The 113,481-nt window shown below is 70.5% G+C and carries 100 protein-coding genes, 3 pseudogenes and 1 riboswitch (2 of these 104 only partly in view); of the genes and pseudogenes, 48 read left to right on the forward strand and 55 right to left on the reverse strand.

Annotation, left to right across the window (positions count from 1 at the left end; translation table 11 throughout):
• On the forward strand, positions 1-67 hold the end of the coding sequence (locus ACFY0T_RS32250; protein WP_388878383.1) for an SDR family oxidoreductase. Its footprint begins 689 nt before the window's first position; the window shows 67 of its 756 coding nt (coding positions 690-756); its start codon lies off the left edge, out of view; its stop codon occupies positions 65-67.
• A 107-nt stretch (positions 68-174) separates the two neighbouring features.
• Here ACFY0T_RS32250 and amaP read toward each other — a convergent pair whose 3' ends face one another.
• The 5 genes from amaP to ACFY0T_RS32275 form a co-directional block, all read right to left on the reverse strand.
• Positions 175-762 carry an alkaline shock response membrane anchor protein AmaP gene (amaP, locus tag ACFY0T_RS32255; protein ID WP_388878386.1) on the reverse strand — a complete coding sequence of 196 codons (588 nt, stop codon included), beginning with the start codon at positions 760-762 and terminating at the stop codon, positions 175-177.
• A complete protein-coding gene (locus ACFY0T_RS32260; protein ID WP_388878389.1) occupies positions 759-1,436 on the reverse strand; it encodes a DUF6286 domain-containing protein in 678 nt (225 codons plus the stop codon). Before ACFY0T_RS32260 ends, amaP begins: the two co-directional genes overlap by 4 nt.
• Positions 1,433-1,774, reverse strand: coding sequence for an Asp23/Gls24 family envelope stress response protein (locus ACFY0T_RS32265; RefSeq protein ID WP_388878391.1), 342 nt, complete (start codon positions 1,772-1,774; stop codon positions 1,433-1,435). The genes ACFY0T_RS32260 and ACFY0T_RS32265 overlap by 4 nt, the downstream gene beginning before the upstream one ends.
• A gap of 45 nt (positions 1,775-1,819) precedes the next feature.
• On the reverse strand, positions 1,820-2,005 hold the full coding sequence (locus ACFY0T_RS32270) for a hypothetical protein (protein ID WP_388878393.1): 186 nt from the start codon (positions 2,003-2,005) through the stop codon (positions 1,820-1,822).
• 87 nt (positions 2,006-2,092) lie between these two features.
• Positions 2,093-2,581, reverse strand: coding sequence for an Asp23/Gls24 family envelope stress response protein (locus ACFY0T_RS32275; RefSeq protein WP_388878396.1), 489 nt, complete (start codon positions 2,579-2,581; stop codon positions 2,093-2,095).
• Between the two features lie 85 nt (positions 2,582-2,666).
• On the opposite strand from ACFY0T_RS32275, the gene ACFY0T_RS32280 reads away from it, so the two are divergent.
• Positions 2,667-3,434, forward strand: coding sequence for a nucleopolyhedrovirus P10 family protein (locus ACFY0T_RS32280; protein ID WP_388878398.1), 768 nt, complete (start codon positions 2,667-2,669; stop codon positions 3,432-3,434).
• A gap of 91 nt (positions 3,435-3,525) precedes the next feature.
• Here ACFY0T_RS32280 and ACFY0T_RS32285 read toward each other — a convergent pair whose 3' ends face one another.
• From ACFY0T_RS32285 to ACFY0T_RS32300, 4 genes are all read right to left on the reverse strand, one after another.
• Positions 3,526-4,317 (reverse strand): enoyl-CoA hydratase/isomerase family protein, encoded by a 792-nt coding sequence (locus ACFY0T_RS32285; RefSeq protein WP_388878404.1) that lies wholly within the window; start codon positions 4,315-4,317, stop codon positions 3,526-3,528.
• Positions 4,318-4,454: 137 nt separating this feature from the next.
• The gene (locus ACFY0T_RS32290; RefSeq protein ID WP_006123601.1) at positions 4,455-4,676 is read right to left on the reverse strand and encodes a helix-turn-helix domain-containing protein; all 222 of its coding nucleotides are present in this window, start codon (positions 4,674-4,676) and stop codon (positions 4,455-4,457) included.
• Between the two features lie 372 nt (positions 4,677-5,048).
• Positions 5,049-6,647: an ABC-F family ATP-binding cassette domain-containing protein gene (locus ACFY0T_RS32295; protein WP_388878407.1), complete on the reverse strand. Its 1,599-nt coding sequence runs from the start codon at positions 6,645-6,647 to the stop codon at positions 5,049-5,051.
• Between the two features lie 90 nt (positions 6,648-6,737).
• Positions 6,738-7,553: a PQQ-binding-like beta-propeller repeat protein gene (locus ACFY0T_RS32300; protein ID WP_388878410.1), complete on the reverse strand. Its 816-nt coding sequence runs from the start codon at positions 7,551-7,553 to the stop codon at positions 6,738-6,740.
• A 200-nt stretch (positions 7,554-7,753) separates the two neighbouring features.
• On the opposite strand from ACFY0T_RS32300, the pseudogene ACFY0T_RS32305 reads away from it, so the two are divergent.
• Positions 7,754-8,171 (forward strand): annotated as a pseudogene (locus ACFY0T_RS32305) (neutral zinc metallopeptidase); the annotation flags it as partial.
• Positions 8,172-8,298: 127 nt separating this feature from the next.
• Positions 8,299-8,712, forward strand: a complete 414-nt coding sequence (locus ACFY0T_RS32310; protein ID WP_388878413.1) for a VOC family protein — start codon at positions 8,299-8,301, stop codon at positions 8,710-8,712.
• 57 nt (positions 8,713-8,769) lie between these two features.
• Here ACFY0T_RS32310 and ACFY0T_RS32315 read toward each other — a convergent pair whose 3' ends face one another.
• The 3 genes from ACFY0T_RS32315 to ACFY0T_RS32325 form a co-directional block, all read right to left on the reverse strand.
• Positions 8,770-10,176 (reverse strand): hypothetical protein, encoded by a 1,407-nt coding sequence (locus ACFY0T_RS32315; RefSeq protein WP_388878415.1) that lies wholly within the window; start codon positions 10,174-10,176, stop codon positions 8,770-8,772.
• A 214-nt stretch (positions 10,177-10,390) separates the two neighbouring features.
• Positions 10,391-11,518, reverse strand: coding sequence for an alpha/beta hydrolase (locus ACFY0T_RS32320; protein ID WP_388878418.1), 1,128 nt, complete (start codon positions 11,516-11,518; stop codon positions 10,391-10,393).
• A gap of 452 nt (positions 11,519-11,970) precedes the next feature.
• Positions 11,971-12,702: a class II aldolase/adducin family protein gene (locus ACFY0T_RS32325; RefSeq protein ID WP_388878421.1), complete on the reverse strand. Its 732-nt coding sequence runs from the start codon at positions 12,700-12,702 to the stop codon at positions 11,971-11,973.
• A 196-nt stretch (positions 12,703-12,898) separates the two neighbouring features.
• Between ACFY0T_RS32325 and ACFY0T_RS32330 the strand changes: the two genes are divergently transcribed.
• From ACFY0T_RS32330 to cobI, 10 genes are all read left to right on the forward strand, one after another.
• Positions 12,899-13,648 (forward strand): lysozyme, encoded by a 750-nt coding sequence (locus tag ACFY0T_RS32330; protein WP_388878424.1) that lies wholly within the window; start codon positions 12,899-12,901, stop codon positions 13,646-13,648.
• Between the two features lie 178 nt (positions 13,649-13,826).
• Entirely contained in the window at positions 13,827-15,059 is a 1,233-nt protein-coding gene (locus tag ACFY0T_RS32335) for an anion permease (protein ID WP_388878427.1), read from the forward strand.
• A 12-nt stretch (positions 15,060-15,071) separates the two neighbouring features.
• A complete protein-coding gene (locus ACFY0T_RS32340; protein WP_388878430.1) occupies positions 15,072-15,293 on the forward strand; it encodes a hypothetical protein in 222 nt (73 codons plus the stop codon).
• 667 nt (positions 15,294-15,960) lie between these two features.
• Positions 15,961-16,104, forward strand: a riboswitch (cobalamin riboswitch).
• Positions 16,105-16,248: 144 nt separating this feature from the next.
• Positions 16,249-17,193 (forward strand): cobalamin biosynthesis protein, encoded by a 945-nt coding sequence (locus tag ACFY0T_RS32345; protein WP_388878433.1) that lies wholly within the window; start codon positions 16,249-16,251, stop codon positions 17,191-17,193.
• Positions 17,190-18,722: a cobyric acid synthase gene (locus ACFY0T_RS32350; RefSeq protein ID WP_388878435.1), complete on the forward strand. Its 1,533-nt coding sequence runs from the start codon at positions 17,190-17,192 to the stop codon at positions 18,720-18,722. Before ACFY0T_RS32345 ends, ACFY0T_RS32350 begins: the two co-directional genes overlap by 4 nt.
• A complete protein-coding gene (gene cobN, locus ACFY0T_RS32355; protein WP_388878438.1) occupies positions 18,719-22,372 on the forward strand; it encodes a cobaltochelatase subunit CobN in 3,654 nt (1,217 codons plus the stop codon). The genes ACFY0T_RS32350 and cobN overlap by 4 nt, the downstream gene beginning before the upstream one ends.
• Entirely contained in the window at positions 22,369-24,375 is a 2,007-nt protein-coding gene (locus tag ACFY0T_RS32360) for a putative cobaltochelatase (RefSeq protein WP_388878440.1), read from the forward strand. The genes cobN and ACFY0T_RS32360 overlap by 4 nt, the downstream gene beginning before the upstream one ends.
• Positions 24,375-24,974: a cob(I)yrinic acid a,c-diamide adenosyltransferase gene (gene cobO / locus ACFY0T_RS32365; RefSeq protein WP_388878442.1), complete on the forward strand. Its 600-nt coding sequence runs from the start codon at positions 24,375-24,377 to the stop codon at positions 24,972-24,974. Before ACFY0T_RS32360 ends, cobO begins: the two co-directional genes overlap by 1 nt.
• A complete protein-coding gene (locus ACFY0T_RS32370; protein WP_388878850.1) occupies positions 24,971-26,500 on the forward strand; it encodes a cobyrinate a,c-diamide synthase in 1,530 nt (509 codons plus the stop codon). Before cobO ends, ACFY0T_RS32370 begins: the two co-directional genes overlap by 4 nt.
• A complete protein-coding gene (gene cobI, locus ACFY0T_RS32375; protein WP_388878445.1) occupies positions 26,497-27,228 on the forward strand; it encodes a precorrin-2 C(20)-methyltransferase in 732 nt (243 codons plus the stop codon). The genes ACFY0T_RS32370 and cobI overlap by 4 nt, the downstream gene beginning before the upstream one ends.
• A gap of 11 nt (positions 27,229-27,239) precedes the next feature.
• Here cobI and ACFY0T_RS32380 read toward each other — a convergent pair whose 3' ends face one another.
• Complete coding sequence (locus ACFY0T_RS32380) at positions 27,240-27,968, reverse strand: ZIP family metal transporter (protein ID WP_388878448.1); 729 nt, start codon at positions 27,966-27,968, stop codon at positions 27,240-27,242.
• 106 nt (positions 27,969-28,074) lie between these two features.
• Between ACFY0T_RS32380 and cobM the strand changes: the two genes are divergently transcribed.
• From cobM to ACFY0T_RS32415, 7 genes are all read left to right on the forward strand, one after another.
• Positions 28,075-28,899 (forward strand): precorrin-4 C(11)-methyltransferase, encoded by an 825-nt coding sequence (gene cobM / locus ACFY0T_RS32385; RefSeq protein ID WP_388878450.1) that lies wholly within the window; start codon positions 28,075-28,077, stop codon positions 28,897-28,899.
• A gap of 20 nt (positions 28,900-28,919) precedes the next feature.
• Positions 28,920-30,167 carry a precorrin-6y C5,15-methyltransferase (decarboxylating) subunit CbiE gene (gene cbiE, locus ACFY0T_RS32390; RefSeq protein WP_388878853.1) on the forward strand — a complete coding sequence of 416 codons (1,248 nt, stop codon included), beginning with the start codon at positions 28,920-28,922 and terminating at the stop codon, positions 30,165-30,167.
• Complete coding sequence (gene cobJ, locus ACFY0T_RS32395) at positions 30,164-31,948, forward strand: precorrin-3B C(17)-methyltransferase (RefSeq protein WP_388878453.1); 1,785 nt, start codon at positions 30,164-30,166, stop codon at positions 31,946-31,948. Before cbiE ends, cobJ begins: the two co-directional genes overlap by 4 nt.
• Before the next feature lie 5 nt (positions 31,949-31,953).
• On the forward strand, positions 31,954-32,574 hold the full coding sequence (locus ACFY0T_RS32400; RefSeq protein ID WP_388878856.1) for a precorrin-8X methylmutase: 621 nt from the start codon (positions 31,954-31,956) through the stop codon (positions 32,572-32,574).
• Entirely contained in the window at positions 32,571-33,518 is a 948-nt protein-coding gene (locus ACFY0T_RS32405) for a sirohydrochlorin chelatase (RefSeq protein ID WP_388878455.1), read from the forward strand. Before ACFY0T_RS32400 ends, ACFY0T_RS32405 begins: the two co-directional genes overlap by 4 nt.
• Complete coding sequence (gene cobC / locus ACFY0T_RS32410) at positions 33,508-34,584, forward strand: Rv2231c family pyridoxal phosphate-dependent protein CobC (protein ID WP_388878458.1); 1,077 nt, start codon at positions 33,508-33,510, stop codon at positions 34,582-34,584. Before ACFY0T_RS32405 ends, cobC begins: the two co-directional genes overlap by 11 nt.
• 260 nt (positions 34,585-34,844) lie before the next feature.
• Positions 34,845-35,687: a calcium-binding protein gene (locus ACFY0T_RS32415; protein WP_388878460.1), complete on the forward strand. Its 843-nt coding sequence runs from the start codon at positions 34,845-34,847 to the stop codon at positions 35,685-35,687.
• A 377-nt stretch (positions 35,688-36,064) separates the two neighbouring features.
• Here ACFY0T_RS32415 and ACFY0T_RS32420 read toward each other — a convergent pair whose 3' ends face one another.
• Entirely contained in the window at positions 36,065-36,970 is a 906-nt protein-coding gene (locus tag ACFY0T_RS32420; RefSeq protein ID WP_388878463.1) for an SCO1860 family LAETG-anchored protein, read from the reverse strand.
• A gap of 425 nt (positions 36,971-37,395) precedes the next feature.
• Here ACFY0T_RS32420 and ACFY0T_RS32425 point away from each other — a divergent pair, with 425 nt between their 5' ends.
• A complete protein-coding gene (locus ACFY0T_RS32425; protein ID WP_388878466.1) occupies positions 37,396-38,652 on the forward strand; it encodes a serine hydrolase domain-containing protein in 1,257 nt (418 codons plus the stop codon).
• A gap of 31 nt (positions 38,653-38,683) precedes the next feature.
• On the opposite strand, the gene ACFY0T_RS32430 is transcribed toward ACFY0T_RS32425, so the two are convergent.
• Genes ACFY0T_RS32430 through ACFY0T_RS32445 form a run of 4 tightly spaced genes read right to left on the reverse strand, consistent with a single transcriptional unit; the run spans position 38,684 to position 42,267 of the window.
• A complete protein-coding gene (locus ACFY0T_RS32430; RefSeq protein WP_388878469.1) occupies positions 38,684-39,775 on the reverse strand; it encodes an amidohydrolase family protein in 1,092 nt (363 codons plus the stop codon).
• A 34-nt stretch (positions 39,776-39,809) separates the two neighbouring features.
• Positions 39,810-40,589 carry an amino acid ABC transporter ATP-binding protein gene (locus tag ACFY0T_RS32435; protein WP_388878471.1) on the reverse strand — a complete coding sequence of 260 codons (780 nt, stop codon included), beginning with the start codon at positions 40,587-40,589 and terminating at the stop codon, positions 39,810-39,812.
• Positions 40,586-41,419 carry an amino acid ABC transporter permease gene (locus ACFY0T_RS32440; RefSeq protein WP_388878474.1) on the reverse strand — a complete coding sequence of 278 codons (834 nt, stop codon included), beginning with the start codon at positions 41,417-41,419 and terminating at the stop codon, positions 40,586-40,588. The genes ACFY0T_RS32435 and ACFY0T_RS32440 overlap by 4 nt, the downstream gene beginning before the upstream one ends.
• Entirely contained in the window at positions 41,416-42,267 is an 852-nt protein-coding gene (locus ACFY0T_RS32445; protein WP_388878477.1) for a transporter substrate-binding domain-containing protein, read from the reverse strand. Before ACFY0T_RS32445 ends, ACFY0T_RS32440 begins: the two co-directional genes overlap by 4 nt.
• A gap of 178 nt (positions 42,268-42,445) precedes the next feature.
• Here ACFY0T_RS32445 and ACFY0T_RS32450 point away from each other — a divergent pair, with 178 nt between their 5' ends.
• The 5 genes from ACFY0T_RS32450 to thpD all read left to right on the forward strand — a co-directional run bounded on the left by ACFY0T_RS32450 (position 42,446) and on the right by thpD (position 47,259).
• On the forward strand, positions 42,446-43,546 hold the full coding sequence (locus ACFY0T_RS32450) for a pyridoxal-phosphate-dependent aminotransferase family protein (protein ID WP_388878480.1): 1,101 nt from the start codon (positions 42,446-42,448) through the stop codon (positions 43,544-43,546).
• Between the two features lie 496 nt (positions 43,547-44,042).
• Positions 44,043-44,600, forward strand: a complete 558-nt coding sequence (gene ectA, locus ACFY0T_RS32455; RefSeq protein WP_388878483.1) for a diaminobutyrate acetyltransferase — start codon at positions 44,043-44,045, stop codon at positions 44,598-44,600.
• Between the two features lie 61 nt (positions 44,601-44,661).
• Positions 44,662-45,933 carry a diaminobutyrate--2-oxoglutarate transaminase gene (gene ectB / locus ACFY0T_RS32460; protein WP_388878486.1) on the forward strand — a complete coding sequence of 424 codons (1,272 nt, stop codon included), beginning with the start codon at positions 44,662-44,664 and terminating at the stop codon, positions 45,931-45,933.
• Between the two features lie 27 nt (positions 45,934-45,960).
• Positions 45,961-46,365, forward strand: a complete 405-nt coding sequence (locus tag ACFY0T_RS32465) for an ectoine synthase (protein ID WP_388878489.1) — start codon at positions 45,961-45,963, stop codon at positions 46,363-46,365.
• A 6-nt stretch (positions 46,366-46,371) separates the two neighbouring features.
• Entirely contained in the window at positions 46,372-47,259 is an 888-nt protein-coding gene (thpD, locus tag ACFY0T_RS32470) for an ectoine hydroxylase (RefSeq protein ID WP_388878492.1), read from the forward strand.
• 136 nt (positions 47,260-47,395) lie between these two features.
• Here thpD and ACFY0T_RS32475 read toward each other — a convergent pair whose 3' ends face one another.
• From ACFY0T_RS32475 to ACFY0T_RS32510, 8 genes and pseudogenes are all read right to left on the reverse strand, one after another.
• Positions 47,396-48,424 (reverse strand): maleylpyruvate isomerase family mycothiol-dependent enzyme, encoded by a 1,029-nt coding sequence (locus ACFY0T_RS32475; protein WP_388878495.1) that lies wholly within the window; start codon positions 48,422-48,424, stop codon positions 47,396-47,398.
• 253 nt (positions 48,425-48,677) lie between these two features.
• Complete coding sequence (locus tag ACFY0T_RS32480; protein ID WP_388878498.1) at positions 48,678-49,286, reverse strand: RNA polymerase sigma factor; 609 nt, start codon at positions 49,284-49,286, stop codon at positions 48,678-48,680.
• Between the two features lie 53 nt (positions 49,287-49,339).
• Complete coding sequence (locus tag ACFY0T_RS32485; protein WP_388878501.1) at positions 49,340-50,389, reverse strand: aminotransferase class V-fold PLP-dependent enzyme; 1,050 nt, start codon at positions 50,387-50,389, stop codon at positions 49,340-49,342.
• Between the two features lie 96 nt (positions 50,390-50,485).
• Positions 50,486-51,205: a DsbA family oxidoreductase gene (locus ACFY0T_RS32490; protein WP_388878504.1), complete on the reverse strand. Its 720-nt coding sequence runs from the start codon at positions 51,203-51,205 to the stop codon at positions 50,486-50,488.
• A 75-nt stretch (positions 51,206-51,280) separates the two neighbouring features.
• Positions 51,281-51,787: a GNAT family N-acetyltransferase gene (locus ACFY0T_RS32495; RefSeq protein WP_388878507.1), complete on the reverse strand. Its 507-nt coding sequence runs from the start codon at positions 51,785-51,787 to the stop codon at positions 51,281-51,283.
• Positions 51,784-52,299, reverse strand: a pseudogene (locus ACFY0T_RS32500) (GlxA family transcriptional regulator); the annotation flags it as partial. The gene ACFY0T_RS32495 and the pseudogene ACFY0T_RS32500, both read right to left, overlap by 4 nt.
• A gap of 176 nt (positions 52,300-52,475) precedes the next feature.
• Positions 52,476-53,084 carry a DUF1349 domain-containing protein gene (locus ACFY0T_RS32505; protein WP_388878510.1) on the reverse strand — a complete coding sequence of 203 codons (609 nt, stop codon included), beginning with the start codon at positions 53,082-53,084 and terminating at the stop codon, positions 52,476-52,478.
• 156 nt (positions 53,085-53,240) lie between these two features.
• Entirely contained in the window at positions 53,241-54,770 is a 1,530-nt protein-coding gene (locus tag ACFY0T_RS32510; RefSeq protein WP_388878513.1) for an aldehyde dehydrogenase (NADP(+)), read from the reverse strand.
• A 144-nt stretch (positions 54,771-54,914) separates the two neighbouring features.
• Between ACFY0T_RS32510 and ACFY0T_RS32515 the strand changes: the two genes are divergently transcribed.
• From ACFY0T_RS32515 to ACFY0T_RS32535, 5 genes are all read left to right on the forward strand, one after another.
• The gene (locus ACFY0T_RS32515; protein WP_028803360.1) at positions 54,915-55,688 is read left to right on the forward strand and encodes an IclR family transcriptional regulator; all 774 of its coding nucleotides are present in this window, start codon (positions 54,915-54,917) and stop codon (positions 55,686-55,688) included.
• A gap of 203 nt (positions 55,689-55,891) precedes the next feature.
• Positions 55,892-56,950: a hypothetical protein gene (locus tag ACFY0T_RS32520; protein WP_388878515.1), complete on the forward strand. Its 1,059-nt coding sequence runs from the start codon at positions 55,892-55,894 to the stop codon at positions 56,948-56,950.
• The gene (locus ACFY0T_RS32525) at positions 56,947-58,206 is read left to right on the forward strand and encodes a sensor histidine kinase (RefSeq protein ID WP_388878517.1); all 1,260 of its coding nucleotides are present in this window, start codon (positions 56,947-56,949) and stop codon (positions 58,204-58,206) included. The genes ACFY0T_RS32520 and ACFY0T_RS32525 overlap by 4 nt, the downstream gene beginning before the upstream one ends.
• On the forward strand, positions 58,203-58,853 hold the full coding sequence (locus ACFY0T_RS32530) for a response regulator (protein ID WP_388878520.1): 651 nt from the start codon (positions 58,203-58,205) through the stop codon (positions 58,851-58,853). Before ACFY0T_RS32525 ends, ACFY0T_RS32530 begins: the two co-directional genes overlap by 4 nt.
• Before the next feature lie 55 nt (positions 58,854-58,908).
• Positions 58,909-60,360, forward strand: a complete 1,452-nt coding sequence (locus ACFY0T_RS32535; protein ID WP_388878523.1) for a peptidoglycan D,D-transpeptidase FtsI family protein — start codon at positions 58,909-58,911, stop codon at positions 60,358-60,360.
• Between the two features lie 106 nt (positions 60,361-60,466).
• On the opposite strand, the gene ACFY0T_RS32540 is transcribed toward ACFY0T_RS32535, so the two are convergent.
• Positions 60,467-61,918 (reverse strand): NCS2 family permease, encoded by a 1,452-nt coding sequence (locus tag ACFY0T_RS32540; protein WP_388878525.1) that lies wholly within the window; start codon positions 61,916-61,918, stop codon positions 60,467-60,469.
• A gap of 257 nt (positions 61,919-62,175) precedes the next feature.
• On the opposite strand from ACFY0T_RS32540, the gene ACFY0T_RS32545 reads away from it, so the two are divergent.
• The 4 genes from ACFY0T_RS32545 (at position 62,176) to ACFY0T_RS32560 (ending at position 66,239) form a co-directional block, all read left to right on the forward strand.
• A complete protein-coding gene (locus ACFY0T_RS32545) occupies positions 62,176-62,742 on the forward strand; it encodes a SigE family RNA polymerase sigma factor (RefSeq protein WP_369245700.1) in 567 nt (188 codons plus the stop codon).
• Positions 62,739-63,608 carry a hypothetical protein gene (locus ACFY0T_RS32550; protein WP_388878529.1) on the forward strand — a complete coding sequence of 290 codons (870 nt, stop codon included), beginning with the start codon at positions 62,739-62,741 and terminating at the stop codon, positions 63,606-63,608. The genes ACFY0T_RS32545 and ACFY0T_RS32550 overlap by 4 nt, the downstream gene beginning before the upstream one ends.
• A gap of 86 nt (positions 63,609-63,694) precedes the next feature.
• Positions 63,695-64,525 (forward strand): pectate lyase, encoded by an 831-nt coding sequence (locus ACFY0T_RS32555; protein WP_388878532.1) that lies wholly within the window; start codon positions 63,695-63,697, stop codon positions 64,523-64,525.
• Positions 64,526-64,556: 31 nt separating this feature from the next.
• Positions 64,557-66,239, forward strand: coding sequence for a rhamnogalacturonan lyase B N-terminal domain-containing protein (locus tag ACFY0T_RS32560; protein ID WP_388878535.1), 1,683 nt, complete (start codon positions 64,557-64,559; stop codon positions 66,237-66,239).
• Positions 66,240-66,390: 151 nt separating this feature from the next.
• Here the strand turns inward: ACFY0T_RS32560 and ACFY0T_RS32565 are convergent, their stop codons facing one another.
• Positions 66,391-67,548, reverse strand: a complete 1,158-nt coding sequence (locus ACFY0T_RS32565; RefSeq protein ID WP_388878538.1) for a right-handed parallel beta-helix repeat-containing protein — start codon at positions 67,546-67,548, stop codon at positions 66,391-66,393.
• A gap of 263 nt (positions 67,549-67,811) precedes the next feature.
• Here ACFY0T_RS32565 and ACFY0T_RS32570 point away from each other — a divergent pair, with 263 nt between their 5' ends.
• Complete coding sequence (locus ACFY0T_RS32570) at positions 67,812-70,031, forward strand: family 43 glycosylhydrolase (protein WP_388878541.1); 2,220 nt, start codon at positions 67,812-67,814, stop codon at positions 70,029-70,031.
• On the opposite strand, the gene ACFY0T_RS32575 is transcribed toward ACFY0T_RS32570, so the two are convergent.
• The 21 genes and pseudogenes from ACFY0T_RS32575 to ACFY0T_RS32675 all read right to left on the reverse strand — a co-directional run bounded on the left by ACFY0T_RS32575 (position 70,028) and on the right by ACFY0T_RS32675 (position 93,947).
• A complete protein-coding gene (locus ACFY0T_RS32575) occupies positions 70,028-70,822 on the reverse strand; it encodes an HAD family acid phosphatase (RefSeq protein WP_388878544.1) in 795 nt (264 codons plus the stop codon). The two genes, ACFY0T_RS32570 and ACFY0T_RS32575, sit on opposite strands and share 4 nt — an antisense overlap.
• Before the next feature lie 95 nt (positions 70,823-70,917).
• On the reverse strand, positions 70,918-72,030 hold the full coding sequence (locus tag ACFY0T_RS32580) for a chondroitinase-B domain-containing protein (RefSeq protein ID WP_388878547.1): 1,113 nt from the start codon (positions 72,028-72,030) through the stop codon (positions 70,918-70,920).
• A 44-nt stretch (positions 72,031-72,074) separates the two neighbouring features.
• Complete coding sequence (locus ACFY0T_RS32585) at positions 72,075-73,088, reverse strand: pectinesterase family protein (protein ID WP_388878549.1); 1,014 nt, start codon at positions 73,086-73,088, stop codon at positions 72,075-72,077.
• 1 nt (position 73,089) lies between these two features.
• Entirely contained in the window at positions 73,090-74,235 is a 1,146-nt protein-coding gene (locus ACFY0T_RS32590; RefSeq protein ID WP_388878552.1) for a pectinesterase family protein, read from the reverse strand.
• Positions 74,236-74,237: 2 nt separating this feature from the next.
• Positions 74,238-75,545, reverse strand: coding sequence for a polysaccharide lyase family 1 protein (locus tag ACFY0T_RS32595; RefSeq protein ID WP_388878555.1), 1,308 nt, complete (start codon positions 75,543-75,545; stop codon positions 74,238-74,240).
• A gap of 39 nt (positions 75,546-75,584) precedes the next feature.
• Complete coding sequence (locus tag ACFY0T_RS32600; RefSeq protein WP_388878558.1) at positions 75,585-76,388, reverse strand: rhamnogalacturonan acetylesterase; 804 nt, start codon at positions 76,386-76,388, stop codon at positions 75,585-75,587.
• A 139-nt stretch (positions 76,389-76,527) separates the two neighbouring features.
• The gene (locus ACFY0T_RS32605; RefSeq protein WP_388878561.1) at positions 76,528-77,865 is read right to left on the reverse strand and encodes an ABC transporter substrate-binding protein; all 1,338 of its coding nucleotides are present in this window, start codon (positions 77,863-77,865) and stop codon (positions 76,528-76,530) included.
• 96 nt (positions 77,866-77,961) lie between these two features.
• A pseudogene (locus ACFY0T_RS32610) lies at positions 77,962-79,098 on the reverse strand (polysaccharide lyase family 1 protein); the annotation flags it as partial.
• A 40-nt stretch (positions 79,099-79,138) separates the two neighbouring features.
• Positions 79,139-80,713, reverse strand: a complete 1,575-nt coding sequence (locus ACFY0T_RS32615; RefSeq protein ID WP_388878564.1) for a family 43 glycosylhydrolase — start codon at positions 80,711-80,713, stop codon at positions 79,139-79,141.
• A complete protein-coding gene (locus ACFY0T_RS32620; protein WP_388878567.1) occupies positions 80,710-81,552 on the reverse strand; it encodes a PmoA family protein in 843 nt (280 codons plus the stop codon). The genes ACFY0T_RS32615 and ACFY0T_RS32620 overlap by 4 nt, the downstream gene beginning before the upstream one ends.
• Positions 81,549-82,694, reverse strand: coding sequence for a Gfo/Idh/MocA family protein (locus tag ACFY0T_RS32625; protein ID WP_388878570.1), 1,146 nt, complete (start codon positions 82,692-82,694; stop codon positions 81,549-81,551). Before ACFY0T_RS32625 ends, ACFY0T_RS32620 begins: the two co-directional genes overlap by 4 nt.
• Positions 82,691-83,959, reverse strand: a complete 1,269-nt coding sequence (locus tag ACFY0T_RS32630; protein WP_388878573.1) for a polysaccharide lyase family 1 protein — start codon at positions 83,957-83,959, stop codon at positions 82,691-82,693. Before ACFY0T_RS32630 ends, ACFY0T_RS32625 begins: the two co-directional genes overlap by 4 nt.
• Positions 83,960-83,982: 23 nt before the next feature.
• Positions 83,983-84,885, reverse strand: coding sequence for a carbohydrate ABC transporter permease (locus tag ACFY0T_RS32635; RefSeq protein WP_388878576.1), 903 nt, complete (start codon positions 84,883-84,885; stop codon positions 83,983-83,985).
• Positions 84,882-85,817: a carbohydrate ABC transporter permease gene (locus tag ACFY0T_RS32640; RefSeq protein ID WP_388878579.1), complete on the reverse strand. Its 936-nt coding sequence runs from the start codon at positions 85,815-85,817 to the stop codon at positions 84,882-84,884. Before ACFY0T_RS32640 ends, ACFY0T_RS32635 begins: the two co-directional genes overlap by 4 nt.
• Before the next feature lie 142 nt (positions 85,818-85,959).
• On the reverse strand, positions 85,960-87,681 hold the full coding sequence (araD, locus tag ACFY0T_RS32645; protein WP_388878582.1) for an L-arabinonate dehydratase: 1,722 nt from the start codon (positions 87,679-87,681) through the stop codon (positions 85,960-85,962).
• Positions 87,678-88,586 (reverse strand): dihydrodipicolinate synthase family protein, encoded by a 909-nt coding sequence (locus ACFY0T_RS32650; RefSeq protein WP_388878585.1) that lies wholly within the window; start codon positions 88,584-88,586, stop codon positions 87,678-87,680. The genes araD and ACFY0T_RS32650 overlap by 4 nt, the downstream gene beginning before the upstream one ends.
• On the reverse strand, positions 88,583-89,239 hold the full coding sequence (locus ACFY0T_RS32655) for a GntR family transcriptional regulator (RefSeq protein WP_388878588.1): 657 nt from the start codon (positions 89,237-89,239) through the stop codon (positions 88,583-88,585). The genes ACFY0T_RS32650 and ACFY0T_RS32655 overlap by 4 nt, the downstream gene beginning before the upstream one ends.
• Positions 89,240-89,447: 208 nt before the next feature.
• The gene (locus tag ACFY0T_RS32660; RefSeq protein ID WP_388878591.1) at positions 89,448-90,203 is read right to left on the reverse strand and encodes an MBL fold metallo-hydrolase; all 756 of its coding nucleotides are present in this window, start codon (positions 90,201-90,203) and stop codon (positions 89,448-89,450) included.
• A gap of 56 nt (positions 90,204-90,259) precedes the next feature.
• Positions 90,260-90,847: a TIGR03086 family metal-binding protein gene (locus ACFY0T_RS32665; RefSeq protein WP_388878594.1), complete on the reverse strand. Its 588-nt coding sequence runs from the start codon at positions 90,845-90,847 to the stop codon at positions 90,260-90,262.
• Between the two features lie 945 nt (positions 90,848-91,792).
• Entirely contained in the window at positions 91,793-92,974 is a 1,182-nt protein-coding gene (locus tag ACFY0T_RS32670) for a hypothetical protein (protein WP_388878597.1), read from the reverse strand.
• 31 nt (positions 92,975-93,005) lie between these two features.
• Positions 93,006-93,947, reverse strand: coding sequence for a 5-dehydro-4-deoxyglucarate dehydratase (locus ACFY0T_RS32675; RefSeq protein WP_388878600.1), 942 nt, complete (start codon positions 93,945-93,947; stop codon positions 93,006-93,008).
• 300 nt (positions 93,948-94,247) lie between these two features.
• On the opposite strand from ACFY0T_RS32675, the gene ACFY0T_RS32680 reads away from it, so the two are divergent.
• From ACFY0T_RS32680 to ACFY0T_RS32710, 7 genes are all read left to right on the forward strand, one after another.
• Positions 94,248-95,072 carry an NAD-dependent epimerase/dehydratase family protein gene (locus tag ACFY0T_RS32680; protein ID WP_388878603.1) on the forward strand — a complete coding sequence of 275 codons (825 nt, stop codon included), beginning with the start codon at positions 94,248-94,250 and terminating at the stop codon, positions 95,070-95,072.
• A 313-nt stretch (positions 95,073-95,385) separates the two neighbouring features.
• A complete protein-coding gene (locus ACFY0T_RS32685; protein ID WP_388878606.1) occupies positions 95,386-96,168 on the forward strand; it encodes a DeoR/GlpR family DNA-binding transcription regulator in 783 nt (260 codons plus the stop codon).
• A 122-nt stretch (positions 96,169-96,290) separates the two neighbouring features.
• Positions 96,291-97,661: an ABC transporter substrate-binding protein gene (locus tag ACFY0T_RS32690; RefSeq protein ID WP_388878609.1), complete on the forward strand. Its 1,371-nt coding sequence runs from the start codon at positions 96,291-96,293 to the stop codon at positions 97,659-97,661.
• Positions 97,658-98,608 carry a carbohydrate ABC transporter permease gene (locus ACFY0T_RS32695; protein ID WP_388878612.1) on the forward strand — a complete coding sequence of 317 codons (951 nt, stop codon included), beginning with the start codon at positions 97,658-97,660 and terminating at the stop codon, positions 98,606-98,608. Before ACFY0T_RS32690 ends, ACFY0T_RS32695 begins: the two co-directional genes overlap by 4 nt.
• Positions 98,605-99,471 (forward strand): carbohydrate ABC transporter permease, encoded by an 867-nt coding sequence (locus tag ACFY0T_RS32700; protein ID WP_388878616.1) that lies wholly within the window; start codon positions 98,605-98,607, stop codon positions 99,469-99,471. Before ACFY0T_RS32695 ends, ACFY0T_RS32700 begins: the two co-directional genes overlap by 4 nt.
• Positions 99,468-100,457 carry a zinc-dependent alcohol dehydrogenase family protein gene (locus ACFY0T_RS32705; protein WP_388878619.1) on the forward strand — a complete coding sequence of 330 codons (990 nt, stop codon included), beginning with the start codon at positions 99,468-99,470 and terminating at the stop codon, positions 100,455-100,457. The genes ACFY0T_RS32700 and ACFY0T_RS32705 overlap by 4 nt, the downstream gene beginning before the upstream one ends.
• 117 nt (positions 100,458-100,574) lie before the next feature.
• Positions 100,575-101,807: a TerD family protein gene (locus ACFY0T_RS32710; RefSeq protein WP_388878859.1), complete on the forward strand. Its 1,233-nt coding sequence runs from the start codon at positions 100,575-100,577 to the stop codon at positions 101,805-101,807.
• Between the two features lie 471 nt (positions 101,808-102,278).
• Here ACFY0T_RS32710 and ACFY0T_RS32715 read toward each other — a convergent pair whose 3' ends face one another.
• On the reverse strand, positions 102,279-102,845 hold the full coding sequence (locus tag ACFY0T_RS32715; protein ID WP_388878622.1) for a TetR/AcrR family transcriptional regulator: 567 nt from the start codon (positions 102,843-102,845) through the stop codon (positions 102,279-102,281).
• A gap of 134 nt (positions 102,846-102,979) precedes the next feature.
• Between ACFY0T_RS32715 and ACFY0T_RS32720 the strand changes: the two genes are divergently transcribed.
• On the forward strand, positions 102,980-104,425 hold the full coding sequence (locus ACFY0T_RS32720; RefSeq protein ID WP_388878625.1) for an MFS transporter: 1,446 nt from the start codon (positions 102,980-102,982) through the stop codon (positions 104,423-104,425).
• A 10-nt stretch (positions 104,426-104,435) separates the two neighbouring features.
• Here the strand turns inward: ACFY0T_RS32720 and ACFY0T_RS32725 are convergent, their stop codons facing one another.
• The 4 genes from ACFY0T_RS32725 to ACFY0T_RS32740 form a co-directional block, all read right to left on the reverse strand.
• Positions 104,436-105,452 carry a 1-aminocyclopropane-1-carboxylate deaminase gene (locus ACFY0T_RS32725; protein WP_388878628.1) on the reverse strand — a complete coding sequence of 339 codons (1,017 nt, stop codon included), beginning with the start codon at positions 105,450-105,452 and terminating at the stop codon, positions 104,436-104,438.
• 13 nt (positions 105,453-105,465) lie between these two features.
• A complete protein-coding gene (locus tag ACFY0T_RS32730) occupies positions 105,466-106,113 on the reverse strand; it encodes a GntR family transcriptional regulator (RefSeq protein WP_388878631.1) in 648 nt (215 codons plus the stop codon).
• A 110-nt stretch (positions 106,114-106,223) separates the two neighbouring features.
• Positions 106,224-107,804 carry a TROVE domain-containing protein gene (locus tag ACFY0T_RS32735; RefSeq protein WP_388878634.1) on the reverse strand — a complete coding sequence of 527 codons (1,581 nt, stop codon included), beginning with the start codon at positions 107,802-107,804 and terminating at the stop codon, positions 106,224-106,226.
• 494 nt (positions 107,805-108,298) lie between these two features.
• Positions 108,299-109,750, reverse strand: coding sequence for an alkaline phosphatase PhoX (locus ACFY0T_RS32740; protein WP_388878637.1), 1,452 nt, complete (start codon positions 109,748-109,750; stop codon positions 108,299-108,301).
• Between the two features lie 382 nt (positions 109,751-110,132).
• On the opposite strand from ACFY0T_RS32740, the gene ACFY0T_RS32745 reads away from it, so the two are divergent.
• The 3 genes from ACFY0T_RS32745 to ACFY0T_RS32755 are packed head-to-tail and all read left to right on the forward strand — an operon-like array spanning position 110,133 to position 112,004.
• Positions 110,133-110,306 carry a hypothetical protein gene (locus ACFY0T_RS32745; RefSeq protein ID WP_388878640.1) on the forward strand — a complete coding sequence of 58 codons (174 nt, stop codon included), beginning with the start codon at positions 110,133-110,135 and terminating at the stop codon, positions 110,304-110,306.
• Positions 110,307-110,355: 49 nt separating this feature from the next.
• On the forward strand, positions 110,356-111,519 hold the full coding sequence (locus ACFY0T_RS32750) for a hypothetical protein (RefSeq protein ID WP_388878643.1): 1,164 nt from the start codon (positions 110,356-110,358) through the stop codon (positions 111,517-111,519).
• Positions 111,520-111,557: 38 nt separating this feature from the next.
• The gene (locus ACFY0T_RS32755; RefSeq protein ID WP_388878646.1) at positions 111,558-112,004 is read left to right on the forward strand and encodes a hypothetical protein; all 447 of its coding nucleotides are present in this window, start codon (positions 111,558-111,560) and stop codon (positions 112,002-112,004) included.
• 143 nt (positions 112,005-112,147) lie between these two features.
• Here ACFY0T_RS32755 and ACFY0T_RS32760 read toward each other — a convergent pair whose 3' ends face one another.
• Positions 112,148-113,481, reverse strand: the 3' portion of a protein-coding gene (locus ACFY0T_RS32760) for a hypothetical protein (protein ID WP_388878648.1). It continues 94 nt past the right edge of the window; 1,334 of the gene's 1,428 nt are visible here — the last part of the coding sequence; the start codon falls outside the window, past its right edge; it ends in the stop codon at positions 112,148-112,150.

A 113,481-nucleotide genomic window follows, 5' to 3' on the forward strand; every position in this document is an offset into this window, starting at 1 on the left:
ACCGGCGGCGTCGTACCTCACGGGCATCATGCTGCCGGTGGACGGCGGGATGCGGAACGGGTTCTGACCTCTTGGACGGCCGTCTCCTTGGACGGCCGTCTCCTTGGGCAGGCGTCTCCTTGGGCAGGCGTCTCCTTGGGCAGGCGTCTCCTTGGGCAGGCGTGTCATTTACGGTCAAGTCACGCGCTCGGCCCGGTGCCTGACCCCGCGCAGGCGTACCTCCGCGGGGAGTGCGGCAAGGCCCGCCGAGTCCCGCGCGTGCGCGAGCGCCTCCGCCGTCAGCAGGTGCAGGGCGTCGCCGGGGTCCACATGAGGTTCCAGCAGGAGCCGCACCCGCGCCTCGGGCGCGCTGCGCCGCCCGGTCAGCAGGGTCTGTGCCTGTGCGACGCCGTCCAACTGCCCCGCCTCGGCGGCCAGTACGCCTTCCAGGGCCCGCCCGCGCAGCAGCGCGCCCTCGCCGTCGCCGGTGTCGACCAGCACTTCGGTGAGCCGGCGCCGGCGCAGCACGGCGGCCAGCCACCACAGGGCGAGCACCACGAGGACCGCGAGGCCGACGATGACGGCGGGCCACCACCAGCCGTGGTCGCGCCAGCGGGCCCGGTCGGCGTCACTGAGCAGCACATCGTGCTGTCCGTCGTGGATCCACCACGAGGGCGGGTTCAGTCCGAGGCCGATGGCCAGCACGGAACCGCCGAGGACGAGCAGCGCGAGACCGATGATCCCGATCAGGACGCGGTTGACGATCCGGAGCACCGCGCTCACCCCTTCCGTCCGGGCCGCGCGACATGCACCGACAGTGCGGGCGGCCGGGTGAGCCCGAGCCCCTTGATGCCGTCGGCGAGCGTGGCGTCCAAGTCGGCGCGTACGTCGTCCAGTTCACGGAAGTGCGAGACCGCGCGGACGTCGACCTTCGTACGTCCCATACGGACCCGGACCGACCGCACCCCGGCGACCTCCATGGCCCGGTCGCGCAGCGCCATCGCGGCGGCGCCCCGGTGCAGCCCTGCCCGGACGTCGGCGTGGGTGCGCCGCATCGGCAGGACGTCGCGCAGTCCGGGCGTGGCGGCGAGGACGATCAGCCAGATCCCGAGGGCGGCCGCGACTCCCGCGCCGACGAGCACCCAGGTGTCGTCGAGGGGCCGTTCGGCGAGCTGCCGGGCCAGCGACCTGCGCCAGTGCAGGGCGGGCCGGTGGGCGCGCACGGCCGCGATGTCGTACAGGAGAATGCCCGCGCCGACGAGGATCAGCACCGCGAGAATGCCGGCGGGGACGCGGCGCGCGGACCAGAAGCGGCCCTGGCCGCCGTCCTCGTCCTCGCGGGTCGGCGGCATCGGTTCGTAGGCGGCCGCGGAGGCGGACTGGCCGAGTTCCCGCTCGGTCGCCTTCTCCATGACGGGCATGCGTCGGGTGTCCTCGGAGCCCTGGGACTCGCTCATCGCGTCCTCCCCTGTGCCGCGCCGGGCGCCTGCGCCAGATGCAGCCGCTCCACCTGGACGGCCACCTCCGGCACTTCCATCCCCGCCAACGTCCTTACCCGCTGGGCGACATGGCGACGCACCGCATGGCACTGGCCACCGATGTCGGAGGGGTAGTCGAGTTCGACGCTGACGCGGACGCGGGCGCTGTCGTGGTGCACGACGACGCTCGCGTGCGGGGGCATGGCGTCCGGGGGCAGCGTCACGAGCGCCTCGCGCGCCGCCTGCGCGGCGATCTTCGCGACGACCCGGTCGGCGATCCGGGTCGCGCCCCGCTCGGCCGCCGCGACGGTCGTCACGGGCCGCCGTGGCTCACCGAGCCGGTCAACGTGACCTGGCACGCGTCACCGCCGCCGGCCGTCGCGGCTGCGGAAGAAGTCGCCGACGTCCAGGTCCCCCTCCAGGAACCGCCCGACGACGAACCCGATGGCCCCCAGGGCGGCCACCAGCAAGAAGGCCCCGAATCCGCCGAAGTACCCGGCGAAGGCCAGCGCCATTCCGGCGATCATGCCGATCACGGCCAAGCTCATGGTGTGCTCCTCAGCAGTTGGGTGGCCGAGTGATCACTAGCGGTTCGGTGGCCGGGCGGTCATCGGCCAGTCAGCGGGGCCGGGTGGTCACTGGAGCCGCGTCTCCGCCTCCTCCTCTTCTTCCTCGGGAAGCTTCACATCACTCACCGCGATGTTGACCTCCACGACCTCCAACCCTGTCATGCGCTCGACGGCCGCGATGACGTTCTCCCGTACGGCATGGGCGACATCACCGATCGACACGCCGTAGTCAACGACGATCTCCAGGTCGAGCGCGGTCTGCAGCTCGCCGACCTCGGCCTTCACACCCCGCGTGACGGACTTCGTACCGCCGGGCACACGATCGCGTACCGCCCCGAAGGTCCTGCTCAGTCCGCTGCCCATGGCATGCACGCCGACCACATCGCGGGCGGCGAGCCCGGCGATCTTCTCCACGACGCCGTCGGCGATCGTGGTCCGTCCCCGGGTGGCGGGATCACCCTCGCCGCGCTTGGTGACACTCGGCTTACGGGTCTGGGGCGCCCCCTTCTCGCCGGCGGGGGTCTCCGTCCGGTTCGGCTCCGTCATGTCGGTCATCGCCGTACGTCCCTTCCGGTCGTCCTCCTTTGCCCACAATAAGTGGGGTTGCGCGGTCGCGCCGGGGATGCGGCAGGCTGGAGCAATGACGGTGGACCGATGGACGCAGGTGGTACGGCATCAGCTCGGGCTCGGCAGACTGCTGCCCCTCGGCCTCCCGCGCGACGGCGCGTGGATCACGGAGGGGGCGGCCGAGTCGGTGCTGCGGCGCGCGGCGGAACCGGTGCGCGGCGTGCGCCTCGGCGTGCTCCGGATCGCACTCGCCGACCCTGACGAAGTGGACGACCCCGCCGTACCGCCGCCGCCCAGCGCGCTGCCGCCCGGTCCGCTGCGCATCAGCGCGGAGTTCGCGGCCCGGACGGATCCCACGGCCCCGGGCATCGAGCCGCTCCCGACGACCGCGGCCCGCCTGCGCCTGACCCTGGCCGCGGCGGCGACGGAACGCCTCGGCCTGTCGGTCACGGAGGTGGACCTACGGGTGACGGGGCTGCTCGAGGAGGACGAGCCCTCCGCCGCCGTAGGCCCCGACGAGGTGCGCGAGCCCTCCGCCGCCGTACGCACCGACGAGGTGCGCGAGGCCGCCGTTCCGACGGATCCCGAGGAGGCGCGGGTGGCGACCGCCGCCCTGTCGGTCCCGGGCGTGACCCACCTGACGGACGTCCTGGGCCGCCCCGTCCACATCACCGAAGTCACCGGCGAGGAGGCCACCCTGCCGCGTCGCCACGTCCGCGTGGAACTGGCGGTCTCGGCGCACGAGAGGACCGTAGACGTGGCAAGGGCCGTCAGAGCGGCGGTCATGGAGGCCCTGACGGACACCCCATCAGTGGCGGTACTGGTAACCGCCGTGCACTAGAGCGCTACTTCAGGGGCGCGGGGCTGTGACATGTGCGGCTCCGCCGCGTGGGCGCGACCAGCCCCCACCCACCCGCAGCACCCGACGGGCCTCAGTCACCCACACCCGCGAGGTCCCGGAGCCGTCGAGCCTGAGCGGCACGCTCAGCAACCCGCTGCTCCTCGTACGACCGCTCCTGCGCCCCACGCAACAACGCCTTCGTCTCGACGACAGCATCCCGCGGCGCGGCAAGCAGCGCCGCGACCAGGTCACGCACCGTGTCGTCGAGCTGGTCGACCGGCACCGCCAGGTTGGCGAGCCCGGTCCGCTCGGCCTCCTCGGCCGTCACAAAGCGGCCCGTCGCGCAGATTTCGAGCGCGCGGGCGTATCCCACCAGGCTCACCAGCGGATGCGTCCCCGTGAGATCGGGAACGAGCCCGAGACTGGTCTCGCGCATGGCGAACTGCACGTCGTCCGCGACGACGCGCAGATCGCAGGCGAGGGCGAGCTGGAACCCCGCACCGATGGCATGTCCCTGCACGGCGGCGATGGACACGATGTCGCTGCGCCGCCACCAGGTGAACGCCTCCTGGTATTCGGCGATGGTCGCGTCGAGCTCGGCATCGGAGCCGCGCGCGAGGTCGATGAACGACGGTTCCCCGTCGAAGCCCTCGGGCGTGAACGCCTGCCGGTCGAGCCCCGCGGAGAAGGACTGGCCCTCGGCGCGCAGGACGACCACCCGGACGGAGCCCGGCAGCGACCGCCCCGCCTGCGTCAACGCCCGCCACAGAGCAGGACTCTGGGCGTTGCGCTTGGCGGGATTGGTCAGTGTCACCGTGGCGATCGCGTCGTCGACGGTGAGCCGTACGCCGTCCTTGTCGAATACCGGGTCGAGCGAAGCCATGGGGCGCCTCCGATGGGTGCGGTCGGATCAGATGCGTACCCCACGAGGCACACACCTAAGTGACTGCACAGTAACCACCCGGTCGATCGCCCGACCGACCGGGTGGTCACCACCGAAGCCGATGGGTACGCCCGGCCTCAGGCCGAGGCGGCCTTCTTGCCCCGCGTCGCTCCGCCACGCCCTCGGAGCGTGACGCCCGACTCGCTGAGCATCCGGTGCACGAAGCCATACGAGCGGCCGGTCTCTTCGGCCAGCGCTCGGATGCTCGCACCGGAGTCGTACTTCTTCTTCAGGTCTGCCGCGAGCTTGTCGCGCGCGGCGCCGGTCACCCGGCTGCCCTTCTTCAGAGTCTCGGCCACCCGTGCCTCCTCATGGGAAGTGCGCTCTGGACTCTCATGATCACCCCTCCTGGGCCTCATGGCCACCCATTCGGCAAGGTCCGTAAGACAAGGTTTTGACGACAGGAGGCCATCCCCACGAGTGGAATTCTTGGTTCCGGCTGTCGTCGTCCGTACGGCCGAACGGGTTCTTCCGCGAAGTACCTGGTCAGCGACGCGAGACGGCCGAGCCCTTGGGAACAATGGGCTCGGCCGCGAAATCGATGTACGACACACCTCGGTACGAGGAGATCTCACACAGATGATGGATCACGGATCGGCCGAATGATCCATACGCAGTGGATCAGTCATTCGATCACGCGGGGCTGACCCCCGCCGTGGAGTGCGCGACAGCTAGGCGAGGGCCACCAGGTCCGCGTAGTCGGCGCCCCACAGGTCCTCGACGCCGTCCGGCAGCAGGATGATCCGCTCCGGCTGGAGCGCCTCGACGGCGCCCTCGTCGTGGGTGACGAGGACGACGGCGCCCTTGTAGGTGCGCAGCGCGCCGAGGATCTCCTCGCGGCTGGCCGGGTCGAGGTTGTTCGTCGGCTCGTCGAGGAGGAGGACGTTCGCGGAGGAGACCACGAGGGTCGCGAGCGCAAGGCGGGTCTTCTCGCCGCCGGACAGGACGCCGGCGGGCTTGTCGACGTCGTCGCCGGAGAACAGGAACGAGCCGAGCGTCTTGCGGACCTCGACCAGGTCCAGGTCGGGGGCGGCGGAGCGCATGTTCTCCAGGACCGTGCGCTCGGGGTCGAGGGTCTCGTGCTCCTGCGCGTAGTAGCCGAGCTTGAGGCCGTGGCCCTGCACGACCTCGCCGGTGTCGGGCTGCTCGACGCCGCCGAGGAGCCTGAGGAGGGTGGTCTTTCCGGCACCGTTCAGACCGAGGATGACGACGCGCGAGCCCTTGTCGATGGCCAGGTCGACGTCGGTGAAGATCTCCAGGGAGCCGTACGACTTCGACAGGCTCTCGGCGGTGAGCGGCGTCCTGCCGCAGGGCGCGGGCTCCGGGAAGCGCAGCTTGGCGACCTTGTCGGAGGCGCGTACCGCCTCGAGTCCGGCGAGCAGCCGGTCGGCGCGCTTGGCCATGTTCTGCGCGGCGACGGTCTTGGTCGCCTTGGCGCGCATCTTGTCGGCCTGCGCGTTCAGCGCGGCGGCCTTCTTCTCGGCGTTCTGCCGCTCGCGCTTGCGGCGCTTCTCGTCGGCCTCGCGCTGCTGCTGGTAGAGCTTCCAGCCCATGTTGTAGACGTCGATCTGGGCGCGGTTGGCGTCCAGGTAGAAGACCTTGTTGACGACCGTCTCGACGAGGTCGACGTCGTGGGAGATCACGATGAAGCCGCCGCGGTACGTCTTCAGGTAGTCGCGCAGCCAGACGATCGAGTCGGCGTCGAGGTGGTTGGTCGGCTCGTCGAGCAGGAGTGTGTCCGCGTCCGAGAAGAGGATCCGGGCGAGCTCGATACGGCGGCGCTGACCGCCGGAGAGCGTATGCAGGGGCTGGCCGAGCACACGGTCGGGCAGGTTGAGCGCGGCGGCGATGGTGGCGGCCTCGGCCTCGGCGGAGTACCCGCCCTTGGTGAGGAACTCCGTCTCCTGGCGCTCGTACTGCCGAAGGGCCTTCTCGCGGGTGGCGCCCGTGCCGTTGGCGATGCGCTGTTCGTTGTCGCGCATCTTGCGGATCAGGGTGTCCAGGCCGCGCGCGGAGAGGATGCGGTCGCTGGCGAGCACGTCGAGGTCGCCGGTGCGCGGGTCCTGCGGCAGATAGCCGACCTCGCCGGAGCGGGCGACGGTGCCGGCGGCGGGGATGCCCTCACCCGCGAGGACCTTGGTGAGCGTCGTCTTGCCGGCGCCATTGCGGCCGACCAGACCGATGCGGTCACCCTTGGTGATACGGAAGGTGGCGGACTCGATGAGGACGCGGGCGCCGGCGCGCAGCTCGATACCGGAGGCGGAGATCACGGACAGACTCCAGGGCAGGTCGTTGGCGGGGTGGACGGCTGAGGACGTTCCCGCCGTCTAATGCGCGAGGAGAATGGCCATGGGCCAAGTCTAACGGGGCGGTGCAACCACTTTTTCTGTGTGCGGGTGTTCGGCACTGTGATACTCGCCCCGCCGCTCGTTGCCCAGCGGCGCCCGGTTCCGGGTGATCCTGCCCAGCTCGTCCACGGCGATGATCTCGCCGGTCCAGAGGTCGGTCGTGGCGCAGGGCTGCGCGATCAGGAGCGCGCTGCCGTGGCGCACCGCGCGCGCGGGCTCGAAGGCGCAGCCGCTGTGGGCGGGCAGCACCCAGCGCAGGTCCCCGTCGGCGATGCGGTACGCGGCGATGCGCTGTGGGGTGACGACGGCGAGCATGCGGGCGCCCAGGGTCCGCAGCACGCCCGTTCCCCCGTGGGCGGCGAGCCAGGGTGCGGCCCCGGGCAGGGCCCGGTGCCAGCGGACCGCGCTGCCGTCACCGCGCACGGTGGCGGTGACCAGTCCGTCGTCCCAGAGCGCGATCGCGTCCCCGCGCGCGGGGAGCACCATCAGCGGACGCCTGCCCTCTCGCGTGTACGTCCACCGGGGGCGCCCGGTCGCCGCGTCATACGCCTCGACGGTGCCCCCTGTCGTACGCAGCGGGGGTCGCGTCCCGTACTCCACGCGCGCGTGGACGGCGCGGACGGTGAGGTGGTCTCCGTAGGGGGCGGTACGGGCCTGGTGGGCCGCCGCGAGGAGGGGGACCGCCAGCAGGAGGGCGAGGGTGGCGGGCAGGAAGGTACGAGGGGTACGGCGTCGGCCGACGGAAGGTGGCAGCTGCGGGGCCGAAGCCTCCGTGGCTGAGACGGTCGTCGGGACCGCCTCCGTCACCTTGGTCGCCAGAACGACCACCGCGCCCCCTTCCCCACCACAGCTTCGTCACCACGCCCACGGATCAGGCGCAGAGCGTAGACGCGGGTCGCTGGAGGGCCGTCGGGACACGACGGACGGGCGGAAGCGCGTCCCCCGTTCGGACCGCCGCCCGGGGCCGGGGACCGGGGCGCGTACGAGGATGGCGCCACGGAGCGACGTACGCAGAGGGTGGTGTGCCCATGCAGTTCGACGACGACGCCAGCCTGGACACCTCCGAGGTCCAGGATGTGCGCGGCAGTCGAAATCCCCGGCGGCAGGGCGACCGTCGGTGGCGGAATCGCCGGCCTGATCGCGCTGCTCTTCGGCCCGTTCTTCGGCCCGTTCTTCGGCCCGCTCTTCGGCCCGCTCTTCGGGATCGGTCCCGACCAGCTCCAACCCGCACGCTCCCCAACGGTCTTCTTCAGAAGCCGGGTCGGCACGGCCTGCGGTCCCGCCATGTCCGCCGTCGGGCCCTTCTACTGGCCCGGCGACCGCATGGTCTATCTGGACCTCGGCTTCTTCGACGAGCTGCGCGCCAAGTTCGGCTCCGGCGGCGGGCCGTTCGCGCAGGCGCACGTGGTCGCGCACGAGTACGGGCACCACGTGCAGGACCTGATGGCGCGGTGCAACGCGTTCCGCTGAGGCAGGACGGCACAGCGCACGCGGCTCGGCGGGGCGTTGTCAGTGGCCGGTGCAAGACTGGGCAACAGGTCGAAATCCGGCGGGACCAGAGGGAGTGATCGGCATGGCAGGCATGGACGGCGGGCGCCCGAGCATCTACCCGTCACTGCTGTACGCGGACGCGAAAGCGGCGATCAGGCAGCTCACGGAGGCCTTCGGCTTCACCGAACTGTCAGTGTACGAGGGGGAGGACGGCTCGGTGATGCACGCCGAGCTGGTGCAGGGCAATGGCGCGGTGATGCTCGGCTCCAAGGGCCGTGGCGGCCGTTTCGACGAAGCGATGAAGGGCGCGGGCCCCTGCGGGGTGTACATCGTCGTGGACGACGTGGACGGACACCACCAGCGGGCCGTGGACCACGGCGCCGAGATCCTCATGCCCCCGACGGACCAGGACTACGGCTCGCGTGACTACATGGCGCGGGACCGCGAGGGCAATATCTGGAGCTTCGGCACCTACGCCCCTGAGATAGGGGCGTAGGACACCCGCCGGCCCCAGGGGGCGCGGGGCACCGGCCGGTTCGGGTCGGATCCCCCGTCAGCTTCCTCCGGTGTGCACCTGGAAGGCGGCCCGGCGTACGGCCTTGGCGAGTGCCGGGTCCGGGTGCGCGGCGGCGAGCGCGACCAAGACCTGCACCGTGCGCGGATGCCCGACCGCGCGGACCTCGTCGAGCAGCGCGGGCACGGTGGGCTGGACCGCGGACTCCAAGTGCCGTACGAGGAGCGGGGCTTCACCGTGGTCGGCGACGGCGGCCGCGGTGTCGACCCACAGCCAGGTGGCCTCTTCGCGGGTGAGCACCTCGTGGGCGTCCTCGGGGTCGTGGCCGTCGTGCTCGGCGAGCCAGAGCAGGGCGTAGGGGCGCAGCGAGGTCTCCTCGGCCACGGCGCGCACGTCGGGCTCGGCGGGGGCGCCGACCACGCGCAGCGCCTCGAAGGCGAGGCCGCGGGTGAGGGCGTCCTCGCCACGGGCGGCGTCGAGGAGTTCAGTGACGGCGCTGCCGACGGGGCGTGCGGCGAGCCAGGCTCGGTACTCGGCGCGGGCCGCGTTCGGGCGCAGCTGGGCGCAGCCGCGGAGCATGTCCTCGGCGGACTGCTCGATGTTCCCGGCGGGGCTCTGCGCGGCGACGCAGATCTGCTCCAGCTTGACCCAGACCGCCCAGCTGCCGAGCGGGGTGAGGGTGGCCTGGCCGTCGGCGCAGGTGAGCGCGCCCACGGAGGCGAGGGCGTGCAGGGCCCAGTCGAGGAGGGGGGCGAGCGGGGTGTCCTGCGGGCTCGCCTCGGCGGCGGGCTCGGGCTGGGGCTGGGGGCCGTACGGGATTTCGCAGCGCTCGGTGCGCAGTTCCGTGACGCGCTGTTCGAGGAGGTCGAGGAGTTGCTCCACGGGGACGGGCCCCGCGGAGAGCTGGAGGAAGGAGAGCACCTGAGGCATCGCGGAGACGACCTCGGCGACGGCGGCGGGTTCGCGGTCCGCGGGCTCCGGATACGCGAGCGACCAGGCGTCGAAGAGGGCGACCCAGCCGCGCAGTACGGCGCTGTCGTCGCGGTTCCAGGCGCGCAGCCGCCAGCCCGGGCGGGCGCTGTCGCCGTGCACCTCGACGAGGCCCGCCAGGCGTGCGGTGTCCCAGTCGCCGCGGACCTGAGCCGGGGTCAGCCCCAGGTCCGCGGCGGCCCGTTCGGCGGTGGCGTCGGAGAGGGTGCCCTTGCCGTCGGGGCTCGCGCCGTCGCGCCCCGGGCGCAGGACGGCGTCGGCCCAGCGCGCGACACGGGCCGCGCCGGCCAGGCCGGTGCGCGCCATACGGGCCAGTTCCGCGGGCGGCGGTGTGCCCTCGGGCGGCCGCGGTGCGGGGCGGCGCGAGCGGCGCTGGGTCACCGCTCGGGGGGCGGCGGCCAGGGGCCGCGGGCTGACGAGTCGGAGCCTGGAGTCGCGCGGATTACGGGACGTCACGGGTGCAGTCTTCCGGTTGACGGTCCGAAAACCCAAACGGAATGTCACAGCAGGCGACGGGGGTGGTGGGTGCAGGGGGTTTTCGGGGCGCTCGGCACAGGGAACGAGGCCGCTCAAGAGTTGTCCGGGGCCGAACCGGAAGCGCGCCGTCGGGTTCGCCGGGGTGCTTCGCGGGGCCAGGCGGCCCGGCGGTGCCGGAGGGGTGGCGAGGCGCTTACATCAAGGGGGTGAGGAAGCGGCGCAGGGCCTCTTCGTAGCCTTCCGGGTCGGCGTTCCACATGGCGCCGTGCGGGGCGTTCGGGACCGTGTGCAGGGTGACGAGATTCGGCCGACGCTCGGCGAGGCGGCGTGAGGTGCCCCAGGGGGCGATGGTGTCGTCCGGGCCGTGCAGCAGGAGGGTGGGCACCATGAGGTGGCCGGGGTGCGCGGCGTTCTCGATGCGGTCGCCGTGCACGCCCGTGCGGCCCTGGGCGGCGCGCACCGCGAGGGGCAGCAGGGCGCTGGGGGTGCGGCGCGCCTTGGCGAGGGCGCGCAGCGTGGTCTCCCAGCTGAGGACGGGCGAGTCCAGGACGAGTCCGGAGATCCGCGCGCGCAGGGCGGAGTGCGCGGCGGCGCGCAGGGCCATGGTGGCGCCGATGGACCAGCCGTACAGGACCACCTGCTCGGCGCCGTACCGCACGGCGTAGCGGATGGCCGCGTCGAGGTCGCGCCACTCGGTCTCGCCGAGGTGGTTCAGGCCGTCCTGGGGGCGGGGTGCGCCGAGGTCGCCGCGGTAGGCGAGGTCGAGTACCGGGAAGTGGTGGCGGTTCAGGAACTCCATCACGTTCATCGGGTGTTCGCGGGTGGCGCCCAGGCCGTGCACGGTGATCACCCAGGTGTCGCGGACGGCGGGCACGAACCAGGCGGGCAGGGCGCCGAGTTCACCGGGAATGTCGACGTCGGCGTGGTCGAGGCCGAGGGCGGTGCTCGGGTTGCCGATGTGCAGGTTCGGGGTGAGCCACACCTTGTCGCCGGGTTTCAGGGAGCCGTGGGTGACGCGTTCGAGGCGGCGTACGACGGTGTCGGCGGAGTGGGGCGCGGCGTCCATGACCCGGCCGACGACCGCGTGGGAGCCGTCGCCGGTGAGGCCGTAGGTGCCCGGGCGCAGGGAGGCCAGGTCCCGGGTGAGGACGATCCCGCCCGCCGTCGTGGCGTGCACGGTGAGCCGGGGCTCGGTGGGCAGCGGCTTGCCGGGCGACGTCTTCAGCGCGGCGTCGCTGGCGTACCGGCCCGCCGCCACGGAGGCTGCGCCCGCGGCTATGGCTACGGTGACGGCTGCGGCCGTGGCTCTGATGGTGCGCACGGGTCCAGTCTCCCGGGGGAGCCCGCTATCGGCCAGCGGGAGCGGAGCCCGGGATGCGGTCTTTCGCCCCCGTCGGGGGCCTGTGTGCTCCCGTGGTGTCACTGGTGCCGGTGGTGCGGCGAGCATGCGGGCGCCGAGGTGGGGGAGAGAAGGACCCGCAGGCCGTCGGGGCGGAAGGCACCTCCGGGGGTGCGGTGGGTTCGGCACCGCCGGGTCGGTATGTCCTGGCTGAGCGCCGTCGCGGCGGGAGGACATGTCCGTCCCAGCGGACACGTCCGTCCCAGTTAGGGGACGCGCACGCCATCGAGGGTGGGAGACACCTCCGGGGTACGGGTGGTGCGGCACCGTCGGAGGCGTGTGTCTCGGCTGAGGGCCGTCGCGGCGGAGAGGAGTTTCCCCCTCGGCTCGGGGTTGGGGGCCGGGTCGTAGGAGCGTGGGCGGACCGGTGCGAGCTAGCTCTTCTGGCCGTAGCCCCGTAGGCGTTCCCCCGCCTCCTGCAGTTGGTGGGCCGACAGGAGTGTGGGGGTCAGGCCCGGGACGGCGGAGGCCAGGAGCCAGACCCGGCACATCCACTCCAGCTGGGCCGTGCGGTCGTACGCCTGGTTCAGGGAGGTGCCGTAGGCGATGGTGCCGTGGTTCTGGAGGAGACAGGCGGTGCGGTGGGCGAGGGCCTGGAGCATGTTCTCGGCCAACTCCGGGGTGCCGTATGTCGCATAGGGGGCAACACGGACCGGTCCGCCGAGGGCGCCCGCCATGTAGTGGATCAGCGGGAGCTCGGGGACGAGCGTCGAAACCGCCGTCGCGTGCGCGGCGTGGGTGTGGACGACGGCGCTCGCGTCGGTGGCGCGGTAGATCGCCAGGTGCATGGGCAGTTCGCTCGTCGGAAACAGCGAACCGAGCACCTGCCGGCCGTCGAGATCGACGCCGACGACATCGTCGGGTGTCAGCCGGTCGTACGGCACTCCCGTGGGCGTGACCAGGACGGTGCCGCCGACCCGTACCGACACATTGCCCGACGTACCGACGACCAGTCCGTCGGCCACCGTCCGGCGGGCCGTCGCGACGAGCTCGTCCCACGCCCGCTCCACCACGTCCCGCGCACCCCTCGCGCCCAACTCGCCCCGCTCAGGCGCATCCTGCGCGTCCTCCCGCACGTCCCGTGCGTCCCGCCGCTGCTCAGCCATGCCGCGATCCTGCCAGGCGCGGACGTCAACACGCCGTAGGCGAGGGCACTTTAAGGCGGAACCTGTGCATCCGAAAGGTCGCATATGGGCATACATCACCCTCTGTTGGTGATTGGCTTGTGATCGACCGGCATGCAGTGATCTTCCAGTAATCTCTGGGGGATTTGTCGTGCACGTCGCCATTCCGGGGGGAAATATGGCCCGTGATCACAAACCGTTACGTCGTCGCGCCCGCGCCGTCTCGGCAGCGGCCGTCGTGGCGGCGCTCACCGCCGGGGGGACCGTTCTCACCGCGCTTCCGGCCGACGCCGCGAGCAAACCCAAGGGGCACGACGTCTCCTCGCACCAGAAGAACGTCAACTGGCGGAGCGCGAAGGCGAAGGGCGCACGGTTCGTCTACGTCAAGGCGACCGAGTCCCACACGTACCGCAACCCGTACTTCAGTCAGCAGTACAACGGCGCGCGCAACGCGGGCATCATCCGCGGCGCCTATCACTTCGCGGTGCCGAACAAGTCGTCCGGCGCCGCCCAGGCCGCGTACTTCGTGCGCAATGGCGGCGCCTGGCGCGCGGACGGCTGGACGCTGCCGCCCGCGCTGGACATCGAGTACAACCCGTACAGCAGTCACAAGTGCTACGGCCTGAGCAAGGCCAGGATGGTGAACTGGATCAAGGCGTTCAGCGACGAGGTCAAGCGGGAGACGGGCCGCCGGCCGGTGATCTACACGACCGCGCACTGGTGGAACAACTGCACCGGGGGCAGTCGCGCCTTCGCCGCGAATCACGCTCTGTGGCTCGCCCGCTACGACTCGGCGGACGCGGGCACGCTGCCCGCCGGCTGGTCGTACTGGACGTTCTGGCAGTACGACAACAGCGGCAGCCTGCCGGGTGACCAGAATCTCTTCAACGGATCCATGGCTCAGCTCAAGAGGCTCACAAGGGGCTAGCGGACGGCACCGGAGCCCGATATTCCGCCTCCGTTCGAGTCGCCGGGCCGCTCCTCCGCCGCAAGCGGAGGGGCGGTCCACTGTTTGAGACACCCCACAGCCCGCCCCAGTTCATCTTCCGTTCACCCAGGTTGCCTACGGTCCACCTGCCACTGACGTCAAACAGAAGCCTGGGTAAATGGAACACATCACGCTCCTCCTCGGAATCGTGATCGTCACCGCTCTCGTGTTCGATTTCACGAACGGTTTCCACGACACTGCCAACGCGATGGCGACGACCATCTCGACCGGCGCTCTGAAGCCCAAGACGGCGGTGGCCATGGCCGCCGTGCTGAATCTCGTCGGTGCCTTCCTCTCCGTGGAGGTCGCCAAGACGATCTCCGGCGGCATCATCAATGAAGAGGGCATACGCACCGAAGTGATCTTCGCGGCGCTCGTCGGCGCCATCCTCTGGAATCTGCTGACCTGGCTTCTGGGTCTGCCCTCCAGCTCCTCCCACGCACTCTTCGGCGGCCTGATCGGCGCCGCGGTCATGTCGGCCGGCTGGTCGTCGGTGAACGGCTCGACCATCGTCACCAAGGTGCTGATCCCCGCGGTCGCCGCGCCCCTCGTGGCCGGACTCGCCGCGATGCTGGCCACCCGGCTGACGTACAAGATCGGCGGTCGCGCCGAGGAGAAGGCGACCGCCAAGGGCTACCGCGCGGGCCAGATCGCCTCCGCCGGCCTGGTCTCGCTGGCCCACGGCACGAACGACGCCCAGAAGACGATGGGCATCATCACCCTGGCCCTGGTCACCGGTGGCGTGATCGCGCCGGACTCGAACCCCCCGATGTGGGTCATCGTGTCGGCCGGTACGGCCATCGCGCTCGGCACCTACCTGGGTGGCTGGCGCATCATCCGCACCCTGGGCAAGGGGCTGACCGACCTCGCGCCGCCGCAGGGCTTCGCCGCCCAGACCAGCGCCGCGACGGCCATCCTGGCCTCCTCGCACATCGGCTTCTCGCTCTCCACCACCCAGGTCTGCTCCGGCGCCGTGCTGGGCTCGGGCCTCGGCCGCAAGGGCGGTGTGGTCCGCTGGTCGACCGCGACGCGGATGTTCGTCGCGTGGGGCCTGACGCTGCCGGCGGCCGGTCTGGCCGGTGCGAGCGCCGAGTTCCTGACCAAGCAGGGCACGTGGGGCATCGTCGCCACGGGCGTGCTGCTCGTCGCCGGTGCCGGTGTCATCTGGACGCTGTCCCGCCGCCAGCCGGTCACCGTCGACAACGTCAACGACGTCGCCGCCGAGCCGGCGGGCGTCGTCACCGCGGCGATCGCCGCGGTCACCCCGCCGCCGGCCGGTCCGATCGCCGACGACCTCAAGACCACCATCCCGTCCCCGGACGCGGAGCCCACCCGCCCGGCCACGGTGTAAGGAACGAACAGCATGCACATCGACTGGGCAGCCCTCGCCTCCGTCTTCGGAGTCAGCCTCCTCACCACCGTGGCCCTCGTCGGCCTCTTCACCCTCGGCATCGTCGGCCTCTCGAAGCGCGAGTCGGCGTCCGCCCAGGGGGGCTCTGCCGCCCTCGCGGTCACCGGTGCGTACGTGTGCTTCGCCGCCTGTGCGGCGGCGGTGGCGTACGGGATCTTCATCATCGTGTCCTGAGCGCCGCACGGCCGTAGGGCCTGAGCGTTGCCGTCCGCCCTGTCGGGGCCGCCCTATGGGTGGTCCGGGCAGGGCGGTCGCATGTGTGCCTCCGGGGGGACGACTGAGGCGGGGAGGGAGTCCCTACCTCTGGGGCGTGCGGACCCTGCCGCTCGCAGAGCCATGTGGTGGAGCCGTCAACGCGGCCGTCAAGACGGTAGTCAAGAGTGCCGGTGTCGGTCGCTCCGGACAGCAGAGGGCCGTTGAAGAACCACGCACCGACACTGGGGGAAGCACTGAGGACCGCCAGTCTCGTGGCATTGTCCTCATGCCATAACTCTCAGGTTTCTCGCCCGTGTACGAGGCAAGCACCAGCAGGCCCTTCTTGTCGTACGGCCCCCTCACCTGGAGATCCGTGCCGACCTTCCAGCGGCACGACCTGCCCGTCGTCCCGCATCATCTCGCCGATGTACACGCCACTGTTCGGCCCCTCCCCGTTCGCCTCACGCTGGTCCGGTCTCCGTAGTGCAGGCCATTGCAGGGCGTCACACAGCACGTCCGCAATGCTCTCCTGCGTCATCACCTCCTGGGAGTGAATGCGCGGCACGAGGGGCGCACGAGGGGATCCCGTGCCTCCCGATGTGGGCCTCAGCACACTCCCCCGTCGCAGGTCAACAGCAAGTTGACGGGTCTTCCAACCCCGTGGTGGACTGCCGGAGCCAAGTACGGCGACAGGAGAGGAAGCCGGTGTGAGTCCGGCGCGGTCCCGCCACTGTCACCGGGGAAGGAAGTCCCCGGGAGCCAGGAACTCTCACCGCCGGTCTCGTCGAACCAGGGCGTGGACACCCTGAGTGAGGACATATCGCCATGCGCGGCTGCCCAAGTGCTTTGCGAGCGACGCAAGCGACACCAGCCACACCCCTGACGCGGAGGACGCGGACCACCGTTGTGCCCGACCTGACGGTCGGCTGAACCGATGCGTGCCGATCGCGTCTTCGCGTACGGCGCCGCCGCCGGCCTCCTCGGCGACCTGCTGCTCGGCGACCCCCGCCGGGGGCATCCGGTCGCCGCGTTCGGGCGGGCCGCGGGAGCCGTGGAGCGGGTGTTGTGGCGGGACCACCGCGGGTGGGGCGCGCTGCACACCGCCGTGTGCGTGGGCGGCGCCACCGGGCTCGCGGCGCTGGCCAGTCATTCCGTACGTCGATCCCGTACCGCCTCCATCGCGCTGACCGCCGCCGCCACTTGGGCCGTCGTCGGAGGGACCTCCCTCGGGCGCGAGGCCCGGGCGATCGGCGACGCGCTCGCCGCCGGCGACGTCGAGGTCGCCCGGGAACGGCTGCCGCATCTGTGCGGGCGGGATCCGCAGGCGCTGGACTCCGACGGGATCGCGCGGGCGGTCGTCGAGTCCGTCGCCGAGAACACCTCCGACGCCGTGGTGGGGGCCCTGGTGTGGGGGGCCGTTGGCGGTGTGCCCGGGCTTGTCGCCTTTCGGGCCGTCAACACGCTCGATGCCATGGTCGGGCACAAGTCCCCCAAGTACCGGCGGTACGGCTGGGCTTCCGCGCGGCTCGACGATGTCGCGGGGTGGCCGGGGGCACGGCTGACCGCCGTCCTCGCGACCGTGGCCGGGGGCGATCCGCGGGGCGCCGTGCGCGCGTGGCGTGCGGACGCCCGTAAGCATCCGAGCCCCAACGCCGGGCCCGTGGAGGCTTCGTTCGCGGGGGCGCTGGGGGTGCGGCTCGGGGGGACGCTCTCGTACGGGGGGCGGGTTGAGCACCGGCCCGTCCTCAATGGCGCGGGGCGCGCCGTCCAAGTCGACGACATCCAGCGGGCCGTACGACTGTCGCGCCGCGTGAGTCTGCTCGCGCTCGGCGTCGGCGTCGCCGCACGGGCCCTGACACGACGGGGAGGCACGTCATGAGCGGCGCACTGCTCATCGCCGGCACCACCTCCGACGCCGGCAAGAGCGTCGTGACGGCGGGGATCTGCCGGTGGCTGGTGCGGCAGGGCGTCAAGGTCGCGCCCTTCAAGGCGCAGAACATGTCGCTGAATTCGTTCGTCACGCGCGAGGGAGCGGAGATCGGGCGGGCGCAGGCCATGCAGGCGCAGGCGGCGCGCGTGGAGCCGACCGCGCTCATGAATCCCGTGCTGCTCAAGCCGGGCAGCGACCGGAGCAGTCAGGTCGTCCTCATGGGCAAGCCCGTCGGGGAGCTCTCGGCGCGCGGCTACCACGGAGGACGGCAGGAGCAGCTCCTCGGGACCGTGCTGGACTGCCTCGCCGAGTTGCGGGGCACGTATGACGCGGTGATCTGTGAGGGAGCCGGCAGTCCCGCTGAGATCAATCTGCGGCGTACCGACATCGTGAACATGGGGATCGCCCGGAATGCCCGGCTCCCCGTGCTCGTCGTCGGTGACATCGACCGTGGGGGCGTGTTCGCCTCGTTCTTCGGGACGGTCGCGCTGCTCTCGCGCGAGGACCAGGAGCTCGTCGCCGGGTTCCTCGTCAACAAGTTCCGCGGGGACGTGTCCTTGTTGGAGCCGGGGCTCGACATGCTGCACGGCCTCACCGGGCGTCCCTCCTACGGCGTCCTGCCCTTCCAGCACGGCCTCGGCATCGACGAGGAGGACGGGCTGCGGGTCTCCTTGCGGGGAGCGGTCCGGGAGTCGGAGGTCTCCTCCCCCGTCGGCGAGGACATCCTGCGAGTCGCGGTCTGCGCCATCCCCCTCATGTCCAACTTCACGGACGTGGACGCGCTGGCCGCCGAGCCGGGTGTCGTCGTGCGGTTCGTGGACCGGGCCGAGGAGCTGGCCGACGCCGACCTCGTCGTCGTCCCGGGGACCCGGGGGACGGTGAAGGCGCTGGAGTGGCTGCGGGAGCGCGGACTCGCGGCCGCCATTTCCAGAAGGGCCTCGGAAGGCCGTCCCGTCCTCGGTGTCTGCGGTGGCTTCCAGATCCTCGGCGAGCACATCGAGGACGAGGTCGAGAGCCGCCGGGGCCATGTCGAGGGCCTCGGACTCCTGCCTGTACGCGTGCGGTTCGCGCGCGAGAAGACCCTCACCCGGCCCGTCGGCGCGGCGCTCGGCGAGCGGGTCGAGGGGTACGAGATCCATCACGGCGTCGCCGATGTCACCGGTGGCGATGCGTTCATCTCTGATGACAATGGACACAGCCTGGACGGCTGCCGGGTCGGCGCCGTCTGGGGTACGCACTGGCACGGCTCGCTGGAGTCGGACGGATTCCGGCGCGCCTTCCTGCGCGAGGTGGCGGCCGCCGCGGGCCGTCGTTTCGTGCCCGCCGCCGACACGTCGTTCGGGGCGCTGCGCGAGGAGCAGTTGGACCGGCTCGGCGATCTGATCGAGGAACACGCGGACACGGACGCGCTGTGGCGGCTCATCGAGTCGGGCGCGCCGCAAGGACTGCCCTTCATTCCACCGGGAGCACCCGCATGAGCACAGTGTTGTTGTTGTCGACCGCCGACACGGATCTGCTGGCGGCCCGTGCCTCCGGCGCCCCGTACCGGATCGGCAATCCGACCCGGGTGGACGTCTCGGAGGAGCTCCCGGGGCTCATCGAGGGCGCGGACATCGCCGTCGTACGGCTCCTGGGGGGCAAGCGCGCCTGGGAAGAGGGCCTGAGCACGCTGAAGGCCTCGGGCATCCCGACCGTGCTGCTCGGCGGAGAGGCCGTCCCGGACGCCGAGTTGATGGCCGAGTCGTCGGTGCCGGCCGGTGTGGTGGCCGAGGCGCTGCGCTATCTGGTGGAGGGCGGCCCGGAGAACCTCACCGAACTGGCCCGGTTCCTCTCCGACACCGTGCTGCTCACCGGTGAGGGCTTCGAAGAGCCGCAGAAGATGGCCGAGTACGGCATCCACGACGAGCGGGCCTTCGTCGAGGGCCGCCCGACGGTCGGCGTGCTCTTCTACCGGGCGCACGAGCTGTCCGGCAACACGGCGTTCGTCGACACGCTGTGCGACGCGATCGAGGCGCGTGGCGCCAACGCCCTTGCCGTGTACTGCGGTTCGCTGCGCGGCGCGGACGCGGGCCTGTACGAGATCCTCGCGAAGACCGACACGCTGGTCGCCACCGTGCTCGCGGCGGGCGGCACGCACGCCTCGCAGGCGTCCGCGGGCGGCGACGAGGAGGCGTGGGACATCGGCGCGCTCGCCGACCTGAACGTCCCTGTGCTGCAGGGGCTCTGCCTGACCTCGTCGAAGAGCGCCTGGGACGCGTCGGACGCCGCCCTCTCCCCCATGGACGCGGCGATGCAGGTCGCGATCCCGGAGTTCGACGGGCGGCTCATCACGGTCCCCTTCTCCTTCAAGGAGCAGGGTCCCGACGATGTGCCCGTGTACGTCGCCGACCCCGAGCGGGCGGCGCGTGTCGCCGGAATCGCCCTGCGCCACGCCCGGTTGAAGCACAAGCCGAACGCGGAGAAGAAGCTCGCGCTCGTCTTCACCGCCTACCCGACCAAGCACTCGCGGGTCGGCAACGCGGTGGGCCTCGACACGCCCGCCTCGGCGGTGCGGGTGCTGGACGCCCTGCGGGACGCCGGGTACGTGGTCGAGGGGCACCCGGACAACGGCGACGAGTTGATCCACCGGCTCATCAACGCCGGTGGCCACGACGTCGAATGGCTGACGGAGGAGCAGCTGGCCGCCGCCCCCGCGCGCGTGCCGCTCGCCGACTACCGGGCGTGGTTCGACCAGCTCGACCCCGAACTGCGGGACGGCATGCTGGAGGCATGGGGTGAGCCGCCGGGCAGCCTGTACGTCGACGGCGACGACATCGTCCTGGCCTCCCTCCAGTTCGGGAACGTCGTCGTGATGATCCAGCCGCCGCGCGGCTTCGGCGAGAACCCGATCGCGATCTACCACGACCCGGACATGCCGCCGTCGCACCACTACATGGCGGCGTACAGGTGGCTGGAGAACAGTTTCGGCGCCGACGCCGTCGTGCACATGGGCAAGCACGGCACGATGGAATGGCTGCCGGGCAAGGGACTTGGGCTCAGCAGCGGCTGCGCCCCCGACGCCGTCCTCGGCGAACTCCCGCTCGTCTACCCGTTCATCGTCAACGACCCCGGCGAGGGCACCCAGGCCAAGCGCCGCGGGCACGCCACCGTCGTCGACCACCTCGTACCGCCGATGGCGCGCGCGGACACGTACGGCGATCTGGCGAAGCTGGAGCAGCTCCTCGACGAGTACGCCCTGGTGTCCGACCTGGACCCGACCAAGGCCCCGGCGGTCCGCGCCCAGATCTGGACGCTCGTCAAGGCGGCGGAACTCCACCACGACCTGCATGTGGACGAGCAGCCGGACGACGCGGCGTTCGACGAGTTCGTCATGCACATCGACGGCTATCTGTGCGAGATCAAGGACGTGCAGATCAGGGATGGGCTGCACATTCTCGGCGGCGGGCCGGAGGCCGAGCCGCGCGTGAACCTCGTGCTGGCCGTGCTGCGCGCCTCGCAGGTGTGGGGTGGCGCGGCGAACGCGCTGCCAGGGCTGCGGGCAGCTCTCGCCGAGCACTTCGGCCTGGTCGAGAAGGAGTTGCTCGCCGAACCGGGCGCGCCGGTGAAGGTGCCGGTCGAACTGACGGATCTCGTCGAGGGTCCGGCCCGTTCGGCGGCCGACGCGATCGATCTCCTCGAGCAGCTGTGCCGCCGGATCGCGGAGGGCATGGAGGAGCGCGGCTGGGTGACCTCCGAGAGCACCGCTCTCGTCCGCGAGGTCCTCGGCGTCGAACTCCCGGACGCCATCGCGGTGTTGGAGTTCGCCTGCCGCGAGGTCGTGCCGCGGCTCGCCCGTACGACGGACGAGATCGACCACATCCTCAAGGCGCTTGACGGCGGTTACGTCCCGGCGGGCCCGTCGGGTTCGCCGACCCGCGGGCTCGTGAACGTCCTGCCGACCGGCCGCAACTTCTACTCCGTCGACCCCAAGGCCATCCCGTCCAGGCTGAGCTGGGAGGTCGGGCAGTCGCTCGCCGACTCGCTCGTGGCCCGCTATCTCCAGGACACCGGCGCGTACCCGACGTCCGTCGGTCTGACGGTCTGGGGTACGTCCGCGATGCGCACACAGGGAGACGACATCGCGGAGATCCTCGCGCTGCTCGGCTGTCGTCCGGTGTGGGACGACGCGTCGCGCCGCGTGACCGGCTTCGAGGTCGTGCCGCTCGCCGAACTCGGGCGCCCTCGCATCGACGTCACGGTCCGCATCTCCGGCTTCTTCCGGGACGCCTTCCCGCACGTCGTCGGGCTCATCGACGACGCGGTGCGGACGGTGGCCGAGCTGGACGAGCCCGCCGACCGGAACTATGTGCGCAAGCACGCCGACGAGGACACCGCCGAGCACGGCGACCGGCGCCGCGCGACGGCCCGTATCTTCGGCTCGAAGCCGGGCGCGTACGGGGCGGGGCTGCTGCCGTTGATCGACGCACGCAACTGGCGCTCGGACGCCGACCTCGCCGAGGTGTACGCGGTGTGGGGCGGCTACGCCTACGGGCGCGGGCTCGACGGGCGGGCGGCGCGCGGCGACATGGAGACGGCGTTCAAGCGCATCGCCGTCGCAGCGAAGAACGTCGACACCCGTGAGCACGACCTCGTCGACGCGGACGACTACTTCCAGTACCACGGCGGCATGGTCGCCATGGTGCGCCATCTGACGGGCGCGAGCCCGGAGGCGTACGTCGGTGACAGCGCCGTACCGGACCAGGTGAAGACCCGGACCCTCGGCGAGGAGACGCACCGCGTGTTCCGCGCGCGCGTCGTCAACCCGCGCTGGATGGCCGCGATGCGGCGCCACGGCTACAAGGGTGCCTTCGAGATGGCGGCGACCGTCGACTACCTCTTCGGGTACGACGCCACGGCAGGGGTCGTGGACGACTGGATGTACGAGAAGCTCAGCGCCGAGTACGTCTTCGACCCGGAGAACCGGGACTTCATGAAGAAGTCCAACCCATGGGCGCTGCGCGGCATCACCGAGCGCCTGCTGGAGGCCGCCGACCGCGGGCTGTGGGCCGAGCCGGACGCGGACACGCTGGAGCGGCTGCGCGCCACCTATCTGGAGCTCGAAGGCGACTTGGAGGGCGACGACCAGTGAGTACTCCGTTTCCGTTCACGGCGGTGGTCGGCCAGGACGACCTGCGGCTCGCGCTGCTGCTGAACGCCGTCTCGCCGGCCGTGGGCGGTGTGCTCGTCCGAGGCGAGAAGGGCACCGCCAAGTCCACTGCCGTACGCGCCCTTTCGGCCCTCATGCCGCAGGTGGACGTCGTCGCCGGGTGCCGCTTCTCGTGCGCTCCCGCCTCCCCCGATCCGGCGTGCCCGGACGGACCGCACGAGCCCGGGGCGGGCACCCGACGGCCAGCGCGCATGGTGGAGTTGCCGGTCGGCGCCTCCGAGGACCGGCTCGTCGGCGCGCTCGACATCGAGCGGGCGCTGGCCGAGGGCGTGAAGGCCTTCGAGCCCGGCCTGCTGGCCGACGCGCACCGCGGGATCCTCTACGTCGACGAGGTCAATCTCCTGCACGACCATCTCGTCGACCTGCTGCTCGACGCCGCCGCGATGGGCGCCTCGTACGTCGAGCGCGAGGGCGTCTCCGTACGGCATGCCGCCCGTTTCCTGCTCGTCGGGACCATGAACCCCGAAGAGGGCGAACTGCGGCCGCAGTTGCTGGACCGCTTCGGGCTCACCGTCGAGGTGGCGGCCTCGCGGGAGCCCGACCAGCGGGTGGAGGTCGTCCGGCGAAGGCTGGCGTACGACGACGATCCGGACGGGTTCGCTGCGCGCTGGGCCGACGAGGAGTCCGCCGTACGGGCGCGGATCGTGGCCGCGCGGGAGCTGTTGCCGTCCGTACGGCTCGGGGACGGGGCGCTGCGGCAGATCGCGGCGACCTGCGCGGCCTTCGAGGTGGACGGCATGCGGGCCGACATCGTCATGGCGCGGACCGCGACCGCACTCGCCGCGTGGGCGGGGCGGACCGAGGTGCTCGCCGAGGACGTACGGCAGGCGGCGCTGCTCGCGTTGCCGCACCGGCGGCGGCGGAATCCCTTCGACGCGCCAGGACTCGACGAGGACAAGCTCGACGAGACGCTGGAGGAGTTCGGATCGGACACGGACGGGGACGACGATCCCGATCCGGACGGGCCCGGCGGGGGCGGACAGCCGCCGCAGGACGGGCCCGACGACGGCTCCGCTCCCGAGGCGCCGGGTGAGAGCCCCGCGCGGGCCGAGTCCGGCGAGGGCGGGCAGCCTCAGGCGGGCGGCGAGCAGTCTCCCGTACGGGCCGCCGAACCCTTCCGTACGAAGGTGCTGAGCGTGCCCGGGCTCGGTGAGGGCGCGGCCGGGCGGCGTTCGCGGGCGCGGACCGAGCACGGGCGGACCACCGGGTCGCGGCGGCCCCAAGGGGCGCTCACCAAGCTGCACTTGGCGGCGACCGTGCAGGCGGCGGCGCCGCATCAGCGGGCGCGCGGGCGGTCGGGCCGCGGTCTCGTCGTACGGCGGGACGATCTGCGCCAGGCCACGCGGGAGGGGCGTGAGGGGAACCTCGTGCTCTTCGTCGTGGACGCCTCCGGGTCGATGGCGGCGCGGCAGCGGATGAGTGCCGTGAAGGGTGCGGTGCTGTCGCTGCTGCTCGACGCGTATCAGCGGCGGGACAAGGTGGGGCTCGTGACCTTCCGCGGATCCGCGGCCGAGGTCGCGCTGCCGCCGACTTCTTCGGTGGACGCGGCGGCGGCTCGGCTGGAGTCGCTGCCCACGGGTGGGCGTACGCCGCTGGCGGCCGGATTGCTGCGCGCGCATGAGGTGTTGCGGGTCGAGCGGCTGCGGGATGCCGCTCGGCGGCCCCTGGTCGTCGTCGTGACCGATGGGCGGGCCACGGGCGGTCCCGAGCCGGTCGCGCTCGCGGGGCGTGCGGCGCGGCTGTTCGCGGCCGACGGGGTCGCCTCCGTGGTCGTCGACTGCGAGGCGGGGCCCGTGCGACTCGGGCTCGCGGGGCAGCTCGCGGGTGAACTGGGCGGCACCGCGGTCACGTTGGACGAGCTGCGGGCCGATTCCATCGCCGGGCTCGTGCGGGATGTGCAGGGAACTTCGAGGAGGGCCGCGTAATGCCGCAGGGACAGCCGAGTGTCGTACCGGACGACGGTCTGACGACGCGCCAGCGTCGCAACCGGCCGCTCGTCGTCGTGCATACGGGGATCGGGAAGGGCAAGTCGACCGCCGCGTTCGGGCTCGCGCTGCGTGCCTGGAATCAGGGGTGGCCCATCGGGGTGTTCCAGTTCGTCAAGTCGGCGAAGTGGAAGGTCGGGGAGGAGAACGCGCTGCGTGTGCTCGGCGCCTCCGGTGAGGGCGGGTCCGTCGACTGGCACAAGATGGGCGAGGGCTGGTCCTGGGTCCAGCGCGACTCCCAGATGGACAACGAGGAGAAGGCCCGCGAAGGATGGGGGCAGGTCAAGCGTGACCTCGCCGCCGAGACGTATCGGCTGTACGTCCTCGACGAGTTCGCGTACCCCATGCACTGGGGGTGGGTGGATGTCGATGAGGTGGTGGCCGTGCTGCGGGATCGGCCGGGGACTCAGCATGTGATCATCACGGGGCGCAATGCCCCCGAGAAGCTTGTCGAGTTCGCCGATCTTGTGACCGACATGTCCAAGGTCAAGCACCCGATGGACGCCGGCCAGAAGGGGCAGAGGGGCATCGAGTGGTGACTTCTTCCGTTCCTCGGCTGGTCATTGCCGCGCCCTCGTCGGGCAGCGGCAAGACCACCGTTGCCACGGGGCTGATGGCGGCCTTCGCCTCGCGGGGGCTTGCCGTGTCCCCGCACAAGGTGGGGCCCGACTACATCGATCCCGGGTATCACGCGCTCGCCACCGGGCGTGTGGGGCGGAATCTCGACGCGTACCTGTGCGGGGCGGAGTTGATCGCGCCGTTGTTCGCGCATGGGGCGCGGGGGTGCGATCTGGCTGTGGTCGAGGGTGTCATGGGGCTGTTCGACGGGGCCGCGGGGCAGGGGGAGTTGGCCTCCACGGCTCATGTCGCGAAGTTGCTTCGGGCGCCTGTGGTGCTGGTCGTCGATGCGTCGTCGCAGTCGCGGTCCGTTGCCGCGCTGGTGCATGGGTTTGCCTCTTGGGATCCCGAGGTGCGGGTTGCGGGGGTGATCCTCAACAAGGTGGGGTCCTCTCGGCACGAGTCCCTCTTGCGGGAGGCGTTGGACGAATCCGGGGTGCCTGTTCTTGGGGTGCTTCGGCGGGTTCCGCAGGTGGACACGCCTTCTCGGCATCTTGGGCTGGTGCCGGTTGCCGAGCGGCGTGCGGAGGCTGTGGGGGCGATTGCCGCGATGGCCTCGCAGGTGCGGGAGGGGTGCGATCTCGACGCGCTCCTTGCGCTGGCGCGGAGTGCGCCTGAGTTGTCGGGTGCGGCTTGGGATGCGGCTGAGGTTGTTCTTTCTTCGCCCCCGCCGCCCCTTCCCGTTCCCGTCCCTGGGGGCTCCGCCCCCAGACCCCCGTATCGGCCTGAACGGCCTCGTCCTCAAACGCCGGACGGGCTGAAAGTGCCGCCCCCAGCCGGGTGGGTGGGGGATGGCGGACGGGATCGTCCTCAAACGCCGGACGGGCTGAAAGTGCCGGCCGGGGTGAAAAGGGTTGCCGTCGCCGGGGGACCCGCGTTCACCTTTTCCTACGCCGAGCATGCCGAGCTGCTTGCCGCTGCCGGGGCCGAAGTCGTCACCTTTGATCCGCTGCGGGATGAGCAACTGCCCGAGGGGACGGGTGGGTTGGTCATCGGGGGCGGGTTTCCCGAGGTGTACGCGCCGGAGCTGTCGGCCAATGAGGCGCTCCGTAAGGCCGTTGCCGAGCTGGCGCTCAGTGGCGCGCCCGTGGCCGCCGAATGTGCCGGGCTGCTCTATCTGTGCCGGGAGCTCGACGGGCAGCCCATGTGCGGGGTGCTCGACGCCACGGCCCGGATGAGCGAGCGGCTCACCCTGGGCTACCGGGACGCAGTCGCCGTGTCGGAGAGTGTGCTGGCGGAGGCGGGAGCGCGGATGCGCGGGCACGAGTTTCACCGGACCGTCGTCGAACCCGGCGCCGGGGCGGCTCCCGCCTGGGGAGTGCGCGCCCCTCAGCGGCGGGTCGAAGGTTTCGTACAACAAGGTGTGCACGCGAGTTATCTGCACACGCACTGGGCGTCCGAGCCCGGTGTCGCCCGTCGGTTCGTGGAGAGGTGCCTGACGTCATGAGCAGCAAGCTGATCGGAGTCGGGGTCGGGCCCGGCGACCCGGAGCTGGTGACCGTCAAGGGCGTCAACGCTCTGCGGACCGCCGAGGTCGTCGTGGTGCCCGTGATGGACACTGGCGAGCGGGGGCGGGCCGAGGCGACCGTCCTGCACTACGTCCCTGAGGACAAGGTCGTACGAGTCGTGTTCGCGCTCAACGAGCGGACCGACCGGGGGCGGCGCGAGGCGGCCTGGGATGCCGCCGGGGCGCGGGTCGCCGAACTGCTCACGAGGCATGACTCCGTCGCCTTCGCCACCATCGGCGATCCCAACGTGTACTCGACCTTCACCTATCTCGCGCAGACCATCGGGGAACTCGTTCCCGGAACGGTCGTCGAGACCGTGCCCGGTATCACCGCCATGCAGGATCTCGCCGCCCGGTCGGGGGCCGTCCTCACCGAGGGGACCGAGCCGCTCACCCTGGTGCCGGTGACCGCCGGGGCCGCCGTACTCAAGGACGCCCTCAACGGGCCCGGCACCGTGGTCGCGTACAAGTTCGGGCGGCAGGCTCAGGAGGTCGCCGAGGCACTGCGCGAGACCGGGCGGATCGACGACGCGGTGTGGGGGTCCGCGCTCGGGCTCGAGGACGAGTCGATCCGGCCCGCGGGCGAACTCGACGGTGGACCGCTGCCGTACCTCTCCACGCTCATCGCGCCCGCCCGGCGCGACGGCACGCGCGGCGGAAAGCTGTGAACCACGCCCGCTCACACCGCGATCCCCACCACCAGCCAGATGAAGCCCACGCCCGCGACCGTGCACAGCAGGGTCGAGCGGGCCGGGTGCTCGTGGTGTGCCTCGGGGAGGATCTCGGCGGCGGCGAGGTACAGGAGTACGCCCCCGAAGAGGCCGAGATAGCCGCCGAGCAGGTGCTCCGGGATCGTGAAGAAGAGCGTCGAGGTGGCGCCGACCACGGGGGCCGCGGCGTCCGCGAACAGCATCGCGATCGCCTTGCGGCGGGCGTTCCCGTACAGGCTCGTGATCGTGTACGTGTTGAAGCCGTCCGCGAAGTCGTGGGCGATCACGGCGAGCGCGACCGCCAGGCCCATACCGCCCCCGACCTGGAAGGCGGCGCCGATCGCGACGCCGTCCATCGCGCTGTGGCCGACCATCGCGGCGGCCGCCGTCAGGCCCACCTCGGGCGCGCGTCCGCCGTCCTCCTCGCCACCGTGCGCGGCCTGCCGGTGGGCCAACAGGCGTTCCACCAGATGAGCCAGCAGGAACCCGGCGACGAAAAGGAGGAGCGCGGCGGGTACGCCGAGGACCTCTTCGCCTGCCGCTTTCAGCGCCTCCGGCAGCAGGTCCAGGCCGACCACGCCGAGCATCAGTCCGCCGGCCAGGCCCAGCACCAGGTGGCGGCGGTCGGTCACGCGTTGTGCCGTCCAGCCGCCGGCCAGCGTCATCAGGAACGCGCCGAGCGCGACGAGGACCGCCATACGCCCTTGCTATCCGATCAACCCCCGTTCGCGCACGTCCGACAACGTCCGCGCGCGCACTGACTTTTCGCAGCACCCGAGTTTTCGTAGGAGAGGACCGATTCCCATGGCCGATGCCCCCACCGGCAAGGTGACCTTCGTCGGGGCAGGGCCCGGCGCCGCCGACCTGCTGACGTTCCGCGCCGCGCGCGCCATCGCCGAGGCCGACATCGTGATCTGGGCGGCCAGCCTGGTGCAGGCCGAGGTCCTCGACCACGCGCGCGAGGGCGCGGAGATCCTCGATTCGGCGACGATGTCGCTCGAGGACGTCGTCGCCGTGTACGAGCGAGCTCTTCGGCAGGGCCTGAAGGTGGCGCGGATCCACTCCGGCGACCCCGCCCTGTGGGGCGGTACGCAGGAGCAGGTCGACCGGTGCGCGGAGATCGGGATCGAGACCGAGATCGTGCCCGGCGTCTCCTCCTTCTCCGCGGTCGCCGCGCTCGCGCAGCGCGAGCTGACGATTCCCGAGGTCGCGCAGTCCGTCATCCTCACCCGGCTCGGCGGCGGCAAGACGCCGATGCCGCCCGGGGAGGAGGTCCGCGAGTTCGCCCGGCACGGCACCACCATGGCGCTGTTCCTGTCGGCCGCCCGCAGCGGCCAGCTCGTACGGGAGCTGCTGGAGGGCGGTTATCCGACCTCCACTCCGGTCGTGGTCGCCTATCAGGCGACCTGGCCGGAGGAGCTGATCGTGAAGTGCACGATCGAGACGCTCGAGGAGACCGTCAAGGAGCACAAGCTCTGGAAGCACACCCTCTTCCTGGTCGGCCCGGCGCTCGACGCGAGCGGCACCCGCTCGCACCTCTACCACCCCGGTCACTTCCACGGGTTCCGCAAGGCCGACCCGCAGGCGCGCGCGGAGCTGCGCGCGGCGCGGAAGGGCAGTCCCTCGTGATCCCGGAAGAGCAGTCCGGTGTGATCACCGTCGTCGGTACGGGGACGGGGGCGCCGCTGTCTCCGGATGCCACCTCCGCTCTCGCCGAGGCCGGACTCGTCGTGGGAGCCCGGCGGCATCTGGCGGCCGCGCGGCTGCCGGAGGGGGCCGAGCGGATCGTCCTCGGACCGCTCGCACCCGCCCTCGACACCATCGAGCGGTACGTGGAGAAGGACGGCCGGGTCGTCGTGCTCGCCTCCGGCGACCCCGGGTTCTTCGGGATCGTGCGGGCGCTGGCCGAGCGGTTCGGGGCGCAGCGGCTGGACGTACGCCCGGGCGTCTCGTCCGTCGCCACCGCCTTCGCGCGGCTCGGGCTGCCCTGGGACGACGCGGTGGTCGTGAGCGCGCACGGGCGTGATCTGCGCACGGCCGTCCAGATCTGCCGGTCCCGGCCGAAGGTGGCCGTGCTGACCGGTCCCGGCTCCGGACCCGCCGAGCTGGGCGCCGCCCTCGCGTACCGCTCCGACCGCGTCCTCGTCGTGGCGAGCGCCCTGGGCGACCCCGAGCACGAGCGCGTGGAGCGGGTCACGCCCGCCGAGGCCGCGGCCCGCGACTGGGGTACGGCGGTGAGCGTCGTCCTGTGCCTGGACGAGTCACGTGCCCTCGCCCCCGTACGCACCGTCGCCGGGCCGCCACCCGGACCTGCCCAATGGGCCCTGGACGAGAGCGAGTTCGCCCACCGCGACTCGATGATCAGCAAGTTCGAGGTACGGGCGCTCGCGCTGGCCCGGCTCGGTCCGCGGCTCGGCGAGCTGATCTGGGACGTCGGCGCGGGCTCCGGGTCCGTCGCCGTCGAGTGCGCGCGGTTCGGCGCCGCCGTCACCGCGATCGAGAAGACGCACGACGGGGTCGAGCGGATCCGCGCCAACGCCGCGGCGCACGGCGTGGACGTACGAGTGGTGCACGGTGCCGCGCCCACGGTCCTGTCCGACCTGGACGACCCGGACGCCGTCTTCATCGGCGGCGGCGGACGCGAACTGCCCGCCATCGTCACGGTCTGCGCGCGCCGTGCCCGGCGGGCCGTCGTGGTCGCCATGGCCGCGCTGGACCGGGTGCCGGCTGCCCGGGACGCGCTCATCGCCGCCGGGTTCGACTGCGACGGTGTCCTGCTGCAGTCGTCCCGGCTCGCGCCGCTGCCGGGTGGCGTAACCCGGCTCGCGGCCACCAATCCCGTTTTTCTGCTGTGGGGCGTCCGGCCTCCGGCCCGTACCGAAGGAGTCCCCCAGTGATCGGCCTGATTTCCGCCACGGCGGCGGGGGCGGTGGCCCGTGACCGGCTGGCCGCGGCTTGGCCCACACGTGTCCGTGTGTACGACGGGGCCGTCGGGGACGCCGTGCGGACCGCGTTCGCGGAGTGTGAGCAGTTGGTGTGTTTCCTTGCCACGGGGGCGACGGTGCGGCTCGTGGCGCCGCTGCTTTCCGACAAGGGAGTCGACCCCGGGGTCGTGTGCGTCGACGAGGCGGGGCGGTTTGCCGTGTCCCTTGTCGGAGGGCACGGCGGCGGCGCCAATGAACTCGCCCTGGAGGTCGGGGAGTTGCTCGGGGCCGAGCCGGTGGTGACCACCGCGACTGACTCCGTCGGGGTGCCGGGGCTGGATACGCTCGGGTTCCCCGTGGAGGGAGATGTCGCGGGGGTTTCCCGGGCCATGTTGGATGGGGAACCCGTTGCGCTGGAGGCGGAGTTGAGCTGGCCCCTGCCCGCGTTGCCGTCGAATGTGGGGAGCCCGGCGCTGGACGCTGCGCCCACCCTCCCCCAAGCTCTCGGCTCCGCTCGAGCAGGGGGGACCCCCATCGCCCCGAGGGACGACGGCCCACAGCAGTACCGGATCCGCCTCACCGATCGTGCCCTAGAACCCGAAGAGCGGCAGGTCGTGCTTCGGCCGCCCTCCCTCGTCGTCGGTGTCGGGGCCTCGAAGGGTGCCCCTGCCGATGAGGTGCTCGGGCTCATCGAAGGCGTTCTCCGTGACGCGGGGCTCTCCGCGAAGTCCGTCGCCGAGATCGCCACCGTCGAGGCCAAGGCCGGCGAGCCCGGCATTGTCGAGGCGGCCGAGCGGCTCGGGGTGCCTGTGGTGACGTACGGCGCCGAGGAGTTGGCGGAGGTGAGCGTGCCGAATCCTTCGGACGCGCCGCTCACCGCCGTGGGGACACCCTCGGTGGCGGAGGCGGCCGCCCTCGTGCAAGGGGGTGAACTCCTCGTCCCCAAGCGGAAGTCGGAGCGTGCGGACGGGCAGCCGGCGATGGTGACATGTGCCGTCGTACGTCGGCCGGGGCGCGGGCGGCTCGCCGTCGTCGGGCTCGGGCCCGGCGCGCGCGATCTGCTCACCCCCCGTGCCAAGGCCGAACTCCGCCGCGCCTCCGTGCTCGTCGGGCTCGACCAGTACGTCGACCAGATCCGCGATCTGCTGCGGCCCGGGACGCGGGTCCTGGAGTCGGGGCTCGGCGCCGAGGAGGAGCGGGCGCGGACGGCCGTGGCGGAGGCCCGGCACGGGCAGGCCGTCGCGCTGATCGGCAGCGGCGACGCGGGCGTGTACGCGATGGCGTCGCCCGCGCTGGCCGAGGCGTCCGACGACATCGACGTGGTCGGGGTGCCCGGGGTGACCGCGGCCCTCGCGGCCGGGGCGATCCTGGGCGCGCCGCTCGGCCACGACCATGTGTCGATCAGCCTCTCCGACCTGCACACTCCCTGGGAGGTCATCGAGCGCCGGGTACGGGCGGCGGCCGAGGCGGACATCGTGGTGACGTTCTACAACCCGCGCAGCCGGGGCCGGGACTGGCAGCTGCCGAAGGCGCTCGCGATCCTCGCCGAGCACCGGGAGCCGACGACGCCGGTGGGTGTCGTACGCAACGCCTCCCGCCCGGACGAATCCAGCCGTCTCAGCACCCTCGCGGGTCTCGATCCGGCGACGGTGGACATGATGACCGTCGTGACCGTGGGCAACACGGCGACCCGTGAGATCGCCGGGCGCATGGTGACGCCGCGCGGCTACCGCTGGCAGGAGGAGCCCAAGTGAGCCGAGTGAGCAGGGTGTTCCCGGAGCCCCGGGTCGTGCACCCCATCGAGCAGGAGTCCTTCCGGCGGCTGCGCGCCCGTCTGGACACCTCGCACTTCCCGCCGCTGACGCGCGCGGTGGTGGAGCGGGTCATCCACTCCGCCGCCGACCTCGAGTACGCGGACGATCTCGTCACCGACGAGGGCGCGCTGGAGAAGGCGCATGCCGCGCTGCACGCCGGGGCGCCCGTCGTGGTGGACGTCGAGATGGTCGCGGCGGGCATCACACGTCGTGACACCGTCTGCCGCCTCAAGGACGCCAAGTCCGGTCCTGGGCTGACCCGTTCGGCGCACGCCATCCGCCTCGCGTACGAGGACGTCGGTCCCGGTGCGCTCTGGGTGATCGGCTGCGCGCCGACCGCTCTGGAGGAGTTGCTGAGGCTGGACGCCGATCCGGCGCTCGTCATCGGTCTGCCCGTCGGTTTCGTCGGCGCGGCCGAGTCCAAGGCCGCGTTGCGCGAGAGCGGGCTGCCCGCGGTCAGCAACGTGTCCGAGAAGGGCGGTTCGGCGGTCGCCGCGGCCGCGCTCAACGCCCTGCTGTACCACCCCGTTTCCAAGGCTTCCGAGCCCGCTAAGGAGAAATCGTGACCACCCCGCCCCCCGCCCTGCTCATCGCCGGACACGGCACCCGGGACGAGGCCGGAGCCGAGGCCTTCCGCGACTTCGTACGGGAGTTGGGGCGCCGTCACCCCGAACTGCCCGTCGCGGGCGGGTTCATCGAGCTGTCCCCGCCGCCGCTGGGTGACGCCGTGACCGAGCTGGTCGAGCAGGGGGTACGGCGTTTCGCCGCCGTACCGCTGATGCTGGTGTCCGCCGGGCACGCCAAGGGGGACATCCCGGCGGCGCTGGCCCGTGAGAAGGAGCGGCATCCCGGGATCTCGTACACGTACGGGCGTCCGCTGGGCCCGCACCCGTCGCTCCTCGCCGTCCTGGAGCGGCGGCTCGACGACGCCCTCGGCGGTACGGCCCGTACGCCCGAGGACCGGGCCGATGTGACCGTGCTGCTGGTCGGCCGCGGCTCCACCGATCCGGACGCCAACGCCGAGGTGCACAAGGCGGCGCGGCTGCTGTGGGAGGGCCGGGGGTACGCGGGCGTCGAGACGGCGTTCGTGTCGCTGGCGGCGCCGGACGTGCCGTCGGGCCTGGACCGCTGTGTGAAGCTGGGTGCCCGCCGCATCGTCGTGCTCCCCTACTTCCTCTTCACGGGCATCCTCCCCGACCGGGTGGTGCAGCAGACCGAGGGCTGGGCCGCCGCGCACCCCGACGTCGAGGTGCGGTCCGCCGATGTCATCGGCCCCGAGCCGGAGCTGCTCGACCTCGTCATGGAGCGGTACGAGGAGGCCGTCAAGGGTGACCTGCGGATGAACTGCGACTCCTGCGTGTACCGGATCGCCCTGCCCGGCTTCGAGGACAAGGTGGGGCTTCCCCAGCAGCCGCACTTCCACCCGGACGACGACGGTCACCACCATCACGGGCACCACCACGGGCACCACCACGGCGGCCCTGCGCACTCGCACTCCCATGCGCACTGAGGACGCCGCCGAGGGCGGGCACGACCTGCGTCACCACGGTGACGCCGAGGTCCGTGACGACGGCTCGGCACTCGTCGACCTGGCCGTGAACGTCCGCGCGGACACGCCCCCGGTCTGGCTGCGCGAGCACATCGCCGGGTCGCTCGGCGGGCTGGCCGCCTACCCGGACGGGCGGGCCGCGCGGGCGGCGGTCGCGGCGCGGCACGGGCTCCCGGTGGAACGGGTGCTGCTGACGGCGGGCGCCGCTGAGGCCTTCGTGCTGCTCGCCCGCGCTCTGAAGGTCCGTCAACCGGTCATCGTGCACCCGCAGTTCACCGAGCCGGAGGCGGCGCTGCGGGACGCGGGCCACACGGTCGACCGGGTCCTGCTGCGGGAGGAGGACGGTTTCCGGCTGGACCCGGCTGCCGTCCCCGAGGACGCGGACCTGGTGGTGATCGGCAACCCGACGAACCCCACGTCCGTCCTGCACCCGGCCGCCACCATTGCCCAACTCGCCCGCCCCGGGCGGACGTTGGTGGTGGACGAGGCGTTCATGGACGCGGTGCCGGGCGAGCGGGAGGCACTGGCCGGGCGGACGGATGTGCCCGGGCTCGTGGTCCTGCGCAGCCTCACCAAGACGTGGGGGCTGGCGGGGCTTCGTATCGGCTACGTCCTCGCCTCCCCCGAGACGATCGCCGAGCTGGAGCGCGCCCAGCCGTTGTGGCCCGTGTCCACGCCCGCCCTCGCCGCGGCGGAGGCCTGTGTGTCCTCCCAGGCGCTGGCGGAGGCCGCGCATGCGGCGCACCGGATCGCGGCGGACCGGGCTCATCTCGTGGCGGGGCTCAGGGAGTTCGGGGCGGATGGGCTGCGGGTGGTGGAGCCTGCGGAGGGGCCGTTCGTCCTGGTCCGCCTTCCGCACGCGGCCGCCGTGCGGCGGCGTCTTCGGGGGCTTGGGTTCGCCGTGCGGCGTGGGGATACGTTTCCCGGGCTCGGTGAGGAGTGGTTGCGGTTGGCGGTTCGGGACCGGGGGACGGTGAACCGGTTTCTGCAGGCGTTGGATCGGGCGGTGACGGTGGGTGGGGGCTGAGGTGGGGTGGTTCTCGCCCCCGCCGCCCCTGCCCTGCCCGTCCCTGGGGGCTGCCGCCCCCAGACCCCCGGCTCGCCGCGGGGAAACCGAGGCGATGGTGCGGTACAACCCCCACCCCTGGTCCCGTGTCTAACGGGTGATCGAAAAACACGACCGCAGGGACGACGACGTCACCGGCACCTTCACCGGCGCCTTCACCAGCGCCTTCTCCGCCGTCCCTGATCAGCACTGATTCCACTGCCCCGAAGGGTCACTTCCGCATGCGCTCGTTAAGAATCCTCGCCGCCACCTCCTCCCTCGCCCTCGCCCTGGGTGGAGCCGTGCTCGCGGCGCCCGCCGTTCAGGCGGCCACGACGACCACCGCCTCCCTCGTCCACGCGGACGGCGAGCTCTGGTACAAGGCCGGTGCCGGACAGCAGAACAACCTGACGGTCTCCGCGAAGGTCATCGACGTCGACCCCTCGCAGTTCGGAGAGGACTACCTCCTCACCTTCCGCGACCGGGTGAACATCACCATCGCCACGGACGAGTGCACGTACCCCTCGGCGACCGATCACACCGTCGCCCAGTGCACGGTCGCCATCCCCCTGGGCTCCGACGACTCGGACATCTACGACGTCGACCTCGGTGACGGCGAGGACACCGCGACGATCGACGCCGACAACTCCGCGTACGCCTCGATCTACGGCGGCAAGGGCAACGACGTCATCAAGGGCAACGGCTCGGACGTGCTCTACGGTCAGGACGGCAACGACCGCATCAGCGGCGGCGGTGGCGTGTGGTCCGTCGGCGCGTTCGGCGGTGCGGGCAACGACACGCTCACCGGCTGCGCGTACGAGTGCCACGGCGGCGCCGGAAACGACAGCCTCACCGGCACCGCCTCAGGCCAGGAGTTCGGCCTGTACGGGGACGACGGCAACGACGTCCTGCACGGCAAGGCCGGCGCCGACCTCCTCTACGGCGGCAAGGGCAACGACAAGCTGTACGGCGACAGCGGCAACGACAAGATCTACGGCAACAGCGGCGACGACCTGCTGCACGGCGGCCAGGGCACCGACACCCTCTCCGGCGGCCCCGGCACCGACCGCGTCTACCAGAACTAAGGGCCCACCCCACACTCGAGCCCCGCATCCCCTGCCCCGTCTCCCGTATCCGGCCGACCAGTTCGCCACCCGCACACACAGCCGCCCGGTACGGGAGCAACGGGGCCCAGGAGCGCAACGCTGCCGCCCTGGACCCCGCGGGCGTACCTCCAACGGGGGCCAGGGGCGTGAGCCCCGGGCAGGGGTGCAGGGGCACACCCCCAGCGGGATCCAGGGGCGCAGCCCCGGGCAGGGGTCCAGAGGGCACACCCCCAGCGGGGTCAGGGGCGGAGCCCCGGGCAAGGGTCCAGGGGGCGCAGCCCCCGGCGGGGTCTGGGGCGGAGCCCCAGGGGACGGGAATGGGTAGGGGCGGAGGGGGCGAAGAAAGCCCTCCCGGGTCAGCCCCGGCGGCGGCGCGTCAGGGCGACCGCTCCGGCGCCCGCCGCCAGCAAGGCAACCGCACCCCCGCCGATGTACGGCGTCGCCGAACTCCCCCCGGTCTCCGCGAGGTCCGCCTCCGCGGGAGCCCCCTGGGGCTTCACGCCGGACGCGGGATCGGCGGGCTTGCCCTCCGCGACCGGCGCCGCCGGAGCCTCGCACGTCGCCCCGGCCAGGGTCACCGTACCCTCGACCTCGGCCACGTTCAGCTTCAACGGGTTGAGGGACACCTTGAGTTGGAGCGCGGTCGCGGCCGCCGTACGGGACGTGGTCTCGGTGCGGGAGAGGTCGAGCCGGACGTCACCGACCCCCGGCACCTTCACCTCCGTCGGCCCGCCCACCGACAGCGTCACCCTCTTGCCGAGGACCGTGACCCCGCCGAGAAGGTTCGCGGTGGCCACGGGCTTCTCCCCCGCCACGCACGTCGCCCTCGACGTCACTTGCCCGACCTCGATGAGCGACAGCAGCGGCAGCCCGGGCACATGGACCGTCGCATGCGCGAGGTTCGCGTGGCCCTCGGCCTTCCCGGAGGACACCGTGGCCTTCGCGGTGGCGACGTCCGCGCGCAGCACGCTGAACGCACGCCCGCCGTCGACACCGTCCAACCGCGCGGTGAGCGCGCTCTGTTGGGCGCTCTGCGGTGCCCGCACCTCGTTGAGGGAGACCGTGAGCGGAACGTCCACGGTCTTGTTGAGCAGGGACACGTCGAGCCCGGTGCGGAGCACGACGGCACTCGCGCGACCGTGGTCGGCGGTCGCGTGAGCGGAGCCCGCGCCGGCCAGCGCCGCGGGACCGGCGGCGAGGACGGTGGCTGCCGCCGTGGCGGCGCAACGGCGTACGGGCATGCGGAAGTTGTTGCTGTTCAAGGGTGAGACCCCCAGAGAGGGAAAGCTTGGGACCCGGCAAGAATTACGCACCGAGAGTGAACGGTCAGCAACCTGACGCGACTTCACTCCAACGTGGGGTTTCCGCGAATCAATTCGAATGTCGCGGCACCGGTGTTCCTCCTGTCACCCACTCAACTCCCCTTGCGCGATGACGCCGGTCGACGCTCCGGCGCACGGGCAAGACCGCCCAGCGAGTCAGCCCGACGCCTCGTCACGCTCCGTCGATCGACTGACGGCAGCGGGTGAGGAGCGACCCCGCCCTTGACGGCAGCCCGTGAAGGGGCGACCCGTCCGACAGGCGGTGGGGCAATGGCGCTCCTATGCTGGTCTGGCGGGATCCTGCGCCCCATATCCAACGGTCCGCGACGCTCGCGGCTCCGTCTTCAGGTGCTTGGAGTCAGCCCATGACGCATTCGTCCAGACGACTGCGCAGGGGAGCCGTCACCGCCGTAGCGGTGGGGACGCTCATAGTGCCGATCGCGGGTGGCACCGCCTTCGGCGCGCCCGCGGTCATCGGCAGCGCCGCAACCTCCACCGAACCACCCTCCCCGTCCGCCTCGCCCTCGGGCGGCGTCCGCGCGCTCACCCCTGACGTGACGCGGCAGCTCGACGTGACCGTGCAGCAGGTCATGCGGCAGGCGAACATACCCGGGGTGACCGTGGGCATATGGACGCCCGACAAGGGCAGCTACGTACGGTCGTTCGGGGTCGCCGACAAGGGCAACGGTCAGAGGATGTCGCCGGATCTGTACATGCGGATCGGCAGCGAGACCAAGACCTTCACCGTGACGGCGCTGCTGAAGCTGGTCGACGAGGGCAAGGTGAGCCTGGACGACACCATCGGCGAGTACGTCGACGGTGTGCCCAACGGCGACAAGATCACGCTGCGCGAGCTGGCCGGCATGCGCAGCGGGCTCTTCAACTACTCCGAGGACCCCGGCTTCTTCACGGCACTGACGTCCGATCCTCAGCGGCCCTTCACCCCACAACAACTGCTCGACTACTCCTTCAAGCACCCCGTGCTGTTCCCGCCGGGCGAGAAGTTCTACTACTGCAACACCAATCTCATCCTGCTCGGCCTGGTCGTCGAGAAGGAGAGCGGCCGGCCGATAGGGGACTACATCCAGAAGAACGTCCTCGCACCGGCCGGAATGGACCAGACGATCTTCCCGACCGGCGCGGCGTTCCCGAACCCGCACGCGCAGGGGTACACCAACCAGACCGCGAACGGCGAGGTCGCGGACACGGCCGACTGGAACCCCTCCTGGGCCTGGGCGGCCGGCGCGATGATCTCCACTCTGAATGATCTGCGCATCTGGGCGCCCACGGTGGCCACGGGTGTGTATCCCGACGGCACCCGCATGATCAGCCCCGCCACACAGAAGCAGCGGCTCACCACGCCCCCCACCACGATCCCGGGCGCGGGGTACGGCCTCGGTATCTTCAACGTCCAGGGCTGGATCGGGCACAACGGCTCGCTGCCGGGCTACGAGTCCCTGACGATCTACCTACCGTCGGCGAAGGCAACCCTCGTCGTACTGCTGAACACCGACATCAACTATCAAGGCTCGGAGCCCAGCACAGTCGTCGGTGAGGCGATCACGAAGATCGTCAGTCCGCAGCACGTCTTCAACCTGCCCGCGCAGCCCGCGGCCCATTGACCGTCGCGCCCATGGGCGTGCCCACCAGGCCCTAGCCGACCGTCCGCCCGTTCAGCACCACCCGCCGCGGAGCCGCGAGGACCCGTACGTCCTCACGGGGGTCGCTCTCGTACACCACGAGGTCGGCGGGCGCTCCCTCGTCGAGGCCGGGCCGTCCCAGCCACCGCCGCGCACCCCAGGTGGTGGCGGACAGCGCCTCGACGGGCGGGATACCGGCGGTGACGAGCTCGGCGACCTCGGCGCCGGCCAGTCCGTGGGCGAGTGAGCCACCGGCGTCCGTGCCGACGTAGACGGGGATTCCGGCGTCGTACGCGGCGCGCACGGTGTCGTAGCGGCGTTCGTGCAGCCGTCGCATGTGTGCCGACCAGCGCGGGAACTTCTGCTCCCCGCCGGCCGCGAGCCGTGGGAAGGTCGCGATGTTCACGAGCGTGGGGACGATCGCGACCCCGCGCTCGGCGAACAGCGGGATGGTGTCCTCCGTCAGGCCCGTCGCGTGCTCGATGCAGTCGATGCCCGCCTCGACCAGGTCCCGGAGGGAGTCCTCGGCGAAGCAGTGCGCGGTGACGCGGGCGCCCAGGCGGTGGGCCTCGGCGATCGCGGCTTCTACGGCGTCGCGGGGCCAGCAGGCGCCCAGGTCGCCGGTGCCGCGGTCGAGCCAGTCGCCCACCAGCTTGACCCAGCCGTCGCCGCGCCGGGCCTCCTGGGCGACGTACGCGACGAGGTCCTCCGGCTCGATCTCGTGCGCGTAATTACGGATGTAGCGGCGCGTGCGGGCGATGTGCCGGCCCGCGCGGATGATCTTCGGGAGGTCGTCGCGGTCGTCGATCCAGCGGGTGTCGGAGGGGGAGCCCGCGTCCCGGATCAGCAGGGTGCCCGCGTCGCGGTCGGTCAGCGCCTGCTTCTCGGAGACGTCGTCTGTGACCGGACCGTGGGCGTCGAGCCCGACGTGGCAGTGCGCGTCGACGAGGCCGGGCAGCGCCCAGCCCTCGACGGCACGGATGTCACGGGCGCCGGCGGGACGCTCGTACGAGATCCTCCCGCCGACGACCCAGAGTTCGTCACGGACGTCGTCGGGTCCGACGAGGACCCGTCCCTTCACGTGCAGCACCGCGCGATCGCTCATGACCGCACCTTAATTCGTACCGAAGGGTGCGGCGCTACTGCCCCTTTTCGGCCTCTTCCTCCACGTCCGCCATCGCCGGGTCGAGGAGTCGGGACAGGAAGTGGCGGGTGCGCTCGTGGCTCGGGTTGCCGATCACCTGCGCGGGCGTGCCGTCCTCGACGATCATGCCGCCGTCCATGAAGACGACCCGGTCGGCGACCTCGCGCGCGAAGGTCATCTCGTGGGTGACGACCATCATCGTCATGCCCTCGTTCGCGAGCATCCGCATGACGGCGAGCACGTCGCCCACGAGCTCGGGGTCGAGCGCCGAGGTCGGCTCGTCGAAGAGCATCACCTCGGGGCCCATCGAGAGCGAGCGGGCGATGGCGACGCGCTGCTGCTGACCGCCGGAGAGGGAGGCGGGGTACGCGTCCGCCTTCTCCGACAGCCCCACCCGCTCCAGGTTCTCGGCGGCCACCCTCGCGGCCGTCGCCTTGTCGCGGCGCAGCACCCGGCGCTGCGGCAGCGTGAGGTTCTCGGTGACCGTGAGGTGCGGGAAGAGGTTGAACTGCTGGAAGACCATGCCGATACGGCGGCGTACGGCGTCGATGTCGACGTCCGGGTCGGTCAGTTCGGTGGGCCCGACGAAGACCTGCCCCTTGGTGGGCTCCTCGAGGAGGTTCACACAGCGCAGCAGCGTCGACTTGCCCGAGCCGGACGGGCCGATGACGCAGACGACCTCGCCCTGGCCGATCTCCAGGTCGATGCCGCGCAGCACGTCGTTGTCGCCGAACGACTTGTGCAGGTCCCTGACCTGGATCTCCGGTCGGCTCATTTCACGGCCTCCTGGGCCTTCGCTTCCATGCGGCGTACGACGAAGCCCAGCGGGATCGTGACCAGCAGGTAGCACAGGCCCGCGACCAGGATCGGCGTGGAGTTGGCGGTCGTGCTGGCCAGGTCACGGCCGTACTTGGACAGTTCGCGCTCCTCCAGCGTGACGCCGAGGAACAGCACCAGCGAGGAGTCCTTGAAGAGGAGCACCAACTCGTTGGTCAGCGGCGGGAGGATGATCCGGAACGCCTGCGGGATGATGATCGAGATCATCGCGCGGGCGGGCGAGAAGCCCAGCGAACGGGCCGCCTCCATCTGCCCCTTGGGCACGGCCTGGATGCCCGCGCGGATCGTCTCGGCCATGTAGGCCGCGGCCACCAGGCCGAGCGCGAGGGCGACCTTGCCGTAGGTGCCGCCGACGATCTCCGTGCCCGGGAAGGCGAGCGGGATCGCCACGCCGATGAAGATGAAGATCAGCAGGGCGGGCAGGCCGCGGAAGATCTCGATGTAGATGCCAGCGAGCCAGCGGTAGGGGCCCACGGACGACAGCCGCATCAGCGCGATGACCATGCCCAGCGCCAGCCCGACGGCGAAGCCGGACACGGTGTACAGGACGGTGTTCTTCAGCGCCAGCGTGATGACGTCCGGGAACATCTGCCGGGCGATGTCCGCCTGCGCGAACTGGTTCTGCAGCCGGTCCCAGTCGGCCGTGACCGCGAAGGCGATCACGGCGGCGACGAAGACGGCGTACTGGATGCCGCGTGACAGTCTGCGCTTCTGACGACGGGTCAGGCCCTTTTTCCGGGGCTGGACTTGTACGTCCGTGCTGGTCATGAGGCGGAGGGCGAGGCCGCGGACTCGTCGTACGGGCCGATCCACTTCTCGTACAGCTTCTTGTACGTGCCGTCGGCCTTGGCGTCGGCGATCGCCTTGTTGATGGCGGCGAGCAGCTTGGTGTTGCCCTTCTTCACCGTGACGCCGTACTGCTCACCGGTGTTGAGGTTGTCGACGACCTTGAAGGCGTCCGCGTTGGCCTTGTCCTTGAGCCAGCCCTGGACGACCGGGTAGTCGATGACGACGGCCTTGACCTGGCCGGTGCGCAGACCGTTGAGGACGGCGTCGGAGGACTCGAAGGAGACCGGGTCGAAGCCCTGCTTCTGGACGTACTCCTCGCCCGTGGTCTGCGCCTGGGCGCCGAGCTTCGCGCCCTTGGCCTTCACGTCGGCGAGCGAGTCGAGGCCGCTCTTCTTGTCGACCAGGACGGCCTGGGTGGCGTTGAAGTACGGGTCCGAGAAGTCGACGTTCTTCTTGCGCTCCTCGGTGATGGTCATGCCGGCCGCGGCCAGGTCGCACTCGCCCGAGTTGAGGAACGCGCCGGTCTTGAAGGTCTCGAACGGCGTGTCGAGGATCACCTGCTTCACGCCCAGGTCCTTGGCGACCAGGTCGATGAGGGAGACGTCGAAGCCCTGCTCCTTGCCGTCGATCTCCGACTGGAAGGGCGGGTACGGCATGTGCGTGCAGGTGGTGAGCTGGCCCGCCTTGACGAGCTCCACCCCGCCGGCGGCGGTCTTCGAGCCGCTGCCTCCGTTGTCGCTGGAGGTACAGGCGGCCACGAGCATCAGCCCGGCCGTCGCGGTGGTGGCGGCCAGGATGCGGGTGCGGCGCCCGGGGAGCGTGTTCACGGGGTGGAGCCTCCTGTGGGTGAACTGTGGGTTCCGATTATAAGGAAAAGTTTGAGCCTCTCAAATCAAACCGATGGTTACGAGGCCGTCCCCCCTAAGAGTCGACGGTCGGATGGGCGCCATATCTGCCGGTTACGCTCGTCTGCGTCATCCCACCGCGAGCGAAGAGAGCACCGTCGTGACCCACCCCCTCCTCGACTTGGCCCCGCTGAGCGCCGCGCACTTCGCCTCGATCGAGGACCGCGTGGCGCGGCTGCTGAGCACCGAGCAGGACGTCGTGATCATGCAGGGCGAGGCGCTGCTCCCGCTGGAGGGCGCCATACGCGCGACGGCCGGGCCCGGCACGACCGCGCTCAACGTCATCACCGGTCCGTACGGGCAGACTTTCGGGGACTGGCTGCGGGACTGCGGGGCGACCGTGATCGATCTGGCGGTGCCCTTCCACACCGCCGTCACCGCCGCGCAGATCCGCGCGGCCTTCGCCGAGCACCCGGCGATCGACTTCGTGTCGCTGGTGCACGCGGAGGCGGCCACCGGGAACACCAACCCGGTCGCGGAGATCGGCGAGGTCGTACGCGAGCACGGCGCCCTCTTCTACCTGGACGCGGTCGCCTCGATCGGCGCCGAGCCGGTGCTGCCGGACGCGTGGGGTGTCGACCTGTGCGTGATCGGGGCGCAGAAGGCGATGGGCGGGCCCGCCGGGGTGTCGGCGGTCTCGGTGAGCGAGCGGGCGTGGGCGCGGATGGCCGCGAATCCGGCGGCGCCGCGTCGGTCGTACCTGTCGCTGCTGGACTGGAAGGAGCGATGGGTCGACGGCGGCCGCAAGGCGTTGCTGCACGCGCCGGCGCAGTTGGAGATGCTGGCGTTGGAGGCGTGTGTCGAGCGCATCGAGGGTGAGGGGCTCGATGCGGTGATGGCGCGGCATGCCTCGGCCGCGGCGGCCACGCGGGCGGGGGCCGTCGCTCTGGGCGGGGGGCTGGAGCCCTATGTGCACGCCGCCCCGGATGCGGCGCCTGTCGCTACGACTTTGCGGGTGCCGGTGGGGGTGGATGCGGGCTCGGTGGTGGCGAAGGCGTTGGCTGCGGATCCGGTGCTTCCGGTGGTGGCGGGTGGGGGTGCGCTCGCGGGCGAGATGGTCCGGGTGAACCACTACGGGCCCGACGCGACGCCGGATGCCGTGCACTCCAGCCTTGCGGGGCTGGGGGCCGCGCTGGCCGAGTTCGGGGTCCCGGTGGACCTGGAGGCAGCACGCCGAGCCGTCACGCGGACCTGGGGCTGAGCTCCGAGAGTTCTTCGCCCCCTCCGCCCCTACCCGTCCCATACCTGGGGGGCTCCGCCCCCCAGACCCCCCGTATCGCGCTGACGCGCTCGTCCTCAAACGCCGGACAGGCTGAAACCCCCTCCGGGGGTTTGGGGGCGAAGCCCCCAAGGGAAACTTCGGCGGGAATCCGGGTGGAATGGAGGGGATTCCCCAGGCGCCTATCCAGGTAGTAATTGAGTGCAGCTTCCCGTATTCTTCTGCCCGCTTTCCCGGAAGCTAAACGCGAAGATTTCGCGAACGCCAGACGGCATAATTCGGGCAGATCTCGTGGCCATTACGTGGCTGTGACGTACTCCACAGGAGGTCCGTTTTGTCGGCAATTTACCGGTCAAAACGGTAGTTAACGTCGACCGCTCGCGCGATCACACGCGGGCGCGTGATAACACATGGACGCGCCGCACGAAACCCCGAGCGACGATGCAATTTGCATTTTCGCTCGGTAAATTCAATCCGCATGACCGCCGCACACGCAGACCTGCAAGCGGAATTCCTGGAAATGCCGGAGGGCCTTCGGATCGACCGTCCGGAGGTGGCCGACGGAGCCGCGCTCTGGCGTATCGCCAAGGACTCCAGAACCCTCGACCTGAACTCCTCGTACAGCTATCTGCTCTGGTGCCGTGACTTCGCCGGCACCTCGGCGGTGGCGCGCGACGCGGACGGCGCACCCGTCGGCTTCGTCACGGGGTACGTCCGGCCCGAGCGCCCGAGCGCCCTGCTCGTGTGGCAGGTGGCCGTCGACAACGCGTACCGCGGACGCGGGCTCGCTGCCGCGATGCTCGACGGGCTGACCGCACGGGTCGCCGCGGCGAGCGAGGCCGCGCTGACCACCGTCGAGACCACGATCACGCCCGGCAACACCGCCTCCGAGCGCCTGTTCACGTCGTACGCACGACGCCACGGCGCGCCCGTCGAGCGCGAAGTTCTGTTCCAGTCCGGGCAGTTCCCCGAGGGAGACGGGCCGCACGATCCCGAGGTGCTGTACCGCATCGGTCCGCTCTCCCTCCCCCGCTGACCTCCCCCCTCCCCCCGATCTTCTTCCTTCCCCCCACACACGCTTCGAGGAGCGATTCGTTGTGACCATCACCCAGCCCGACCTGAGCGTCTTCGAGACCCTGGAGTCGGAGGTGCGCAGCTACTGCCGTGGCTGGCCCACCGTCTTCGACCGGGCGCGGGGCAGCCGGATGTACGACGAGGACGGGCACGAGTACCTCGACTTCTTCGCCGGCGCGGGATCCCTGAACTACGGGCACAACAACCCCGTACTCAAACGCGCCCTCATCGACTACCTGGTACGCGACGGCGTCACCCACGGGCTCGACATGTCGACGAGCGCCAAGCGCGCCTTCCTGGAGGCCTTCCAGAACCTCGTCCTGCGACCGCGCGATCTGCCGTACAAGGTCATGTTCCCCGGGCCGACCGGCACCAACGCCGTCGAGTCCGCGCTGAAGCTGGCGCGGAAGGTGAAGGGGCGCGAGGCCATCGTGTCGTTCACCAACGCCTTCCACGGGATGTCGCTCGGGTCACTCGCCGTGACCGGCAACGCCTTCAAGCGGGCCGGTGCCGGGATCCCGCTCGTGCACGGCACTCCGATGCCGTTCGACAACTACTTCGACGGAAAGGTCCCCGACTTCCTCTGGTTCGAGCGGCTGCTCGAGGACCAGGGCTCGGGGCTCAATCAGCCCGCCGCCGTCATCGTCGAGACCGTGCAGGGGGAGGGCGGCATCAACGTCGCGCGGCCCGAGTGGCTGCGGGCCCTGGCCGACCTGTGCGCGCGGCGCGACATGCTGCTGATCGTCGACGACATCCAGATGGGCTGCGGACGGACGGGCGCGTTCTTCTCCTTCGAGGAAGCGGGCATCGTGCCCGACATCGTGACCGTCTCCAAGTCCATCAGCGGATACGGGCTGCCCATGTCCCTGTGCCTGTTCAAGCCCGAGCTGGACATCTGGGAGCCGGGCGAGCACAACGGCACCTTCCGCGGCAACAACCCGGCGTTCGTCACGGCCGCCGCCGCCCTGGAGATGTACTGGGCCGACGGCTCCGCCATGGAGAAGCAGACCCGTGCCCGCGGCGAGCAGATCGAGCAGGCGCTGATCGCCCTCACCGAGGAGAACCTCGCCGACGTCAAGGACTACCGGGGACGAGGTCTCGTCTGGGGCGTCGAGTTCAAGGACAAGGAGCGTGCGGGACGTATCGCGCAACGCGCCTTCGAACTCGGGCTGCTCATCGAGACATCCGGTCCGGAGAGCGAGGTCGTGAAGCTCCTCCCGGCGCTCACCATCACCCCCGACGAGCTCGACGAGGGACTGCGCACCCTCGCCCGCGCCGTCCGCGAAACCGCCTGAGAAGCAAGAGAGAGGCACCTCACCACCGTGATAGTCCGTTCCTTCAAGGACATCGAAGGCACCGACCGGCACGTCAAGTCGGCATCGGGCACCTGGGAGAGCAAGCGCATCGTCCTCGCCAAGGAGAGGGTCGGCTTCTCGCTCCACGAGACGATCCTGTACGCGGGTACGGAGACGTCCATGTGGTACGCGAACCACATCGAGGCCGTCGTCTGCGTCGAGGGCGAGGCCGAGCTCACCGACGACGAGACCGGGCGGAAGTACACGATCACGCCCGGCACCATGTACCTCCTCGACGGGCACGAGCGGCACACGATGCGGATCAAGGAGGACTTCCGCTGCGTCTGCGTATTCAATCCGCCCGTGACCGGACGGGAGGACCACGACGAGAACGGCGTCTATCCGCTGCTCACCGAACCCGAGGAGGTCTGAGGCCCCATGACCACGATCACCGACCTCTATCCCAGCCGCGGCGCCACCGAGGTGTCCGCGCCCCGACAGGACCCGGTCGTGTGGAGCGCGCCGGGCGAGCCCGGCCCGATCTCGGTGGCCGAGCTCCAGACGTACGAGCGGGACGGCTTCCTCGCCGTCGAGGAGCTCATCACCGAGGACGAAGTCGCCGTGTACCGGCAGGAGTTGGAGCGGCTCGTCGGCGATCCGGCGATCCGGGCCGACGAGCGCTCGATCGTCGAGCCGAAGTCGCAGGAGATCCGGTCCGTCTTCGAGGTGCACCGGATCAGTGAGGTGTTCGCGAGGCTCGTCCGCGACGAGCGCGTCGTCGGTCACGCCCGGCAGATCCTCGGCTCGGACGTGTACGTCCACCAGTCCCGGATCAATGTGAAGCCGGGCTTCGGGGCCAGTGGCTTCTACTGGCACTCGGACTTCGAGACCTGGCACGCCGAGGACGGTCTGCCGAACATGCGGACGGTGTCCGTCTCGATCGCGCTGACCGAGAACTACGACACCAACGGCGGCCTCATGATCATGCCGGGGTCGCACAAGACGTTCCTCGGGTGTGCGGGAGCCACACCGAAGGACAACTACAAGAAGTCGCTGCAGATGCAGGACGCGGGTACGCCCTCCGATGAGGCGCTCACCCGCTTCGCCACCCGGCACGGCATCAAGCTCTTCACGGGCAGGGCCGGTTCGGCGACCTGGTTCGACTGCAACTGTATGCACGGCTCGGGGGACAACATCACCCCGTTCCCGCGCAGCAATGTCTTCATCGTGTTCAACAGCGTGGAGAACGCGGCGGTGGAGCCGTTCGCGGCACCGGTGCGCAGGCCCGAGTTCATCGGGGCCAGGGACTTTACTCCGGTGCGGTGATTCTGTTCCGGTCGGCGGAGCCGACCCGCGGCGAAGCCGCAATCAGACACAGCATGGGGGCCAGGGACTTCACTCCGGTGAAGTAACAGGAAACGCAGGCCAGTTGGCCCGGCACTGCTTTACGCACGTGCCGGGCCTACAGCCACGCCAGTGACGCGGCCCGCTCCAGTACGGCGCCGATCACGGCGTCGTCGCCCGCCGCGCCCCTCGGCACCTCGTCGGGTGCGTACCGTCCGCCCACCAGCAGGCAGAAGTCGACCGGATCCAGGACGAGTTCGGCCCGTACGGGCTCGTCCTCGGAACCGAGCACCCACTCGGCGTCGCGCTCTCCCCCGGTCACCGCGAACAGCACCGGCGGTGCCGTGGGGCCCAGGGCCATGCCGAGGATGCGGACGGCCAGGCGGACGAGTTGCCACAGGTGCGGATCCAGGGGTGGGGGCACGGCGAGCCCGAGGGCCCGCCCGACGTCGTCGGTGTGGATCCACGCCTCGAAGGCCCGCACGACGAAGTGGTCCGCGACGGGCAGCCGTACGCCCATCAACGTCGTGGCGTGCGTGGCCCGTTCGGGATCCCGCGCCTCCGGCGTGGCCAGCAGCGCTCCGGCCTGCGCGGTCCACGCGGCGACGGTCTCCTCGGGGGTACGGCCCCGCTCGTAGGCGATCACGGCGGCGGTCCGCGCGGCCCAGGCGTCCTGCCATCCCGTCCCCTCCGCGACCCGGGACTCCGGCACCCGCGCCGCAAGGCCCAGCCGGCGCGCCAACGGCTCGTCGGCCGCGATCAGATGGGCGACGGTGGCCTGCACGTCCCAGTCGTGCACGACCGGTGTGCTCCAGGCGTCCTGACCGTCCACCTCCCGCAGCAGCGCCTGGAGTCCGGCGACCGCGGCGGCGTACGGGGCGGCGTGCGGGGCCACGCGGGGTGCCGCGGGACGCGCGCGCAGGGCGACGGTGAGGACGCCGTGGGTGTCGACGGAGGCGCCGTTCGCGAGGGGCGGCCGTGGGGCGCCGTCCAGCAGCCGTACCGTCTCCCGCAGCCGTTCGGCCTCTGTCGCGCAGGACTCGCACGCGGCCAGGTGGAGGGGGACCGTCTTCTCGTCGGCGGGGGTCAGTGCGCCGACGGCCCAGGCCGCCAGCAGGTCCCGTACCTCGTCGTGGTCGGTGCTCATCACGTGCCGTCCTTCCGGGCCATGGCCGGCAGGGTGGCCGCACCTCGCCCCGCTATGGCCACCCTACGCACGCCCGGTCCGACCGGAGTCACCCTGCCGACACCCGGCCCGACCGGGGCCACCCTACGCACGCCCGGCCGCACCTGGACCACCCTGCCCACGCCCGGCCGCACCTGGACCACGCTGCCCACGCCCGGCCCCAGCTGGACCACGCTGCCCACACCTGCCCCGATCTGGGCCACCCGCATCGCCATCACGCGCCCCTCTCCAGTGCCGGATCCGGTGGGTCGGCCAGGGATTCGGCGAGTTTGCGCAGGGCGGAGCGGAGCCGGGTCTTGGCCGTGCCCTCGGGGATCCCCAGTTCCACGGCGGCCTGCCGGTAGGTGCGGCCGGCGAAGTAGGCGAGGTGGACGACTTCCCGCTGCGGCTGCGGGAGTTCGGCGAGGGCGGTGTGCAGCAGCCGTGAGCGTTCGCGGTCGACGACTGTCTCGTCGGGGCCGGGCGCGGCGTCGGGGATGGCGTGCAGCGCCGAGTCGTCGGCGCGGGCGTCCTTGCGGTGCCGGGCCTCGCTGCGCACCCAGTCCACGGCCCGCCGGTGGGCGAGCATGGACAGCCAGGTGCGCAGCGAGCCGCGGCGTGCGTCGAAGGCGTACGGCCTGCTCCACAGCTGTGCGAAGACCTCCTGTGCCACGTCCTCGGCGGCGGCCGGGCTGCGGGTGACCCGGACGGCGACGTGCCGGACCAGCCGCCCGTAGGCGGCGTACGCCTCGGTCAGCGCGGTCTCGTCGCCGTACACCAGCCGCCGATGCAACTCCGCGTCCGCGGCGGGTTTTCCGAGCGTCGGATCCACCGGCACCACCACCTCGTGGTGTCTTCCTAGCGCCCTCCCGCACCCCGCGCCAGAGGGCGATCCCCTCAGCCGGACAGGACGTCCAGCAGCCGGTCGACGTCTGCAGGCGTGTTGTACAGGTGGAAGGCGGCCCGCAGATTGCCCGCCCGGTCGGAGACCTCGACTCCTGCGCGGCTCAAGTCGGGCTGGCGGTGGCCGAGTTCGGGCACGGAGACGATCGGTGAGCCGGGGGCGGGGATCGGTTCGTGGCCGACCGCGTGCAGGCCCGCGCGGAAGCGGTCGGCGAGGGCCAGGTCGTGGGCGCGTACGTTCGCCACGCCCAACTCCTCGAGGAGCTCCAGCGAATGCCGGGCGCCCGCGTACGAGAAGAGGCTGGGGCTCTCGTCGAACCGCCGTGCGGAGTGGGCGAGTTCCTCGACCGGGCCGTAGCAGCTGTCCCAGGGGGCCTCTCCCGCGACCCAGCCCGCGAAGAGCGGGGTGAGCCCGCCGAGGTCCTCCGGGACGACCAGGAAGGCCACGCCCCGCGGGCAGACGAGCCACTTGAAGGCGACGGAGGAGACGTAGTCGTACGCGTCCGCGTCCAGGGGCAGCCATCCGGCGGCCTGGGACGCGTCGATGTACGTACGCGCCCCGTGCGCCCGCGCGGCGTCGCGAATGCCCGCCAGATCGGCGATCCGCCCGTCCGCGGACTGCGCGGCGCTGACGGCGACGAGCGCCGTGTCCGGGCGTACCGATTCGGCCATCCGCTCCAGCGGTACGGCGCGGACCTTGAGGTCGCCGCGGACGTGGAAAGGGTTCACGACGGAGCTGAAGTCCGCCTCGGCGGTGAGGACTTCGGCGCCCTGCGGCAGCGATGCGGCGATCAGTCCGCTGTAGACGGCGACCGAGGCCCCGGCCGCCACCCGACGTCCGGGAACCCCGACCAGCCGCGCGAACGAGGCGCGCGCGGCCTCGACGTCCGCGAACATGTCGGACGGCTGACCGGCGGCGACGGACTCGACGGCGCCGCGCATGGCAGCCACCGTGCGGGCCGGTACGAGGCCGGTGCTCGCGGTGTTCAGATAGGTGTTCTTCGGGGCGAACTCGGCACGGACGAGGCTCTCGAAGGTCTCCATGGGACCACTCTGCGGCCCCAGGAACCCCCCGTCCATTGCGGATTTTTACGTGAATCCCCTAAGGAGCGCTTATACGTGGGCTCCGACCTGGGGTTTTCAGTTCTGCGGTACGGCGCATCCGTCCGGACCGCAGGCCTCCGCGTCGGCGGAAGCGTCCTGGATCAGCTTCAGCGGCGGACGCTCGCCCCATGCCTGGGTCAGCGCCTGCGCGAAGACCTCGGCGGGCTGGGCGCCGGAGACGCCGTACTTGCGGTCGAGGACGAAGAACGGCACACCGTTCGCACCCAGCTCGGCGGCCTCGCGCTCGTCGGCGCGGACGTCGTCGGCGTACGCGGTCGGGTCGGCGAGCACCTCGCGGGCCGCGTCGGCGTCGAGTCCGGCGGCGACGGCCAGCTCCACGAGCCGCTCGTCGTCGTCGAAGACGGTCCGCTCCTCGGCGAAGTTCGCCTTGTACAGCAGGCTGATCAGCTCGTCCTGCCTGCCCTGCTCCTTGGCGAAGTGCAGCAGGCGGTGCATGTCGAAGGTGTTGCCGTGGTCGCGGTCCCGGGTGCGGTACTCCAGGCCCTCGGCGGCGGCCTGCGAGCCCAGGTTCTCCTCGCCGGCCTGCGCCTGCGCCTCGCTCATGCCGTACTTCTTGGTGAGCATCTTGATGACCGGCTGGATGTCGCCCTTGGCGCGGCCCGGGTCGAGCTCGAACGAACGGTGCACGACCTCGACCTCGTCGCGGTGCGGGAAGGCGTCGAGCGCCTTCTCGAAGCGGGCCTTGCCCACGTAGCACCAGGGGCAGGCGATGTCGCTCCAGATCTCGACGCGCATGTCTTCGGCTCTCTCCAGGTCGTACGGGTACGGAGACGGTCTCCGACCAGTACATGAACGTTCAAGCGCCTCGGTTCATTCCCCGGCGACCGCGTACCGCAGGTACAGATGGTGATCACCCTCGGACGGCGGGTTCTCCGGGTCCGGGACCCAGCCCAGGCGGGTGTAGAAGGCCTGGGCGCGACGGTTGTCGACGTGCACGTCGAGGGTGGCCGTCCGCTTCCCGTCGGCCTGCCACTCCTCGACGCAGGCCGCGTGCAGCCGCGTACCGATCCCGGCCCGCCAGTGGTCGGGGTCGACGTGGAACTGGAAGAGCTTCACGGTGTCGGCGGGGGCGCCCTCGGCGGTGCGGAAGGAGGCGATGCCGGTGATCCGGCCGTCCTCGACCGCGCACAGCACATGCCCGTCCGGCCGCTCGATGGCGCCCCGCCAGGCCGCGAGCCAGTCCGTGCCGTCCTGCGGGATCCCGTCCGGGTAGTACGTGGCCCGGGCCCGGGCGTGCAGGGCGGCGACGGCGGCGGCCTCGGCGGGCAGGGCGGTTCTGATCACACGGCCCACAAGGTTCACACGCTCTTGGATCATGCGACGGAGGACGTCATGGGCGGCTGTGCGGTTCCCAGTCGGCTGAACTGCGTGCGGTACGCGCTCGGAGTGAGGCCGGTGCGGCGGACCAGATGGCCGCGCAGCGAGTCGGCCGTGCCGAGACCGCAGGCGCGGGCCACCTGGTCCATGGGGAGGCTGGTCGTCTCCAGGAGTTCCTTGGCCCGCTCGACACGCTGGTGGAGGAGCCACTGGAGGGGGCTGACCCCGCTCTCGGCGTGGAAACGGCGGGTGAGCGTGCGCACGCTGACGCCCGCGTGCCGGGCGAGGTCGGTGAGCGTGAGCGGCTTGTCGAGGTTGCGCATGGCCCAGCCGCGGGTGTCGGCGCAGGCCTCGCCCCGCTCGGGCGGCAGCGGGGTCTGGGCGAACTGGGTCTGGCCGCCCGGCCGTACGGGGGCGACGAGGGCGAGCCGGGCCACCCGGCCCGCGACCGCGGCGCCGTAGTCGGTCCGGATGATGTGCAGGCAGAGGTCGATTCCGGCGGCGTACCCAGCCTTTCGGCTGTGGGTGGATGCGGGCTTGTCGCGCAGTTCCCCGCGCCCCTGAGGGGCGCGGGGAACTCCGCGATCTTTTAGCGGGGGTCTGGGGGCGCAGCCCCCAGGGACGATGGGGGTCCCCCCTGCTCGAGCGAAGTCGAGAGCTTGGGGGAGGGTAGGGGCGGAGGGGGCGATCAGCTGCCGTCCCTCAAGTCGCGTGGCCAGCTCGGGCGGAACTCGATGCCGTCGTAGGTCACCACGCAGCCCTCCCCCATGGGCGACTGAGCCATGAAGCCCACCAGGGCCGCCCCGGTCTCCTTCTCGTCGCCGAGTGTGAAGAGCCGGACGAAGATCCAGCGCTCACCGTCGCGGGAGGCGTGGAAGGCGAAGGCGCGCCCCGTACGGCTCACCCGGAGCCAGACGGAACTGCCGTCCACGGTGAAGGAGTTGGCATCGTCGGAGTGCCCCCGGGTGACCACCGTGCAGACGGTGGGCACATCCGGGGAGTACTCCAGGCAGAACTTCGCCCAGGCCCGCTCCCCCACATGGACGTACAACACCCCCGCGTCGAAGGCCGCCCCGAAGCCCACCGTGACACGGGCGATCAGCTGGAAGTCCCCCTCGGGCGCCCAGAGCAGCCGGGGCGCGTCGGAGGCGGGGTCCAGGGCCTCACCGGTGGGCGGCACGAAGCGGTCCTGGCGGGGACCCGCCCAGCCGGTGAGCACTCCGTCCTCGTACGACCAATGGCCGTCGGGGCCGTAGGTGCGGAGAGGGAAAGGGAGTTCGGGGAGTTCGACGTCCATTGCGTGAGTCTCTCAGGTCCGGCCCCGCACCCCGAAGGGGCGCGGGGCAGTGACATAGGCGGCTCCGCCGCGTGGGCGCGACAAGCCACAGACAGCCCGCAGCTCAGCCCGCAGCTCACGAGCAACCGAAGGCCCAACGGTGCACCCGGCGGAGCGCTACCGCTCCAGACGCCCGTCGTAGCGACGCGGCAACCCCAGCGGATTGTCATCGCGCAGCTCCGGCGGCAGCAGCGCCTCCGGCGCGTTCTGGTACGCCACCGGCCGCAGCCAGCGCTCGATCGCCGTACCGCCGACCGAGGTCGAGGTCGAGGTCGTCGCCGGGTACGGGCCGCCGTGGTGCTGGGCGGGGGCGACCGCGACACCCGTCGGCCAGCCGTTCACGAGCACGCGCCCCGCGAGCGGCGTCAGCTCGGCGAGGATCTCGGCGCCGCGGCCCTCGCCGGCGGCCTCCTCGGCGGAGAGCTGGACGGTCGCGGTGAGGTTGCCGGGAAGGCGGGAGAGGACCGCGCGGGCCTCGGACTCGTCCTCGTAGCGCGCGACCACGGTGAGCGGGCCGAAGCACTCCTCCAGGAGCAGGTCGTGCTCGCCCTCGACGGCGAGCTTCTGCGCGGGCACGGTCAGGAAGCCGGGGCTCACCGTGTGCTCGCCGCCCGCGCCGGGGGTCACCGGGGACTCCACGTCGGGGAGTTCGGCGCGCTCGGCGACACCGGCGATGAAGTTGTCCCGCATGCGGTGGTCCAACAGGACGCCCGCGTCGGTGTCGCTGACGGCGTCCGTCAGCGACTTCACCAGGCGGTCGCCCGCCGCGCCCGCCGGCGCGAGGACCAGGCCCGGCTTCACGCAGAACTGGCCGACGCCCAGCGTCATCGAGCCCGCGAGCCCGGCACCGATCGCCTCGGCCCGCTCGGCGGCGGCGGCCTCGGTGATCACCACGGGGTTGAGGGAGCCCAGCTCGCCGTGGAAGGGGATCGGCACGGGGCGGGCGGCCGCCGCGTCGAAGAGGGCACGGCCGCCGCGTACCGAACCGGTGAACCCGGCGGCCGCGATCAGCGGGTGCTTGACCAGCTCGACGCCCGCCTCGAAGCCGTGGACGAGGCCGACGACGCCCTCGGGGATGTCGTGCTGGGCGGCGGCCCGGCGCAGTACGGCCGCGACCAGCTCCGACAGCGCCGGGTGGTCGGGGTGCGCCTTGACCACGACCGGGCACCCGGCGGCCAGCGCGCTCGCGGTGTCGCCGCCCGCGACCGAGAAGGCGAAGGGGAAGTTCGAGGCGGAGTAGACGGCGACGACGCCCAGCGGCACCTTGTAGCGGCGCAGGTCCGGGATCGGCGGGGTCGCGGTGTCGTCGGGGTGGTTGATCACGACGTCGAGGTAGGCGCCCTCGTCGACGATGTCCCCGAAGGCGCGCAACTGGTAGCAGGTGCGGGCGAGTTCCCCGGTGAGCCGGACCGGGCCGAGCGCGGTCTCCGCGTCGGCGGCCTCGACGAGCTGGTCCTTGGCGCCTTCGAGCAGGTCGGCGGCGGTGCGCAGGAACGCGGCGCGGACGGTGCGGTCGGCGAGCGCGGGGCGCGCGGCGCGCGCGGCGCGCACTGCATCGTCCACCTCCTGGGCTGTGGCCTCCACCGCAACCTGTTCACGCTGCTTCCCGGTACGGGGGTCGACACTCCAGACTGGTGCTGCTGCCACCGCGGATCCCTCCAGATGTGTTGCCGCAGTTCTTCACCGCAGTTCTTATGCCATCCACCAGGGGCGTTCGATATACTGAACGCCGTCTCTGATGGTGAATATGATGCGGAGACTATTTCCCGTCCAACGAAGGGGTCAAGGGCGATGTCGGCAGGCGAGACAGGCGGCGGGGCGCAGGTCAAGTCCGCGGTGCGGACCGTGGAATTGCTCGAGTACTTCGCCGGCCGGCCCGGAATGCACTCCCTGGCGGCGGTCCAGGAGGCCGTCGGATACCCGAAGTCCAGCCTGTACATGCTGCTGCGTACGCTCGTGGAGCTCGGCTGGGTCGAGACGGACGCGACGGGTACGCGGTACGGGATCGGTGTACGGGCGCTGCTGGTCGGCACGTCGTACATCGACGGCGACGAGGTGGTCGCCGCGGCCCGGCCCACCCTTGACCGGCTCTCCGACGACACCACGGAGACGATCCACCTGGCGCGTCTGGACGGCACGAACGTCGTGTACCTGGCCACGCGCCAGTCCCAGCACTACCTGCGCCCCTTCACGCGCGTCGGGCGCCGGCTGCCCGCGCACTCGACGTCCCTCGGCAAGGCGCTGCTGGCCACCCACACCGACGAGCAGGTCCGCAAAATGCTCCCCGAGACGCTGCCCGCGCTCACCGAGCACACGATCACCGACCGGGAGAAACTCATCGAGGAGCTGCACCAGGTGCGGGAGCAGGGGTTCGCGGTGGACCGCGAGGAGAACACGCTGGGGCTGCGCTGCTTCGGTGTGGCGATCCCGTACCGTACGCCGGCGCGCGACGCGATCAGCTGCTCGGTGCCGGTGGCTCGGCTGACGCCCGCACACGAGCAGATGGTCAAGGACGCGCTGTTCGACGCCCGCGACCGCCTCACCCTGGCGACGCGCCGCCTCTGAGCGGGAGGGTTTTTGGCCGCAGTTCCCCGCGCCCCTGAAGGGGCGCGGGGAACTGCGCGACAAGCCCCCACCCACCCGCAGCCGAAAGGCTGGTTCGGGACGGGCAGGGGCGGAGGGGGCGAAAACCTTCTCCCCCGCGCGGCGGACCCGCATCGTCGTCGCGCACGACGTGCATCGAGGGCCCGCCACGCGAGCGTGGAGGCATGACGCAGACAGCAGCCCCCTCCACTCCGGCGGAAACGCCCGCCACAGGCAACGCCCGGCTCCGCCGCATCCTCCGCACCGTCGCCATCGTCTCCTGCACCCCGTATCTCTCCCTCAAGATCGCCTGGATCGCCGGGAGTCACATCGGTATCCCCGAGGGAAGCTCGCTGCTGGAGCACCGCACCGGCATGGCCGTGGCGAACAGCATCACCGTGCTGATGGACGGCGCCGTCATCGTGATCGCGCTGCTGCTCACCCGGCCGTGGGGACTGCGGGTCCCCGCGTGGCTGCTGGCCTTCCCGATGTGGGTGGCCACCGGCCTGCTCGCACCGATCATGGCCGGGTTCCCCCTGCAGCTCGCGGTCAAGGCCCTCGGCGGAAGCACGAACCACGGCTCCGGACGGGAACCCTTCCTCGACGAGTGGGTGTTCGGGGTCGTGTACAGCGGATTCATCGTGCAGGGGCTCGCCCTCGGGGCGCTGTTCGTGCTCTACGCCCGGGACCGCTGGGGCCATCTGTGGCGCGGGCGGGTGTGGGAACTGCCGGTCGGTGCCATCGGCGCGGCGATGGGGGTCCCCCCTGCTCGAGCGAAGCCGAGAGCTTGGGGGAGGGCCACCGCCGTCGCCGCCGCCCTCCTCGCGCTGTTCCCGCTCACCACGCATCTGCTGTGGGCCTGCGGCGCCACGGCCGGACTCAGCGAGGGCCGAGTGGCGGACCGGACCAGTGACTTCTACGTCCTGGAGGCCATGTACGTCGGCTTCCTCGTCGCCGCCGTCGCGGGCGGCTGGCTGCTCGCCTTCCGGCGCGGCGCGGTGCTCCCCGTCAAGGTCCCGCTCGCCCTCGCCTGGGTCGGCTCGGGTGCCGTCGCCTGCTGGGGCGGCTGGCTGTCGCTGGCCTCCCTCGGCGGCGTGGACGACATCGCGGACCGCCCGACACAGCTGATGAACCTCGCCTACGCTGGCCAGATGATCGTCGGCATCCTCGTCGCCACCGTCGGCGCCTACTTCTTCGCGGAGCGGTCGGCCGGGCGGCCGCAGGCTTCACAGCGGTCGGCGTGAGCCAGTACGCCCGGTTCCTGTTCGGACGGCGGGCGCGTCGGCGGTGGATCCATCTGATCCTCGGCGGCGCCCTCGCCATGCCGTACGTCTTCGTCGGCGAGATCGTCATCGGGCCGGCCACCGATTCGCGCTACGTCTTCAACGACCTGCCCCTCCAACTGATCTCCTTCGCCGTCGGGTTGCCCCTCGCCGCTCTGACCTCGCTGTTCCCGCTGACCCGGCCGCTGGAGTCCGGTGCCGTGCGGTGGCTGTGCGGCGTCGACGCGGACCGGCTCGCGTACGGCCCCGCCCGGACGCGGGCCGCGAAGGGGCGTACGGCGGCCTGGTTCACGCTGCACCTCGGGTTCGGCGGGGTCATCTCCGGGATGTCGCTGGCGGTGCCGCCGTTCGCCGTCGTGCTGATCGCGCTGCCCGTCGTCGTCTGGCTGGGCGACACCCGGCTCGGGCTGCCCGAAGTCCTCGACCACGCCTGGGCGTTGGCGCTCGCGCCGGTCGCGGGCGTCGCGGCGCTCGTCGCCCTGGCCGGATGCGCCGCCGGCTGCGGCGCGCTGCTCGCCCGCTGGGCGCCCGAGCTCCTGGGCCCCACGCCGGAGGACCGGCTCGCGGCCGCCGAGGCCCGCGCCGCCGACCTCGCCGTACGCAACCGGCTCGCCCGCGAGCTGCACGACTCCGTCGGCCATGCCCTCAGCGCGGTCACCCTCCAGGCGAGCGCCGCCCGCCGTGTCCTCGACACCGACCCGGACTTCGTCCGCGAGGCCCTCACCGCGATCGAGGAGACGACCCGCCGGACGGTGGGTGAACTGGACGCGGTGCTGGGCGTGTTGAGGGAGGGCGATGAGCGGTCCACCGCCCCGGCGCCCACTCTCGCCGCCGACCTCGACGGCCTCCTGCGCCGCACCCGTACCGGTGGCCTCCAGGTGACGGCCGCCGTGGAGGTGGGACCGGAAGACCTGCCCCCGCTCGTCTCCCGCGAGGCGTACCGCATCGTGCAGGAGGCCTTGAGCAACGCGCTGAGGCACACGGGGCCGGGAACACCGGTGACCCTGCGGCTCGCTCTGCACGACAAGGACCTGGAGATCACCGCCGAGAACCCCGCCCCGCGGGCCACTGCTCCCCGCCCCGGCGGCGGCCATGGCTTGCGCGGCATCGCCGACCGTGCCCGGCTCCTGGGCGGCACGGCCGAAGCGGGCCCCGCCGACGGCGTGTGGCGCCTGACCGTACGACTGCCCGTCGAGAGAAACGAAGGACCCGTATGACCCTCCGTATCGTCCTCGCCGACGACGAACGCATGGTGCGCACCGCGCTGCGTGTGATCCTCGCCGCCGAGCCCGACCTGGAGGTCGTCGGTGAGGCGGCAACCGGTGCCGAGGCGGTGTCCGTCGTCCGGGAGCTGAAGCCGGACGTCGTCCTCATGGACGTCCGCATGCCCGAGATCGACGGCATCCGGGCCACCGAGCAGATCCTGGCGACGCTCCCCGATCCCCCGCGCATCGTCGTCGTGACCACCTTCGAGAACGACGCCTATGTATACGAGGCGCTGCGCGCCGGAGCCTCGGGCTTCCTGCTCAAGCGCGCCGACGCGGACGCGCTCGTCCAGGCCGTACGGCTGGTCGCGTGCAGCGACACGCTGCTGTTCCCGTCGGCGGTGCGGGCGCTGGCCGCCGAGCACGCGCGGTCACGGCCTGCCGCGCCGCCGTGGGTGGCGAAGCTCACCGCACGGGAGGGCGACGTCCTGCGGCTGATGGCCACGGGCCTCACGAACGCCGAGATCGCCGGGCGCATGGGCGTCGGCACCGCGACGGTGAAGACCCACGTCGCCGCTGTCCTGGCGAAGACGGGCACCCGGGACCGCACCCAGGCGGTGATCGCGGCCTACGAAGCGGGCTTCATGAAGGAGTCATGAGAAATCCGGGCGGAAGGGAACGATCCGCACCTCTTCCCTCGTCTTCCTGAGCGGGATGAACAAGACGATCAGGCGTGCCGCCGTCTTCACTCTGCTGCTCGTGCTCGCCCTGTTGGTCAGGGCGACCTGGGTGCAGTTCTACGACGGCCAGGCGCTCGCGGACGACAAGGACAACCGGCGGAACGCGATCTCGCTGTACGCGAACCCGCTCGGGGACATCATCGTGGCCGGAGACGCGATCACCGGTTCCGCGAAGACGACAGGAAGCGACCTCAAGTACAAGCGCACGTACAAGGACGGCAGTCTGTACGCGGCGGTCACGGGCTACAGCTCGCAGGTGTACGGGGCGACCCAGCTGGAGGGCATCTACCAGGATCTGCTGGACGGCACCGACAGCCAGCTGAAGAACCCGCTCGACGCGATCACCAACAAGCGCGCCGACCCCGGTGACGTGATCACGACGATCGACCCGGAGGTGCAGAAGGCGGCGTACGACGCGCTCGGTGACAAGAAGGGCGCGGCCGTCGCGATCGACCCGAAGACGGGCAAGATCCTCGCGGTCGTCTCGACACCGTCGTACGACCCCACGACGATCAGCGCGGGCAACGACAGCGTCTGGAAGAAGCTGAAGAACGACCCCGACAAGCCGCTGGTGAACCGCGCGCTGCGGCAGCCGCTGCCGCCCGGCTCGACGTTCAAGCTGGTCGTCGCGGCGGCCGCACTGGAGGACGGGCTGTACTCGGACGTGGACGAGAAGACGGCCAGCCCGGACCCGTACACACTGCCGGGCACCACCCGGGTGCTGTCGAACGAGAACCCGAACGCGCCCTGCAAGAACGCGTCGATCCGCGTCGCGCTCCAGTACTCCTGCAACAACGTCTTCGCGAAAATGGCCGTCGACCTGGGCCAGGACAAGGTCAAGGCGATGGCCGAGAAGTTCGGCTTCAACGACGAGACGCAGGACGTACCGGTCCGGGCGTACGCCAGCGTGTACCCCTCGGACATGGAGAAGTCGTCCACGGCGCAGACCGGCATCGGCCAGTTCGATGTGACCGCGACCCCGCTCCAGATGGCCATGGTGTCGGCGGCCATAGCCAACGACGGCAAGCTGGTCTCGCCGCATATGGTGTCGCAGACCAGTGACGCCGACGGCAATGTGCTGAAGAACTACGACGACAAAACGGACACCAAGGAGATCGTCAGCTCGTCCACAGCCGAGCAGCTCCAGTCCGCGATGCAGACGGTCGTCGAGGAGGGCACGGGCACCAACGCGAAGATCTCCGGCGCCACCGTGGGCGGCAAGACCGGTACGGCTCAGCACGGCGAGAACAACAGCAAGACGCCGTACGCCTGGTTCACGTCGTACGCCAAGTCCGACTCCAACGGCAAGGAAGTCGCCGTCGCGGTCATCGTCGAACAGTCCGACGCGGCCCGCTCCGAGGTCAGCGGCAACGGCCTGGCGGCCCCGGTGGCCAAGGCGATGATGCAGGCAGCACTGAAGAACTGAGGGCCCACCCCCGCGCCCCGTTCTTCAGGGGCGCGGGGCTGTGACACTGTGCGGCTCCGCCGCGTGGGCGCGACCAGCCACATACGGCCCGCAGTCGTCCGACCGGCTACTTCACTCCGAACAACTGCTCCACGGGATCGATCGCGAAGTACACCAGGAACAGCGCCGAGGCCCCCCACAGCAGCCAGTGGACGTCCTTGGCCTTCCCCAGCACGGTCTTGATCAGGACATACGCGAGGAACCCGGCGCCAATGCCGTTGGTGATCGAGTACGTGAACGGCATCACCGCGATGGTCAAAAACGCCGGGATGGCGATCTCGTACTTGTCCCAGTCGATGTGCTTGACCTGAGTCATCATCAGGAACCCGACCGCGACGAGGGCGGGCGCGGCGGCCTGCAGCGGGACGATCGTGAGCAGCGGGGTCAGGAAGAGCGCAAGCGCGAACAACCCACCGGTGACCAGGTTGGCGAACCCGGTACGCGCCCCCTCACCGACCCCTGCCGCCGACTCGATGTACGACGTCGATGAGGAGGCCGACGCCGCACCGCCGGCGACAGCCGCCGCACCGTCGATGAGCAGCACCCTGCCGAGGTTGGGCACCTTGCCCTCCTCGTCGAGGAGGCCCGCTTCCGCGCTGATGCCGACGACCGTGCCCATGGTGTCGAAGAAGTCGGACAGGATCAGCGTGAAGACCAGCAGGACGACCGTGATCGCGCTGGTCTCGCCGAAGGCGCCGAACAGGCTGAAGTGACCGAGGAGTCCGAAGTCCGGTGAGGCGACCACGTCGTCGGGGACCTTCGGGGTGGTCAGGCCCCAACTCTTGATGTCCGCGGTGGAGTTGATGATGATCGCCACGATCGTCATGGTGACGATGCTGATGAGGATCGCGCCCTTGACCTTGCGCGCGAGCAGCCCGATGGTCAGCAGAACGCCGAGGCAGAAAACGAGAATCGGCCAGCCGGCCAGCGCGCCCGTGCCGCCGAGCTGCACCGGAACCGTCGTGTGCGCGACGTCCGGGATACGGGTGACGAACCCGGCGTCGACGAAGCCGATGAAGGCGATGAAGAGGCCGATGCCGACGCTGATGGCCTGCTTCAGCGGCTGCGGTATCGCGTGCATGACGGCTTCGCGCAGGCCCGTCACCACCAACACGCAGATGAGCAGGCCTTCCAGGACGATCAGGCCCATCGCGTCGTCCCAGCTCATCAGCGGGGCGATCTGGAAGGCGACGACGGCGTTGAGGCCGAGACCGGCAGCGAGGGCGAGCGGGAGGTTGCCGCCGACGCCCATGATGATCGTCATGACCGCGGCCACCAGGGCGGTGGCGGTGGTGAGTTGGACGGCGTCGAGCTGGTGCCCGAACTTGTCCTTGGCGCTGCCCAGGATGATCGGATTCAGGACAAGGATGTAGGCCATGGTGAAGAACGTGGCGAAGCCGCCGCGTATCTCCCGGCCGAAGGTGGAGCCCCGGGAGGAGATCTTGAAGAACCGGTCGACGCTGTTCGCCGCGGGTGGCGCGGCACTTGGCCGGTCGGTCACCTTCTGTGTGTCGGGCATGGTGTTACTCCTCGTTACCTGCGTGCTGGGTGTGCGGATGCTGGCTGGATTGTTCCCGCGTTGAACCGCTTTCAGGTTTTCTCCGTGTTACGGAATCGAGTTCGGCCCGCCATACGACGTTCGAAGTCCTGTACGGAACGCTGGTACGCTCTCGCATCTCGCCCGCATGATCACCATTCCTTCACAGGTGACACGCAGGGTTGATCAACGCACGCAGCCCGTCCCCGTCCGAAAGCCACAGCGAGGAGAGGTCGCCCGTGGGCACTGTCGTCGACGACGCCGCCTCCGTGGAGTTCCACGCCTTCTTCGAACGGCACTATGCCGAACTGGCCCGCCTGGCCAACCTGTTGACGGGTGAGCCGGACGCCGCCGACGATCTGGCGGCGGACGCGCTGCTCGCGCTGTGGCACCGCTGGGACCGGGTCCGAGCGGCGGACCATCCGGTGGCGTACGCGCGCGGGGTGGTCGCCAACCTCGCCCGCACGCGCATCCGCAGCGCCGTACGGGAGCGCCGACGGATCACGTTGTTCTGGTCGCAGCGTGAGGACAAGACCGAGAACCCCGACATACCGGGCAAGATCGATGTCCAGGAAGCGCTGCGCAGGCTACCGTTCCGCAAGCGCGCGTGTGTCGTTCTGCGGCATGCTTTCGACCTCTCGGAGAAGGACACGGCTCTCGCCCTCGGTGTTTCCGTGGGTACGGTGAAGAGTCAGACGTCGAAGGGCATGGCGGAATTGAAGCGGCTTCTCGGCACCGACGAGGCCCCGATGCGGGTGCACGCGGGGGTGCTGCCCACGGGCGGAGCCGGAGGTAGGGACCGATGAGGAAGGCGCAGGACGTGCACGACGAGCTGCGCGCCGCGCTACGTGAGGCGGCCGAGGCGCACGAGCCCGACCGCGCGCACATCCTGGCCCGGGTGGAGCGCGGGATGGCGGGCGCCGACGAGCGGCGGCCCTCGCGGCGCGCGGCGCGTCCGCCGCTGCTCGGCTGGGCCCGCGTCGTGGGCGCCACGGCCGCGGTCGCGAGCGTTCTCGCGGTGGGCGGCTACGCGGTCGCCTCGGCGGTGAAGGAGGACACCCCGCCGCAGCAAACCGTCGCGGTCTCGCCGACCCCCGAGGGGTCGCCGGACGCGACCAGCCGGGCGCCGATCGCCCCGGACCCCACCCACCGTTCCGGTACGTCGAAGCACTCCGAGAAGCCGAGTTCGCCGCCCTCGGGGTCCCCGACGCCCGGGAGTTCCGCCTCCGCCACGGCCCAGCCGCCCGCCACGGGCAACACGGACGGCCCGCTCTGGTCCGACGGCTCGGTCGACCCGCACAGCAACGACTTCTGGGCGCAGAGCAATGTGACCCTGAAGACGAGCAAGCAACTCACCTCACTCACCGTCGAGTTGAAGATCAAGCAGACCGGCGGGGTGAGCGACGCGGGTGCCTGGCGTTCGCTGCCCGAGGACGACTTCACGACGACGGTCGAGGAGAAGGACGGCTTCCTCGTCTACACCTGGGTGCTCAAGCCGGATCACACGGTCTGGCCGGGCGAGTGGGTGTTCGCGGGCCAGTACGACCACGACCGCGGCGGCCGGGACGCGAAGGACGACAGCTACTCGATCACGGCCACCGCCAAGGACGGCGAACAGTCCGCACCGACCGGTGACTTCGCGGCCCAGAACACCGACGAAGGTGACTCGTAAGAAAGTTCCGCGGACGCGGCAACCCTTTCCTCCGCAGTGGCGACCAGGAGACGCAACGATCTCCTCCCACTCAAGGAACTCGGTTCATGACTGCACGAGTTGAACAGTCTGCACGCCACCGCCGTCGGGTCACCAAGCGGCGCGCGATCATCGGCGGTGCGGCCGCTCTCGGCCTCACCGGTGCGGCGATCGTCACGACCTCGATGCTGGGCTCGGCGGGCGCGGCGACGGCGTGGCCGGACGCCAAGGGCAGCAAGGCCGTGTCGAAGACGATCCCGGTCTCGGGCACGTACGACGGCAAGCTGACGAAGTTCTACGGCAGCGGCGACCTCGGCGGCAGCGGTCAGGACGAGGGCCAGGACCCGATCTTCGAGCTGGCGGACGGTGCCGTCCTGAAGAATGTGATCATCGGCAGCCCGGCCGCCGACGGCGTGCACTGCCTGGGCAGCTGCACGCTGCAGAACGTGTGGTGGCTGGACGTCGGCGAGGACGCGGCGAGCTTCAAGGGCAAGTCGTCGTCGGCCGTGTACAAGGTCTACGGCGGTGGCGCCAAGGGGGCCGACGACAAGGTCCTCCAGTTCAACGGCGCGGGCAAGCTGGTCGTCAGCAAGTTCCAGGTCGAGAACTCCGGCAAGCTGGTGCGCTCCTGCGGCAACTGCAAGACGCAGTACAAGCGCACGATCATCATCAACGACGTGGACGTGACGGCGCCGCTCAAGGCGATCGTCGGCGTCAACGCGAACTACGGCGACACCGCCTCCCTGCGCAACGTCCGCATCCACGGCGACAGCAAGAAGAAGATCAAGACCTGCGTGCGCTTCCAGGGCAACAACACCGGCAAGGAGCCCACGGAGCTGGGCACCGGCCCGGATGGAACCACGTGCAAGTTCTCGTCATCTGACATCACCTACAACTAAGTGAACCTTCAAGTATGACGGAGCACGTTCCTTGAGCACGCACAAGAAGCACCTCACGCGCAGACGTGTGCTCGGGGCCTCCGCGATCGGCGTCACCGCCACCGGCGCCGCCGTAGCGGGAGGCGCCGGCCTCCTCTCGTCCGCCTCCGCCGCCACCTTCGGTTACACGGACGACGGGTCGAACTACGTCGTCGACACCGGCGCCTCCCTCGTCTTCAAGGTCTCCAAGTCCACGGGCGACATCACGTCTTTGGCCTACAAGGGCAAGGAGTACGAGGGCTACGGCGGCAAGCACTCGCACGTCGAGTCGGGGCTCGGCGCCTCCACCGTCACCGTCAAGAAGTCCGGGTCGACGATCCTGGTAAAGGTGGCGCACGGCGCGATCACCCAGTGGTACGCGGCCCGCAGCGGCCAGAACAGCGTCTACCTGTGGACCAACAAGGCCGACGCGTCCTTCACCGCGACCCGCTACATCGTCCGCCTCAAGCCCGGGGTCTTCCCCAACGAGGGCTCGGACTCCTGGATCGAGGCCTCCGACACGATCATCGAGGCCGGTGACGTCTGGAAGCGCGCGGACGGCACGACGCACTCCAAGCACTACTCGGGCAAGCGCACCCTCGACTACGACTACATCGGCTTCACCACCGGTTCGGCCGCCCTGTGGCTGGTGCGCTCCCACCACGAGAAGGCGTCCGGCGGCCCCTTCTACCGCTCGCTGCTGCGGCACTCGAACGACAAGGGCGCGGGGCTGTACGAGATCCTGCACTACAACGAAGCGCAGACGGAGGCCGAGCGCTTCGGGCTCCAGGGCCCGTACGTGCTGAACTTCACCGACGGCGGCGCCCCCTCATCCTCGCTGTTCCACGCGAACCTCGACACCTCCTGGGTGGACGGGCTCGGCATCACCGGCTGGGTGGGCAAGGCGGGGCGCGGCAAGGCCGCGGGCGTCGGGCTCAAGGGCATGGACGCGAAGTACGCCTACACGGTGGGCTTCGCCAACAAGGACGCCCAGTACTGGGCGAAGGCCGCGTCGGTCACCGGCGCCTTCTCCTGCCCGGGGATGCTGCCGGGGACGTACACGCTGACCGTCTACAAGGGCGAACTCGCCGTACACACGAGCGAGGTGAAGGTGACGGCCGGCGCGACGACCTCGCTCCACAGCATCACCGTCACCGGCGACCCGTCCGCCGCGAAGACGATCTGGCGGCTCGGCGACTGGGACGGTACGCCCGGCGAGTTCAAGAACGCCAAGCTGATGACGTACGCGCATCCCTCCGACGCCCGTGCGTCGAAGTGGACCGGCAACGTCACCATCGGCAGTGGCAGCGAGGCCGCGTCCTTCCCGGCGTACATGTGGAAGGGCGTCAACGACGGCATTCTCGTCTACTTCAGGCTGACCGCCGCGCAGGCCGCCGCCGCGCACACCCTGCGCGTCGGTGTGACCGACGCGTTCCTGAACGGGCGTCCGCGGGTATCTGTCAATGACTGGGTGTCGGCGGTCCCGTCGGCGCCCACGCAGCCCTCGACGCGCTCGCTCACCACGGGTTCGTACCGGGGAAACAACCACGTCTTCACTTTCAACGTCCCTAACAGTGCGTGGAAGTCGGACGTCAGTCAGTACAACGTGCTCAAGCTCAATATCGTCAGTGGTTCGACCGGCTCGGCCTACCTCAGCCCGGGCACGTCGTTCGACTGCATTGACCTGCTGACCTGAGCCCCCCTCGGTCAGCAGAAGAACGCCCCCGCCGGTGACGACCGGCGGGGGCGTTGCCCCCCTTTTTTTGGCTCGGTTCGCCTCCGGGGCGCTACAGCCGGTGTCGAGACCGGCGCGCCCCTTCGGCTCACTCGCCGGGTTGCAGAGGGCGTCAGTTCATCGTCGAGCCGATCGTCGTGGAGCCCGTCGTCAGGAACGTCGTCGAGGGCAGCGAACCGCTCGACGAGCGGGCCCCGTACGCGGTCGTCGCGTCCGTGGACTTGAACGACGGCGTGGAGACCCCGCTGTCCCAGTTGTTGGCCGCGGAGACCGTCGAGGAGCCGAGCTTGGCCAGGCCGCCCTTGTTGCTCACCGCGAGGTTCCCGGCGAGCCGCGCCTTGCCCGTGGCGAAGTAGAAGCCCGCCTCGGTGTTGGCGTACGCGGTGTTGCGGTTGAGCGCGATGGCACCGGTGTTGGAGTTCTCGGTGAAGCCGTTGAGGGTGTTGTCCCAGGCCGCGTTGTTGTTCACGACGTGCGCGACCGCGACGCCTCCGCCACCGAGCTTGAAGCCGTTGCCGTTGCCCTCGAAGGCCGAGTCGTTCCAGCGGTTCTTGCCGTTGCCGAAGGCCCAGGAGTGCTCGATGGTGACGGGCGAGGAGAACTGCCAGAGGTCGAGGCCGTCGTCCGAATTGTTGAAGAGGCGGGCGCCGGTGATCTTGTTGCCGGTGCCGGAGCCGAACTTGACGGCGATGCCGTCGGCGTTCTGGCCGTGGCCCGCCGCGTCGTAGTTGCCGTAACTGTCCAGGTTCTGCACGAGGTTGCTGGTCGTGCCGTCGCCGCGCAGGGTGAAGCCCGAGTCACCGTTGTTCGCGGTGACCAGGTTCTTGAAGATGCCGCCGACGGACGAGGTGGCGACGAAGCCCTGGGCGGGCGAGTTCTGCCAGGTGATGTTCTGGACGGTCCAGTAGTCGCCGTAGATCCCGGCCAGCCAGGAGCCGTCGGCGAGCTTGGAGCCGTCGATCTTCACCTTCTCGCTGCCGTACGCGGTCAGCGTGATGCGCGTGGAACTGGTGCCGTTCGCCGTGGACTTGAGCGTGGCCGTCGGGTAGTAGGTGCCGCCGCGCACCTGGATGGTCGTACCGGCGGCGGCATTGGCGACGGCCGACTGCAGCTGGGCGGCGGTGGAGACGGTGACCGTGGTGGCGGCGGCCTGCGCCGAACCGTTGTCCGAGAGGCCGAGGTAGACGCCACCCGCCCCCGCGGCGACGGCCACCGCGGCGGCGATCGAGAGCGTGCGGGTCCTGCGGTGGCGTCCGATGCTCTGAAGCACGGGGCGTTCCTTTCCTAGGGAAATGAGGCTGCCGCTCCTGGGGAATCGGAGCTGCCGCGAAGCGGGCCGGAGGGGCCACCCCGGCCCGCTTCTGATTCCTGGTCGCCGCCGCGGCCGAGAAGGTTGCCAGCGTCCGTACGAAAGCGATCGAAATTTTTCGCCACGCTCACCCCGCCCGCATCGATTGACGCACCGTCCCCAACTGGTGACACTCCGAGGGCAGTTCAGCCAACAGAATCCATCAGACTCCGACAGGATGTGTCATGCGACGCCGCACCGCCCGCACGCTCCTGATCCCCCTCCTCGCCCTGCTGCTGGGCCTGCTCGCGGCACCGCCCAGCCCCGCCGCGCAACCCGGAGCACCTCACGTGAACCAACAGAAGTACGCCGGCTACCTCTTCGCCTACTTCACCGGCGAGGGCACGGCCGACGGCGAGCAGATCCGCTACGCCCTCAGCCGCGGCAACGACCCCTTGCACTGGCGGGAGTTGAACGCCGGAAAGCCCGTCCTCACCTCGGACCTGGGTGAGAAGGGGCTGCGCGATCCGTTCGTGATCCGCTCCCCCGAGGGCGACAAGTTCTATCTCATCGCCACCGACCTGAAGATGTACAAGAACTCCAGCGGCAGCTGGGACTACGTCCAGCGGCACGGCAGCAGGTCCATCATGATCTGGGAGTCCACCGACCTGGTCCACTGGACCGACCAGCGGCTGGTGAAGGTCGCCCCCGACAACGCGGGCAACACCTGGGCCCCGGAGGCCTATTGGGACGACACACTCGGCGAGTACGTCGTCTTCTGGGCGTCCAAGCTCTACGCCGACGACGATCCCGACCACACCGGATCGACGTACAACAAGATGCTGCACGCCACCACGAAGGACTTCCGCACCTTCAGCGAGCCGAAGGTCTGGGACGACCCCGGCTACTCGGTGATCGACTCAACGGTCATCAAGAACAAGGGCAGTTACTACCGCTACACCAAGGACGAGCGCGATCCCACCTCGTCCAGCCCCTGCTCGAAGTTCATCACCGCGGAGAAGTCGACGTCGCTCACGGACACGTCGTACGACTTCGTCTCCGACTGCATCGGCAGCGGCTCGATCGACCGCGGCGAGGGCCCGACGGTCTTCAAGTCGAACACCGAGAACAAGTGGTACCTGTTCATCGACGAGTACGGCGGCCGCGGCTACGTCCCCTTAGAGACGACCGACCTCGACTCCGGCAAGTGGACCATGTCCACCGACTACCAGCTGCCCGCCAGCCCGCGGCACGGCACCGTGATGCCGGTGACGCAGGCGGAGTACGACCGGCTGCTCGCCGCGTATCCGGCCACCGGGACCTCGGTCGTGGACGCGACGGCGCACGGGCAGAGGGGGTACGCCGTCGTCACCGAGCCCTCCTCGAAGGTCGTGCTGCCGATGGAGCCCGGCATCGATCTCTCGCGGCTCGCGCCGCAGCTGTGGCTCGGCGCGGGCGCCGAGTCGAGCCCCAGGTCCGGCACGCGTCGCGACTTCCGCAAGCCGCAGACGTACACGGTGACGGCGGCGGACGGAGCCACCCGCACCTGGACGGTCGAGGCGGTGCCGACCCGCAGTCCGGTCCTCCCGGGCCTCAACGCCGACCCCGACGTCCACTACCTGGACGGCCAGTACTGGATCTACCCGACGACGGACGGCTACTCGGGCTGGAGCGGAACCAGCTTCAAGGCGTACTCGTCGAAGGACCTGGTGCACTGGAAGGACCACGGCGTGATCCTCGGCCTGGGGCCTGATGTGTCCTGGGCGGACAAGAACGCCTGGGCCCCGGCCATCGCCGAGCGGGACGGCAGGTACTACTTCTACTTCTGCGCCGAGCAGCAGATCGGCGTAGCCGTCGCGGACTCCCCCGCAGGTCCCTTCAAGGACGCGCTCGGCAAACCCCTGGTCGCCAAGGGGCAGTTCACGGGCCAGATGATCGACCCGGCGGTCTTCACGGACGACGACGGCCAGTCGTATCTCTACTGGGGCAACGGGCACGGGTACGTCGTGCCGCTGAACGACGACATGGTGTCGTTCGACGCGACGAAGGTGAAGGACATCACCCCGGCCGGCTTCCGCGAGGGATCCTTCGTGGTCAAGCGGCAGGGCACGTACTACTTCATGTGGTCCGAGGACGACACCCGCAGCGAGAACTACCACGTCGCCTACGCGACGGGACCGTCCCCGCTCGGTCCCTGGACCAAGCGGGGCACGATCCTGTCCAAGCGCCCGGAGTACGGCATCAAGGGCACCGGTCACCACTCCGTGGTGAACGTCCCCGGCACCGACGACTGGTACATCGTCTACCACCGGTTCGCCCTGAACGGCCCCGGCAAGCCCGGCGGGGACGGCACGCACCGGGAGACCACCGTCGACCGCCTGGAATTCGCGGACGACGGCACGATCAAGCCGGTGGTGCCGACCCTGGAGTCGATCCGCCCCGTACGGATCGGCTCCACGAATTAGCTGACGAAGTACGTCGGGTTCGGGACCTTGAACGTCTTGTCGGCGTAGCCGCCTTCGAGGTCGGAGTACTGGTCGCCGAAGTTGGCGACGATGTCGTACCCGAGGGACTCGATGTGCTTGCGGGTGCCGGACTTGTACTGCACCGTGGTGCAGTTCCAGGCGGCGGCGGTGGCGCAGTCGCTCAGGTACGCGGGCGGGTTGGCCGCGTCCTTGAGGAACATGTGGTCGGCGTCGAGGTTGATGTCGACGCCGACCTTCTTCAGGTTCTCGACCGCGGAGGCGCGCTGCGACTCCTTCAGACCCGAGTTGTAGAAGACCTCGACACCCTTGGACTCGGCGTACTCGACGAGTTCGGGGGTGCCGAAGACGGCGGGACGGTCGGCCTGGGCCACGTAGGCGGCCCAAGAAGCCGAGTTGTACGTGTAGTTGGTCTTCTTCTCGTAGTCGAGGGAGAGCAGCAGCGTGTCGTCGATGTCGAAGACGACCGCGGGGTTCTCGCCCCGGTGGTGCGCCTTGCGCGCCGCCTTGTCTATGTACTTCTTGGCGTCGGTGTCGAGACGCGCCAGGTCCTTGGCGTACGGGCTGTCCGAGGACGCCTGGTACACGCCGTTGCTGTCGAGCGTGGTGCCGTAGTAGGTGTCGATGTCCTTGACCAACTGCCCGATGTTGTAGGGCTCGTGGGTCGAGTTCGCCGTCGACTGACCGGCGGTTGCGACGCCGGTGCCGTACAGGGCGGCACCGGCGACGGCACAGGTGGCGGCGATGGCCGCGATACGAAGTGGCTTATGCATGACAGGTTTCTACGCGCGTCACCCCCTTGAACGCGAGGCCCGTTGCCTGATCGATACATAGTCCACAGACAACTTGGCCTCGCGCCCCGGCGGGATCAGTTCATGGTGGCGCCGATCGTCGTGCTGCCCGTCGTCAGGAACGTGGTCGCGGGCAGGGAGCCGTCGGACTTGCGGGAGTTGTACGTGGTGCTCGCGTCCGTGGAGACGAAGGACGGGGTGGAGATGCCGGAGTCCCAGTTGTTGCCGGCGGAGGTCACCTTGGAGCCCTTGGAGACCGCCGCGGAGCCGTTGCTCACCGCGAGGTTCTTGCCGAGCTTCGCGGAGCTGGTCGCGAAGTAGTAGCCGTACTTGCCGTTGGCGTACGCGGTGGTGCGGTTGATGACGATCGCGCCGGTGTTGGAGTTCTCGGTGAAGCCGTTGCCCGCGTCGTCCCAGGCGGCGGAGTTGTTGACGACGTGTGCGACGACCTCGCCGTCGCCGCCCAGCTTGTAGCCGTTGCCGTCGCCCGCGAAGGCGGAGTCGCCCCAGCGGTTCTTGCCGTTGCCGAAGGACCAGGTGTGTTCGACGGTGACGGGCGAGGAGAAGGACCAGAAGTCGATCCCGTCGTCGGAATTGTTGTAGAGGCGGGCGCCGGTGATCAGGTTGCCGGTGCCGGAGCCGAACTTCACGGCCACGCCGTCCGCGTTCTCGCCGTGGTTGACGGGGTCGTAATTCCCGTACGAGTCGATGTTCTTGACCGTGTTGTTGACGGTGCCGTCGCCGGTGAGCGTGAAGCCGGAGTCGCCGCCGTTGATGGTCTTGATGTTGTTCCAGTTCGTGCCGGTGCAGGACTGGCAGACGACGGCGCTGTCCGGGGAGTTCTGGAAGGTGATGCCCGAGACGTTCCAGTAGTCGGCGGTCAGCTTGAAGATCCAGTCGCCGGACGGCAGCGACGAGCCGTCGATCTTCACTGTCTCCGAGCCGTACGCCGTGAGCGTGACCGGGCTGGACGACGTGCCGTTGGCCGTGGACTGCAGGGTGGCCGTCGGGTAGTACGTGCCGCCGCGCACCTGGATGACGGTGCCGGCGGTGGCGTTCTTGATGGCGTTGGCCAGATCGGTCGAGTTGCTGACCACGACGGTCGCGGCCTGGGCCTGGGTGGGGAGGCCGGCGAGGCCGGAGCCCAGCGCCAGGGCGGCGCCGAGGGTGAGAGCGGTACGACGAGACATAGGAGTGCGGTCCTTTCGTCGATTTCTTGGGGGGATTCAGGAACTCAGGGGCACCAGTCGCCGAGGTATGTGGCACGGGTGTGCGACTCGGCGTCCGCGTCCGTGAGCTGGGGACGGTTCTCCGGCACGGTGATCTCTGCGCCGGGGCCCGTGTTGCGGTACTCGCGAAAGCGCATGGACTGCCAGGGGTAGGCCTCGCGCATGTTGATGTACGGCGCCACCGCGTCGATGCCCGGGCCGAGTTCGGTCTCGCGTACGACGAGCGAGGGCCAGGCCGTGGTCTCGTACGACGGGACCCACGGCCGGGCGATCTTGTACGCCCCGTCCTCGGCGCCGGAGGTGATCCGGCTGCGTACCGCCAGGAAGCCGTACGGGTTGGCGCGGGCCGTGGCGGGCGCGAAGACCATGCCCTCGGGCGTGAAGGTGACGTCCCGGTCGAGGGTGTGGAAGTGACAGCGCTCGAAGACGGCGGTGGCCCGGCCGAAGACGAAGTCGACGTCGCCCTCGATGTAGCAGTCGCGGTAGTAGTGGCGGTCGAAGGCGGTGAGCGCCGTCGTGTCGGCGAACAGGGTGTCCTGGTGGGCCAGCAGGCGTACGCGCGAGAAGTGCGAGCGGTCGCCGGTGACGTACGCCGCCACCGCCTGCGTTCCGGTGATCTCCAGGTGGTCGGCGCGCAGCCAGTCGTTGGCGATGGTCAGCCCGTGCACGGTCAGCCCGGGCGCCGCCGAGGTGAAGGTGGCGGAGCCCGCGGTGCCGTACGTGCCGGAACCGTCGGGCTTCTGCGTCCCGTTGGCGTGGTCGTAGACGATGACGGCGTCACGCGGGTTGCGCGTGGCGCCGCACAGGGTCAAGTCCGCTGTGTCGGCCGGTATGTTGACGACTTCGCGGTACGTGCCGGGGTGCACGACGATCGTCCGGCCGGGGCCGTCCACCGCGTCCACGGCGGCCTGGACGGAGTCGCCGGGGCGGACGTGGATCACCCGTTGTCCGCCGGCGAAGGCGGGTGTCGCGCCCAGAGCCGTCAGCGCCCCTGCCACGAGGAATGAGCGTCGGCGCATCTCAGCACCCCTTCCACGGGGTCCAGTCCCCCAGGTACACCTCGCGCGTCGCCGATTCGGCTTCCGCGTCGGTGAGTTGGGGCCGGTTCTCCGGGACGCTGATCACCGCGCCCGGACCCGTGTTGCGGTACTCGGCGAACCGCTGGCTCTGCCACGGGTAGGTGGCCGACATGTTGGTGTAGGGCGCGACCGCGTCGATCCCGGCGTCCAGGCGGGTGTCGCGGACGGTCAGCATCGGCCGGGCGGTCGTGTCCGAGCCGGGCACCCAGGGGCGGGCCAGCTTGTAGTACGCGTCCGGGGCCTCGCTGGTGATCCGGCTCCGGGTGACGAGGTAGCCGCGCGGGTTGGCGACGGCTGTGGACGGCGCGAAGACGAAGCCGTACGGGGCCGCGGCCAGGTCCGTGCGGTTCAGGGTGTGGAGGTGGCAGTGCTCGTACACCGCCGTCGCCCGGCCGAAGACGAAGTCGACGTCACCCTCGACGTAGCAGTCGCGGTAGTACTGGCGGGCGAAGGTGCCGAGCGCGATCGAGTCGGCGTACAGCGTGTCCTGGTGCCCCAGGAACCTGCAGTGCTCGAAGGCCGAGCGGTCGCCCCGGACCTTGATGGCGACGGCCTGGGTGCCGCTGATGTCGGGGTGGTCGGCGCGCAGCCAGTCGTTGGCGAAGGTGATCCAGCGGGCGGTGAACCCGTCGGTGCGTACGAGGGTCGTGGCCGACCCCGTGGTGCCGTACGTGCCCGAACCGTCCGGCTTCCGCGTGCCGTTGGCGTTGTCGTACACGACGACGACATCGCGCGGATCCTCGGAGGCGCCGATCCAGGTCATCTCGGTCCCCGCGACACCGGGCAGACCCGTGGCCGGGTCGATCACTCCGACGGAGACCGTCTCGCGGTACACACCGGGCGCGATGACCAGGGTGTATCCGGCGCCGGTCGCGGCGGTCACGGCGGCCTGGACGGTGGTGTGGTCACCGGCACCGGCCGCATCCACGTACAGCGTCCGCTCGGTGAGACGCGCGGACGGCGAACCGTATCGTCCGAAGGGGGCACGCCGCGTGGCGCGGGCAGGGGCCGCGAGCCCCAGAGCCAGCGCGGCTCCGCCGCTCGCGACGAGGAACGCCCTTCTGCTGAGCGGGAGGTGGGCCGTCATGGTCAGCAGATCTTTCCGGCGCCGGCGCGGTGGTCGACGATGCCCGGCACGGCCTTCGGCACGTCGACATGGGTCCGCAGGGTCGGCGTCCAACCGGCGCCCGACTGAAGCGTCTCGGCCGGGATCTCCGCGTTGTGCACGGCGATCAGATCGGTCGCCGTGCCGTTGACGTAGTTGTCGTCGGCGGTGACCGGCGCCTCCTTCCACTTCTTCAGGATCTTCGCGGCGCTGGTCCCCTCGGGCAGCGTGAACGCGTTGTGCTCGGCGACGAGCTGGGACTCCATGCCGATGCCGAAGCTGTAGGAGTAGGTGTCGTCGGCGACGAAGTGGTTGTTGTACGAGTCCACTTGGCCGAAGCGGACGCGCGGCGCGCGCTCGACGAGGCCGGTGAACAGGTTGTGGTGGAAGGTGACCTTCAGATGGCCCCGGTCGACGGCGGCGGTCGACGCGCTGTCGCTGTTCCCGATCAGGATCGTCTTGTCGTGGTCGGCGAAGACGTTCCAGGAGGCGGTCACGTGGTCCGCGCCCTTGACGATGTCGAGCTCGCCGTCGTGCTGCTCGTAGATCCGGCCGTAGTACGTCGGCAGCGTGCTGTCCGGGTGGTCCCCGTCGGTGAACGTGTTGTGGTCGAGCCAGATGTGCGTGGCCCCGTACACCACCGTGCTGTCGTACTCGGAGTTCCAGTTCCCGGTGTCGCCGTCGGTCGGGTCCCACTGCGGGAAGCAGTCGAGGGGGCTCTCGAAGGCGAGGTTGCGGACGATGACGTTGTCGACGGCCTTGATCTGCAGGCTCGCGCCCTTGAAGCCCGCGTTCTCACCGATGCCGACGATGGTGGTGTTGGCGGGGACGAACGCCTTGATGGCCGTGTCCTGGTGGGCGGCGGAGGCGGCGCGCAGATCCTCCTGTTCGCCGCTGACCACCTTGTCGTATCCCCACACCGCCGGGTCGTAGTCGGCCAGGTACTGGGCGAAGTCGTAGCCGTCGGCGGCGAAGGAGTCACAGCCGAGGGCGTTGGCGTCGATCGTGCCCTTGACCTTGATGATCTTCGCGGCGCTGCCGCCGTCCGCCAGCGCGGCCTTGAACTCGGCCCAGTCGGTGACGGTGTAGACGTGCGCGGCGTCGGCGGCCGCACCGCCGGTGGTGCCGGTGCCGTCGGAGGCCCAGCCGTCGCCGGCGGCGAGCGTCTGGCGGCCGAGGTCGCGGGGCTGGGCCTGGGCGGTGGTGCCGGTGACGGCGAGCACGAGGGCGGTGCAGCCGATCAGCGCGGTCAGGCTTCCTATGGCATGCCCATGCCATATCTGTGTGTTCATGGTGCGGCTCTCTCTTTCCATCGGCTCAGGGGGTCGGGGTCAGGCGGTGGGCCAGGTGATCCACGACTCGGGGATCTCGTCGTCGAGCCGGCGTACGTCCCGGGGCGCGAGCACCCGGCGACGCAGCAGCTCGGCCGCGACGAGACGGGCCACGGCGATCGCGCCGGGCGGGTTGAAGTGCGTGTTGTCCTGCTCGGTCTCGGTCCAGTTGAAGTACTTCTTCGTCTCCTCGACGCCGAGCTTCTGCCACAGGGCGATCGACAGCGCCTGGATGTCGAGCAGCGCGACGTGCTCGTCCTCGGCGAGGGCGCGCATCGACGCCGGGTAGTCGCCGTGGGTCGGCACCGCGTTGCCGTCCGCGTCGAACTTTCTGCGCTCGACGGGGGTGGCGAGCACCGGCCGCGCGCCCCGGGCCCGCGCCCCGTCGACGTACTGACGGAGATAGTCCTGGTACGTCGTCCAGGGCTCGGTGTAGCGGGTGGGGTCGGCGCTCTTCTCGTCGTTGTGGCCGAACTGGATGAGCAGGAAGTCGCCGGGGGCGATCACTTCGAGGATGGCGGCAAGACGCCCCTCGTCGATGAAGCTCTTCGAACTACGCCCGTTCACGGCGTGGTTGGCGATGACGAGGTCGTCGTGCAGGAAGAACGGGAGCGCCATGCCCCACCCGGTCTCGGGCGCGGCATCGGCGTACTTCTGGGCGGCGGTGGAATCCCCTGCGATGTACAGGGTGCGCTGCCTTCTGGGCGACGCCACCGCGAACGCGGGCGCCGACGCGGCGACGGCGACGGCGAGGGGAACGGCGGCGAGGGCCGCCGTGGTGACCTGTCTGCGGGTAAGGGACACGGGGGGTGTGCCTTTCAACAGGGGGGTGGGACCCGCGCCCCAAAGGGGCGCGGGCCTGTATCGATGTGCGGCTCCGCCGCGTGGGCGCGCCCAGTCACGACGGCCCCGCAGCCACGAATCAACCGAACGACCCGAGCTCTCAGTGGTTCTGCTTCCAGTCGGCCTGCGCCTTGTTCAACTGGTCGGCAAGCGTGTCCAGGAACGACTTCGCGGACATCTTCCCGAGCAGCAGCTTCTGAAAGTTCGGCTCGTTGTCGGCCTTGGAGATGGTGTTCCAGTCGGGCAGGTAGTACGGCAGCTGCACGATCTTCGTGTCAGCGCCGTTCAGCGCCTCCGCGGCCAACTTGGTGGGCTCCGCCTGCTGAATCCAGGCGGCCTGCGCGGCCTCGGTGTTCGCCGGGACCTGACCCGCGGACTCGTTGAACTTGGAGTTCTCCGCGGAGGAGACGGCGAACTCGATGAACTTCCAGGCGGCCGCCTTGTTCTTGCTGGACTTGAACAGGCTCAGCCCGTCGACCGGGTTGGAGATCTGCACGCGTGTGCCGTCGTCCATCGTCGGGTTGGGGATGCCCTTGAACTTGTCCGCGCCCAGCGCCTTCAGGTGGTCCTGGTAGGAGCCGAGGTTGTGGCTCAGCATGCCGATGGTGCCGCTGTCCCACTGGGCGACCATCTTGGTGAAGTCGTTGTTGAGGTCGGCGGACGGGGTGTCCTTCTTGTACAGGGCGATGTACTTCTCGAGGGCGGCCACGTTCTTCGGGTCGTTGACGGTGGTCTTGTCGCCGTCCCAGAACGAGGTGATGCCGGTCTGGCCGTACACCGCGTCCAGGGCCGGCGCGATGGACCCCTCGCCGCCTCGGATGGTGAATCCGAACTTGTTCTTGCCCTTGTCGGTGAGCTTGTCGGCGGCCTCGTAGAACTTCGACCAGGTGGTCGGTGCGTCCAGGCCCGCGCTCTTGAACAGGTCGGTGCGGTACCAGAGCGTGCCGTTGTTGGCGGAGGTCGGCACCTGGTACAGCTTGTCCCCGCCGCCCGCGGCCCGGCTGCTGTCGAGCAGGTTGTGGTTCAGCTTGCCGTTCAGCGAGCTCTTCTCGAGCCGGCTGTCCAGCGGCTCCAGCGCGCCCTGGACCCCGATCTCGGCGAGCATCGCGGTCCCCACGCCGCCGACGTCGGGCAGGCCGCCGCCCTGAATGGCGGTGTCGTACTTGGACTGGGCGCTCGCCGCGGGTACTCCGACGTAGTTGACCTTGATGTTGGGGTACTTCTTCTCGAAGTCGGCGATGATCTGCTTCCAGATGTCGGTGCGGACACCGCCGTTGTTGTCCCAGAAGGTGATCTCGCCCTTGCCGGAGCCCTCGTTGCCCTTGTCCCCGGCCGAGCCGCTGCCGTCGTCGCCGCAGGCGGTGGCGGTGAGCGCGAGCACGGAGCCCAGGGCGACGGCCATGGCGGCACGCCTGCTTCTACGGATGCTGATCTTCATTGGTCGGCTCTCTTCTTCTGGATCCAACGGGGTGGTGAGGTTGTGGGGGTCAGTGACGGGCATAGCGAGCCCAGTCGTCCTTGCCGTTCAGGTGGTGACGACGGCCCGGACGGTCGGGTAGTCGGCGGGCACGCTCAGCACGGTGCCGATCCGCTTCTGCGGACCCGAGAACGTGCGCACCAGCGCGGGCACGGCGGACGCGGGGTCCAGGCGGTAGCTGTAGAAGTCCCGCGGGTCGAAGGCCGTGCCCCACGCGTCATGGCGCCCGCTGGTGTTCTTCAGGATCGACCCGCGCTGCACCAACTCGGCCGTGGCATCGGCCTGATAGGGATGCTGGACACCGTCGTAGTAACTGTTCTCGATGACCATCCTGGTATGACCGCGCGACCAGTTGCCGTACGTCCAGACCGGATCACCGTCCGCCACCTGGGCCGACAGGTAGTTGTTGTAGAGGTGCGCGTAGGCGCAGTTGTCGGCGGACGGATTGCGCTGCTTCGTGCCGCTGAACCAGTTGTGGTCGATGGTGATCTGCGTCTTGACGTTGGCGGTCCAGCCGATGCCGAACGCCTTGTTGTGGTGGGTGAACTGGTTGTAGGAGACGGTGATGTACTGGCTGTCCTTGCGGATGTCGAGCAGTCCGTCGCCCATGTGCGTGAACCTGTTGTGGTCGATCCACACGTGGTCGACGGTGTCCATCTGGATCGCGTCGAAGTCCTGCGTCTTGCCGTCCCAGTCGCCCTCGACGTAGGAGTCCCGGATCGTCAGATTGCGGATGATCACGTTGTGCGTACCGGGGTTGAGGTGCAGCTCCCCGTGGACGATCTCGCCGGTGTCGCCGACGCCGGTGATCGTCTTGTTCGAGGCCACGACGATGTCGGAGCCGAAGGGTTCCACGGCGAGAGCTCCGGAGACCCGGATGACGTACGGCTCCTCGGCGGCCGCGTACCGCGCGAGCGAGGCCTGGTCGGTGACGGTGACGACCTCGCCGCCCGCGCCTCCGGTGGTGCCGCCGTCGAGGGAGGCGAAGCCGTGGGGCCGGTCGCTCCAGCGGTCGGCGGCGATCGGCGTGGGCACTTCGGACGCCGTGGTGGCCGGCGTAAGGGCTTGCGGAGCGGTGACCGCCTTCGCCTGGCCGATCGCCCCGAGCCCCAGGGCCGCGATCATGCCCACGACGGCGGCCGCGGTTCTCCCGGGACCTGGCCTCGACAAGCGCTTGCTATGGAGGTGCGTCATTGCGGCTCCCAACAGGCGTACGAATGGCAGGACGTCACCCTCAGCGGGTCGGTGAAGCGGTGATACGGAACTGCGTGAACGAGGCCGCGCCGGCGTGTCCCCCGCCGACGGGCGCGAGCGCGAAGAGTCCGAGCAGGGCGCCGACCCAGCGCCAGGGGGTGGCGGCGAAGACCTGGCCGGAGGGCTGCCGGCCGCCGCCGACGTCGTAGGAGAAACGGCAGCGCGCCCCCGGGCCGATCTCGATCCACAGCCGGGCCCGTCCCCCGGGCGCCTCCCGCGGATGCGCGGCGTCGCGTTCCCTCCCCCACTGCCCTGAAGGCGTGGGAGGTGCCCCCATGGCGACGGACTCGGCGAACCGGTGCACGAGCCGCACCGATCCATCGGCCTCCCGCTGCAGCCCGATCCAGCTGAACGCGTCCCCGAGCACGGCGAGCCCCGCCCGCGCCCCCGGCTCCTCGCTGTCGAGCCGCAGCTCCACCTCGACGGTGGCGGCGATGCCGGGCAGCCGCTGGGTGAGCACGTTCGGCAGTTTGCGCAGGTCGTGCGCGTCGGCCGTCCGTACGCAGCTCAACCGCAGCCCGTCCCCGGAGTGCTGGGTGGCCCAGCCGTCCTGCGGGTTGGCGGTCCACTGCCACTGGCGCCCGAACCGGCCGCCGGGGAAGTCGTCGTCGGTGGCGGGCGCGGATGGCGGCTGAGCGGGAAGATCCGGCTTCTTGTGCACGGCGACGGGGGTGCCCTCGTTCCCGAGCACCGGCCAGCCGTCCGGGCCCCACCGCATCGGCTGGAGGTGGACGACCCGCCCGTACGAGCCGCGCTGCTGGAAGTGCGCGAACCAGTCCTCGCCGCTCGCCGTGCGGACCCAGCCGCCCTGGTGGGGGCCGTTGACCTCGGTGTCGCCCTGCTCCAGGACGATCCGCTCCTCGTACGGCCCGAAGAATCCACGCGAGCGGAAGGCGCCCTGCCAGCCGGTCTCCACTCCCCCGGCGGGAGCGAAAATCCAGAACCAGCCGTCGTGCCGGTAGGCCTTGGGCCCTTCGAGGGTGAACCAGCCGGGGATCCGGTCGGCGTCGACGATCACCTTGCCCTCGTCGAGCAGTCCGGTGCCGTCGGGGCGCATACGGTGCCCGGTGAGCCGGTTCTTCACGCCCGCGCGGGACTTGGCCCAGGCGTGCACGAGATACGCCTCGCCGGTCTCCTCGTCCCACAGCGGGCAGGCGTCGATGAGCCCCTTGCCCTCCTTGACCAGGTGCGGACGGGTCCAAGGGCCCCTGATCTCGGGGGCGTTGACCTGGAAGATGCCGTGGTCGGGGTCGCCCCAGAAGATCCAGAAGCGGTCGTCGTGGTGGCGGAGGGAGGGAGCCCAGACCCCGCAGTCGTGCCGCGGTTTCCTGAACTCGCCCGCGGGTTCCAGGCGTGGGAGTGCGTGCCCGACCAGTGTCCAGTTGACCAGGTCGCGGGAGTGCAGCAGGGGCAGGCCGGGGGCGCGGCCGAAGCTGGAGGCGGTGAGGTAGAAGTCGTCGCCCACGCGGAGGAGGTCGGGGTCGGACCAGTCGGCGTCGAGGACGGGGTTGCGGTAGGTGCCGTCGCCGAGGTCGGCGCTGAACGCGCTGTTCACGGGCTCACCGCCTTCCGTACGAGGGCCGCGGCCGCGCCCCGGTCGAGGGCGCCGTCCGCGACGACGGTGACGACCCGGCGTACCACCGTCTCCCCGGCGGGGATCGGCAGCCGTGCGTCGTGCGCGAGGGAGGAGCCCACGCCCGGGTACTCGGCGGTGCGCACGAACCACGGGTCGCGGCGCGTCGCTTCGGTGGCCCCGGCGAAGACGAGCGTCCAGGTGGCGCCCGCGAGGGCCAGCCAGTCGGCGCGGCTGCCGTGGACCGCCTCCTCGCCCTCGGTGCCGGCGGTGAACACGCGCGGCGCCTCGGCCTCCTTGCGGGCGCGCCAGAAGAAGCCGCCGTAGGCCGCGCCGGGCCGCCCGTTGGTGGCGGGACTGCCGATGGACAGCTCGTGCTCCGTCGTGTTCGTGAGCGAGAACGTGAAGTCCAACGCCCAGGCGGAGTCGGCGAGTTCGGCCGCCGCGACCGTACGGCGCTCGCGCAGCAGCTCGCCGCCCGCGGCCACCCAGCGCAGCTCCTCCACGAAGCCGTCGGGGTCGCGCAGCTGGAAGGCGGTGTGCCGCTGGGCGCCGTGGTTGGCGAGCTCGGTGGGCCCCTGGTCGCGTACGTAGGTGCGCCCGCCCCAGAAGTTGTGCCCCTCGACGTCGGGAACGGCGACACCGACGCCGAGGTGGTGTGCGTGGTCGGCGGGGCTGAGCTCGGTGACGGCCGTGCCTGCCAGGGTGGTGACGGGATGCAGATACGGACGCGGGGAGAGCCGGGTCGGCAGTTCGGGCCGGGTGATGTAGCGGGCGACGGGGCGGCCCGCGCTGCGCAGGACGAGTGACTCGGTGTTCATCGGGCGCTCACCTCGTTCAGGGCCGCCCAGGGGGCGCCCAGCTCGGAGTAGAGGGCGAGGGTGTCGGCGGCGGCCGCGACGAGTCCGTCGATACCGCGGACCACCCGGCGGTTCTCGCCGGGCAGCCGGTCCCAGGCGTCGTCGGGCAGCGCGATGGGATCGGGCGCCTGCCGGATCGCTTCGACGACCTTCATGAAGGCGCCCGTCGAATCGGGCGTGACCAGCAGTTCGGCGCCGTCCGTCAGATGCGCGACCAGGTTCTCCAGCAGGTCCGTCCGGCCGTACTCGATCTCCTCCGGGCCGCGCCCGGACCGCTGCACGAGCACGCGGTCCTGCTTGTACCAGAAGGTGATCCGTCCATGGGCGCCGTGCACCAGCACGTACGGCTCGTCGGGGCGCTCGGCGCAGAGCGTCGCGGCGACGGTGATCCGGCTCGTCACGGTGGCGATGCGCACGCAGGAGGTGTCGTCGGACTCGATGTCGTTGACGCGCAGCAGCTCGGTCTCGATCGCCGTGACGTCCTCGGTGCGGGTGGACCCGTCCAGGGCAAGGGCCGTGGCGACGGCGTGGGCAAGGGGGTTCGTCAGCACACCGTCGACCACGTCCACGCCGTTCAGGCGGCGCTTGCCCGCCCACGGCGCACGCCGGTAGTACGCCTCGTCGCGCGCCCAGGCCCCCGCCCCGCCGATCCCGATCACCGAGCCGAGCGCGCCCTGGGCGATCAGCTCCCGGATCGCGGGCACCGCGTGCGAGCCGAGCGACTGGAAGCCGATCTGGCAGACGACCCCGGCCGCGGCGACCCCGTCGGCCATCCTGCGGAACTCGGCGTACGACGGCGCGGGCGGCTTCTCCAGGAGCAGGTGGACGCCCTTCGCGGCGGCGATCAGCGCCAGGTCGGTGTGGGTGGGGATGGGCGTGCAGATCACGGCGATCGCGGCGCCGGTGGAGTCGAGGAGGGCGCCGAAGTCGGCCGACTGGAGCGGTGAGCCGATCCCGTCGAGCTCCTCCTCGGTGAGCGGCGTCAGCTCGCAGATGCCCGCGAGCCGTATGAGCCCCTTGTCCTGGAGGCGACGGATGTTTTTCAGATGCCAGCGGCCGTGACCGCGCGCGCCCGCGAGGACGACCGGCACAGGCGTGCTCATCGCACCCTCCCCGCACCCGCGCCCCGCGCCACGTCGTGGTCGGCCTGCCGGGCGCTGTCGATCGTCCCGTGCAGCGTGGGCGTCCAGCCGACGTCGGCGGTCAGGTCGCGCTCGCTGCCGGAGTTGTACGCGTTGTAGATGGCCAGCAGATCGACGGGGAAGCCGTTGAAGAGCGTCCCGGTCTGGTGCAGGGCCGTGCCGTTCCAGCTCTTCACGAGGTCGGCGACCTCGACATGGCTGGGAGTGGTGAAGGCGTTGTTCTCGGCGTAGATCGCGGACTCGGTGGAGACACCCAGCGAGTAGCGGTACTCGGAGCGTTCGGGCACGACGTACCGGTTGTCGTAGACGTGCACCTGCCCGAAGCGGACGCGCGGCGCGCGCTGGACGACCCCCTCGAACTCGTTGTGGTGCAGGGTGACGCGGAGCTTGCCCCGGTCCCCGGTCGCCGAGTCGCTGTTGCCGATGAGCATCGCCTTGTCGTGGTCGGCGAACCGGCTCCAGGAGACGGTGACGAGGTCGGAGCCGGTGGTGATGTCCAACAGACCGTCGTGACGAAGGTAGTTGCGGCCGAAGTAGGTGGGCTCGTCCGCGTCGGGGTGGCCCTTGTCGCTCGCGGTGATGTGGTCGACCCACACATGCGTGGCGCCGCTCAGCCACAGGGTGTCGTACGCGGTCTTCCAGTCGCCGAGGCCGCCGGTGTTGGGCTGCCAGACGGGGAAGCAGTCGTAGGCGTCGCGGAGTTCGAGGTTGCGGACGATCACGTTGTCCGCGTTCTTGATCTGGAGGCTGGCCCCCTTGAGCACGGCTCCGGAGCCGAGGCCGACGATGGTGGTGTTCGAGCCGACGAGCAGCTCGACGCGCTCGGCCTGCCGGGCGGCGGACGCCTGGCGGGCCTCCTCCTGCGCACCGCTGGGCCTGGCCGGCCCCCAGGTGCGCGGGTCGTACGCGGCCAGATACCGCTTCAGGCTGTACCCGTCCCTCGCGTAGTCGTCGCAGTCCAGGTGGTTGCCCTCGTCGTCGGTGTTGGCGTCGATCGTCCCCACGACCTTGATGATCTTCGGGGTGGCGCTGCCGCCGTCGAGGGCGCGAACGAGCTCGGCCCGGCTGCGTACGGTGAAGACGTGGGCGTCGTCCGCCGCCGCACCGCCGGTGGTGCCGCCGTCCGCCGCCGCCCAGCCGTCGTCCGGGGCCAGGGTGTCGCGGCTGATGTCACGGGCGTCGGCGCCGGCCGGAGTGCTGAGCACCGCACCCAACAGGGCGACCACGGCCGCCACTTGAAGAACGCGCCTCACCCCTTCACCGCCCCCGCGCTGAAGCCGGTGATCAGCCACTTCTGGATGAACGCGAAGACGATGACGACCGGTACGGCGGCGATGATGCCGCCCGCGGCGAGCGCGCCCAGGTCGACGCTGTCGGAGCTCATCAGGGTGTTGAGGCCGACCGGGATGGTCTGCTTGCTCTGGTCGCTGAGGAACATCAGGGCGAACAGGAAGTGGTTCCAGGCGTGCACGAAGGCGAAGGAGCCGACGGCGATCAACCCGGGCCGCAGCAGCGGGAGTACGACGATCCGGAAGGCGGTGAAGCGGTTGCAGCCGTCGACCCAGGCGGCCTCTTCCAGCGAGTACGGGACGTTCCTGATGAACCCGCTGATGAGGATCATCGACAGCGGCAGCTGGAAGACCGTCTCGGCGATGATGACGCTGCCGAGCGAGTTGATCATCTGGAGCTTGGCGAAGATCTGGAAGAGCGGGACCAACAGCAGTGCGCCCGGCACGAATTGGGAGCAGAGCAGCGCGAGCAAGAAGCCGCGCTTGATCCTGAAGTCGAAGCGGGCGAGCGCGTAGCCGCCGGCCAGTGCGACGACGGTCGTCATCACCAGCGTGGCGACGGCGATGAGCACGCTGTTCTGGAAGTAGGTGCCGAAGCTTCGCTCGGTCCACACCTTGTCGAAGTGCTCGAAGGTCATCGGCCACGGCACGAGCGAGGTCGATCCCGCCGGGCGCAGCGCGAAGAGCAGGATCCAGTAGAAGGGGATCAGGGTGAAGAGCAGATAGATCGACAGGGGGAGGTAGATCTGCCAGCGCGGGACCTCGTCCCAGGCCCGGCGGTTCTTCCTCGCACGTGGTGGAGGCTCTTCGGCCACCGGTTCGGGCGCGGCCGGGGCAACGGCCTCGGCGTCCTTGGTGATCACTTGTCCCCACCTCCGAACTTGCTCAGTCGCAGGTAGACGATCGAGCAGAACAGCAGAATCACGAACGCGACCGTGGTCAGGGCCGACGCGTAGCCGAAGTTGTGCGCGTCGACGCTGGTGTTGGCGATGTAGAGCGGGAGTGTCGTCGTCTCGCCCGCGGGGCCTCCGCCGGTCAGCGTGTAGAGCAGGTCGACGTTGTTGAACTCCCACACCGCGCGCAACAGCGTGGACAGGACGATCGCGTCCTTCAGATGCGGCAGCGTGATGTGCAGGAACTGCCGGAAGCGGCTGGCGCCGTCGACCTCGGCGGCCTCGTACAGATCCTTGGAGACGGACTGGAGGTCGGCGAGGATCAGGATCGCGAAGAAGGGGACACCGCGCCACAGGTCGGCGACCACGGCCGCCGGGAAGACGGTGGAGGTGTCCGACAGCCAGCTGGTGCCGTACTGCCCGATGCCCGCGTCGGCGAGGTAACGGGTGATGCCCGTCTGGGAGTTGTAGAGCAGCACCCAGATCGCGGAGGTCAGCACACCGGAGACGGCCCACGGTGAGAAGACCAGCGCGCGGCCGACCGCCCGCCCCACGAAGGTCTGGTTGACGATCAGCGCCAGCGCCAGTCCGAACAGCAGCTGCAGTCCGACCTCGACGACGACCCACTTGGCGCTGAAGGTCAGCGTGTCCCAGAACTGCGGGTCGTCGGTGAAGGCGTGCACGAAGTTGTCGAAGCCCGCGTAGCCGTTGCGCCACGGCTTGGTCGGGTTGTAGTTCTGCAGGCTGTAGTAGAAGACGCTGATGACGGGGTAGGCGATGAAGCCGAGCATCAGCAGGCCCGCCGGGGCGATCAGCAGATACGGCAGTTTGCGCGGCGTCGCCGAGCCACGGCGCCGCCGGGGTGGCGCGGGCTGTTTCGCCACGGCTGCGGCTTGGGCCATGACTGTTCTCCGTTCGTACGGGTGCCGTGGAACGTTTGCTGTCGGTCGCACAGGAAGCGCTTGCTACATTCACATGGGTGAAGCGCTTCGCAGATGTTGTTCGGGATATCGGCCAGAAGAGAGCAGTCCTCGCGGGCCGCTCTCACCCGGCGTAGGGGTCTGGCACCTTGCCCGGCCGGGCCAGGAACGCGAAGTCGCAGCCGGTGTCCGCCTGGGTGATCTGCTCGTTGTAGAGCGCTCCATAGCCGCGCTCGTACCGCTCGGGCGGCGGCGTCCACTCCGCCCTGCGGCGCGCCAACTCCTCGTCGTCCACGTTGAGTTGAAGCGACCGCGCCTCGACGTCGAGGGTGATCGTGTCGCCGGTCCGCACCAGCGCGAGCGGCCCGCCGACGTACGACTCGGGCGCCACGTGCAGCACACACGCGCCGTAACTCGTGCCGCTCATCCGGGCGTCGGAGATCCGCACCATGTCCCGTACACCCTGTTTCAGCAGGTGGTCGGGGATGGGCAGCATCCCGTACTCGGGCATGCCGGGCCCGCCCTTGGGGCCGGAGCCCCGCAGCACGAGCACGCTGTCCGCGGTGATACCGAGGGAGGGGTCGTTGATGGTGCGCTGCATGGTCTTGTAGTCGTCGAAGACGACGGCGGGACCGGTGTGCCCCAGCAGCTGCGGCTCGGCGGCGATGTGCTTGATGACCGCGCCGTCCGGACACAGGTTGCCGCGCAGCACAGCGACACCGCCCTCGGCCGCGACCGGGTTCTCCCGGGTGCGGATGACATCGTCGTTGTGCACCTGGGCAGTCGACAGTTGCTCGCGCAGGCTGTCGTACGACACCGTCGGCCGGTCCAGATGCAGCAGATCGGTGATCCGTGACAGGAACCCCGGCAGGCCGCCGGCGAAGTGGAAGTCCTCCATGAGGTACTTCTGGCCACCGGGCCGGACGTTGGCTAGCACCGGCACGGTCCGCGCGATGCGGTCGAAGTCGTCGAGCGTGAGCGTGACACCGGCCCGCCCGGCCATGGCGATCAGATGGATCACGGCGTTGGTGGAGCCGCCGAGTCCGAGGACGGTCGTCACGGCGTCCTCGAAGGCCTCGGCGCTGAGGATGTCCGACAACTTCCGGTCTTTCAGGACGAGTTCGACGATCCTGAGTCCCGCCGCGGCGGCCATCCGGTCATGCCCGGAGTCGACGGCGGGAATGCTCGACGCACCGGGCACGGTGACGCCGAGCGCCTCGGCCGCCGCGGTGAGCGTGGACGCCGTCCCCATGGTCATGCAGTGACCGGGCGAGCGGGCGAGTCCGCTCTCCAGCTCGGTCATCTCGCAGTCCCCGATGAGCCCGGCGCGCTTGTCGTCCCAGTACTTCCACATGTCGGTGCCGGAGCCGAGGACTTCGTTGCGCCAGTGGCCCGGAAGCATGGGTCCGGCGGGCACGAAGACGGCCGGCAGGTCGACCGAGGCGGCCCCCATGAGCAGCGCGGGCGTGGACTTGTCACAGCCGCCCATCAGCACGGCCCCGTCCACCGGATAGGACCGCAGCAGCTCCTCGGTCTCCATCGCGAGCAGATTGCGATAGAGCATCGGGGTGGGCTTCTGGAAGGTCTCGCTCAGCGTGGACACCGGGAATTCGAGCGGGAAACCCCCGGCCTGCCACACCCCCCGCTTCACGGCCTGCGCACGGTCGCGCAGATGCACATGGCAGGGATTGATGTCGGACCAGGTGTTGAGGATCGCGATGACCGGCTTGCCCAGGTGCTCCTCGGGCAGATAGCCGAGTTGCCGCGTCCGCGCCCGGTGGCTGAAGGAGCGCAGCCCGTCGGTCCCGTACCACTGGTGGCTTCTGAGGTCCTCCGGGCGCTTCATAGGGACCACCCCGCGGCGATGGCGGCGACTTCCACCCGCTCGGACTCGGGCAACTGCTTGCTCGGGGGCCGTACTTCACGGCTGCACAGCCCGAGCGAGGCCAGGGCCTCCTTGACCACGGTCACGTTGTTGGCGGAGCCGTTGGCGGCGCGCAGTTCCTCGAACCGGCGGATCTGCTCCCACACCTTCATCGCCCCCGGATAGTCCCCCGATCGAAGCGCTTCGATCATGTTCAGCGAAACGGCCGGGGCGACGTTCACAAGTCCCGAGGTGAAGCCGGTGGCACCCGCCGAGAAGTACGAGGGCGCGTACGGCTCGGCGAGACCGGCCACCCACACGAACCGTTCGAGCCCGGCGTCCCGCGCGAAGGCGGCAAAACGCGCGGCGTCCGGAACGGCGTACTTCACCCCGATGACGTTCGGGCAGACATCGGCGAACTCGGCGAGCCGCTCCCCCGCGAGCAGCGGATTGCGGATGTACGGAACGACGCCGAGCTCGGGCACGGACTCGGCGATGGCCCGGTGGTAGTCGACCCAGCCGCCCTCCGACACATACGGATGGATGGGCTGATGGACCATCACCATCTGCGCCCCCAGCTCCCGCGCGTGCCGCGCCGAGGCGACGGCGGTCGGCACGTCGTGCCCGACGCCGACGAGAATGACCGCCCGGTCCCCGGTCTCCTCGACGGTCAACTCGGTGACGAGCTGCCGCTCTTCGGGAGTCAGCGCATAGAACTCACCCGTATTGCCGTTGGGCGTAAGGGTTTTCACCCCACCATCCAGCAGCCGACGCAGCAGAGCCCGGTGGGTGTCGCGATCGATCGACCCGTCCTCCGCGAACGGGGTCACGGGGATCGCCACGACCTCGGCGAGCGCCGCCCGCTGGGTCTCGTACGTCGCTGTCATTCCTGTCCATCCTCTTCCTGGCCCTGGGGGAAGGCCCGTTGCACGAACGAGGCGATATGGGCGTGCAGCGCACCGGCCGCGCCGTCGGCGTCACCGTCGAGGGCGAGTCGCAGAATCTCCCGGTGCTCGCCCGCCTCACGTTCCCAGGACGGGTCGGCGGCCCAGGCGACCGCCGAGACCAGAGCGGCCTGGTCCCGCACTTCGTCGAGCATCCGGCCGAGCAGCGGATTGCCGCAGGGCACGTACAGGGCGCGGTGGAACTCCCGGTTGGCGAGGGAGCGTTCGGCGGTGTCGGTGGCCTCGTCGGCGCGGGTCAGCGCGTCCCGCGCGGCATCGAGCGAGGCCCCGCGCCGCACCGCCCGCCGCAGCGCCTCCGGCTCCAGCAGCAGCCGCACGTCGTACACCTCGCGCGCCATGTCCGCGTCCACCATGCGCACCGTGACGCCCTTGTACTGGCTCATCACGACGAGCCCGGTACCGGCCAGGGTCTTGAGCGCCTCGCGCACGGGCGTCTTGGACACCCCGAACTGCGCCGCGAGTTCGGTCTCGACCAGGGCCTGCCCCGGGGTCAACTGCCCGGTGAGGATGCGGTGTTTGATCCCCTCCAGCACGAACTGCGTGCGGGACGGGATCGGGGTGGGCACAGAGGTCATGCGCGCCTCTCGGGTCTCACGTGGTCGGATCGCGCAAATCAGCTGCATCGGATGCATCTGATCTCGCATATCGCGTCTCATATATGACGTACGAAGTACGACGCGATGAAGGTAGGAGCGTGACCGTGTTTCGTCAACGCTTCTGACAAAAGAAGGTGGAGTGACCGATGGTTGGGCCCGCTCCTCAGCAGGTGGGGAAGTCCGGTCCTCAGAGATCGGCGCTGTTGCCCTCGCGAGCGGTGGTGGTCCGCCCGCCGAAAACGGCCGCGGCACGCTCGGTCGCCGCCTCCGGCGTGAGCGTCGGCCCTACGTGAGTGACGATCAACTCCCCCACGCCCGCCCGCGCGGCGACCGCGCCGGCGTCCTCGGGCGTGAGATGCACCTGGCGTTCGCTTCCGCGATGCCGGTCGATGTCGGCCTCGCAGAGGAACAGGTCGGCGCCGGCGGCGAGTTCGCCCAGCGCGGGGCACGGCCCGCTGTCCCCCGAGTACGCGAGGACGCTCCCGTCGCACTCGGCCCGCAGCCCGTACGCCTCGGTGTCGTGCACCACGGCACGCGTACGAAGCCGCAGTGCGCCCACGTGCGTGTCGTGCCCGTCGTACAGGGCCCGGAAGTCGAAGATCCCGCTCAAGAACCCCGGATCCGGCTGCCCGAAGAACCCGGCGAGCCGCTGCCCGAGCTCCGGTGGCCCGTACACGGGAAGAGGAGCGGACGGGGTGAGCCCGCCGTACGCGAGCCCGTACACGGCGGCCAGCAGATCGGCGCAGTGATCCGCGTGCAGATGCGAGATCCAGATCGCGTCCAGCCGCGCAGGATCCGTATGCCTCTGCAATGCGGCGAAGCTTCCCGGCCCGGCGTCGACCCACACCTCGGCGCCCCCACCGCGCAGCAGATACCCGGAACAGGGACGGTCGGGCTGCGGATGCGGGGAGGCGGTGCCGAGGACGGTAAGGGCGAGAGACATAGGGGGAGCGTACGAAACGGCAAGCCGGTGGGCGCCCCCGTTGTTACCTCTTACACCTACGGCTTCCACCCCGGATCGCGGCCACTGAGCCCGATGACCCGGTCGAGCAGCGGCGCGTCGTCGGGCACCGGCACCACGGGCCCGAAGGCGCCCCCGCGCTGGCTCGGGTCCTCGGCCGCGGCGGCGAGGAATTCGTACGACGCCTGCAGGGCGGCGGCATCCGGCTCGTACGCCTGGCCGGTGGCCCGGGCGAGATCCCACCCGTGCACCACCAGCTCGTCGGCGGCGACCGCGGCCGCCACCGCACCCGGCAGCGTCACCCCGCCCGCCCGGGTCTCTCCGGTCCAGGCGGCCGGGTCGCGCCAGGCCTCGGCGAGCTCGTCGAGCGCCTTGGGCAGGGTCTCGCGCCAGCCCGGCTCGATGTCGGGCACGACGGCATCCGGGCTGGTGTCCGTCGTAGGGCCCAGGTCCTTGCGCCCCGCGTCGCGGAAGGCGGTGGCCAGCCCGACCAGATGCCCCAGCATGTTGCGCACCGCGCGCCCCGGGCAGGGGGTCACACCGTCGAGCTGCTCCTCCGTCACGCCCTCCGCGAGGCGCGCCACGATCAGGGCCTGCGGCCACAGATCGAAAGTCCGGCCGGTCATCCGCTTTCCTCAGCGTTCGTCTCCACTCATGAGGCAGACCGAGGCCGCGCCGGAAACTCATCGCTCGGCGCCGAGAACGTCGCCGTCGAGGCCGGCTTTAGGGCTTAGCACCACGATCACCTGCCATGACATCGACGGTGGCGCGTGTCCTCAGTGATCGCAACGCGGGTTTGTATCTGACCGGAACGGTGGTCTCCGGCGTCGGATCGTCGGCGATGTGGCGCCCACGCTCATCGCCCCCTCCTGGACACCCTGGCGGACCGCACCGGCCACCGCCCCCTCCTGATCACCACCAACCTGGCTCTGGCCCGCCTCCTGACCCTGCCCCAAACCAAAAGCGCTTTTCGCCCCCTCCGCCCCTACCCGTCCCCTACCTGGGGACTGCCGCCCCCAGACCCTCGCATCGGCCTTGCCGGCCTCGTCCTCAAACGCCGGACGGGCTGAAGATGCCCGGCCGGGTGGAAGGGCCGCACGGGGTTGGTTGGGGAAGTCGGGCTCGTTAGCAGGAGTTGGCCTTGGTCGAAGGAGCTGGCGTTGGTGGCAGAAGCTGGGGTTGGTGCGCGGATTGAGGCCGATGGGGGGATTGGTCTGGGTGGGGTGCAGCGCTTCGCGCGGGCCTCACGCCGGACGGGCTGATTGGTGCCGGGCGGGAGAGAGGCGCAACCGGATGGTTGTGGGGGAGCTGGAGGCGGCGGCTCGTTGTCTGGGCCGTGGGCGAGAGAGCGGCTGATGTTGCTCGCTGGGGTGAGGGGACGTACCCGCAGTCGTCGACGCGCGGGAGGGGCCGTGCCGGTACATCAAATGTCCCGTCGCTTACGTGGTTGCCGACAGGCAGTCCTTGGGACCCAACCGATCTGCAGCCGGCGACGGGGCGGATGTACCGGCACGGCCCCGACCCACCCACCGGCCTGAGGCGGCGATACACCCCAGGCCGCAGCCCTGCCCTCAGCCCAGACCCGCCACCACTGACCGCACAGCCTCCAGATCCCCGTCGGACGCCAACCCGGCGTGATACAGCCGAAGTTCCGTCGCGCCAAGCGAAGCCGCACGCTCCACATCAGCCGCCAGCGCGCCCGGCCGACCCCCCATCCCCGTCACCACGGTGAAGTTGGCCGCCAGGACACCCCCCGCCCGACCCTCCCGTCCCGCCTCCGCGAACGGAGTCAGCAGCCCCGCACCGCCCCCCGTACACGGCACCACGACACCATCCGCCACGGACAGCACGTGCCCAGGGTCGACACCGGCGTTCGCACCACAGTGGTACGACACCGGATCCGCGTGCAGCAGCACCTGGAACCCGGCCGGCGCGGCAGCGCGAACCGCCGACACCGCCGCCTCCTGGAGCGTACGAGCCACCCCGTCACGCCACCCCCGCGTAGCCCCCGCGCGCTCCGCCCCGAGCAGCTTCTCGACCCCCGCCCAGCCACCGTCCGACGGCGCCCCCCGCCACACCGGCTCAAGAGCCTCCCGTACAGCGACCGCCAACTCACCACCGTCTACGCCGTGTTCGGCGTAACCGTCGAGGCACACCGCACAGAAGCACAGCGACATCAGATACTGCCCGGCATCCCCGAGCCCCACCCCGCCGATCTTGTCGTGCGCGTGCAGATGGGCCAGCCCGTACCACCCGAGCGACTCCAGCTCCGTACCGCGAGCCCCGGGCCGCACCGCCGCCTCCGCCGCGAGGTCGACCAGGTAGGCCCGCGTCCCGGGCTGCGCGATGCACGGCGCCCAGGGATACCGGTCCCCGTACGCGTTGACGACGGAGGTCGACGGATGCTCCTCCCCCATAAGGGAGTTGTGCGCGAGGACCACCCAGGTGTGGACCTCGAGCCCGACCTCCGCGAGCGACGCGGCCGCCGCCCCGTACGCGTCCCCGGGCGCCCACTCCCCGGCCGCGTACGGCCGAAGCGCGCGCCCCTCCCACCGCGTGTCCTGCACCGGATACAGCACGGCCGCGTGCGAGGCGGTGACGATCCGGTGCCGAGGATGCCGAGGCGTCAACGCCCGCGTGGAGTGGTACGCGGACGCGAGCGTCACCTGCGGCACCCCGAGCCCGGCGATCCGCGAGGCGGCCTCCGGATCACCGTTGACGTCCCACGGATAGACAAAAGCGGACGCTTTCACGCACCCTCCCCAAGAAGCCCCACCCGCACCGTCACACACCCTCCTCAAGCAACCCGTACCCCCGCTCGATCAACTGCGCGAGCTGCTTCACATGGTCCTCGGCCGGCTCGTGCAGCGGCGGCCGCACCTCCCCCACATCCAGCCCCCGCAACCGCACCCCCGCCTTGACGAGCGAGACAGCGTACCCACGCCCCTGCGCCCGCAGATCGACGAACGGCCGGTAGAACCCGTCGAGCAGCCGGTTCACGACGTCATCGTCCCCGGCGTTCAGCGCCCTATGGAAGGCCAGCGCGATCTCGGGAGCGAAACAGAACACCGCGGACGAGTACAGCGTGATCCCCACGCCCCGGTACGCGAGCGCGGTCAGCTCAGCGGTCGGCAGTCCGTTGAAGTACAGGAAATCCCCGGGGACTTCACTCCGCACCGCGCTCACGATCCGCTGCATCAGGTCCAGATCGCCGAGCCCGTCCTTGAACCCGATGATCCCGTCGGTGCGCGCCAGCTCGACCACGGTCTCGGGCGTGAACACGGCGTTGTCGCGCTGATAGACGATGACGTCCAGCGAGGTGGCCGCGGCGATCTCGCGGTAGTGCCGCAGCAGACCCTCCTGCCCGGCCACGACGAGATACGGCGGCATGGCGAGCAGCCCGTCGGCCCCGGCCCCCTCCGCGAGCCGCGCGAACCGCACGGCGAGCGCGGTCCCGTACCCGGCGCCGGCGACGACCGGCACGCGCCCCTCCGCCGCTTCCACGGCCACCCGTACACACGCCTCGAACTCCTCGGGCGTAAGCGCGTGGAACTCCCCGGTGCCGCAGCAGGCGAAGACCGCCGCGGCGCCGGCCCGGACGCCGCGCCGCACGTGCTCCCGGTAGACGTCGAGGTCGACGGAGCCGTCGGGGCCGTACGCGGTGACGGGGAAGAACAACGGCCCGCTGGGGATGCTGAGCCGAGCGGCGAGAGGGGCTGACGTCACGGACTCTCCCTAAGCAGGTGCCCACCGGCCCTGAACGCATGCCCACCGGTGCACGTTTCTGATCCACGTCTATATTTCTGAACGCGCCCACGCTAAGCCGCGACCTCGGGGCCGGTCAAGCACGCAAACCCGCAACACGGAGGCGGATTCCCCACCTCCGCGCGACACTTGACGGAGCGCGTCAGCGATCCTTAGCGTGTCCACGAATGTGAATGTCATACACAAATACGTCCGCCGCCGTAGCGCAGAGCCCCGCACCCCTGCCGTAGCGCAGAGCCCCACACCGAGGAGAGACACCGCATGCCCGCTCCCCGCACCGTTCTGCTCACCGGCGCCGCCGGCGGACTCGGCACCCTGATGCGGGGACTGCTGCCGAAGTACGGCTACGAGCTGCGCCTCCTCGACCTGCTCCCCATCGAGGGCGAGCCGGACGCGATCACCGCGGACCTCGCCGACAAGGCGGCACTGCGCGAGGCGGTACGGGGCGTCGACGCGATCGTCCACCTCGCGGGCATCTCCCTGGAAGCCTCCTTCGACAAGATCCTCAAGGCGAACATCGAGGGGACGTACAACCTGTACGAGGCGGCGCGCGAGGAGGGCGTACGCCGGATCGTCTTCGCCTCCTCCAACCACGCGGTGGGCTTCACCCCGCGCCCGCGGGGAGACGCCCCGTTCGACGACAGCGCGCTGATCCCGATCGACACCCCGCACCGCCCGGACACCTTCTACGGCCTGTCCAAGTCCTTCGGCGAGGACCTGGCCCAGTTCTACTGGGACAAGCACGGCCTGGAGACGGTCTCGGTGCGCATCGGCTCCTGTTTCGCGGAGCCCACCAGCGTGCGCATGCTCTCGGTCTGGATGAGCCCCGAGGACGGCACCCGCCTCTTCCACGCGGCCCTGACCGCCGAGGACGTACGGCACACGGTCGTCTACGGATCCTCCGCGAACACCCGCCTGTGGTGGGACCTGTCGACCGCTCGGGCGCTCGGCTACGAACCGCAGGACGACTCCGAGCCGTACGCCGAGAAGCTCATCGCCGAGCAGGGCGAGCTGGACCCGGAGAACGTGGCCCATGCCTACCTGGGCGGACACTTCGTGAGCGACCCGCCGGTCTGGCCGTACTGATCCGGCCGACACGGCGGAAAACAGACGTTCACGGAGCGGGCGGGCACCGAACGGGCCCGCCCGCTCCCGCATTCGGGCATCCGTGCTGCCCGATCCCACGCCCCGACGCGCGGCTCCGCAGGTCCGAGACGGGCGCCCACCGAGCCAAACGGGCACAAACGGGCAGCATCGAATCTGCAACAGACCTGTTCAGTCGCGAACCCCCGCTGTAGAACTTCCCCCATGGGCCGCACCGGGCCCGAACGGGCAACACCGGCTTGAACGCCTCCGAGGCGGACGGGCCACGAAACACAGCAGGAAGCGGGTGTCGGCGATGACGACGGCGAAGACGGCGGGGACCGCCGAGGAGCGCCAGCGTGAGATCGTGCGGGTCGCACGCGCCACCGGCTCGGTCGATGTCACCGCGCTCGCCGCCGAACTGGGCGTGGCCAAGGAGACCGTACGGCGGGACCTGCGCGTCCTGGAGGACCACGGCCTGCTCCGCCGCACCCACGGCGGCGCCTACCCCGTGGAGAGCGCCGGCTTCGAGACCACGCTCTCCTTCCGCGCCACCAGCCACGTACCCGAGAAGCGCCGGATCGCGGCTGCCGCGGCCGAGCTGCTCGGGGACGCCGAGACCGTCTTCGTCGACGAGGGCTTCACCCCGCAGCTCATCGCCGAGGCACTGCCCAGGGACCGACCGCTGACCGTGGTCACCGCGTCCCTGCCGGTCGCGGGCGCGCTCGCCGAGGCCGACGCCATCTCCGTCCTGCTGCTCGGCGGCCGGGTCCGCCCCGGTACGCTCGCGACCGTCGACCACTGGACGACGAAGATGCTCTCCGGCTTCGTCATCGACCTGGCCTACATCGGCGCCAACGGCATCTCCCGCGAACACGGCCTCACCACCCCCGACCCGGCCGTCAGCGAGGTCAAGGCGCAGGCGATCCGGGCCGCACGCCGCACGGTGTTCGCGGGCGTGCACACCAAGTTCGGGGCGGTCAGCTTCTGCCGGTTCGCGGAGATCGGCGCACTGGAGGCGATCGTCACCAGCACACTGCTGCCCACGGCCGAGGCCCACCGCTACTCGCTACTGGGGCCCCAGGTCATCCGCGTCTGACGTCAGAACCCACTGCCCGGTATCGCGTAGTACCGCATCCGAAAACCCAAGCCATCGTCCTCCACAGGGCACCCCCAACCCAGTCATAGCCCCCTTTATCCCCATAAATCCAGGAGCACCGCATGCGAACCCAGAGCCGACGAACGCCACGCACCCTGATCGCCGTGGCGGCCGTAGGGACGCTGATCACTCCACTCCTCGCCGCCTGCTCGGGTGCCGGCGGCTCCGGATCCTCCGGCGGCCACTCCATCAACGTCCTGATGGTGAACAACCCGCAGATGGTGGAGCTGCAGAAGCTCACCGCCGACCACTTCACCAAGGACACCGGGATCAAGGTGAACTTCACCGTCCTCCCGGAGAACGACGTCCGCGACAAGATCAGCCAGGACTTCGCCAACCAGGCGGGCCAGTACGACGTCGCCACGCTCAGCAACTACGAGATCCCGATCTACGCCAAGAACGGCTGGCTCCATTCGCTGGACTCGTACGTCAAGAGCGACCAGGCCTTCGACCAGGACGACATCCTCGCCCCGATGACACAGGCCCTCACCGCCAAGGACGGCAAGCTCTACGGCGAGCCCTTCTACGGCGAGTCGTCCTTCCTGATGTACCGCAAGGACGTCTTCGACAAGGACGGGCTGACCATGCCCGACAAGCCCACCTGGAAGCAGGTCGCTGACCTCGCCGCCAAGGTGGACACCGCCGAGTCCGGCATGAAGGGCATCTGCCTGCGCGGCCTGCCCGGGTGGGGCGAGATGCTCGCGCCCCTGACCACGGTCGTCAACACCTTCGGCGGCACCTGGTTCGACAAGGACTGGCAGGCCCGGCTGGACTCCACGGAGTTCAAGCAGGCCACGCAGTTCTACATCGACCTGGTGCGCAAGCACGGCGAGTCCGGCGCCGCGCAGTCCGGCTACGCCGAGTGCCTGAACAACATGACCCAGGGCAAGACGGCCATGTGGTACGACGCCACGGCCGGCGCCGGCTCCCTGGAGGCCTCCGGCTCCCCGGTCAAGGGCAAGATCGGCTACGTCCCGGCACCGGTCGAGAAGACCGAGAGCTCGGGCTGGCTCTACACCTGGGCGTGGGGCATCCAGAAGGCGTCCAAGAACGCCGAGGACGCCTGGAAGTTCATCTCGTGGGCGTCCGGCAAGGACTACGAGAAGCTCGTCGGCAAGACCATCGGCTGGGCCAACGTGCCGGCCGGCAAGCGGACGTCGACCTATGACATCCCGGAGTACCGCAAGGAGGCGGCCGCGTTCGCGGACGTCACCCGGGACGCCATCGCGAACGCCAAGCCCGACGACCCGGGCGTGCAGCCCCGGCCCGCGCCCGGCATCCAGTTCGTCGGCATCCCCGAGTTCACCGACCTGGGCACCAAGGTCTCCCAGGAGATCAGCTCCGCCGTCGCCGGCAAGCAGTCCGTGGACAGCGCGCTGAAGAAGTCGCAGGAACTCGCCGAGGCCGTCGGAAAGAAGTACCAGGGATCATGACCGTCACCACTCCCCCCACCCGGGTCGCCGCCGCCTCCGCGCGGCCGGCGGCCCGGCGGCCGAACCGTATGCGCGCCTGGGCCACCCGGGCCCCCCTGCTGCCCGCGCTGATCTTCATGATCATCGTGACGCAGCTGCCCTTCGTGGCGACGCTGGTGATCTCGTTCTTCGACTGGAACGCGCTCTATCCGGACGACCGCCACTTCGCCGGCCTCGCCAACTACTCCGAGGTGCTGAGCACACCCGACCTGCGCAAATCGGTGTGGACGACCGTCCTGCTGACCGTCACCGTGGTGCTCGTCAGCCTGGTGCTCGGGCTGGTGCTGGCGCTCCTGCTGGACCGCCGCTTCCGCGGCCGGGCCGCCGTGCGCACGATGCTCATCGCCCCTTTCCTGCTGGTGCCGATCGCGGCCGCGCTGCTGTGGAAGCACGTGCTGTTCAATCCCGAGTACGGCCTGTTCAACGGCATCCTGAACGCGATCGGAGGGAGCGGGGCAGCCCAGCCGGACTGGATCTCCGAGATGCCTCTGATGGCGGTCGAGGCATCGCTGATCTGGCAGTGGACCCCGTTCATGATGCTGATCCTGCTCGCCGGACTGCAGAGCCGCGACCCGCAGCTGGTCGAGGCGGCCCGCATGGACGGCGCGAACGACTGGCAGATGTTCGTCCACATCACGCTGCCGCACATGCGCCGCTACCTCGAACTGGGCGTACTGCTCGGCTCGATCTACATCGTGCAGAACTTCGACGCGGTGTACACCATCACCTCCGGCGGCCTGGGCACCGCGAACCTGCCGTACACCATCTACCAGACCTTCTACCAGGCACACGAGAACGGCCTCGCCTCCGCGGCCGGCGTCCTCGTCGTCATCGGCTCGATCATCCTCGCGACATTCGCCCTGCGCGTCGTGTCGTCCCTGTTCCGTGAGGAGGCGTCCCGCGCATGACCACCATCACCACAGCCGCCCCGCGGCGAACCCGGTCCGGCGGCCGGCTCCGGGGTAGCGCCCTTGGGGTCGCCGCATGGCTGGCCGGCATCCTGTTCGTGCTGCCCATCCTCTGGATGGCCCTGACGTCCTTCCACTCCGAGGCGGACGCGGCGACCAATCCGCCCTCTCTCGCCGCCTCGCTCACTCTGGACAGCTACCGCGAGTTCTTCGGCGCGGGCAGCGGCGCCAGCCCCTGGCCCGCGCTGATCAACTCGATGACGGCCTCGGTGGCCTCCACACTGCTGACGCTGCTCCTCGCGCTGCCCGCCGCGTACGCGCTGTCCATCCGGCCGGTGAAGAAGTGGACCGACGTCCTGTTCTTCTTCCTGTCCACCAAGATGCTGCCGCTGGTGGCGGGGCTGCTGCCGATCTACCTGTTCGCGAAGAACACCGGCCTGCTCGACAACATCTGGGCGCTGGTCATCCTCTACACAGCCATGAACCTGCCGATCGCGGTGTGGATGATGCAGTCCTTCCTCTCCGAGGTCCCGACCGCGATCATCGAGGCGGCGCAGATCGACGGCGCGCGGCTGCCGACCATCCTCGCGCGCGTGGTGGCCCCGATCGCCCTCCCCGGGATCGCGGCAACGGCCCTGATCTGCTTCATCTTCAGCTGGAACGAGCTGCTGTTCGCCCGCGTACTGACGGGCGTGGTGGCGGAGACCGCCCCCGTCTTCCTGACCGGTTTCATCACCAGCCAGGGCCTGTTCCTGGCGAAGGTGTGCGCCGCGTCGCTCGTCATCTCCCTGCCGGTGCTCGCCGCGGGGTTCGCCGCCCAGGACAAGCTGGTCCAGGGCCTGTCATTGGGAGCCGTGAAATGAAGGCCGCCGTCATCGAGTCCGTGGGCCGCGCCGTCGTCACCGAGGTCCCGGACCCGACGCCAGGGCCCCGCGAGGTCGTCGTCGAGGTCGCGGCCTGCGGCCTGTGCGGCACGGACCTGCACATCCTCCAGGGAGAGTTCGCGCCCAAGCTGCCGATCGTGCCGGGGCACGAGTTCGCGGGCGAGGTGGTCGGGGTCGGCACCCAGGTCACCGAGATAGCGGTGGGCGACAGGGTGGCAGTGGACCCCTCCCTGTACTGCTACGAGTGCCGGTACTGCCGGACGGGCCACAACAACCTCTGCGAACGCTGGGCGGCGATCGGCGTGACGACGGCGGGAGGTGCCGCCCAGTACGCGACCGCCCCCGTGGCCAACTGCGTGAAGCTCCCGGAGCACGTACGCACCCAGGACGCGGCCCTGGTGGAACCCCTCTCCTGCGCGGTGCGCGGCTACGACGTCCTGAACTCCCGACTCGGTGCCCACGTCCTCATCTACGGCTCGGGAACGATGGGCCTGATGATGCTGGAGCTGGCGAAGCGCACGGGGGCGGCGAGCGTGGACATAGTGGACGTGAACCCGCAGCGGCTGGCCACGGCCCAACAGCTCGGCGTGTCCGCGTCCGCGGCGAGCGCCGATGAACTCGACCGGCCCCAGGGGTGGGACGTGGTCGTCGACGCGACGGGCAACGCGGCGGCGATCCAGGACGGTCTGGGCCGGGTCGCCAAGGCGGGCACCTTCCTCCAGTTCGGCGTCGCCGAGTACGCGACCCGCGTCACGATCGACCCCTACCGCATCTACAACCAGGAGATCACCATCACGGGCTCGATGGCGGTCCTGCACAGCTTCGAACGAGCGGCGGAGCTCTTCGCGACGGGCGTCCTCGACCCCTCCGTATTCATCAGCGACCGCCTCCCCCTGACGAGCTATCCCCAGGCCTTGGACCAGTTCGCGTCGGGCGTGGGACGAAAGATCGTGGTGGTGCCGTAGAGGTATTTCGCCCCCTCCGCCCCTGCCCATTCCCGTCGGTAGGGGCGGAGGGGTGAACAACTCCTTCGGTAAGGGAACGGTAAAGCGGGCCCGCTCGTTACCTCTGGCATGACAGCTATGACCCCCGGCTCGAACATCCCTCTCCCCGTCACCCGCGTGACGGTGGACGTCGCCGCCCCGGTGCGGCTCGACGTATCGGGCCTGCTGCTCACCGCCGACGGCAAGGTGCGCTCCGACGACGACTTCATCTTCTACAACCAGCCCAGCGGCCCGGGCGTGACGTACCGCTCGGGCGGCGGCACGTCCCCGGACGCGATCACGGTCGACACGACCTCGGTCCCCCCAGGCATCGAGAAGATCGTCGTCACCGCGAGCCCGGACGCGGCGGGCCAGACGTTCCAGGGCATCGAACCCACGGCCACCATCCGCAACGCGGACGACAACACGGTCCTCGCGACCTTCACCCCGCCCCAGCTGGGCACCGAGACGGCCCTGGTGATCGTCGAGATCTACCTCCGCAACGGCGCGTGGAAGGCCCGAGCGGTCGGCCAGGGCTACGCGAACGGCCTGGCGGGCATCGCCACGGACTTCGGCGTGACGGTGGAAGAACCGACACCGACACCGGCCCCCACCCCCACCCCCGCACAGCCGATCACCCCGCCCACCCCCACCACGCAGCCCCCGGTCATCCCGCCGACCCCGCCCCTGGACCCCCGACTCGCCGCTGCCCCGCCGTCCCCGCCGGTTCCCCCCGCTACGCCCCCCTCCCCCGGAAAGATCAACCTCGACAAGGGCCGGGTCAGCCTCCAGAAGAACCAGACCGTCTCCCTGGTCAAGGGCGGCCGCCCGCTCCTCTCCCAGGTCAAGATGGGCCTCGGCTGGGAGCCCGCGTACCGCGGCAAGGACATCGACCTGGACGCCTCGGTCATCGCGTACGGCCCGCAGCGCAACCACATCGACAGCTGCTACTTCGGCAAGCTGTCCATCGTGAACGGCGCGATCAAGCACTCCGGCGACAACCTCACGGGCGAGGGCGGAGGCGACGACGAGGTGATCGTCGTGGACCTCGGCCGCCTCCCCCAGGACGTCACGGGCCTGGTCTTCACGGTCAACTCCTTCTCCGGCCAGAAGTTCACCGAGGTGGCCAAGGCCTACTGCCGCCTCCTCGACGCCGCCACCGGCGAGGAACTGGTCCGCTTCGACCTCACCAACGCCGAACCCCAGACCGGCGTCATGATGGCCAAGCTCATCAAGCAGTTCTCCGGCGAGTGGGAGATGACGGCCATGGGCGACTTCGTCAAGTCCCGCACGGTCCGCGGCATGGTGAAGCCCGCAGCCCAGTCCCTCTAGCCACACCACCGCACCCGACGCCCGGCCCCCACACACCCGCAGCCGCCGACGAACGGAAGGGGCCGCGCCGGTACATCAAACGCCCCGTCGCTACGTGGCCGCACCCGACGCCCCGCCCCCACGACCCACACCCGACGACGCACGGAAGGGCCCGCGCCGGTACATCAAACGCCCCGTCGCTACGTGGCCGCACCCGACGCCCCGCCCCCACGACCCACACCCGACGACGCACGGAAGGGGCCGTGCCGGTACATCAAATGCCCCGTCGCCTCGTGATGGTCACCAGGCCGAGCAACGGCACCACGCCAAGCTGCAACCGCCGACGGGGCGGATGTACTGGCACGGCCCCGCCCCGCCCACCGGACCGGGCGCGCACGAAGGCGGCGTCAGAGGCGCCGACGGGGCGGATGTACTGGCACGGCCCCGCCCCACCCACCTGCGGAACGCGGGGCGGCGCAGAGCAAACCCCCGCTAAGGCCGCAGCCCCTCCGTCAGCAGCGACAGATACCGACGGATGTACTTCCCCTGTCCGTTCGCCAACTCCGACGCGGTGGCCACCCCATGCGCGAGCCGCAGCACCTCGATCGGCTCCACATCCGCCCGCAGCGTCCCCTCCCGCTGCGCCGCCTCGACCAGCCGCGTGGCCGCCCCCTTCACCGAGTTCCCGCACGCGGTCAGCACCGCGGAGCTCCCGTCCGCGACGGCCGACCCGAGCAGCGTCTTGAGCCCGCGGACCTGGATCATCCCCTCGCTCAGCTCATTGAGCCACTCCACCAGCGCCTCGCCGGGCGACAACTCCGCCGCGATCTCGTCCGCCCGCGCGGCGATCGCCTCGATGGTGTCGACGTACACGGCCTCCAACAACGCCTGCCGCGTGGGGAAGTGCCGGTACAGCGTGCCGGACCCCACCCCGGCCCGTTTGGCGATGTCGTCGAGGGACGCACCCTCCCCGTGCTCGGCGAACGCGACCGCCGCCTCCTTGAGCAGTCGCTCATAGTTCCGCCGTGCATCCGCCCGCATCGGCTTGACCTGCGCCATTCAGATACTCCTTGCCAACCGGGGACTCTCTCCGTATCTTACGAGCACTAAACGGAGACAGTCCCCGCTTATCGCCGCGGGCAGTCCGCGCTGCCCGCACGCATCCACCGGGGACCCAAGACAGGGAGCATTCCATGTCCACCCCGTCCGTGCCCTCCACCAGCACCAGCCCACCCGAAGCCGCACCCGACCAGTCGGCCAGGCTCGGCACAGCCCTCCTCGTCATCGTCACCGCCTACCTGATGGTCGGCGTCGACTCCACGGTCGTCAACGTCGCGCTGCCCGCCATCCAGAACGACCTCGCCTTCACCCCCACCGGCCTCTCCTGGGTCCTCAACGCCTACACGCTCGCCTTCGGCGGCCTGCTGCTCCTCGGCGGGCGCGTCGGCGACATCGTCGGCCGCCGCCGCACGCTCACCATCGGCGTCCTGCTCTTCGCCACGTCCTCCCTCCTCGGCGGACTCGCCACCGAGAACGCCTGGCTGCTCACGGCCCGCGCGCTGCAAGGCGTGGGCGCCGCGCTCACCGCGCCCAGCACCCTCGCCCTGATCACCACCAACTTCCCGGAGGGCCCGCGCCGCCACCACGCCCTCGGCGTCTACTCCTCCATGGCGGGCATCGGCGCCTCCATCGGGCTGGTCCTCGGCGGCATGCTCACGTCGTGGGCGTCCTGGCGCTGGGCCCTGCTGATCAACGTGCCGATCGGCATCGCGGTCGCGGCCGCCCTCCCCCGCTTCGTCACCGAAACCCCGCGCCACGCGGGCCGGTTCGACGCGGCGGGCGCGCTCACCGGCACGGCCGGGATGACCTCGCTGGTGTACGCGTTCATCCAGGTTTCGGAGGGCGGCTGGGGCGACATCCAGGCACAGCTGGGATTCAGCGCGGCGGCGGCCCTGCTCGCCGGCTTCACCCTGATCGAGTCCCGCGCGGGCCAGCCGATCATGCCGCTGCGCCTGTTCGCCGACCGCAATCGCGCGGGCGGCTACGCGGGCGTCCTGCTGCTGCCCGCGGGCATGTTCGGCGCGTTCTACTTCCTCACCCTGATCTGCCAGCAGGTCCTGGAATACAGCCCGCTCCGCGCGGGCTTCGCCTTCCTTCCGATGACCCTGGCGATGTTCACGACCGTGCGCTTCGTGCCGCGGCTGCTGGCCCGCTTCGGCGCCAAGCCGGTCCTGCTCACCGGCATGGGCCTGCTCGTCGCCGCGGCCGCGTGGCTGTGGCGGCTCCAGCCCGGCGACGGCTATCTGAGCGGCCTGTTCGGTCCGCTGCTGCTGATGGGCCTGGGCGTGGGCCTGAGCTTCATGCCGCTCAACGCGACGATCCTCGCGGGCGTCGAGCCGCGTGAGGCGGGCGCCGGGTCCGGTCTGCTGCAGACCCTCCAGTGGCTCGGCGGCACGCTCGGACTGTCCATCCTGGTCACGGTGTTCGGCACGGCGACCCGGCACGCGGCCGGGTCACCGTCCGAGATCCTCACCCATGGCGCGGCCCGCGCGTTCGGCGTCGGCTCACTGATCGCGCTCACCGCACTGCTGGTGTCGGCGTTCGTGATCACCGGTACCAAGCCGAAGGCCGCCGCCTAGAAACGGATGCCTAAAAGAGCGCGCTGTAGGCATTCAGCGCAGGCTGGCCGCCGAGGTGGGCGTAGAGCACGGTGGAGTCGCGCCCGATCTCCCCGCGCGCCACCAGATCCACCATCCCGGCCATCGACTTCCCCTCGTAGACGGGGTCGGTGACCATCCCCTCGGTGCGCGCCGCGAGCCGCATCGCCTCCAGCGTGGCCTCGTCCGGAATCCCGTACGTGCCCGCGTGATAGCGCTCGTCCAGCTCGACGTCCGCCTCGGTCAACTCCTTCTGTACGCCGATGAGTTGCCCCGTGCGGTGGGCGATCCGCGCGATCTGCTCACGGGTCCGGGCGGGCTCCGCCGACGCGTCGATGCCAAGGACGCGCCGCGGCCGCCCGCCCGCCTCCTCCAGCGCCGCGAACCCGGCGACCATGCCCGCCTGGGTCGACCCGGTCACGGAGCACACCACCACCGTGTCGAAGAAGACCCCCAACTCCCGCTCCTGCTCGGCTACTTCGTACGCCCAACCGGCGAACCCCAGGCCGCCCAGCGGATGGTCGGAGGCACCCGCGGGGATGGCGTACGGCTTGCCGCCCGCCTCCTCGACCTCCCGCAGCGCCTGTTCCCAGCTCTCCTTGAACCCGATCCCGAACCCGGCCCGTACGAGCCGGACGTCCGCGCCGGCGAGCCGGCTGATGAGGATGTTGCCGACCTTGTCGTACACGGAGTCGGGCCACTCCACCCAACTCTCCTGAATCAGCACGCACTTGAGCCCGGCGCGGGCGGCGCAAGCCGCGACCTGGCGGGTGTGGTTGGACTGCACTCCGCCGATCGAGACGAGCGTGTCGCAGCCCTGGGCGAGCGCGTCGGCGACGAGGTACTCCAGCTTGCGGGTCTTGTTCCCGCCGTACGCGACACCGGAGTTGCAGTCCTCCCGCTTGGCCCACAGGGCGACGCCGCCGAGGTGCCCGGTCAGCCGCTCCAGCGGGTGCACAGGAGAGGGCCCGAAGAGCAGGGGATAACGGGCGTACGAGGAAAGGGACATGGTTCCTCCCGGATCAGGGAACGTCGGCGAGCTCCTCCAGAGCGCGCCAGATCTCCGCCGTGACACGGACCGCCTCGTCCACGTCACCGTCCGCGCAGGCCTCGATCAGCTGCTCGTGCAGCCCGGCCGAACGGCAGTTGCCGCCCTCCCCGAAGCGCCGTCGCTCCAGTCGGCGGATGAGCGGGGTGTAACGGGCGACGGTGGCGGCGGCGGCACGGTTGCCGCTCACCCGGACCAGGACGTCGTGCAGCTCGTCGTCGGCGTGCAGGGCGGCGTCCACGTCGCCGTCCCGTACGGCCGCGGCGAACCGCACGTTGGCCTCCCGCATGGCACCGACATGGTCCTCAAGAAGGCGAGGCACCGCCGCTCGCGTGACCAGTTCGTGCATGGCGCCGACCACGGCCGCCGCGTCCCGCACATCGGCGGCCACCACCGGCGTCACCCGGGTGTAGCTCTGCGGCTTGGACTCCAGGAGCCCCTCGTCGACCAGCCGTGAGAAGGCCTCGCGGACCGGCGCCCGGGACAGCCCGAGCCGTTCGGCCAGCTCGGCGTCCCGCACCACCGCGCCCGGCGCGATGTCGCCGGCCACGATGGCGTCCCGTATCGCCTCGTACGCGCGGTCCCTGAGCAGGGTCCGGCGCACGGGCCGTATCGCCTCCACAACTGAAATGTTAGATATCAGCACCGGACACGCACAAGAGTGCGGCCCGCACCGAAGTACGGGCCGCAGCCGAACTCACTCACGGGCTCCAGGGCCAGTCGGAGTACCGCTCACTTCCAGGGCCAGTCCGCGTCCCGCGCCGACTCGAGAAGGGGCACCATCCGGAAAGCCGCGTCCGAGAGCCCCCCGAACGTGTGCCTGTTGCCCTTCCCGGACGGGCCGTGGCCCGCGCGGTAACCGGCCAGGTTCCACGTGTAGACCGGTACGTGCGCCGGGACCTGCTCGGTCGGGTCGCCGTAGTGGCTGTACGTGGCCTGCTCGTCGGTGACGATGAGCACCCGGTCGTGCTTCTTGTAGTGCTTGCGGACCGCCTCGCTGGTGTTGGTGCCGCCGAGGTCGCCGAAGCGCTCCAGCACCTTGAGCACCGACTCGCCCTTGCGGAACTTCACGCGGTTGCTGCTGGTGCCGAACTCGACGAGATCCGCGTCCGCCGCCCGCAGCGCGAGCGCCGTGCCGAAGATCGCCGCCGCGTCCGCCCGGTTGAGCTCGGAGCGGTCGGACAGCCGCGAGTAGAACATCGAGCCGGACCGGTCGACGAGCACCAGCGTCCGCCCCGGCAGCGCGGGCACATTGGCCAGCGAGTGGCCGAGCGCCTGCTCCAGCAGGTACGACCAGCGCAGCGAGGGCGCGTGCTGGTACGCGGCGAGGTAGCGGAACGGGAACTGCCGCGAGCGCGCCACCTCCGCCGGGTCGCTGATCTTGGCGGCGACCTGGGCCGCCACCTCGTCGGAGACCCCCGCCTCGTCGAAGTTCCGCAGGTTCCGTACGAGCGCCATCGCGCCCATGGACGGGATGACGGCCTCCCAGGCCGCCTTGTCCATCGGGCCCTGCAGCCAGCCGGCCAGCGCCTCCCAGGTCATGCCCGCCTCCGCCAGGCGCTGCGCACCGTGCGCTCCGGTCACGACCTTGCGCCGCTTGGCGGGCCGCAGCGCCATCAGGTCACGGTGGGCCACGAGTACGGGCAGCGACTTGGGCACCACGGCCGTGTCCGGGTTGTGGCGCCGGTCCAGCGCGTACTGGAACAGGTCGCCCTGCCACGGCTTGTCGGGGTCCGGCGCCGCGTGCACCAGGTTGAGGATGTCGCCGAAGCGGTAGCCCTTGGACGCGGTGTCGTACTTCAGCAGCGCCTTGCCGTTGTAGAGCCGCCGTACGGCGTCGGCGATGCCCCGCTTGACGGGCTTCGGTACGTTGCGGCCGTACTGCGAGGTCCAGTACGCGAGCAGCTCGCCGGGCTCGTCCGGGCGGCGCAGTACGGAGGCGATGACCTGGCGGTTGGCCGGACCGTCGGTGGCGCCCGCGTCCAGACGTGCCTTCACGTACTCGGCGGCGCCCACGATCGAGGCCGTACGGAGGTTGCCCTCGCCGCGCAGCCAGCCGAGCAGGGCGGCCGTCCACGACGGGTCGGCGACGGCGAGCTCGCGCACGAGCTCGGCGAACCGGTCGTCGCGGGCCGCGCCGGTCTCGTAAAAGGTGTTCTGCGAAACGAAGTTGGCGATCGCGAGCAGGAAGAGCTCGGAGCGCGCGTCGCGCTCCTGGCCCCGGCCGCCCTCGTAGGTACGAAGGACACGGCCGGTCGAGGTGACCCGCGAAGTGGGCTGCGCCTTGGCCGCCTTGGTGTTGAATCGCGCCATGATGAATTCCCCCGAATTCGGCTACGACGATGACGTCGTGTTTCGGAGGGAGGCGCAGCAAATGGAGCGTGCCCGAGATCAGGAGTCGGCGACGGACTCAGCCAGATGCTCTACCCAATTGAGCTACACCGACCCGAAGTCGATGACGGGATTTGAACCCGCAGCCGTCCGATCCAATGAAGTAACCGTTGCCTGCGCACCGGGCACACACCATGTGCTGCGCCTCCCGAGATCAAATCGGCGGCGGCGTGGATTCTTTGAGAGAGAAGTAGCCGCAGCCTGCGCACCGGGAGGTGCATGAAGTTGTGGTGTCCAGAGTTCAGGTCGGCGGAACCGACGTAGGTGCTCTAACCCCTGAGCTACACCGGCGCGTTGTACCGGTGGCGGGACTCGAACCCGCGGCCGCCCCATTATCAGTGGAAGTAGGTCCTGCCTTCGCACCTGGACGTGCATTACTTTAGGAGGACGGCCGCGGGTCGAGCGAGCGAATTAATTCAGCCGCGCTGCTGGCGCTTCCAGGGGCCGGTGATGGCGAGCATGATGCCCGGCTCCTGGATGTTGGCGAAGAGGGTCGTGCCGTCGGGCGAGAAGGTGACGCCGGTGAACTCGCTGTACTCGGGCGCCGCTTCGGTGCCGTTGTTCAGCTCGTTGCGGGCGATCGGGTACGTACGGCCGCTGTCGGTGGCGCCGAACAGGTGCTGGATGCCTTCGCCGTCCTCGGCGATGACGAGGCCGCCGTACGGGGAGACGGTGATGTTGTCGGGGCCGTCGAAGGCGCCGTCGACCGACGGGTCGGGGTTCACGCCGATGAGGACCTTCAGCGTCAGGGTGCGGCGCTTGGGGTCGTAGAACCAGACGGCGCCGTCATGCTGCACGGGGCTCTCCTCACGGGCGAACGAGGAGACGATGTACGCGCCGCCGTCGCCCCACCACATGCCTTCGAGCTTGCGGGCGCGGGTGACCTGGCCGGCGGCGAACTGCTTGCGCACGGACGTGGTCTTGGCGTCGCGGTCCGGGACGTCGACCCAGTCGACGCCGTACACGGTGCCGATCTTGGTGGCGCGGGAGAGATCGTCGACGAACTGGCCGCCGGAGTCGAAGCACTTGAAGGCCTGGAGCGCGCCGGCGTCGTCGGCGAGGGTGGCGAGCTGTCCGTGGCCGTGCTCGAAGCCCTGCGGCGGGGTCCAGCGGTAGAGGAGGCCGTTGGGGCCGGAGGCGTCCTCGGTGAGGTAGAGGCGGCCGCGCTTGGGGTCGACGACGACAGCCTCGTGGGCGTAGCGGCCCAGGGCCTTGATGGGCTTGGGGTTCTGGTTGCGGCGGCGGTCCTCGGGGTCGACCTCGAAGACGTAGCCGTGGTCCTTGGTCATGCCGTTGACGCCGGCCTTGTCCTCGGTCTCCTCGCAGGTGAGCCAGGTGCCCCAAGGAGTGTTGCCGCCCGCGCAGTTGGTGGAGGTGCCCGCGATACCGACCCACTCGGCGACCTTGTCGCCCCGGACCTCGACGACCGTGCAGCCGCCGGACGCGGCCGGGTCGTAGACCAGGCCCTCGGTGAGGGGTACGGGGTACTTCCAGTTGGCGCGCGGGCCCCTGAGCTCGTGGTTGTTGACCAGGAGGGTGGCGCCGCGCGGGCCGCAGAAGGTGGACGTGCCGTCGTGGTTGGAGGGCGTGAACTCGCCGGACTCCAGCTTGGTCTTGCCGCTGTAGGTGATGACGCGGTACGAGAACCCGGCGGGCAGCGCGAGGATGCCGTTCGGGTCGGGGAGCAGCGGCCCGTAGCCGACACCGCCGTAACCGGCCGCCGACTCCTCGCCCGTGCTCTCGACGTCCGTCTCCGTGGACGCGAGGGCGTTCGGAGCGGTGGCGAGGGCCCCGACACTGCCGGCCAGGGCGACACCGGCACCGGTGATCGCGGATTTTCTGGCGAAGTCCCTGCGGGTGAGCGACATGGGTGTGTCTCCTGTGACGGTGGAGTGGGACTGTCGTGGGGGGCGGGTGGCGACCTCGGTTGCGGCCACACGGTCCCGCCCGTGCCTGAACGGGAGTTGAACACCCGGCGACTTCACCGGCCCCGCTTCCATGAATCCGTAAGGCCTCGCCCACAGGAATCACAAGTCCCTCCGGCCCGAGGAATGCGGCGGACGTATCTTCGTAAAGAAGGTCATCGGGCGCGGATCGGTCATCAACCCATGATTCAGCGCGGAACACCTTGACCGCCGATGTGCGCGGCAATAGACACCGCACTACCGCATCACCCGTGGGAGGCGAGCCGGGGTGGACGCACGTCGGGCGCGAAGCCTCCATGAGGGCCGGTTGTTGAAGCTGGCCCATGTGACGGGGGTCGGGACCGGGAGGGACGAGCGGACGGGCCAGGACGTGATCGTCGTCTTCGTGACCCGCAAGGTGCCCCGGGACCGGCTCCGGGACGAGGACGTGGTTCCGGACGAGCTCGACGGCGTTCCCGTACGGGTGCTCGCGATCGGCGAGGCCCGCGCGCAGGAGTAGTCGCGGCGGCCGGAACCCCGAGGTACACCGGGGAAGAGGTGGTCTGGCCGTGACGAGCCGGCCCGAGTTGATGCGAGGACCTACTGGCGGTCAGCTGAGCGACAGCTCGCGCCGGCAGGCACAGTCCGACTTCCTGCGGCGCGAGGCGCCGCTGGCGAACGTCGTCGGCTTCGGCCACGGCGTGAAGTGGTCCGACGGGCAGCCGACCGGCCAGGAGGCCGTGCTGGTGTTCGTGACCCAGAAGGTTCCCGAGTCGATGCTGCCGGAACGGGATGTGGTGCCGCGCCAGATGGACGACGGCACCCCCACCGACGTGATCGCGGTCGGCCATGTCGCCGCGCAGCGCCAGCAGCGCAGGGCGGGGGCGCGGGCCGAGGAGCGGCGCGGGGCGGTGTACGGCGCCGACGGCAGGGTGGAGGACCAACTCGCGCTGCTGTCACCGCCGTTGCTCGAGGAGTTCGGCGGTCCCGGGGCGTTCGAACCGCAGATCCTCAAGCGCCGTATGCGGCCGTGTCCTTCGGGGTTCTCGGTCGGCAACGTACGGGTGACGGCAGGCACGTTGGGGAGTGTCGTGTACGACTTCCTGCCGGGCGCGACGGTCGACCCGCCGGGCCCGGGGCTCGGCGTCCCCGCCAAGTTCTACATCCTGTCCAACAACCATGTGCTCGCCGACTCCAACCGGGCGCAGCTGGGCAGTCCGATCGTGCAGCCGGGTGTCTTCGACGGCGGCACGGATCCCGCCGACCGGATCGCGACGCTCGAGCGCTTCGTCACGATCCAGTTCGCGCCGCAGATCCCCCTGGAACGCCACAACAACGTGGTGGACTGCGCGCTCGGCTCGGTGGAGTTCCAGGACGCCACGCGCGAGCAGTACTTCAGCGGGGCGCCGCGGGCCTGGCGGCGCAAGGCCAATGGGGCGGTCGGCGACCTGGTGAAGAAGTCCGGGCGGACGACGAACATCAGCTTCGGGCGGATCATCGCGGTCGACGCGACGATCGACGTCAACTACGGCACGGCGGGGACGGCCCGGTTCAAGGACCAGATCCTCACCACGAACATCTCGGCGGGCGGCGACTCGGGTTCGCTGGTCATGTCCTTCGACAACGTCGCGGTGGGGCTGCTGTTCGCGGGGTCCTCCGTGGTGACCGTCGCCAATCACATCGAGAACGTGCGTGCCCTGCTGCGCGTCGAGGTCGCCGAGCAGCTCGCCTGACGCGGACTCAATTCCCGTACGGGAGGAGGACTTTCACCATGACCACACAGGCGCGCAGGCAGAAGGGCCGGGCCGGCGTCGAGCACCGCTTCCACAATCCGCAGGGTGCGGAGGTCAAGACGCGGGACGAGGCGTTCGCCGCACAGCAGGACGTGTCCGCCGAGGCGGTCTCCACGTCCGCGCAGCTGGAGCTGCACAACGGGGCGGTCACCTTCGCCATCGAGGTGAAATACAACCCCAACACCCACCCGCATGTGGTGACCGGCGGCCAGATCACCGCCGGCATCTGCGGCGCCCCCTGGGACATCACCGGCGGCTTCGTCGGCGAGACGATCCGCCTCGACGCCCAGCGCGCGGGCCAGGGCTCCTGCGCCACCACCCTCACCATCGTCGGCGAATACCAGAACCCACCGGCATACCGCGGCACCTACGGCTTCAACGGCGCGACGTCGTCGTTCAAGCACACGACGCGCTACCACTGCTGACGTGGGGTCCCCGCGCCCCATAGGGGCGCGGGGCTGTGACATATGCGGCTCCGCCGCGTGGGCGCGACCAGCCACACACGAGCCCAGTCGCCGTCCGGCTGAGTGGACCGAGCCCGCAGGCGCTCAGAAGCCACGCCCCGCGCTCACCCCCCTTGCTGCGACCGTGCCTTGAACGCCGCCTTGCGGGCCTGCTTGGCGACCTTCTTGTCGGGGTGGAGGCGTCCCATGGCTTCCAGGACGTCGGGGGTGGCCGGGTGGTCGACGCGCCAGGCGGTGGCGAAGAAGCCGCTGTGCTGCTGGGCCAGGCCCTCCACGAGGGCTTGGAGCTCGACGGAGTTGCCCTCGGCGGCGAGCTGCGCGGCCACCGTGTCGATGGTGAGCCAGAAGACCATCGCCTCGGAGGGAGCGGGCACGTCGGACGCGCCGTGCTCGGAGAGCCAGACGCGGGCGAGTCCGCCCAGCTCCGCGTCGTCGAGGACTTCGCGCAGCGCGGGCTCGACCTCCAGGCCGACGAGGGAGAGCGCCTGCTGACAGCGCAGGCGGCGCAGCGGAGCCCCGGCATCGCCACCGCGCGCCGCGGCGAGCAACTCCCGTGCGGCGGGGAGGGGTTCACGCCGGGCGAGCCACTGCTCGGTCTCGGCCTGGGCCGCGGCCGGAGGGAACCCGGAGGTGCCGTCCAGCAGCGCGTCCGCCCCCTTGTCCGCCAGGTCACCCACCGCGGGAGCGGACACGCCGGCTTCGAGGAGGCGCGTCCGGATCCCGTACAGGCCGAGCGGAGTGAGCCGCACCATCCCGTACCGCGAGACGTCCGTGTCGTCGACGGCCGCCGCCGGCTCCTCGTCGGCGTCCGCCATCAACGCCTCGTCGACCGGCTGGAAGTCGACGAGCCCGACGGGTTCGAGCAGCCGGAACTGGTCGTCGAGCCGCATCATCGCGTCCGACACCTGCTCCAGGACGTCGTTGGTGGGCTCCCCCATGTCGTCGGGCACGATCATCGACGCGGCGAGCGCGGGCAGCGGCACCGGCCCTTCACCGGGCCCGCCCTCGCTCACGGTCAGCAGATACAGATTGCCGAGCACCCCGTCGAGGAACTCGGCCTCCGCCTCCGGATCCCAGTCGAGGGAGGTGAGGTCGATCTCGTCGCCCTCGCCCATCGCGCCGACGAGATCGTCCAGGTCGGGCACGCTGGCGTCGTCCAGCACCGTCTCCAGCGCGCCGAGCCACACGCCCAGCACGTCCTGCGGCCCGCCGGAGGTGAGCAGCGAGAGGTCCTCGCCCGCGGCGACGGTGCCCTCCTCCTCGTCCACGATCTCCACGAGCCCGGTGTCGAGGGCCACCCGCCAGGCCTCACTGGCGAAGGCGGCCGCGTCGTCACCGGACAGCCCGAGCTCAAGGGCGGCCTGCGGCAGCTGTTCCTCGACAAGTTCGCCCCCCGCGCCGACGCGCGTGTCCGGACCCGCCCAGCGGGCCAGCCGCG

Origin of the sequence: Streptomyces sp. NPDC001530 (assembly GCF_042894545.1) — a bacterium.
In the GTDB taxonomy this organism is placed as follows: Bacteria; Actinomycetota; Actinomycetes; order Streptomycetales; family Streptomycetaceae; genus Streptomyces.

Excerpts from the sequence above, each read along its gene's own strand:
- ACFY0T_RS32335 (WP_388878427.1), top strand. The coding sequence starts at position 13,827 with ATGGAACACATCACGCTCCTCCTCGGAATCGTGATCGTCACCGCTCTC.
- ACFY0T_RS32260 (WP_388878389.1), bottom strand. The coding sequence starts at position 1,436 with ATGAGCGAGTCCCAGGGCTCCGAGGACACCCGACGCATGCCCGTCATG.
- ACFY0T_RS32755 (WP_388878646.1), top strand. The coding sequence starts at position 111,558 with ATGACCACACAGGCGCGCAGGCAGAAGGGCCGGGCCGGCGTCGAGCAC.
- ACFY0T_RS32625 (WP_388878570.1), bottom strand. The coding sequence starts at position 82,694 with ATGAGCACGCCTGTGCCGGTCGTCCTCGCGGGCGCGCGCGGTCACGGC.
- ACFY0T_RS32725 (WP_388878628.1), bottom strand. The coding sequence starts at position 105,452 with ATGTCCCTTTCCTCGTACGCCCGTTATCCCCTGCTCTTCGGGCCCTCT.
- ACFY0T_RS32550 (WP_388878529.1), top strand. The coding sequence starts at position 62,739 with ATGAGGAAGGCGCAGGACGTGCACGACGAGCTGCGCGCCGCGCTACGT.
- ACFY0T_RS32695 (WP_388878612.1), top strand. The coding sequence starts at position 97,658 with ATGACCGTCACCACTCCCCCCACCCGGGTCGCCGCCGCCTCCGCGCGG.
- ACFY0T_RS32620 (WP_388878567.1), bottom strand. The coding sequence starts at position 81,552 with ATGAACACCGAGTCACTCGTCCTGCGCAGCGCGGGCCGCCCCGTCGCC.
- ACFY0T_RS32285 (WP_388878404.1), bottom strand. The coding sequence starts at position 4,317 with ATGGCTTCGCTCGACCCGGTATTCGACAAGGACGGCGTACGGCTCACC.
- ACFY0T_RS32350 (WP_388878435.1), top strand. The coding sequence starts at position 17,190 with ATGAGCGGCGCACTGCTCATCGCCGGCACCACCTCCGACGCCGGCAAG.
- ACFY0T_RS32575 (WP_388878544.1), bottom strand. The coding sequence starts at position 70,822 with ATGCATAAGCCACTTCGTATCGCGGCCATCGCCGCCACCTGTGCCGTC.
- ACFY0T_RS32440 (WP_388878474.1), bottom strand. The coding sequence starts at position 41,419 with ATGACCAGCACGGACGTACAAGTCCAGCCCCGGAAAAAGGGCCTGACC.
- ACFY0T_RS32660 (WP_388878591.1), bottom strand. The coding sequence starts at position 90,203 with ATGTCTCTCGCCCTTACCGTCCTCGGCACCGCCTCCCCGCATCCGCAG.
- ACFY0T_RS32580 (WP_388878547.1), bottom strand. The coding sequence starts at position 72,030 with ATGTCTCGTCGTACCGCTCTCACCCTCGGCGCCGCCCTGGCGCTGGGC.
- ACFY0T_RS32280 (WP_388878398.1), top strand. The coding sequence starts at position 2,667 with ATGACGGTGGACCGATGGACGCAGGTGGTACGGCATCAGCTCGGGCTC.
- ACFY0T_RS32640 (WP_388878579.1), bottom strand. The coding sequence starts at position 85,817 with ATGGCCCAAGCCGCAGCCGTGGCGAAACAGCCCGCGCCACCCCGGCGG.
- ACFY0T_RS32425 (WP_388878466.1), top strand. The coding sequence starts at position 37,396 with ATGACGCATTCGTCCAGACGACTGCGCAGGGGAGCCGTCACCGCCGTA.
- ACFY0T_RS32710 (WP_388878859.1), top strand. The coding sequence starts at position 100,575 with ATGACCCCCGGCTCGAACATCCCTCTCCCCGTCACCCGCGTGACGGTG.
- ACFY0T_RS32275 (WP_388878396.1), bottom strand. The coding sequence starts at position 2,581 with ATGACCGACATGACGGAGCCGAACCGGACGGAGACCCCCGCCGGCGAG.
- ACFY0T_RS32435 (WP_388878471.1), bottom strand. The coding sequence starts at position 40,589 with ATGAGCCGACCGGAGATCCAGGTCAGGGACCTGCACAAGTCGTTCGGC.
- ACFY0T_RS32340 (WP_388878430.1), top strand. The coding sequence starts at position 15,072 with ATGCACATCGACTGGGCAGCCCTCGCCTCCGTCTTCGGAGTCAGCCTC.
- ACFY0T_RS32345 (WP_388878433.1), top strand. The coding sequence starts at position 16,249 with ATGCGTGCCGATCGCGTCTTCGCGTACGGCGCCGCCGCCGGCCTCCTC.
- ACFY0T_RS32585 (WP_388878549.1), bottom strand. The coding sequence starts at position 73,088 with ATGCGCCGACGCTCATTCCTCGTGGCAGGGGCGCTGACGGCTCTGGGC.
- araD (WP_388878582.1), bottom strand. The coding sequence starts at position 87,681 with ATGAAGCGCCCGGAGGACCTCAGAAGCCACCAGTGGTACGGGACCGAC.
- ACFY0T_RS32330 (WP_388878424.1), top strand. The coding sequence starts at position 12,899 with ATGGCCCGTGATCACAAACCGTTACGTCGTCGCGCCCGCGCCGTCTCG.
- ACFY0T_RS32515 (WP_028803360.1), top strand. The coding sequence starts at position 54,915 with ATGTCGGCAGGCGAGACAGGCGGCGGGGCGCAGGTCAAGTCCGCGGTG.
- ACFY0T_RS32535 (WP_388878523.1), top strand. The coding sequence starts at position 58,909 with ATGAACAAGACGATCAGGCGTGCCGCCGTCTTCACTCTGCTGCTCGTG.
- ACFY0T_RS32685 (WP_388878606.1), top strand. The coding sequence starts at position 95,386 with ATGACGACGGCGAAGACGGCGGGGACCGCCGAGGAGCGCCAGCGTGAG.
- ACFY0T_RS32475 (WP_388878495.1), bottom strand. The coding sequence starts at position 48,424 with ATGAGCACCGACCACGACGAGGTACGGGACCTGCTGGCGGCCTGGGCC.
- ACFY0T_RS32690 (WP_388878609.1), top strand. The coding sequence starts at position 96,291 with ATGCGAACCCAGAGCCGACGAACGCCACGCACCCTGATCGCCGTGGCG.
- ACFY0T_RS32590 (WP_388878552.1), bottom strand. The coding sequence starts at position 74,235 with ATGACGGCCCACCTCCCGCTCAGCAGAAGGGCGTTCCTCGTCGCGAGC.
- cobM (WP_388878450.1), top strand. The coding sequence starts at position 28,075 with ATGGCCGATGCCCCCACCGGCAAGGTGACCTTCGTCGGGGCAGGGCCC.
- ACFY0T_RS32485 (WP_388878501.1), bottom strand. The coding sequence starts at position 50,389 with ATGGAGACCTTCGAGAGCCTCGTCCGTGCCGAGTTCGCCCCGAAGAAC.
- ACFY0T_RS32570 (WP_388878541.1), top strand. The coding sequence starts at position 67,812 with ATGCGACGCCGCACCGCCCGCACGCTCCTGATCCCCCTCCTCGCCCTG.
- ACFY0T_RS32555 (WP_388878532.1), top strand. The coding sequence starts at position 63,695 with ATGACTGCACGAGTTGAACAGTCTGCACGCCACCGCCGTCGGGTCACC.
- ACFY0T_RS32655 (WP_388878588.1), bottom strand. The coding sequence starts at position 89,239 with ATGACCTCTGTGCCCACCCCGATCCCGTCCCGCACGCAGTTCGTGCTG.
- ACFY0T_RS32680 (WP_388878603.1), top strand. The coding sequence starts at position 94,248 with ATGCCCGCTCCCCGCACCGTTCTGCTCACCGGCGCCGCCGGCGGACTC.
- ACFY0T_RS32380 (WP_388878448.1), bottom strand. The coding sequence starts at position 27,968 with ATGGCGGTCCTCGTCGCGCTCGGCGCGTTCCTGATGACGCTGGCCGGC.
- ACFY0T_RS32505 (WP_388878510.1), bottom strand. The coding sequence starts at position 53,084 with ATGGACGTCGAACTCCCCGAACTCCCTTTCCCTCTCCGCACCTACGGC.
- thpD (WP_388878492.1), top strand. The coding sequence starts at position 46,372 with ATGACCACGATCACCGACCTCTATCCCAGCCGCGGCGCCACCGAGGTG.
- ACFY0T_RS32720 (WP_388878625.1), top strand. The coding sequence starts at position 102,980 with ATGTCCACCCCGTCCGTGCCCTCCACCAGCACCAGCCCACCCGAAGCC.
- ACFY0T_RS32530 (WP_388878520.1), top strand. The coding sequence starts at position 58,203 with ATGACCCTCCGTATCGTCCTCGCCGACGACGAACGCATGGTGCGCACC.
- ACFY0T_RS32705 (WP_388878619.1), top strand. The coding sequence starts at position 99,468 with ATGAAGGCCGCCGTCATCGAGTCCGTGGGCCGCGCCGTCGTCACCGAG.
- ACFY0T_RS32325 (WP_388878421.1), bottom strand. The coding sequence starts at position 12,702 with ATGGCTGAGCAGCGGCGGGACGCACGGGACGTGCGGGAGGACGCGCAG.
- ACFY0T_RS32605 (WP_388878561.1), bottom strand. The coding sequence starts at position 77,865 with ATGAAGATCAGCATCCGTAGAAGCAGGCGTGCCGCCATGGCCGTCGCC.
- ACFY0T_RS32595 (WP_388878555.1), bottom strand. The coding sequence starts at position 75,545 with ATGAACACACAGATATGGCATGGGCATGCCATAGGAAGCCTGACCGCG.
- ACFY0T_RS32665 (WP_388878594.1), bottom strand. The coding sequence starts at position 90,847 with ATGACCGGCCGGACTTTCGATCTGTGGCCGCAGGCCCTGATCGTGGCG.
- ACFY0T_RS32650 (WP_388878585.1), bottom strand. The coding sequence starts at position 88,586 with ATGACAGCGACGTACGAGACCCAGCGGGCGGCGCTCGCCGAGGTCGTG.
- ACFY0T_RS32310 (WP_388878413.1), top strand. The coding sequence starts at position 8,299 with ATGGCAGGCATGGACGGCGGGCGCCCGAGCATCTACCCGTCACTGCTG.
- ACFY0T_RS32495 (WP_388878507.1), bottom strand. The coding sequence starts at position 51,787 with ATGATCCAAGAGCGTGTGAACCTTGTGGGCCGTGTGATCAGAACCGCC.
- ACFY0T_RS32700 (WP_388878616.1), top strand. The coding sequence starts at position 98,605 with ATGACCACCATCACCACAGCCGCCCCGCGGCGAACCCGGTCCGGCGGC.
- ACFY0T_RS32740 (WP_388878637.1), bottom strand. The coding sequence starts at position 109,750 with ATGTCGCTCACCCGCAGGGACTTCGCCAGAAAATCCGCGATCACCGGT.
- ACFY0T_RS32490 (WP_388878504.1), bottom strand. The coding sequence starts at position 51,205 with ATGCGCGTCGAGATCTGGAGCGACATCGCCTGCCCCTGGTGCTACGTG.
- cobO (WP_388878442.1), top strand. The coding sequence starts at position 24,375 with ATGCCGCAGGGACAGCCGAGTGTCGTACCGGACGACGGTCTGACGACG.
- cobI (WP_388878445.1), top strand. The coding sequence starts at position 26,497 with ATGAGCAGCAAGCTGATCGGAGTCGGGGTCGGGCCCGGCGACCCGGAG.
- ACFY0T_RS32520 (WP_388878515.1), top strand. The coding sequence starts at position 55,892 with ATGACGCAGACAGCAGCCCCCTCCACTCCGGCGGAAACGCCCGCCACA.
- cobN (WP_388878438.1), top strand. The coding sequence starts at position 18,719 with ATGAGCACAGTGTTGTTGTTGTCGACCGCCGACACGGATCTGCTGGCG.
- ACFY0T_RS32270 (WP_388878393.1), bottom strand. The coding sequence starts at position 2,005 with ATGAGCTTGGCCGTGATCGGCATGATCGCCGGAATGGCGCTGGCCTTC.
- cobC (WP_388878458.1), top strand. The coding sequence starts at position 33,508 with ATGCGCACTGAGGACGCCGCCGAGGGCGGGCACGACCTGCGTCACCAC.
- ACFY0T_RS32430 (WP_388878469.1), bottom strand. The coding sequence starts at position 39,775 with ATGAGCGATCGCGCGGTGCTGCACGTGAAGGGACGGGTCCTCGTCGGA.
- ACFY0T_RS32715 (WP_388878622.1), bottom strand. The coding sequence starts at position 102,845 with ATGGCGCAGGTCAAGCCGATGCGGGCGGATGCACGGCGGAACTATGAG.
- ACFY0T_RS32415 (WP_388878460.1), top strand. The coding sequence starts at position 34,845 with ATGCGCTCGTTAAGAATCCTCGCCGCCACCTCCTCCCTCGCCCTCGCC.
- ACFY0T_RS32735 (WP_388878634.1), bottom strand. The coding sequence starts at position 107,804 with ATGGCGCGATTCAACACCAAGGCGGCCAAGGCGCAGCCCACTTCGCGG.
- ACFY0T_RS32540 (WP_388878525.1), bottom strand. The coding sequence starts at position 61,918 with ATGCCCGACACACAGAAGGTGACCGACCGGCCAAGTGCCGCGCCACCC.
- ectA (WP_388878483.1), top strand. The coding sequence starts at position 44,043 with ATGACCGCCGCACACGCAGACCTGCAAGCGGAATTCCTGGAAATGCCG.